The organism is Streptomyces sp. MCA2, from assembly GCF_023544705.1.
GTDB lineage: Bacteria > Actinomycetota > Actinomycetes > Streptomycetales > Streptomycetaceae > Streptomyces > Streptomyces decoyicus.
Window position 1 is genome coordinate 112,534 of the sequence record NZ_JAMJFM010000007.1, and the last position, 103,063, is coordinate 215,596.

General features: G+C 72.2%; 78 protein-coding genes and 1 other RNA gene (1 of these 79 cut by a window edge). 30 read left to right on the forward strand and 49 right to left on the reverse strand.

Going from position 1 to position 103,063, the window contains the following annotated elements; all coding sequences use genetic code 11:
- The 6 genes from M8I34_RS07970 to M8I34_RS08000 form a co-directional block, all read right to left on the reverse strand.
- Positions 1 to 2,136: the 5' portion of a (2Fe-2S)-binding protein gene (locus M8I34_RS07970; protein WP_250048546.1), read on the reverse strand. The gene continues 204 nt to the left of window position 1, outside the view; only the first 2,136 of its 2,340 coding nucleotides appear in the window; the start codon lies at positions 2,134 to 2,136; its stop codon lies beyond the left edge, outside the window.
- Entirely contained in the window at positions 2,133 to 3,029 is an 897-nt protein-coding gene (locus tag M8I34_RS07975) for a xanthine dehydrogenase family protein subunit M (RefSeq protein WP_244414569.1), read from the reverse strand. The genes M8I34_RS07970 and M8I34_RS07975 overlap by 4 nt, the downstream gene beginning before the upstream one ends.
- Before the next feature lie 345 nt (positions 3,030 to 3,374).
- The gene (locus M8I34_RS07980; RefSeq protein ID WP_250048547.1) at positions 3,375 to 5,030 is read right to left on the reverse strand and encodes a beta-N-acetylhexosaminidase; all 1,656 of its coding nucleotides are present in this window, start codon (positions 5,028 to 5,030) and stop codon (positions 3,375 to 3,377) included.
- 670 nt (positions 5,031 to 5,700) lie between these two features.
- Positions 5,701 to 5,994, reverse strand: coding sequence for a DUF3039 domain-containing protein (locus M8I34_RS07990; RefSeq protein WP_026169910.1), 294 nt, complete (start codon positions 5,992 to 5,994; stop codon positions 5,701 to 5,703).
- Positions 5,995 to 6,177: 183 nt separating this feature from the next.
- Positions 6,178 to 6,858 carry a hypothetical protein gene (locus M8I34_RS07995; protein ID WP_244414567.1) on the reverse strand — a complete coding sequence of 227 codons (681 nt, stop codon included), beginning with the start codon at positions 6,856 to 6,858 and terminating at the stop codon, positions 6,178 to 6,180.
- A 237-nt stretch (positions 6,859 to 7,095) separates the two neighbouring features.
- Positions 7,096 to 7,767: a YqgE/AlgH family protein gene (locus M8I34_RS08000; RefSeq protein ID WP_244414566.1), complete on the reverse strand. Its 672-nt coding sequence runs from the start codon at positions 7,765 to 7,767 to the stop codon at positions 7,096 to 7,098.
- 297 nt (positions 7,768 to 8,064) lie between these two features.
- On the opposite strand from M8I34_RS08000, the gene murA reads away from it, so the two are divergent.
- Together murA and M8I34_RS08010 are read left to right on the forward strand one after the other, a co-directional pair.
- Positions 8,065 to 9,411, forward strand: coding sequence for a UDP-N-acetylglucosamine 1-carboxyvinyltransferase (gene murA, locus M8I34_RS08005; RefSeq protein ID WP_053208913.1), 1,347 nt, complete (start codon positions 8,065 to 8,067; stop codon positions 9,409 to 9,411).
- A 307-nt stretch (positions 9,412 to 9,718) separates the two neighbouring features.
- Entirely contained in the window at positions 9,719 to 10,915 is a 1,197-nt protein-coding gene (locus M8I34_RS08010) for a serine hydrolase (RefSeq protein ID WP_250048548.1), read from the forward strand.
- Between the two features lie 308 nt (positions 10,916 to 11,223).
- On the opposite strand, the gene M8I34_RS08015 is transcribed toward M8I34_RS08010, so the two are convergent.
- Genes M8I34_RS08015 through M8I34_RS08030 form a run of 4 tightly spaced genes read right to left on the reverse strand, consistent with a single transcriptional unit; the run spans position 11,224 to position 15,254 of the window.
- Positions 11,224 to 12,276 carry an ABC transporter ATP-binding protein gene (locus M8I34_RS08015; protein WP_250048549.1) on the reverse strand — a complete coding sequence of 351 codons (1,053 nt, stop codon included), beginning with the start codon at positions 12,274 to 12,276 and terminating at the stop codon, positions 11,224 to 11,226.
- Positions 12,273 to 13,181: an ABC transporter permease gene (locus M8I34_RS08020; protein WP_250048550.1), complete on the reverse strand. Its 909-nt coding sequence runs from the start codon at positions 13,179 to 13,181 to the stop codon at positions 12,273 to 12,275. Before M8I34_RS08020 ends, M8I34_RS08015 begins: the two co-directional genes overlap by 4 nt.
- A complete protein-coding gene (locus tag M8I34_RS08025; protein ID WP_250048551.1) occupies positions 13,169 to 14,062 on the reverse strand; it encodes an ABC transporter permease subunit in 894 nt (297 codons plus the stop codon). Before M8I34_RS08025 ends, M8I34_RS08020 begins: the two co-directional genes overlap by 13 nt.
- 43 nt (positions 14,063 to 14,105) lie before the next feature.
- Positions 14,106 to 15,254 (reverse strand): extracellular solute-binding protein, encoded by a 1,149-nt coding sequence (locus tag M8I34_RS08030; protein WP_374210871.1) that lies wholly within the window; start codon positions 15,252 to 15,254, stop codon positions 14,106 to 14,108.
- Positions 15,255 to 15,544: 290 nt separating this feature from the next.
- Between M8I34_RS08030 and M8I34_RS08035 the strand changes: the two genes are divergently transcribed.
- Both M8I34_RS08035 and M8I34_RS08040 read left to right on the forward strand, forming a co-directional pair.
- Complete coding sequence (locus tag M8I34_RS08035) at positions 15,545 to 16,285, forward strand: GntR family transcriptional regulator (RefSeq protein ID WP_250048552.1); 741 nt, start codon at positions 15,545 to 15,547, stop codon at positions 16,283 to 16,285.
- Between the two features lie 92 nt (positions 16,286 to 16,377).
- On the forward strand, positions 16,378 to 17,058 hold the full coding sequence (locus tag M8I34_RS08040; RefSeq protein WP_250048553.1) for an HAD family phosphatase: 681 nt from the start codon (positions 16,378 to 16,380) through the stop codon (positions 17,056 to 17,058).
- A 171-nt stretch (positions 17,059 to 17,229) separates the two neighbouring features.
- Here the strand turns inward: M8I34_RS08040 and M8I34_RS08045 are convergent, their stop codons facing one another.
- The 6 genes from M8I34_RS08045 to M8I34_RS08070 form a co-directional block, all read right to left on the reverse strand.
- A complete protein-coding gene (locus tag M8I34_RS08045; protein WP_030083433.1) occupies positions 17,230 to 17,511 on the reverse strand; it encodes an HU family DNA-binding protein in 282 nt (93 codons plus the stop codon).
- Positions 17,512 to 17,818: 307 nt separating this feature from the next.
- Entirely contained in the window at positions 17,819 to 19,252 is a 1,434-nt protein-coding gene (locus tag M8I34_RS08050; RefSeq protein WP_030986825.1) for an NAD-dependent malic enzyme, read from the reverse strand.
- Positions 19,253 to 19,676: 424 nt separating this feature from the next.
- The gene (locus M8I34_RS08055) at positions 19,677 to 22,181 is read right to left on the reverse strand and encodes a UvrD-helicase domain-containing protein (RefSeq protein WP_250048554.1); all 2,505 of its coding nucleotides are present in this window, start codon (positions 22,179 to 22,181) and stop codon (positions 19,677 to 19,679) included.
- 221 nt (positions 22,182 to 22,402) lie between these two features.
- Positions 22,403 to 23,137: an anti-sigma factor gene (locus M8I34_RS08060; RefSeq protein WP_030986822.1), complete on the reverse strand. Its 735-nt coding sequence runs from the start codon at positions 23,135 to 23,137 to the stop codon at positions 22,403 to 22,405.
- Positions 23,134 to 23,673: a sigma-70 family RNA polymerase sigma factor gene (locus tag M8I34_RS08065; protein WP_088797889.1), complete on the reverse strand. Its 540-nt coding sequence runs from the start codon at positions 23,671 to 23,673 to the stop codon at positions 23,134 to 23,136. The genes M8I34_RS08060 and M8I34_RS08065 overlap by 4 nt, the downstream gene beginning before the upstream one ends.
- Positions 23,674 to 23,774: 101 nt before the next feature.
- A complete protein-coding gene (locus M8I34_RS08070) occupies positions 23,775 to 24,416 on the reverse strand; it encodes an ABATE domain-containing protein (protein WP_250048555.1) in 642 nt (213 codons plus the stop codon).
- A 227-nt stretch (positions 24,417 to 24,643) separates the two neighbouring features.
- Between M8I34_RS08070 and M8I34_RS08075 the strand changes: the two genes are divergently transcribed.
- Entirely contained in the window at positions 24,644 to 25,420 is a 777-nt protein-coding gene (locus M8I34_RS08075) for a class I SAM-dependent methyltransferase (RefSeq protein WP_250048556.1), read from the forward strand.
- Between the two features lie 184 nt (positions 25,421 to 25,604).
- Here the strand turns inward: M8I34_RS08075 and M8I34_RS08080 are convergent, their stop codons facing one another.
- The 3 genes from M8I34_RS08080 to M8I34_RS08090 form a co-directional block, all read right to left on the reverse strand.
- A complete protein-coding gene (locus tag M8I34_RS08080) occupies positions 25,605 to 26,795 on the reverse strand; it encodes a uroporphyrinogen-III synthase (RefSeq protein ID WP_250048557.1) in 1,191 nt (396 codons plus the stop codon).
- Positions 26,796 to 27,057: 262 nt separating this feature from the next.
- The gene (locus M8I34_RS08085) at positions 27,058 to 28,536 is read right to left on the reverse strand and encodes a NarK/NasA family nitrate transporter (RefSeq protein WP_250048558.1); all 1,479 of its coding nucleotides are present in this window, start codon (positions 28,534 to 28,536) and stop codon (positions 27,058 to 27,060) included.
- A gap of 140 nt (positions 28,537 to 28,676) precedes the next feature.
- Entirely contained in the window at positions 28,677 to 29,081 is a 405-nt protein-coding gene (locus M8I34_RS08090) for an ATP-binding protein (protein WP_250048559.1), read from the reverse strand.
- A gap of 153 nt (positions 29,082 to 29,234) precedes the next feature.
- On the opposite strand from M8I34_RS08090, the gene M8I34_RS08095 reads away from it, so the two are divergent.
- Both M8I34_RS08095 and M8I34_RS08100 read left to right on the forward strand, forming a co-directional pair.
- Entirely contained in the window at positions 29,235 to 30,020 is a 786-nt protein-coding gene (locus M8I34_RS08095) for a helix-turn-helix transcriptional regulator (RefSeq protein WP_250048560.1), read from the forward strand.
- Positions 30,017 to 30,337 (forward strand): DUF397 domain-containing protein, encoded by a 321-nt coding sequence (locus tag M8I34_RS08100; RefSeq protein ID WP_250048561.1) that lies wholly within the window; start codon positions 30,017 to 30,019, stop codon positions 30,335 to 30,337. Before M8I34_RS08095 ends, M8I34_RS08100 begins: the two co-directional genes overlap by 4 nt.
- A gap of 6 nt (positions 30,338 to 30,343) precedes the next feature.
- Here the strand turns inward: M8I34_RS08100 and M8I34_RS08105 are convergent, their stop codons facing one another.
- Complete coding sequence (locus M8I34_RS08105; RefSeq protein WP_250048562.1) at positions 30,344 to 30,883, reverse strand: DUF4232 domain-containing protein; 540 nt, start codon at positions 30,881 to 30,883, stop codon at positions 30,344 to 30,346.
- A gap of 128 nt (positions 30,884 to 31,011) precedes the next feature.
- Positions 31,012 to 31,986, reverse strand: coding sequence for a LysR family transcriptional regulator (locus tag M8I34_RS08110; protein WP_250048563.1), 975 nt, complete (start codon positions 31,984 to 31,986; stop codon positions 31,012 to 31,014).
- Between the two features lie 150 nt (positions 31,987 to 32,136).
- Here M8I34_RS08110 and M8I34_RS08115 point away from each other — a divergent pair, with 150 nt between their 5' ends.
- Positions 32,137 to 33,480: an MFS transporter gene (locus tag M8I34_RS08115; protein WP_250048564.1), complete on the forward strand. Its 1,344-nt coding sequence runs from the start codon at positions 32,137 to 32,139 to the stop codon at positions 33,478 to 33,480.
- Here the strand turns inward: M8I34_RS08115 and M8I34_RS08120 are convergent.
- The 8 genes from M8I34_RS08120 to ftsE form a co-directional block, all read right to left on the reverse strand.
- The gene (locus M8I34_RS08120) at positions 33,473 to 34,156 is read right to left on the reverse strand and encodes a hypothetical protein (protein ID WP_250048565.1); all 684 of its coding nucleotides are present in this window, start codon (positions 34,154 to 34,156) and stop codon (positions 33,473 to 33,475) included. The genes M8I34_RS08115 and M8I34_RS08120 overlap by 8 nt on opposite strands.
- The gene (locus M8I34_RS08125; RefSeq protein WP_250048566.1) at positions 34,153 to 35,109 is read right to left on the reverse strand and encodes a WXG100 family type VII secretion target; all 957 of its coding nucleotides are present in this window, start codon (positions 35,107 to 35,109) and stop codon (positions 34,153 to 34,155) included. The genes M8I34_RS08120 and M8I34_RS08125 overlap by 4 nt, the downstream gene beginning before the upstream one ends.
- Positions 35,109 to 35,420, reverse strand: a complete 312-nt coding sequence (locus M8I34_RS08130; RefSeq protein ID WP_244414545.1) for a hypothetical protein — start codon at positions 35,418 to 35,420, stop codon at positions 35,109 to 35,111. The genes M8I34_RS08125 and M8I34_RS08130 overlap by 1 nt, the downstream gene beginning before the upstream one ends.
- A 264-nt stretch (positions 35,421 to 35,684) precedes the next feature.
- Positions 35,685 to 36,055: a transfer-messenger RNA gene (gene ssrA, locus M8I34_RS08135) on the reverse strand.
- Between the two features lie 124 nt (positions 36,056 to 36,179).
- Entirely contained in the window at positions 36,180 to 36,683 is a 504-nt protein-coding gene (gene smpB, locus M8I34_RS08140; RefSeq protein ID WP_250048567.1) for an SsrA-binding protein SmpB, read from the reverse strand.
- Between the two features lie 18 nt (positions 36,684 to 36,701).
- The gene (locus M8I34_RS08145) at positions 36,702 to 37,922 is read right to left on the reverse strand and encodes a S41 family peptidase (protein ID WP_250048568.1); all 1,221 of its coding nucleotides are present in this window, start codon (positions 37,920 to 37,922) and stop codon (positions 36,702 to 36,704) included.
- Positions 37,923 to 37,990: 68 nt separating this feature from the next.
- Complete coding sequence (gene ftsX, locus M8I34_RS08150; RefSeq protein WP_030986795.1) at positions 37,991 to 38,905, reverse strand: permease-like cell division protein FtsX; 915 nt, start codon at positions 38,903 to 38,905, stop codon at positions 37,991 to 37,993.
- A 32-nt stretch (positions 38,906 to 38,937) separates the two neighbouring features.
- Positions 38,938 to 39,627: a cell division ATP-binding protein FtsE gene (ftsE, locus tag M8I34_RS08155; RefSeq protein WP_030986793.1), complete on the reverse strand. Its 690-nt coding sequence runs from the start codon at positions 39,625 to 39,627 to the stop codon at positions 38,938 to 38,940.
- A gap of 249 nt (positions 39,628 to 39,876) precedes the next feature.
- Between ftsE and M8I34_RS08160 the strand changes: the two genes are divergently transcribed.
- Positions 39,877 to 40,071, forward strand: a complete 195-nt coding sequence (locus M8I34_RS08160; RefSeq protein WP_030083484.1) for a hypothetical protein — start codon at positions 39,877 to 39,879, stop codon at positions 40,069 to 40,071.
- A 111-nt stretch (positions 40,072 to 40,182) separates the two neighbouring features.
- Here the strand turns inward: M8I34_RS08160 and M8I34_RS08165 are convergent, their stop codons facing one another.
- The 4 genes from M8I34_RS08165 to M8I34_RS08180 form a co-directional block, all read right to left on the reverse strand.
- A complete protein-coding gene (locus M8I34_RS08165; protein ID WP_250048569.1) occupies positions 40,183 to 41,013 on the reverse strand; it encodes an LPXTG cell wall anchor domain-containing protein in 831 nt (276 codons plus the stop codon).
- A gap of 322 nt (positions 41,014 to 41,335) precedes the next feature.
- Positions 41,336 to 42,442 carry a peptide chain release factor 2 gene (gene prfB / locus M8I34_RS08170; RefSeq protein ID WP_244414541.1) on the reverse strand — a complete coding sequence of 369 codons (1,107 nt, stop codon included), beginning with the start codon at positions 42,440 to 42,442 and terminating at the stop codon, positions 41,336 to 41,338.
- 168 nt (positions 42,443 to 42,610) lie between these two features.
- Complete coding sequence (locus tag M8I34_RS08175) at positions 42,611 to 43,882, reverse strand: serine/threonine-protein kinase (RefSeq protein ID WP_250048570.1); 1,272 nt, start codon at positions 43,880 to 43,882, stop codon at positions 42,611 to 42,613.
- A 347-nt stretch (positions 43,883 to 44,229) separates the two neighbouring features.
- Positions 44,230 to 45,888 (reverse strand): serine/threonine-protein kinase, encoded by a 1,659-nt coding sequence (locus M8I34_RS08180; RefSeq protein ID WP_250048571.1) that lies wholly within the window; start codon positions 45,886 to 45,888, stop codon positions 44,230 to 44,232.
- A gap of 494 nt (positions 45,889 to 46,382) precedes the next feature.
- Between M8I34_RS08180 and M8I34_RS08185 the strand changes: the two genes are divergently transcribed.
- The 5 genes from M8I34_RS08185 to M8I34_RS08205 all read left to right on the forward strand — a co-directional run bounded on the left by M8I34_RS08185 (position 46,383) and on the right by M8I34_RS08205 (position 55,463).
- Positions 46,383 to 49,850, forward strand: a complete 3,468-nt coding sequence (locus M8I34_RS08185; RefSeq protein ID WP_250048610.1) for an FHA domain-containing protein — start codon at positions 46,383 to 46,385, stop codon at positions 49,848 to 49,850.
- 489 nt (positions 49,851 to 50,339) lie between these two features.
- Positions 50,340 to 51,713, forward strand: coding sequence for an ABC transporter substrate-binding protein (locus M8I34_RS08190; RefSeq protein WP_250048572.1), 1,374 nt, complete (start codon positions 50,340 to 50,342; stop codon positions 51,711 to 51,713).
- 140 nt (positions 51,714 to 51,853) lie between these two features.
- On the forward strand, positions 51,854 to 53,233 hold the full coding sequence (locus M8I34_RS08195) for a carbohydrate ABC transporter permease (protein WP_250048573.1): 1,380 nt from the start codon (positions 51,854 to 51,856) through the stop codon (positions 53,231 to 53,233).
- On the forward strand, positions 53,230 to 54,144 hold the full coding sequence (locus tag M8I34_RS08200; RefSeq protein ID WP_250048574.1) for a carbohydrate ABC transporter permease: 915 nt from the start codon (positions 53,230 to 53,232) through the stop codon (positions 54,142 to 54,144). Before M8I34_RS08195 ends, M8I34_RS08200 begins: the two co-directional genes overlap by 4 nt.
- Before the next feature lie 368 nt (positions 54,145 to 54,512).
- Positions 54,513 to 55,463: a class I SAM-dependent methyltransferase gene (locus tag M8I34_RS08205; RefSeq protein ID WP_250048575.1), complete on the forward strand. Its 951-nt coding sequence runs from the start codon at positions 54,513 to 54,515 to the stop codon at positions 55,461 to 55,463.
- Between the two features lie 91 nt (positions 55,464 to 55,554).
- Here the strand turns inward: M8I34_RS08205 and M8I34_RS08210 are convergent, their stop codons facing one another.
- A complete protein-coding gene (locus tag M8I34_RS08210) occupies positions 55,555 to 56,241 on the reverse strand; it encodes a bifunctional 2-polyprenyl-6-hydroxyphenol methylase/3-demethylubiquinol 3-O-methyltransferase UbiG (protein WP_250048576.1) in 687 nt (228 codons plus the stop codon).
- 250 nt (positions 56,242 to 56,491) lie between these two features.
- On the opposite strand from M8I34_RS08210, the gene M8I34_RS08215 reads away from it, so the two are divergent.
- The 3 genes from M8I34_RS08215 (at position 56,492) to galE (ending at position 63,080) form a co-directional block, all read left to right on the forward strand.
- Positions 56,492 to 60,136 (forward strand): CDP-glycerol glycerophosphotransferase family protein, encoded by a 3,645-nt coding sequence (locus M8I34_RS08215; RefSeq protein ID WP_250048577.1) that lies wholly within the window; start codon positions 56,492 to 56,494, stop codon positions 60,134 to 60,136.
- A gap of 264 nt (positions 60,137 to 60,400) precedes the next feature.
- Complete coding sequence (locus M8I34_RS08220) at positions 60,401 to 62,053, forward strand: glycosyltransferase family A protein (RefSeq protein WP_250048611.1); 1,653 nt, start codon at positions 60,401 to 60,403, stop codon at positions 62,051 to 62,053.
- 52 nt (positions 62,054 to 62,105) lie between these two features.
- Positions 62,106 to 63,080, forward strand: coding sequence for a UDP-glucose 4-epimerase GalE (galE, locus tag M8I34_RS08225; protein WP_250048578.1), 975 nt, complete (start codon positions 62,106 to 62,108; stop codon positions 63,078 to 63,080).
- 111 nt (positions 63,081 to 63,191) lie between these two features.
- Here the strand turns inward: galE and M8I34_RS08230 are convergent, their stop codons facing one another.
- The gene (locus M8I34_RS08230; RefSeq protein WP_030986764.1) at positions 63,192 to 63,464 is read right to left on the reverse strand and encodes a DUF1876 domain-containing protein; all 273 of its coding nucleotides are present in this window, start codon (positions 63,462 to 63,464) and stop codon (positions 63,192 to 63,194) included.
- A 71-nt stretch (positions 63,465 to 63,535) separates the two neighbouring features.
- Positions 63,536 to 65,482, reverse strand: coding sequence for a glycosyltransferase (locus M8I34_RS08235; protein ID WP_250048579.1), 1,947 nt, complete (start codon positions 65,480 to 65,482; stop codon positions 63,536 to 63,538).
- A 115-nt stretch (positions 65,483 to 65,597) separates the two neighbouring features.
- Here M8I34_RS08235 and M8I34_RS08240 point away from each other — a divergent pair, with 115 nt between their 5' ends.
- Genes M8I34_RS08240 through M8I34_RS08250 form a run of 3 tightly spaced genes read left to right on the forward strand, consistent with a single transcriptional unit; the run spans position 65,598 to position 69,762 of the window.
- Positions 65,598 to 68,315, forward strand: coding sequence for a YfhO family protein (locus M8I34_RS08240; protein WP_250048580.1), 2,718 nt, complete (start codon positions 65,598 to 65,600; stop codon positions 68,313 to 68,315).
- Complete coding sequence (locus M8I34_RS08245; protein ID WP_250048581.1) at positions 68,312 to 69,316, forward strand: glycosyltransferase family 2 protein; 1,005 nt, start codon at positions 68,312 to 68,314, stop codon at positions 69,314 to 69,316. Before M8I34_RS08240 ends, M8I34_RS08245 begins: the two co-directional genes overlap by 4 nt.
- Complete coding sequence (locus tag M8I34_RS08250) at positions 69,316 to 69,762, forward strand: GtrA family protein (protein ID WP_250048582.1); 447 nt, start codon at positions 69,316 to 69,318, stop codon at positions 69,760 to 69,762. Before M8I34_RS08245 ends, M8I34_RS08250 begins: the two co-directional genes overlap by 1 nt.
- Here M8I34_RS08250 and M8I34_RS08255 read toward each other — a convergent pair.
- The gene (locus tag M8I34_RS08255) at positions 69,666 to 71,924 is read right to left on the reverse strand and encodes a PIG-L family deacetylase (RefSeq protein ID WP_250048583.1); all 2,259 of its coding nucleotides are present in this window, start codon (positions 71,922 to 71,924) and stop codon (positions 69,666 to 69,668) included. The genes M8I34_RS08250 and M8I34_RS08255 overlap by 97 nt on opposite strands.
- A 206-nt stretch (positions 71,925 to 72,130) precedes the next feature.
- Positions 72,131 to 72,754 carry a TetR/AcrR family transcriptional regulator gene (locus tag M8I34_RS08260; protein ID WP_030083539.1) on the reverse strand — a complete coding sequence of 208 codons (624 nt, stop codon included), beginning with the start codon at positions 72,752 to 72,754 and terminating at the stop codon, positions 72,131 to 72,133.
- A gap of 147 nt (positions 72,755 to 72,901) precedes the next feature.
- Here M8I34_RS08260 and M8I34_RS08265 point away from each other — a divergent pair, with 147 nt between their 5' ends.
- Both M8I34_RS08265 and M8I34_RS08270 read left to right on the forward strand, forming a co-directional pair.
- Positions 72,902 to 73,837 (forward strand): ABC transporter permease, encoded by a 936-nt coding sequence (locus M8I34_RS08265; RefSeq protein WP_250048584.1) that lies wholly within the window; start codon positions 72,902 to 72,904, stop codon positions 73,835 to 73,837.
- 4 nt (positions 73,838 to 73,841) lie between these two features.
- A complete protein-coding gene (locus M8I34_RS08270) occupies positions 73,842 to 74,642 on the forward strand; it encodes an ABC transporter ATP-binding protein (protein WP_250048612.1) in 801 nt (266 codons plus the stop codon).
- 139 nt (positions 74,643 to 74,781) lie between these two features.
- Here M8I34_RS08270 and M8I34_RS08275 read toward each other — a convergent pair whose 3' ends face one another.
- From M8I34_RS08275 to M8I34_RS08285, 3 genes are all read right to left on the reverse strand, one after another.
- Positions 74,782 to 79,743, reverse strand: coding sequence for an NAD-glutamate dehydrogenase (locus M8I34_RS08275; protein WP_250048585.1), 4,962 nt, complete (start codon positions 79,741 to 79,743; stop codon positions 74,782 to 74,784).
- Positions 79,744 to 80,212: 469 nt separating this feature from the next.
- Positions 80,213 to 80,875 (reverse strand): HAD family hydrolase, encoded by a 663-nt coding sequence (locus tag M8I34_RS08280; RefSeq protein WP_374210873.1) that lies wholly within the window; start codon positions 80,873 to 80,875, stop codon positions 80,213 to 80,215.
- Positions 80,876 to 80,968: 93 nt separating this feature from the next.
- Positions 80,969 to 81,475: a hypothetical protein gene (locus tag M8I34_RS08285; RefSeq protein WP_244414522.1), complete on the reverse strand. Its 507-nt coding sequence runs from the start codon at positions 81,473 to 81,475 to the stop codon at positions 80,969 to 80,971.
- Positions 81,476 to 81,770: 295 nt separating this feature from the next.
- Here M8I34_RS08285 and M8I34_RS08290 point away from each other — a divergent pair, with 295 nt between their 5' ends.
- Positions 81,771 to 82,592 (forward strand): Rv3235 family protein, encoded by an 822-nt coding sequence (locus M8I34_RS08290; RefSeq protein ID WP_250048587.1) that lies wholly within the window; start codon positions 81,771 to 81,773, stop codon positions 82,590 to 82,592.
- Between the two features lie 100 nt (positions 82,593 to 82,692).
- Here the strand turns inward: M8I34_RS08290 and secA are convergent, their stop codons facing one another.
- The gene (secA, locus tag M8I34_RS08295; RefSeq protein ID WP_244414520.1) at positions 82,693 to 85,515 is read right to left on the reverse strand and encodes a preprotein translocase subunit SecA; all 2,823 of its coding nucleotides are present in this window, start codon (positions 85,513 to 85,515) and stop codon (positions 82,693 to 82,695) included.
- 252 nt (positions 85,516 to 85,767) lie between these two features.
- Here secA and M8I34_RS08300 point away from each other — a divergent pair, with 252 nt between their 5' ends.
- Together M8I34_RS08300 and M8I34_RS08305 are read left to right on the forward strand one after the other, a co-directional pair.
- The gene (locus tag M8I34_RS08300; protein ID WP_250048588.1) at positions 85,768 to 86,391 is read left to right on the forward strand and encodes a GNAT family N-acetyltransferase; all 624 of its coding nucleotides are present in this window, start codon (positions 85,768 to 85,770) and stop codon (positions 86,389 to 86,391) included.
- A gap of 132 nt (positions 86,392 to 86,523) precedes the next feature.
- Positions 86,524 to 87,753 carry a winged helix-turn-helix domain-containing protein gene (locus M8I34_RS08305; protein ID WP_250048589.1) on the forward strand — a complete coding sequence of 410 codons (1,230 nt, stop codon included), beginning with the start codon at positions 86,524 to 86,526 and terminating at the stop codon, positions 87,751 to 87,753.
- A 118-nt stretch (positions 87,754 to 87,871) separates the two neighbouring features.
- On the opposite strand, the gene M8I34_RS08310 is transcribed toward M8I34_RS08305, so the two are convergent.
- From M8I34_RS08310 to mtnA, 7 genes are all read right to left on the reverse strand, one after another.
- A complete protein-coding gene (locus M8I34_RS08310; RefSeq protein WP_250048590.1) occupies positions 87,872 to 88,633 on the reverse strand; it encodes a response regulator transcription factor in 762 nt (253 codons plus the stop codon).
- Between the two features lie 233 nt (positions 88,634 to 88,866).
- Positions 88,867 to 89,553, reverse strand: coding sequence for a ribosome hibernation-promoting factor, HPF/YfiA family (gene hpf, locus M8I34_RS08315; protein ID WP_030076773.1), 687 nt, complete (start codon positions 89,551 to 89,553; stop codon positions 88,867 to 88,869).
- A gap of 289 nt (positions 89,554 to 89,842) precedes the next feature.
- A complete protein-coding gene (locus M8I34_RS08320; protein ID WP_374210872.1) occupies positions 89,843 to 90,421 on the reverse strand; it encodes a ComF family protein in 579 nt (192 codons plus the stop codon).
- A gap of 503 nt (positions 90,422 to 90,924) precedes the next feature.
- On the reverse strand, positions 90,925 to 92,808 hold the full coding sequence (locus M8I34_RS08325; RefSeq protein WP_250048592.1) for an LpqB family beta-propeller domain-containing protein: 1,884 nt from the start codon (positions 92,806 to 92,808) through the stop codon (positions 90,925 to 90,927).
- Positions 92,798 to 94,912 carry an MtrAB system histidine kinase MtrB gene (gene mtrB, locus M8I34_RS08330; RefSeq protein ID WP_250048593.1) on the reverse strand — a complete coding sequence of 705 codons (2,115 nt, stop codon included), beginning with the start codon at positions 94,910 to 94,912 and terminating at the stop codon, positions 92,798 to 92,800. Before mtrB ends, M8I34_RS08325 begins: the two co-directional genes overlap by 11 nt.
- A 1-nt stretch (position 94,913) precedes the next feature.
- On the reverse strand, positions 94,914 to 95,591 hold the full coding sequence (mtrA, locus tag M8I34_RS08335) for a two-component system response regulator MtrA (protein ID WP_244414513.1): 678 nt from the start codon (positions 95,589 to 95,591) through the stop codon (positions 94,914 to 94,916).
- On the reverse strand, positions 95,588 to 96,760 hold the full coding sequence (mtnA, locus tag M8I34_RS08340; protein WP_250048594.1) for an S-methyl-5-thioribose-1-phosphate isomerase: 1,173 nt from the start codon (positions 96,758 to 96,760) through the stop codon (positions 95,588 to 95,590). The genes mtrA and mtnA overlap by 4 nt, the downstream gene beginning before the upstream one ends.
- 152 nt (positions 96,761 to 96,912) lie before the next feature.
- Between mtnA and M8I34_RS08345 the strand changes: the two genes are divergently transcribed.
- The 5 genes from M8I34_RS08345 to M8I34_RS08365 are packed head-to-tail and all read left to right on the forward strand — an operon-like array spanning position 96,913 to position 102,703.
- On the forward strand, positions 96,913 to 98,514 hold the full coding sequence (locus M8I34_RS08345; RefSeq protein WP_250048595.1) for a hypothetical protein: 1,602 nt from the start codon (positions 96,913 to 96,915) through the stop codon (positions 98,512 to 98,514).
- A 22-nt stretch (positions 98,515 to 98,536) separates the two neighbouring features.
- Positions 98,537 to 99,211, forward strand: coding sequence for a DUF4129 domain-containing protein (locus M8I34_RS08350; RefSeq protein WP_250048596.1), 675 nt, complete (start codon positions 98,537 to 98,539; stop codon positions 99,209 to 99,211).
- Positions 99,208 to 100,437 carry a DUF4350 domain-containing protein gene (locus M8I34_RS08355; RefSeq protein WP_250048597.1) on the forward strand — a complete coding sequence of 410 codons (1,230 nt, stop codon included), beginning with the start codon at positions 99,208 to 99,210 and terminating at the stop codon, positions 100,435 to 100,437. The genes M8I34_RS08350 and M8I34_RS08355 overlap by 4 nt, the downstream gene beginning before the upstream one ends.
- A complete protein-coding gene (locus M8I34_RS08360; RefSeq protein WP_250048598.1) occupies positions 100,418 to 101,383 on the forward strand; it encodes a MoxR family ATPase in 966 nt (321 codons plus the stop codon). Before M8I34_RS08355 ends, M8I34_RS08360 begins: the two co-directional genes overlap by 20 nt.
- A gap of 9 nt (positions 101,384 to 101,392) precedes the next feature.
- Positions 101,393 to 102,703, forward strand: coding sequence for a DUF58 domain-containing protein (locus M8I34_RS08365; RefSeq protein ID WP_250048599.1), 1,311 nt, complete (start codon positions 101,393 to 101,395; stop codon positions 102,701 to 102,703).
- The last annotated feature ends 360 nt before the right edge of the window (positions 102,704 to 103,063 follow it).

Sequence of the window (103,063 nt, forward strand, 5' to 3'; positions counted from 1 at the left end):
GTAGCCGGAGCAGCGGCAGAGGTTGCCGCACAGCGCCTTACGGGTCTCCAGCTCGCTGGGGGCGTGGTTGCCCTCCAGGAGGTCGTGGACGGTCATCGCCATCCCCGGTACGCAGAAGCCGCACTGCACCGCGCCGGAGGCGGCGAGCGCGCACTGCACGTCGGAGGGCACACCGTTCTCCGCGAGCCCCTCGACCGTACGGACCTCACTGCCCGCCGTGGTGGCCGCGGGCACCAGGCAGGACGCCACCAGCCGCCCGTCCACCTGGACGGAGCAGGCCCCGCACTCGCCCTGCGAACAGCCGTCCTTGGCACCGGCCAGGCCGAGCCGCTCGCGCAGCACATAGAGCAGCGACTCACCGATCCAGGCGTCGGTGACCGGGCGGTCGATGCCGTTCACCCGCAGGACGTAGGAGGCGGCGGGGTGTTCGTCGTGGGTGTCGATGCCGGGGTCGTCCGCGAGGTCCGCAAGGTCCGCAACGGAGGCGGATGCGGAAGCAGATGCCGATGCGGCGTCGACGGGTTCGGCGGCGACCCCGGTGTCAGCGGAGCCCTCGGCGTCGGCGGGGCCCCCGTTACCGGAGGCTCCGGCACCCTCGGCGGTCTCCGCGCGGCCGGCGATGTCGGCACGACGGAGTCCGTCGGCACTCTCGCCCGTCCCGGCGCCCTCGTTCGGCCGGGCGCCCTCGCCGACGTGCCCGGCGCCCGCCGGACCCGCGACGTCGTCGGGGCCGGTGGGCCGACCGGACTCGGGGTGCTCGCCGCGCTTCGCGCGCTCCGGAAAGGCGTCCGCAAGGCCGCCGGCACCCGGCCCGGCAGACGGGGCGGACGAAACGGGCGCGGAGGACGGCCCAGGCACAACGGGCTGCCCCTGCGCGTCGGTGAGCCTGAACTCGCCCGAATCCTCCTGCTGTTCGCCCTCGGCCCCCGGGATCGTCCACCCGCCGGCACCGGGCGCGTCCGCCGTCCCGTCGGCCCGCTCCGCGGCCTCGTGGTGCTGCGGCGCCTCGTGATGCTGCGGCGCCCCGTCGTGCGGCGGCTGCGCCGTCTCCGCGGCCGGCGGCCACTGGGCCAGTGCGTCGGCCGGCAGCGACCAGTGTCCGGTCGCCGCGCCGGCGGCGCCGTTCAGGCCGCCCGCGCCCGTCCCGCACGGGTCGCCGCCCGACGGGCCGCCGTCGCCGGGCAGTTCACCGTCCGGCCCGGCGCCGCGGTCCGGCAGGCCGCTGTCGTGCGCATCGTGCGCGTCGCGGGCATACGGGTCGCGCGCGTGAGCGAAGGGATCGTGCACCGCCCCGCCGTGCGAGGCATCGTGCGAGGCGTCATGCGGCGTCGCGGGGTGCGTCTCCGGCCCGCCCGTGGCGTTCAGCCCGGCGCTGAAGTTCCAGTGCCCGGTCCGGGCCGCCTCGCCGCCGTCCGCCGCGCCCCCGGCGCCGTCGTACGCACCGGCGCCCGGGTACCCGCCCTGGTAACCGGCGGCGCCCCCCGGGCCCGCGAAGCCCGGATGTCCGGGATGGCCGGAGTGACCGGGATGCCCCGAGTGGCCGGGGTGGCCCGGATGGTCGCCCGTAAGTCCCGTATACCCCGTCAGCCCGTCGTCGCCGAGCAGGTATTCGCCGGATTCCTCCAGGCCGTCGTCCGCCGCCGCGGGGACCGACCAGGTACCGGTGCCACCCGCCTCCTGGCTGCCCGCGACGGGCCAGTCCACCGGGTCGCCGTGCCACGACCGGGCCCCCTCGGGGGCGTCGCCGTGGTAGCCCGTGGACGGGCCGTGGTGGGCCGCGTGCTCCGCCTGGGCCGGGTATCCGGCGGACGGGTCGGCGTAACCGGCCGAGTGGTCCGCGAAGGGCATCGTCCACTGGCCCGTGGCCGCCGGATCGGTCCCCGCGTCCGCAGCCGGCGGCGCGGGGTCGTGCGGGGTGAAGGAGGCAGGCGGAGTGTAGCCGTGGCCGGGTGCGGCGAGCGGCTCGGTGCCCGGGGTGCCGTACCGGGGCGAACCGCCTCCGTAGACCCCGGTGGTGAACCCCTCCGGGAGCTGTACGAAGGCCGTCGCCTCCGACTCGTACTCGCCGCCCTGCGGCAGCGGCTGCCAGCCCTGGTCGGGGTGCGGCTGGTACGGATGACGGTTGTCGTCGCTCACGAGAGCGCCCTCCCAAGTGCGCGGCGGGCCAGGGCTGCCACCGTACGGCGCAGGTGCAGTGCGGCCGGCGGCAGGCCGGCCGGTTCCGAACCGTCCTCGGGCGGCGCCGGGTCCGGGATGCAGGCGGCGGCGACATAGTCACCGAAGGCCGTCAGCGCCTCGGGCACCAGGCCGCGTTCGCCGTCCCAGTCGATGAGCGAGGCCACCCACTGCTCGGCCTCCAGGGGGCGCAGCGGCATGGCGGCGACCGCGCCCACCGCGCAGCGCACGCCGCGCCTGGCCGGGTCCAGGACGAGCGCCACGGAGGCGGTGGCCCGGCCGGGGCCGGTGCGGCCGGTGGCCTTGAGGAAGGTCTGCGGGGCGTGCAGCAGCGGCACCCGTACGAAGCCGACGAGTTCGCCGGGGTGCAGCATCTCCCGGCCGGCCAGGAGATGGCTGACCGGGATCTCGCGACGGCCGCCCCCGGGACCGGCGATGATCACCGTGGCTTCGAGGGCGGCGAGCACCGGGAGGGTGTCGCCCGTGGGCGCGGAGGTCACGATGTTGCCGCCGAGGGTGCCTGCGTTGCGGACCTGCGGCGGGCCGGCCGCGCGGGCGGCGGCGGCGAGGCCCGGGATCAGGGCGGCGAAGTCGGGGCGTCCCATACGGGCGAGGGTGAGGCCGGCGCCGAGCAGCGCATGGCCGTCCAGGTACTGCCAGCCGCGGATCTCGCTGATCCGGCCGAGGCCCACCAGGGCTGCGGGTCTGAGGAGTCCGGCGTTGACCGCCGCCATGAGATCGGTGCCGCCCGCGACGGGCACGGCGGCAGGCATGGCCGTGAGCGCCGCCACCGCCTCGTCGAGCGAGGCCGGCAACGTCACCGTGTGCGACGCGTGCGGTGCGTGCGTGGTCAAGCCAGCTGCCCCTTCCCCGGTGTCCCGGCAGTTCCGCTCCGCCGTACGGTACGTGCTCCCAGCCCGGACGTGGCAACTCTGGCACATCTTCCCGGGCCCTCGGCGCGAGGGTCCGCGAACCGGCGATCCGTCCCCGGACAGGGCGCTGGTCCGGTTTCGTCCGCCGCCGACCGTGCGGGAATTGCGGTGTGGCGCGTCGGCGGAGGAGTCCGGCGTCGCGCACACCGTCGGTACGGCGATGCCGCCCCGGTACGTCGGTACGGCGGCACAGCGGTGCGGGGGGACCGCCGTACCGGACCACCGTCCCAGGGTCCGGCCGCACGGGCGCCCTCCTTGCACCGGGGCTCACACGTTTGGGGGCGCCCCGTCGATCGGGCGTCCGAGCACGCCGGGCCGTTTCTGCCAGGGCAGGGGGCCGCCGGGCGGGCGGTAGTCGACACCGAGGGCGTCGAGGCGGGTGTAGTGGACGGCCATCCGCCGGGTGAAGTCCTGGTAGTCGCGGTCGGCCGGTGCGGGCAGCCGCGACCAGGCGACCTCGGCGAACGCGGCCAGCCGGGGAAACACCTGGTAGTCGAGGCGCTGCTGACTGTCCATGACCTCGGTCCAGGCATTGGCCTGGGTGCCCAGGACGTGTGCGGCCTGGTCGGCGGTCAGCTCCGGTGGTACCGGCTCGAAGCGGTAGACGTCCTCCAGGGTCCGTACGAAGCCGATCGGGACCGGCTCGTCCGGGGAGTGATGCTGACGGTGGTCCAAGTACACCTGCTGCTCGGGGCACATCACGACGTCATGGCCGGATTTCGCGGCCGCGATACCCCCGGCGTAGCCGCGCCAGGAGGAGACCGCGGCGCCCTCGGCCAGTCCGCCTTCCAGGATTTCGTCCCAGCCGATCAGGCGGCGGCCGCGGTCGGCGAGCCAGCGGTCGAAGTGCCGGATGAACCAGCTCTGGAGCTCGTCCTCGCCGGCCAGTGACAGCTCGGCGATCCGCGCCTGGGCGGTGGCGGACGCCTTCCACTGGTCCTTGGGGCACTCGTCGCCCCCGATGTGCACGAACGGCGAGGGGAAGAGCGCGAGGACCTCCTCCAGCACCTGCTCGTAGAACCGCAGGGTGTTGTCGGTGGGTGCCAGTACGTTGGGGTTGACGCCCCAGGTGTCCCAGACCTTCAGCGAGGTGGTGTCGATGACGTCGGTGTTGCCGAGTTCCGGATACGCGGCGATGGCGGCCTGCGAGTGTCCGGGGATGTCGATCTCGGGCACAACGGTGATATGCCGCTGGGCGGCGTAGGCGACGATCTCGCGGATGTCGTCCTGGCTGTAGTAGCCGCCGTGCGGGCGCTCGTCCCAGAGGGGGGAGGCCCGGTGACCGAGTTTGGTGCGCTCCCGCCAGCCGCCGGTCCCGGTCAGCTCCGGGTAGCGCGCGATCTCGATCCGCCAGCCCTGGTCGTCGGTGAGGTGGAGGTGCAGGACGTTGAGCTTGTGGGCGGCGAGCAGGTCGAGGTAGCGCAGCACCCCCTCCTTGGGCAGGAAGTGCCGTGCGACGTCGAGCAGCATGCCGCGCCAGCCGAAGCGGGGGCCGTCCTCGATGGTCTGCTGCGGCAGGACGGCCGCGCGCCCGGGTGCGATCGGCGCCCGGCGGAAGGCGTGCGGGCCGAGGAGCTGCCGCAGCGTCTGCGCTCCCCAGAAGACGCCGGCCGGGCTGCCGCCGGTGATCCGTACACCCCAGCCGGTGACGGCCTCCAGGCGGTAGCCCTCCGCGGGGAGGGCCGGGTCGAGGGTGAGCGCGAGGGTGTCCGTCGCCCCGTCGGAGCCGGGCGGCAGCGGCAGGCCGAAGGCCGCGCCGAGGGTGGTGCGCAGCCAGCGCGCGGTGTCCTCGGTGCCGGGTGCGGCCGCCAACGCGGTCTCCTCGCCCAGCCGGACGGCGCTGCGGTAGGGCCCGTCGATGCTCAGGGGCGCCGGGACCAGGCCGCCGCCCGGTGCCGTCGGGGTGGGGTCTGTGTCCGTCATGCCGTCCGTCCTTCACCGCGCCGCCCGGCCTGGGACCGGTCGGCCTGTACGAGTACGAAGAGGAGCACGAAGAAGACCAGCGCGGGGATGGTCGTCACGGTCGATGCTGCCATGATCGCGCCCCGCTCGTTCCGGTTCGGCGCGAAGGTACGGAAGACCGGCCGCGCGAGGGCACGGTGGACTGCGCGGTGGTGCCGGTGAGGGACAGGGCGCACAGCAGTGCTGTGGGCGCGGGGCCGGAAATGACCGGCGATCGCGGGCGGGGGCGGTGCCCCGGGCCGCGCAATTCAGGGAAGATCACGGGCGGTTGCGCCCCGGCACCGGGCCGTTGCCCGCTCACGGGGCGGAAGGCAGCCGCCCACTCACTCGCCGGGAAACGGCCGCCCGCTCAACGGGCCGGGAAGCAGCTACCGCCTCACCGGGCCGGAAAGCGGCCACCGGCCCGGCCGGGCTCTCCGCCAGGTCTCCTGACGGGAATGCCGACGGGCCCGGTCCACGAGGGGACCCGGGCCCGTACCCGAGGCGGAACGCCGCCGCCTCATGACGGACGGCTGCGCCCGGCGGCTCCGCGGCACTTCGGCTCTGCGGCGGTTCTGCCGCGCTTCGGCTCTGCGGTGCCCACGCGGCGGCAACCGGCCGTGGCCGGCCGGGCGTCACGGTCTGCGGCTGCTTACTTCTTGCCGCCGTCCTTGCCGCCCTTGTCCTTGTCGCCACCGGCGCCCATGGACTCGAAGATCTCCTTGCACATCGGGCAGACCGGGTACTTCTTCGGGTCGCGGCCCGGGACCCAGACCTTCCCGCACAGCGCCACGACGGGGGTGCCGTCGAGCGCGCTCGCCATGATCTTGTCCTTCTGGACGTAGTGGGCGAAGCGCTCGTGGTCGCCGTCGCCGTGCGACACCTGCGGTGTCGGCTCTACGAGGGTCCCCGTACCTGCCCCGCGCTCGGGCTCAAGAGTGCTCATAACAGCCAAGGGTACTCACGCGCGCCGCAACCCGGGAGCGTCGGCCCGCCGCCAGGCGGAGCGCAGGACCCGCCGCCGCCCCGGCCACGCTCGGCGCGCAGCACCGGCAACCGGTGCTGCTGGGGCACCAGGGCCGGTGAGGGCCCACCGCCCCTGGAGGGCCCGCCCCGGGGAGGGTCTCCCCTAGGAAGCCACCGCCATCCCGCCCCGCGCCCCGGCCGTCAGGCCCAGCTTCGTGGCGAACGCCAGCGCGGCGTCCGGCCGGACCTCGTACCAGGAATCCTGGCCGCAGACCGCGTCCAGGAGCGTGCTGATGTCCTCGGCACCGACGCTGCGGGCCTCGGCGGCGGCGAGAAAGGCCCGGACCGCCGCCAGGGCGTCGACCTCGGTCTCCGTGCGGGCCACGAGGTCCTCGACGATGTCCCGGACCGCGTCGTCACCGGGGGCGACCCAGCTCATGGCCATCTCCAGGCCGTCGTCCGGCATCTTCTCGGGGTACGGCGCGCGGGCCCAGGCGCCGTCCTGCCACCAGTAGACGAACCCGAAGAGATTGCCCTCGGCGTCCTCGCGCAACTGCTCCCAGGGCAGCCATGCGGGGCCGCCGTCCAGGAAGTCGATCTGCCGGCTGCCGCTGTGCGTATGGCTGCCGTCCGAGTCCTGGCCGCACAGCAGGGCCCGGCCGTCCTCGAACAATTTCAGCCGCCACCAGTAGCTTCCACCGCCGTTCCAGCACTGCAATCCCAGGTCGCCCCAGGAGAATTCGTCTCCGTCGTCCATGGCGGCCGCCACTACCGCCAGCGTCGCGGCGCGCGCCCACAGGCGCTCCGGGTGATCCAGGTCCTCGGGCACGCTCGGCCTGTGCATGGCGCTCTCCCCCGCTTGTCCAGCGCGGTCCCGCCGACGCGACCGCGCACCGTCCCCTGTCGTCTCGAACGATAGCGACGGGGGCTGACAATTCCCCATGACGAAGCCGTCACAATAATCAAGTCGTCAACAAAAATGTGGCGGCTTCGGCATGACCGCCGTCCGCCGCGGCCCGGATCCCGGCCACGCCCCTCGGGCATCCGCCCGGGATCACCCCGAAACACCACCCGGCCAGGGTCAGTTCAGCGACGGATCGTCCGGATAGGTGGCCACCATCGCCAGCTCGTTGCGCTGCCGGCGCAGCACCGCGCGCCACAGCTGTTCCGGGTCGGGCGAGGAGACATCGCCGGGCTCGGACTCGACGACGTACCAGGCGCCCTCGACCAGTTCGTCCTCCAGCTGGCCCGGACCCCAGCCCGCATAACCGGCGAAGATCCGCAGGCTGCCGAGCACCGCCGCGAGGAGTTCCGGCGGGGCCTCCAGATCGACCAGGCCGATCGCGCCGTGCACTCTGCGCCAGCCCAGCGGCTCGTCACCCGATTGGACGCCCGCCCGGTCCGCGGCCGGTGCGCCGGCCGTCTCCGCGCCGTCGCCGTTGGCCAGGGCGCCGCTGTCCACCGACGGGATACCGCCCTCACCGGACAGCCCGCCGGGCACCACGGCCACCCCGAGCGCCGAGTCCAGCGACACCGGGCCGCCCTGGAAGACCACCCCGGGCTCGCCGGCCAGCGCGGCCCAGGGCGCGAGGATGTCGGCGACGCCGACCGGCGTGGGACGGTTGAGGACCACGCCGAGGGAGCCCTCCTCGTCGTGGTCGAGGAGCAGCACCACCGCGCGGTCGAAATTCGGATCGGCGAGCGCGGGGGTCGCGACAAGAAGCCGCCCTGTGAGCGAGGACACCTCGGTCATGGCCACATGATCCCGCACTTCTGCCCGGAGCGGGGAGTCAACGCCCGGACCCGGCCGAGAGCAGGGCAGGGCGTACGGCGGCAGCACCGGCGCACAACGTCGGCGCCGGATAGGCCATTCAAGACATTCCCCCGCATTTTCAGTCAAAAGGCGATTACAGATCAAAGGCGGATCGTAGCGGAGCGTGTTGTGACAAAGCCATTACATGCACAGAGGCTGCACGGGCCTACGGACTCACCCCCGCCCGCCCTTACCATTTCAGCTTGGCCCCTGCCCGTCTCCAGGAACGCGAGATCCATGACCGTCTCTACTGACGACGTACTGCTTGTCCACGGCGGCACCCCGCTCGAGGGCGAGATCCGGGTTCGCGGTGCGAAGAACCTTGTGCCGAAGGCCATGGTCGCCGCCCTGCTCGGCAGCGGCCCCAGCCGGCTGCGCAATGTGCCCGACATCCGCGACGTACGCGTGGTGCGCGGGCTGCTCCAGCTGCACGGCGTCACGGTGCGCCCCGGTGACGAGCCGGGCGAGCTGATCCTCGACCCGTCGCACGTGGAAAGCGCCAACGTCGCGGACATCGATGCACACGCGGGCTCCTCACGGATCCCGATCCTCTTCTGCGGCCCGCTGCTGCACCGGCTCGGCCACGCCTTCATCCCGGGCCTGGGCGGCTGCGACATCGGCGGCCGCCCGGTCGACTTCCACTTCGACGTGCTGCGCCAGTTCGGCGCGACGATCGAGAAGCGCGCCGACGGGCAGTACCTGGAGGCCCCGCAGCGTCTGCGCGGCACCAAGATCCGGCTGCCGTACCCGTCGGTCGGCTCCACCGAGCAGGTGCTGCTGACCGCCGTCCTGGCCGAGGGCGTCACCGAGCTGTCGAACGCCGCCGTGGAGCCGGAGATCGAGGACCTCATCTGCGTATTGCAGAAGATGGGCGCGATCATCTCCATGGACACCGACCGGACGATCCGGATCACCGGTGTCGACAAGCTCGACGGCTACACCCACCGCGCCCTCCCGGACCGCCTGGAGGCGGCCTCCTGGGCGTCCGCGGCGCTGGCCACCGAGGGCAACATCTACGTCCGCGGCGCACAGCAGCGGTCGATGATGACCTTCCTCAACACCTTCCGCAAGGTCGGCGGCGCCTTCCAGATCGAGGACGAGGGCATCCGCTTCTGGCACCCGGGCGGCCTGCTCAACGCCATCGCCCTGGAGACCGACGTCCACCCCGGCTTCCAGACCGACTGGCAGCAGCCGCTGGTCGTCGCGCTCACCCAGGCGTCGGGCCTGTCGATCGTGCACGAGACGGTCTACGAGTCCCGGCTCGGCTTCACCTCCGCGCTCAACCAGATGGGCGCGCACATCCAGCTCTACCGGGAGTGCCTGGGCGGCTCCGCCTGCCGCTTCGGGCAGCGCAACTTCCTGCACTCCGCGGTCGTCTCCGGGCCCACCAAGCTCCAGGGCTCCGACCTGGTCATCCCCGACCTGCGCGGTGGCTTCTCGTACCTGATCGCGGCGCTGGCGGCGCAGGGCACCTCCCGGGTGCACGGCATCGACCTGATCAACCGCGGCTACGAGAACTTCATGGAGAAGCTCGTCGAACTGGGCGCCGACGTCGAACTGCCGAACGGCGCACTGCCCAACTGAGGCGGGACAACGGCCGGCTGAGGCTGGTGCAGTGCCCGGCCGAGGTCGGCGCACTGCCCGCCCGGGGCCGTGGGACATCGCGCGGCTGAGGGCGGCGCACCCGGCTGAGGTCGGTGCGCTGCCCGGCCGAGGGTCGGCGTGCTGCCCGGCTGAGGGGTCGGCGCACCGCCCGCCTGACGGCTGAGGGAGCCGTTTCCACCGCTCCCCCACCCCACCCGCACACCCGCCCCTGCCGGTGGAGAACCCCACCATGAGACCTCTGGCAGGCCGGATGTTCTCCGCCCCGGCCCGCTCTTACGGTCGGGCCATGTCAATCACGCAACGTCGGATGACGCGCCGGACAGCGGCCGTCCTTTCTGTCGCGCTCTTCACGGCGCTCTTACCCTCCGGGTCCGGAGCGGTGGCCGCCGCCCGGACCTCCCCGCTGCAACGCGATGCCGACGCGCTGCGGGACGCCGGTGTCACCGGAGTATCGGTCCGGCTGGAAACGCCCCGTGGGGTGCGTACCGTCCGCAGCGGAATGGGAGATCTCGGCACCGGGCAGCCGCCGCCCACGGACGGGTACGTGAGGATCGGCAGCAACACGAAGACGTTCGTCGCGACCGTGCTGCTCCAACTCGTCGGCGAGGGTCGGCTGTCGCTCGCCGATACGGTGGACAAGTGGCTGCCGGGCGTGGTCCGCGGCCACGGGAACGATGGCCGCCGGATCACCCTGCGCCGGCTGCTCCAGCACACCAGTGGACTGCCCGACTACGTCAACGACGTCGTCCCGGACCCCAGCGCTGCGGGGTACCGCCACCACCGCTGGACCGTCCACACCTCCGAGCAGCGCGTCGCCTTCGCCATGAAGCATCCGCGCTCTTTCGACCCCGGCGCGCGCTGGGAGTACTCCAACACCAATTACGTCGTCGCCGGCATGGTGATCAAGGCGGCCACGGGCCACTCGTGGGAGCGGGAGGTCCAGGACAGGATTCTGCGGCCGCTGCGGCTGACACACACCCTCACGCCCAGAAACCGGCCGTTCCTGCCCCGCCCCCATGCCCGCAACTACCAGCAGTTCGAGCCCGGCGGGCCGATGACCGACACCACGGTCGCCTACCTCCCCTTCGACGGGGATGCGGACGGATCGATGATCAGTACGACGGCGGACACCGACAGGTTCTTCGCGGCGCTGGTGCGCGGGCGGCTGCTGGCCCCCGCGCAGCTCGCCGAGATGCAACGGACGGTCGAGGTCACCGAGGGCCACGGCGGCCCCCAGGGAACCCGCGACGGGCTCGGCCTCCTCTGGATACCGCTGTCCTGCGGCGGCGGGTACTGGGGGCACAGCGGCACCGGGTTCGGCTACGTGGTGTGGCCCGGCGTCACCCCGGACGGGCGGACCGCCGTCACCGTCTCCGCGCACAGCCGCCCCGGGGACAACGACACCGCCCTGCGCCAGATCCGGGGCATCACCGACCTCGTCGACCACGCCTTGTGCGCCGCGCGGGACGCCGGAACCCGGTGACGTCTTCCGGCCATCGGGGCACCGCGCCGGTCCCGGTGACCTGCTCCGGGCAGCGGGCCACCGCACCGAACCCGATGCCCCCTCCGGACAGCGGCCCACCGCGCCGGCCCCGATGACCTCACCCGGGCAGCAGGCCTCGGCGCCGGACCCCATGCCCCCTCCGGGCAGCAGGGCTCCACGCCACCCCCACGTCACGGCCCCGGCCCCAAGCCCCACCCGCGCGCCCTGCCTCCCCTCCCCCCGGAGGGGAGCCAGGGCGCGCGGCGTATCGCGGGGACGGAGCGGGACTCCGTACCGCGAAGCCCAGTTCAGCCCTCCGCCACCAGCACCGGCTTCTCGTGCGGGGTGACCGTGCACCGTGCGCCCGGTGTCAGGCCGTCCGCCTCCCAGCTGGGGACATCGGCCTTGAGCTGGACGCCGGTCTCGGTGGTCAGATGCAGACGGGTGGTGGCGCCCAGGAAGGTCGCCACCCGTACGGTCGCGGACATCCCCTCCGCGCCCGCGTCCGTACGGATGGCGAGGCCTTCCGGCCGGAGCAGTACGTCGACCGTACGGCCCTCGGTGCCCGGCTCCGCCCCGTGGATCGGCAGGCGGCGGCCGAACAGTTCCACCACCCCGCCGTCCCGGACGGTGCCGGGCAGGCGGTTCATGGTGCCGACGAACTCCGCGACGAACGGTGTCGCCGGGCGCTCGTACAACTCGGCGGGTGCGGCGCACTGTTCGAGCCGTCCGCCCTGCATCACGGCGACGCGGTCCGCCATGGACAGCGCCTCTTCCTGGTCATGGGTGACGAAGACGGTGGTGATGCCGAGTTCGAGCTGGATGCGGCGGATCTCCTCGCGGAGGCTGAGCCGCACCTTGGCGTCGAGCGCGGAGAGCGGTTCGTCGAGGAGGAGCACGCGCGGCCGGACGGCGAGCGCGCGGGCCAGGGCGACGCGCTGCTGCTGGCCGCCGGAGAGCTGGTGCGGATAGTGGTCCTCGCGGCCGGGCAGGCCGACCAGTTCCAGCAGTTCCCCGGCGCGGGCGGTGCGTTCGGCGGTGGAGGACTTGCGGACCCGCAAGCCGTAGCCGACGTTCTGGGCGGCCGTCATGTTGGGGAAGAGGCTGTACGACTGGAAGACCATGCCGATGTCGCGGCGGTGCGCGGGGACGTGGGTGACGTCCTGGCCGTCCATGGTGAGCTCGCCGCTGTCGGCGGTCTCGAAGCCCGCGATGATGCGCAGCGCGGTCGTCTTGCCGCAGCCGGACGGGCCGAGCAGGGCGACCAGCTCGCCGGGCGCGATGTCCAGGTCGAGGCCGTCCAGCGCGGTGGTCGCGCCGAATTTCCGGCGCAGCCCCTTGAGTTGTACGGGTACGGTCATGACGTCTTCCTTTGCCGGCGGGTACGACGGGTCCGTCCGCCCGCCAGGAGGGTGAGCAGAAGCAGCAGGCCCCAGGTGAGGAAGAGGCTCAGCATGGCGGCGGCCCCGGCGAGTTCGGCCTCCTCGTTGCCGACCTCCACCATCCACACGGCGAACGGCCGGTAGCCGAGCACGGAGGCGACGGTGTATTCGCCGAGCACCATGGCCAGGCTGAGGACCGCGCCGCTGACGACGGCGGGCCGCAGATTCGGCACGACCACCCGCCACAGGGTCATCAGCCGTCCGGCGCCCAGGCTGCGGGAGGCCTCGACCAGCGTCTTGAGGTCTACGGCGCGCAGTCCGGCGTCCAGCGAGCGGTAGAGGAACGGCAGCGACATGACGGTGTAGAGCAGGACGAGGACGAGCGGGAAGTTCTCGTTCTGGATGACCATCAGGGTCTGGTAGAAGGGCGTCCGCGCCAGGCCGGGTGCCCAGGACAGCACCGTGTTGACGCCGGCGACCAGCGCGATCGGCGGGACGACCAGCGGCGTCATGCACAGGATCTCGACGAGCGGGCGCAGCCGGGGCAGCCGCAGGTGGACGACGACCATGGCGGGGACGACCAGCAGCAGGCCCAGCGCGACGGTGGCCAGGCCCAGTTCGACGGAGAGCTGGAGGCTGCCCAGCATGTCGCCGGAGACCAGATGGCCGGTGTAGACGTCGAGGGAGAAGCCCTTGACGGGGTCGTCGACGGTGAACCAGAGGGACGCGGCGACGGGGATCGCGAAGTAGAGGAACGCCACGAGGAGGACGGCGAGGCGTCCGTAGGGGCGGCGGCCGCGGACCGGGGGTGCGGGCCGCTGCCGGGGGGCGCGGTCCGAGGGCGGTGCCACGGGCGGCTGCGCGGCGGTGGTCATCCCAGCCATCGGGCACTCCTGCGCTGTAGCGGTATCTGTACGGCCATCACCAGCAGCGCGATGACGACCATGTTGAGGCTCATGGCGAGGGCCAGGTTCTCCTGGCCGACCAGGACGTTTCCGGCCAGTGCGTTGGAGATCTGCACGGTGATCAGCGGCACCGAGCTGCCGACCATGACGGCGGCGGTGGCGTGCGAGGCGAAGGCGGTGCCGAAGAGCAGCACCGCGCCGCCGAGCAGCGAGGGCAGCAGCACGGGGATGCCGATGTGCCGCCAGAACTGGCCGCGGGTGGCGCCGCAGGAGGCGGCGGCCTCCCGCCACTGGGTGCGCAGTCCGTCGAGCGCGGGCAGCACGGTCACCACCATCAGCGGGACCATGAAGTAGAGGTAGGCCAGCACCAGTCCGGCGGTGGTGTAGAGGCTGAAGCCGGTGCGGTCCAGGGACAGCAGCCGGGTGAGGGTGCCGGTGGTGCCCAGCGTCGCGACGAACGCGAAGGCGAGCGGGGCGCCGGAGAAGTTGGCGAGCACGCCGGAGGCGGCGACCACGGCGCGGCGCAGGGCGGGGCGCCGGGACCCGACGACGGCCTGGGCGATGAGGGTGCCGAAGAGCGTCGCCAGCACGGCGCAGATCAAGGAGAGCTGGACGCTGCCGCCGAGGCCGGTGGCGTAGATGCCCTTCAGCGACTGGCGGACGTTGTCGAGGGTGGCGTGGCTGTGGCCGGTGGCCGGGTCGGTGGCGGTGAAGGCGCCGTACACCAGGGCGCCGGCCGGCAGGCCGAAGCACAGGGCGAGGAAGGCGAAGAACGGGACGACGGCGGGCCAGTGGAGGCGGCCGGTTCTGCGGGGCGGGCGGCCGGGCGGGCCGGCGGCCGTCGTGGGTCGGTCACTCATGCGCGGGAGGTCTCCAGGGGGCGGGGAGGGAGGTGAGTGGGGGTCAGCCGACGGCCTTGCCCCAGCCCTCGTTGATGGCCACCTTGGCGGCGTCCTCCTGTTCCGGTGTGGGGAACCGGGGGGTGCCGTGGACCTCGGGGAGGCGGGCGGCGGCCTTCTTGTCGGCGGTGCCGTCCTTCTCCATCCGGTCGAGGAGGGCGGGCCGGGAGTAGCCCCGCAGCCAGATGTTCTGGCCCTGGGGGCTGTAGAGGAATTCGAGCCACAGGCGGGCGGCCGCGGGGTGCGGGGCGTAGGCGTTGACGCCCTGGTTGTAGTACTGGGAGTACTGGCCGTCGGACGGCACGGTGACCTGCCAGTCGACGCCCTTGGCGGTGAGTTCCTTGCGGTAGCCGAGGTTGAGGTAGTCCCAGTCGAGGGAGATCGGCGTCTCGCCCTTGCGGATGGTGGCCGGTGAGGACTCGACCGGCACGAAGTTGCCGCGCTGCTTGAGCTTCTTGAAGAACTCCAGGCCGGGCCGGACGTCGTCGAAGGAGCCGCCGTTGGCGAGCGCGGCGGCGAAGAGCGCGGAGAACGCCGAGGACGACTCGGCCGGGTTGCCGTTGAGCGCGACCTTGTTGCGGTACTCCGGCCGCAGCAGTTCGGCGAGGGTCCTGGGGCACTTCTTGACGGCCTTGGCGTCGCAGCCGATGGAGATGTAGCCGCCATAGTTGTTGAGGTACGAGCCGTCGGCCTGTTTCTGCGCGCGGGGGATGCCCGACCAGCCGGTGACCTTGTACGGCGCGAGCAGCCGCTTGCCCTGGGCGTTGCGCATGAACGCGGTGCCCAGGTCGAGGGCGTCGACGGCGCGGTCCTGGCCGCGGCGCTTGTCGGCGGCGCCGAGGGCGAGCTGGCTGGTTCCGCCGGGGTTCTCGTTGTTGACCTCGATGCCGTACTTCCGCTCGAAGGTCTTGATCATCTCGCCGTAGTTCGCCCAATCGGGGGCCAGCGCATAGACGTTGAGCCGGCCCTCCTTCTTGGCCGCCTTGACGAGCGCGTCCATGCCGCCGAGGTCCGCCGCCGACCGGGCGGTGGCCGCCTTGCCGGTGACGGCGGCCGGGGCATAGCCGCAGCCGCCGGCGGCCGTGGCGGCCGCAAGGACCGCGATGCCGACGGCGAGCGCCCGGCGCACGGGGGCCGGTCGGGGTCGCTTCACTGGTTACTCCTGGATCTTTGGCAGCCCACCTGTATGAACAAGCTGCCGTCAGTAAGCCCCGTCAAAGTAACCGCAAGAGGGACTCGAAATAAACCCCTGGCGACATAAAAACCGCAGGTCATAAGCGTTATAATGGAAAAGGTTTAGAGTCTGGCGCAGTGGTAAGACGCATACCCCGTGACTGCGTGGATATCTACACCTGTGCACAGCTGACCCGATCGTTCCGACCCTGTCCGCAGCCCCGGAGCCAGACCGCCGGCCACGTCCTGACCTGGCCGCGAGGAGTCCTGTTGACCCGACGCCACCAGCAGATCGCCGAGGCCCTGCGCCGGGAGATCACCGACGGGCGGCTCCCGGTGGGCAGCGCACTGCCCTCGGAGACCGAACTCGCCGCCGCCCACGGCGTCTCGCGCGGCACGGTCCGCCAGGCGCTGGCCGCGCTGCTCGCCGAAGGCCTGATCGGCTCCCGCCAGGGCGCCCGGCATCTCGTGCTGAGCACCGCGCCCAGCCAGAGCTTCACCGAGCTGCGCAGCTTCGCCCAGTGGGCGCGCGCGGGCGGCCACACCCCCGGCGGCCAGGTCCTGGAGAGCGCCCGCGGCACCGCCGACCGGGAAGAGGCCGCGCTGCTGCAACTGGCGCCGGGCGCCGAGGTGCTGCGGGTGCTGCGGCTGCGGACCCTGGACGGCGAGCCGGTGTTGCTGGAGCGCACGGTCTACGCGGGCTGGATCGCCGAGGCCGTCGAGGAGCTGCCGGCCGCCTGCGAATCGGTCACCCAGGCTCTCCTGGACTCCTGCGGCCTGGTTTTCGCCCACGGCGAGCACCACTTGGACGCCCTCGCGGCGGGCACCGTGGACGCCCGGGAGTTGCGGGTGCGACGGGGCAGCCCGTTGCTGCGCGTACGCCGTACCACCACCACCGCGGAGGGCCGCCCGGTCGAGACCTCCGACGACCGCTACCGCCCCGGCGCGGTGGTCTTCACCGTCCGCAACTCCACCCAGGCCAACCCGCTGGCCCGCACCCAGGCCGAGTGACCCGGGCGCCCCGCCCCGCCCCTGCGCCTCGCCCCCGACACCACAACGCGCCAACGCCCTCACGCCCTCACCAGCGAACTGCGAGCCCGCCGATGCCCGTGATCCCCCCGCCGCCCGCCCGCACGCTCCCCGCGGCCCTGCTGTGCGACATGGACGGCACTCTCGTCGACACCGAGCACCAGTGGCTGGACGCGGTGGCCGGCTTCCTGCGGGAGCAGGGCCTGGCGGCCACGGACGAGGTGCTGGCGGACTTCGCCGGGGCCCCGGTGGACACCGCCGCCGAGCGCCTGGTGCACACGTACGGGGTGCGCCTCGGTGTCACCCGGACGGCTGCCCGGCTGGACGAGGACTTCACCGCCCGGGTCGCGTCCGGCGTCACCGTCCAGCCGGGTGCGCTGCGGCTGCTGGACCGGGCGCGGGGGCTGGGCATCCCGGCCGCCCTGGTCACCGCCTCCGAGCGGCATGTCGCCGATCTGGTGCTGCGCACGCTCGGCGCGCACCGCTTCGCGCTGTCGGTCACCTCGGGCGAGGCGCCGCGCGGCAAGCCGCACCCGGACCCCTATCTGGCCGCCGCGGCCGGTCTCGGCGTCGATCCCGCGGACTGTCTGGCCGTCGAGGACACCCCCACGGGCGCCGCGGCGGCGCTGGCCGCGGGCTGCCGGCTGCTGGCCGTACCGAGCGTGCCGGGCATCGTGCCCGGTCCCCGTACGGCCGTGGTCGCCTCTCTGGAGGACGTGGACCTGGCGGACTTCCCGTTCCCCCGGCCCGCCTGATCCCGGCGGGCACAGGCCGCTCCGGACGGGCGCAGGCCGCTCCGCGCGGCAGCCCCCGGGCGGGCCCCGGACGGAACCCCCCGGGCCGGACCCCGTGACAGGACCCCGTGGCACACGAAAAGGCGGCCATCCCTGGGAGGGATGACCGCCTTTTATGCCGTTCTGGGGGTGTTACTTGCCCTTGGCGGCTTCCTTGAGCTTGGAGCCCGCGGAGACCTTCACGCTGTAGCCGGCCGGGATCTGGATCGGGTCGCCGGTCTGCGGGTTGCGCGCGGTGCGAGCGGCACGGTGGGTGCGCTCGAAGGTCAGGAAGCCGGGGATGGTGACCTTCTCGTCGCCCTTGGCGACGACCTCGCCGACCACCTCGGCGAGGGCGGCCAGAACGGCGTCGGCGTCCTTGCGGGTCACCTCGGCGCGATCGGCCAGAGCGGCCACCAGCTCACTGCGGTTCATGTTTGTACTCCCGTGTTCTTCTTGCCAATGAGGCGTGAGATCGAAGCCGATGCTGCCAGGGTCCTCGGACAGTCCCCGGACCCGGGTCTGGTGCCAGACCCTCGCGCCCGATTACGCATCCTGCCCCCACCTGCGGCGGTAAAGCCAATCCGGCACCCAGGAGGGTCACACGAAAAGCGCCACTGCCTCGTTAGTGGTGACGCTCCGTATCATTCCCGCTCCGGGCCGGCCCCACAGGGCGGCGGTCGCTTGCTGCCCGCCACCCTATGGGGGCCCCAACGGCGGCGTGTCCAGCGACGCGCCGTACTCAGACCGCCGTGGCAGCCGTCACAGCCGGGTCGCCGCTCTTCGCCGCTTCCCGGACCGCTCCGGCCACCGCGCCCGCGACCTTCTCGTTGAAGACGCTGGGGATGATGTAGTTCGGGTTGACCTCGTCCTCCAGGACGACATCCGCGAGGGCGCCGGCCGCGGCCAGCATCATCTCGGTATTCACCGTACGGGAGTGTGCGTCCAGCAGGCCGCGGAAGACGCCGGGGAACACCAGGACGTTGTTGATCTGGTTCGGGAAGTCCGAGCGGCCGGTGGCCACGACGGCGGCGGTCTGCCGGGCGACGGCCGGGTCGACCTCCGGGTCGGGGTTGGCGAGTGCGAACACGATCGCGCCCTCGGCCATCTTCGAGACGTCGTCGCCGTCCAGGACGTTGGGCGCGGAGACGCCGATGAAGACGTCCGCGCCGACCACGGCCTCCTTGAGGGTGCCGGTGACGCCCTCCGGGTTGGTGTTGTCGGCGATCCAGCGCAGCGGCGAGTCCGGGTCGGCGTCGACCAGGTCCGTACGGCCGGCGTGCACCACACCGTGGATGTCGGCGACGACGGCGTGCCGGACACCGGCCGCGATCAGCAGTTTGAGGATGGCCGTACCGGCCGCACCGGCGCCGGACATCACGACCCGGACGTCCTCGGTCTTCTTGCCGACGACGCGCAGCGCGTTGGTGAGCGCGGCGAGCACCACGATGGCGGTGCCGTGCTGGTCGTCGTGGAAGACCGGGATGTCCAGGGCCTCGCGCAGCCGCGCCTCGATCTCGAAGCAGCGGGGGGCGGAGATGTCCTCCAGGTTGATGCCCGCGAAGCCGGGGGCGATGGCCTTGACGATCTCCACGATCGCGTCGGTGTCCTGGGTGTCCAGGCACAGCGGCCAGGCGTCGATGCCGGCGAAGCGCTTGAAGAGGGCCGCCTTGCCCTCCATGACGGGCAGGGCGGCCTTGGGGCCGATGTTGCCGAGGCCGAGCACCGCGGAGCCGTCGGTGACGACCGCGACGCTGTTGCGCTTGATCGTCAGCCGGCGGGCGTCCTCGGGGTTGTCGGCGATGGCCTGGCACACACGGGCGACGCCCGGGGTGTAGATCATCGACAGGTCGTCACGGTTGCGGATGGGGTGCTTCGACGACATCTCGATCTTGCCGCCGAGGTGCATCAGGAAGGTACGGTCGGAGACCTTGCCGAGCGAGACGCCCTCGATGTGGCGCAGCTGCTCGACGATCTCGTCGGCGTGGGCCGTGGAGGTCGCCGCGATCGTGACGTCGATGCGGAGCTTTTCGTGTCCGGACGCCGTGACGTCGAGGCCGGTCACCGAGCCTCCGTGGGACTCTACGGCCGTGGTGAGCTGGGAGACCGCGGTTCCGCTCGCGGGCACCTCCAGCCGGACCGTCATCGAGTAGGAGACGCTGGGCGCCGTTGCCATGGCCGACTTCCTCTGCTTTCACCGTGTCGCTGGATTGCCGTCCGATCGTCGCACCTACCGCGCAGTACGCGGTAGCCGCCCCGCATTGCGAACATTTTGTTCGCGAGCGCCGACGCCTTCGGAAAACGACTTCCACCATACGAGAAATTGCCTACGCAGCAAAGAGGCCCACATCACCAGGTGATGTGGGCCTCTCGGAAGTCATGACACCGACCCGCCATGCTCGCCTCGCGGCAAGTGGTCGCTCGTAGCGACGATGGTTGGGCCCGGGGGCTTGGATCGGGCCGGTGCCGTCACCAAGGCTAACAAACCAACCCCGGAAGCGAATCCCGTCCCGCGGGGCCGATTTCAAGACCCCTCGTACGGCGGCGCGCAGCGCCCGGCCGAGGCCGCCGTACGGGTGCCGGCACGCGCCGGCGCGCGGTCAGTCCCGCAGCAGGTCGGGCACTCCGGCCGCGTCCGGCTCGTCCCGTCCGGCCGACAGCACGGTCAGCTGCTGGGTGGCGCGGGTCAGCGCCACGTACAGCACCCGCAGGCCGGCCGGGGACTCGTCGGCGATCTCGGCCGGCGAGACCACCAGCGTGGCGTCGTACTCCAGCCCCTTGGCCTCCAGGGAGCCCAGCGCCACCACCCGGTCGCCGAGCGGGGCGAGCCAACGCCGGGCCTGCGCCCGACGGTTCATGGCCACCACGACGCCGACCGTGCCGTCCACCTGGCCCAGCAGCCGCTCCGCCTCGGCCACCGTGGCCTCGGCCAGCGCGGCGTCGTCGGGGGGCCCGGCCTTCCGGTCCCCGTCCGCGACGCAGGCGAAGCGCGGTTCGAGGCCCGTGGAGCGGACCGCCTTCGGCGACTCCATACCGGGCATCGCCAGCGCCAGCACCCTGGCGGCCAGCGCGGCGATCTCCGCGGGGTTGCGGTAGTTCACGGTGAGCGTGAAGCGGCGGCGCGGGCGGGTGCCGAGCGCCTCGTCGCGGGCGACGGCGGCCTCGTCCGGGTCGGACCAGGAGGACTGCGCGGGGTCGCCGACGACCGTCCAGGTCGCCTGCCGGCCGCGGCGGCCGACCATCCGCCACTGCATCGGCGTCAGGTCCTGCGCCTCGTCGACGATGACATGGGCGTAGTCGGTGCGCTCCTCCTCCAGCCGCTCGCGCCGGCTGCGGCCGCCGCCGTTGCGGTCCGCGTAGGTCGAGAGCTCCTCCAGGCCGGTCAGATGGTCCAGCGGATCGGCCTCGCGCGGCCGGGGCGGGCGCAGCGGGGCGCCGAGAACCATCTGGAGCTCGTCCAGCAGCGCGACATCGTGCACCGACAGCGGGCCGTGCCCCGTGCTGTCCAACCGGCGCAGGGAGCGGGCCAGTTGGCGCACCTCGCGCTGGTTGAGGAGGCGGCGCGCCCAGCGGCCCAGCAGACGCTCGTCGGCCATCGCGGCGAGCACCCCGCGCGGGGACAGCTCGGGCCACCAGGCGTCCAGGAACTCCTGGAAGTCGGTCTCGGTGGTGATGTCCTCGTCGAAGCCCTCACGGGCCTCGGCGGCCAGTTCGGGGTCGGTGTAGCGGCGGGCCGCGCCGGACTTGGTCCACAGGGCGTCCAGGATCAGCCGGCGGGCGCGCGGGCGCAGCAGATTGACCGGTGCGGTGCCGCTGAGCGCGGACTGCCGGATGGCGTGCAGCTCGTCGGCGTCCAGCTCGATCCGGCCGCCGAAGGCGACGACCCGCAGCCGGGCGGGTGCGGCCGGGGCGGGCCGGGAGGGTCTGGAGCGGGTCCGGCGGCCGTTGCGGGCACCGTCGTCGCCGTTCTGCGCGGGCGCGGTGAAGAGGTCCTCCAGGGACAGCTGGGCGTCCCCGCCCGCCGCCCCGTCGGCCTCTTCCGGCGCCGCGGCCGCGGGGGCCGCCAGCTCCAGCGCCCCGCGGGCCGCCTTGCGCAGCAGCTTCTGCATCCGCGACGAGCCCTTGATACGGGACACCGCCGGCGGGTCGTATGCGGTCGCCTCGGCGCCGTCCACGAGCGAGCCGAGCGCCCGGATGGCGACCTGGCCCTCCTCGCCGAGCGAGGGCAGCACGCCTTCGGTGTACGCGACCAGCAGCGGCGTCGGGGAGACGATCAGGATGCCGCCCGCGTAGCGCCGCCGGTCCTGGTAGAGGAGGTAGGCGGCGCGGTGCAGGGCGACCGCGGTCTTGCCCGTGCCGGGGCCGCCCTCGACCTCGGTGACGGAGGCGGCGGGCGCCCGGATCACCAGGTCCTGCTCGGCCTGGATGGAGGCGACGATGTCCCGCATGGTGTGGCTGCGGGCCCGGCCCAGCGCGGCCATCAGCGCACCGTCACCGACCGCCGGCAGCTCCTCGCCGTCCAGCGTGGCGGTGACCTCCGGGCGCATCAGGTCGTCCTCGACGCCCAGGACCTTACGGCCCTTGGAACGGATCACCCGCCGGCGGACGACCCGGCCGGGGGCGACCGGGGTGGCCCGGTAGAAGGGCGCGGCGGCCGGCGCCCGCCAGTCGATGACCAGCGGGGAGTACTCCGCGTCGAGCACGCCGAGACGGCCGATGTGCAGCGTCTCGGCGATCGCGGCGCGGTTGTCCTCGATCGCCCCGTCGGCGGGTTCGAGGGAGGTGAAGGCGCCGTCCGGGCCCTTCTTCCCGTCCTTGCCGAGGAGCAGGTCGATCCGGCCGAAGAGGAAGTCCTCGTACTCGGAATTCAGGCGGTGGAGATGGGCGCCGGCCTGGAAGACCTGCGCGTCGCGCTCGGCGAGCGCGCCGGGCGTGCCGACCTGGCCGCGCTTGGCGGCGTCGTCCATCAGGAACTCTGCCTCGTGGATCTTTTCCTCAAGGCGCCGGTAGACGCGGTCCAGATGCGTCTGCTCGGATTCGATCTCACGGTCGCGAACGGAATCCGAAGCGTGATCCGGTGCGTGCGTGGCGTTGTGCGCGGCCACCCAGGCCCCCTTCTGCTGTGCGTAGGGCAGCCGTCAACCGTACGCGAACCAGGCACCGCGCGCACCTGGTGAAAGGGACAAAGCCGGGCGAGTTTGGTCGGATGTTGACTCAAGGCTTTACGTCGGGCGTGCCCCGGTCGTGGGGATCGCCGATCGTCGGCATGGCGGTCCTTGACGGGGCGCCCCGTGCCGTACCCGGCCCGGGGCGTCGCCCGCCCGCCTCAGACGTCCACCTTCGCCAGTTTCTTGCCGTCCTGCGTGTTGATCTCGAAGTGGTCGATATCGCCGCGGTTGAAGCCCGCGCCGCCCGCCGCGTACAGGGGCTCGCGATTCCACTTCATGGCGCCGTCCGGGATGCCGTAGCCCCCCTTGGGCACCGCCCAGGTGGTGACGGTCTGCCGCTTGCCGTCCTTGCCGACGGCGACCAGGTCGCAGGTGAGCGGCCCCTTGACGTTGGCGAGCTCCAGGACGACCTGGGTGCCCCAGGGCCGGGCCTCCATGGAGACGCCCGCCGAGACCTTGGTGTCCGGGTCGACCGAGTTCACCTTCTCGCCCGCCGCGTACTGGGCCCGGACGGCGTTCGCCAGCGGCGGCGCCGGCTTCTCCTCGGGGGCCTGGGGCTTCAGGGAGAGGGCAGCGACCGGCCCGCCGACGATCAGCACGACCGCCGCGGCGACCAGGAACAGCCGGCGCCGGGCACGGCCGCGCCGGGTGGCGGCGACCTCGCCCATCAGCCCGTCCAGCAGCCCCGGGCCGGGCACGGCCGTGATGGTCTGCGGGGTCGGGGCGGACTGCTTGAACTCGGCCAGTACCGGTGACAGGCCCATGAGTTCTTCGAGTTCGGCCGCACACTGGTGACAGCCGACGAGATGCGCCTCGAACCGGTCGGCGTCGGCAGCGTCCAGGACGCCCAGCGCGTAGGCGCCGACGTCGGTGTGCTGCGTGGGCGGGTTCACTCCGTCACTCCTCGTTCCTCTAGCGAGAGTCTCAGGGAGCGCAGCGCGTAGAACACCCGGGACCGCACGGTCCCGGCCGGTACGCGCAGCACCTCCGCTGCCTCGTTGACCGTACGTTCCTTGAAGTACGTCTCGACGAGAGCCTCTCGATGGGCCTGGCTCAGGTCGCTCAGTGCCTCCGAAATCGTCATCATGCGCAGTGCCCGGTCGATGACGTCGGCGGCCGGCATCGTCTCCAGAGGGGTCGGATCGACCTCCTGGGGTCTTGCCTTCCGGCTGCGGTGCCCGTCGATGACGATCCGCCGTGCGACGGTCACCAGCCAGGGTCGTATCGAGCCGGTAGCCCGTTGCAACTGGTCGGCGTTGCGCCAGGCGCGCACCAGCGTCTCCTGCACCACGTCCTCCGCGCGGTGCCGGTCGCCCGCCACCAATCGCAGGACGAAGGCGAGAAGCGGGCCCGCGTGATCGTCATAGAGGGCTCGCATGAGCTCCTCGTCAGGTGTCGTCCTGTCTGCCACGACGGCATCCTTACGCACTCCAACTCCCGGGTCGATAGCCCAGATCGCCCAAGATCGCCGGGGGACCCTGCCATGAATCGGACTTGCGGTGAGGAGTACGGACGGGACGGGCGGGTTACTCAGAGTTCGGCAGAATATTTTTCCGCGCCGGGCACGGGGCCCTGACCAGCGCTTCCGTTCTGCGCCCGGCGCACCGTCGTGCGCCTGCGGTGCCGCGCCACCCGCTCCCGGTTGCCGCACACCTCGCTGGAGCACCAGCGGCGGCGCCGGCCGCGCGATGTGTCCAGATACACCAGGGTGCAGCTCTCGCCCTCGCACTGGCGCAGCTGTTCGCGGGCCACCTCGTCGGTCAGCAGCCCGACCGCGTCCCGGGCCACCGCGGCCAGCAGCCCGGCGCAGTCGGGCGGGCCGGGGAGGGCGCGGGCCAGGGTGCCGTCGGCGGCGCGTACCGCGCGCGGGGCGGGCGGCTGCCCGGACACGGCCGCGGAGTTGAGCAGCGCCAGATCGGCATCGGACGCCCCGCCCCGCAGCTCGTCGTGCACCAGGCGGCGCACCAGCTCCCGCAGGGCGCGGAAGCGGCCGACCCAGCCGGCGTCGAGGCCGTCCAGCGGGGTGCCGCGCGGCACCAGCCCCGCCCCGACCAGCCAGGCCCGCAACTGGTCGGGGCCGGTGAGCCGTTCGGCGGGGGCGCCGCCGGTCGTGGCCGCCAGGTCCAGGCAGATCCGCCCGCAGTCGAACCGCAGGTCGCAAGGCGTCGCCATGTGCCTGTCACTCCTTAGGGACCAAACGTGTGTGCTCCCAGAGTGCCCGGCGCGCGGGCCCGCCGGAACCCTCCGGAAGCGGTCACTCCATGGAGGCACCGCACGTAGACACGGCAAGTAGACTCTCTGCGTATACATCTCATGTATAGTCCGCGGCGCGGCGGTCAGCGGGCCCCCGGCCCGCCGCATGCCGCAGCGCTCCCCGCCCCTCCAGGACGAAGGTCTCCATGTCGCGCAAGTCCCTGCTCGCGAACCGCGCCAGCCTGACCCACAAGATCGGGTACGCGGTCCGCCATCCGGCCAGGATCACCCCGTACGTCAAGCGCACCGCCCGCGACACCTGGCTCCGCCTCAAGCACCCCGACCACGTCGCGTACTACCGGGCGGTGATGGCCTCCGACGCCGGCCGCAACCCGGAGGCCGCGGTCGGCAGCCGCAGTCATGACCGCTGGCTGGCGCTGGGCGAGATGCAGTTCGACTACCTGGCCGGGCACGGCCTGGCGCCCGGCCACCGGATGCTCGACATCGGCTGCGGCAATCTGCGCGCGGGCTGGCGCTTCATCGCCCATCTGGACACCGGCAACTACTACGGCATCGACATCTCGCCGGACATCCTGATCTCCGCGAAGCAGACCCTGACGACCTACGAACTCCAGGACAAACTGCCGCACCTGACCCTCACGCACGACCTGAAGCTGGACTTCCTGCCGTCCGCCCACTTCGACGTCGTCCACGCGCACAGCGTCTTCTCGCACTCACCGATCGGCGTCATCGACGAGTGCCTCGCCCATGTCGGCCGGATCCTGGCCCCCGGCGGCTTCTTCGACTTCACCTTCGACCGCACCGAGGGCGCCGAACACCAGGTGCTGCGCGAGGACTTCTACTACCGGACCGAGACCCTGCTGCAACTGGCCCGTGGGCACGGTCTTCAGGCGCGGTTCATGGAGGACTGGGAGAAGCGGCCGCACGGCCAGTCCAAGATCCGCGTGAATCACCCGGAGTAGGGCCGGTCCGAGGGATCGATCATGGCCGAAAGTAGCCGCCCCCGGGCCCGACGGAACGGCCCCGGACCCGGCCCGGCCCTCGCGGGGCCCGGCCGCTCCCCCGCCGTACTTGTCGGCGTCCGCCGCTCCCCGCCGTACTTGCCAGTGTCTTCCGTCTACTCCCCGCCGTACTTACCCGCGTCCGCTACTCCCCGCCGTACTTGTCCGTGTCCGCATGCGGGTCGAGCGACAGCCGGTAGCCGCGCTTGACGACCGTCTGGATCAGCTTCGGCGCGCCCAGCGCCCCCCGCAGCCGGGCCATCGCGGTCTCCACCGCGTGTTCGTCCGTGCCCGACCCCGGCAGCGCGCGCAGCAGCTCCGCGCGCGAGACCACCCAGCCGGGGCGGCGCGCCAGCGCACGCAGCAGCGCCATCCCGGCCGGCGGCACCGGCCGCAGCGCCCCGTCCACCACGACGGCATGCCCGCGGATCTCCAGCTGCCGCCCCGCCACCGGCAAGGTCCGTACCCGGCCCGGGAGTTCACGGCACAGCAGCTGCACCAGCGGCCCCAGCCGGAAGCGCTCCGGCTGGAGCGTGGGAATGTCCTCCGCCTGGAGCGGCAGCGCGGTCACCGGCCCCACGCACACCGACAGCACCTCCTGCCGCAGCGCCGCCAGCACCTCCTCGCGGATGCCGCGCTCCCCCGCCCGGCGCAGCAGCGACGCGGCGGCCGGCGCGCTGGTGAACGTCACCGCGTCCAGGGCGCGCGACACCACCGCGTCCAGCAGCCGGTCGACCGGCCCGATGTCCTCCGGCGGCATCCACCGGTACACGGGGACGCCGACCACCTCCGCACCACCGGCCCGCAGCGCCTCGACGAACCCCGGCAGCGGCTCCCCGTGCAGCTGTAGGGCCACCCGGCGCCCGGAGACGCCCTCCGCCAGCAGCCGGTCCAGTACCTCGGCCATCGACTCGGAGGCCGGCGACCACTTCTCGGTCAGCCCGGCGGCCCGGATCGCGCCGCGCACCTTGGGCCCGCGCGCCAGCAGCTCCACCCCGGCCAGCCGGTCCAGCAGCGCCTCGCCCAGGCCCCAGCCCTCCGCGGCCTCGACCCAGCCGCGGAAGCCGATGGCGGTGGTGGCCACGACGACATCGGGCGCCTGGTCGATCAGGTCCCGGGTCACGTCGAGCAGCTCGGTGTCGTCCGGCAGCGGGACGATGCGCAGCGCGGGCGCATGCATCACCTGGGCGCCGCGCCGCTCCAGCAGGGCGCCCAGCTCCTCCGCCCGCCGGGCCGCGGTCACCCCGACGGTGAACCCGTCCAGCGGCCGGACGGCCGGTTCCGCCTCCGGCGCCGTCCGCTCCTGCTCGCTGTGCTCCTGCTGCTGATCGTGCATGGTCGTCCCGCTCCGCCCAGAGTGGTGTTGCCTCGTGCTCCCGTACCGCCGCGGCTCGGGCGGCACCGAATACCAGGGTGTCAAGGTGCCAAGGTGTCAACGGCACGTGACGGTCCCGGTCCTCCAGTATTTCCCCGCGGTTACGGCGGCCGCCTGCCCACCCGTACGACGCCCCGTGCGCCGGCCGGTGCACGGGCAGCGGCGGTACGGGTGGGCAGGGCGCGGCGGCCCGATACGACGGCCCCGCGCCCCTCCCCCCGGCTCACACCTCCGCGTACACCGCCTGCCGCTCCCCGTCCACGGCCACCGCATCCGCCCCGTCCGCCCCGTCCGCCGCCTGCGCCGCACGCCGCCCGCGCGCCGCGGGACGCAGGTACACGCCCCAGGTCACCGCCCCGCACACCACGTAGCAGGCCAGGAACGACACGAACGCCGGGGTGCCCGATCCGGCCACCAGGAACGACTGCCGGAAGGCCAGATTGATGCCCAGCCCGCCGACCGCGCCCACCGCCCCGATCAGCCCCATCGCCGCCCCCGACAGCCGCCGTCCGTATACCGCGGCCGCCTCCCCCGCCAGCCCGCGCCGCAGCGCCTGGGCCTGGAAGATCCCCGGGATCATCTTGTACGTGGAGCCGTTGCCGAGCCCCGTCAGCACGAACAGCGCGATGAACCCGACGAGGAACACGGGCAGCGAGCGCACCGCCGAGGCGTAGATGACGACCCCGGTGGCCAGGCCCATCGCCACGAAGTTGCCCAGGGTGATCCGGGCGCCACCGAACCGGTCCGCCAGCCGCCCGCCGACCGGCCGGATCAGCGACCCCAGCAGCGGCCCGATGAACGTCAGCGACGCGGCCTGGAGCGGCGTGCGCGCGAACTGGTTCTGGAGCACCAGCCCGAAGGCGAAGCTGTAGCCGATGAACGACCCGAACGTGCCGATGTACAGCAGCGACATCACCCAGGTGTGCGGCTCCCGCGCGGCGTCGAGGGCAGCCCCGGTGTCGTTCGTCACCGGCGCCAGGTTGTCCATGAACAGCGCCGCGAGCACCGCCGCGAGGACGATCAGCGGCACATAGACGGCCAGCACGATCCGCGGATGCGCGGCCCCCGCCGTCCCGATCACCAGCAGCCCCAGCAGCTGGATCACCGGCACGCCGATGTTGCCGCCACCGGCGTTCATCCCCAGCGCCCACCCCTTCTTCCGCAGCGGATAGAAGGAGTTGATGTTGGTCATCGACGAGGCGAAGTTCCCGCCGCCGACCCCCGCCAGCGCCGCGACCAGCAGGAACGTCGTGTACGACGTGCCCGGCTCCATGACCACCGCCGCCACCGCGACCGGCACCAGCAGCATCGCCGCGCTGATCACCGTCCAGTTGCGCCCGCCGAACCGCGCCACCGCGAAGGTGTACGGCACCCGCAGCGCCCCGCCCACCAGCGTCGGCATCGCCACCAGGAAGAACTTCCCGGCCGGATCGATCCCGTACTCGGGCCCCATGAACAGCACCATCACCGACCACAGGCTCCAGATGGAGAACCCGATGTGCTCGGAGACCACGGAGAAGGCCAGGTTCCGCCGCGCGACCCGCTCCCCCGTCTCCCGCCAGAAGCCCTCGTCCTCCGGGTCCCAGTGCTCAATCCAGCGGCCGCCCCGCCTCGTACGACCCTCGATACAGCCGTCGGCAGGGGTGTCGTCAGGGGTCTCGTCTGAGTTCTCGCTACGGGTATCTGCTGCCGCGGCCGTCATCGCGCCTCCAGGGTTCAGGTCCTGCTCCCTGACGCTAGGGACGACGGGTTTCCGTACCGTGCCGCCCGGTGACGGGGACGCAACCTTGCACTCACGGGGTGGGGCGGTGGGCGGTGAGGGCGGGCGGGGCGGGCACCTCGTCACACGGCGAACTCACACCAGACGATCTTGCCGGGCAGCCGCTCCCCCACGCCCCACTTGTCCGCCAGCCCCTCCACCAGCAGCAGCCCGCGCCCGCCCTCGTCCACCGGCCCGGCAGCCGTACGCACCCGCGGCCACCCGTCCCCGCTGTCGTGCACCTCCAGCCGCAGCACCCCGCCCGCGGGCGGCCACACGTACAGCTGGAACCCGCGCCCCGGCGGGACCCCGTGGCGCAGCGCGTTCGTCGCCAGCTCGCTCACACACAGCAACACCGCCTCCGCCCGCTCCCCGACGCCCCACTCCACCAGCGCCGCCCGCACGAACTCCCGCGCGAGCGGCACCGACCGCCGCTCCCGCCGGTAGAACCGCTCGCGTGGAAAGGGAAGTTGAGTCTCTGCGTTCATGCGACGACGGTCGCAGTGAGTAACTACGCTCCACAGTGGGTGAACCCGTACACGTGGTGAGTACGGGCGCACGCACGGTCACCGGCACCGAAGTACGGGGAGTGCAACGCCATGCAGCCGCGAACCAAGCCCAAGAACCGACACTCCGCAGCCATGGAAGTCATCGGCGCCCAATTAGCGCTGTTCCGCATCAACGCCGGCCTCACCCAGCGCAGCCTCGGGGAGCGCACCACCGCCTCCGAGGAGACCATCGCCTCCATCGAACAGGGCAGGCGCGCCCTGATGCCGCATCTCGCCACCGAGTTCGACCAGCTCCTGAACACGGGCGGGGCGCTGGCGGCGGGCGTGGCCAAGCTGCCACCGAAGGAGAAGTACCCGATCTGGGCGGAGGGCTTCATGGCCCACGAGCGGAAGGCGATCAGCCTCTGCACGTACGAAACCGTGGTCGTCCCAGGGCTACTGCAAACCGACGAGTACGCACACGCCACATTCCGCTGCACGGTACTCCCACTCGGAGAGGAGGAGACCGAACGACGCGTGGCTGCACGCACAGAGCGACAAGCCGTGCTGCGCCGCGAGCAGCCGATGTGCGCCAGCTTCATCCTTTTCGAGGCAGTCCTGCTCGGTCGCCTGGGGGGTCGCGACGTCATGCAGCGGCAGATCCAGTATCTGCGTGACTGCGCAGCCCTACCTGGCGTTTCGATTCAAGTCCTCCCCCTGAACCGCGAAAGTCACGCCGGTGTCTCCGGCCCGTTCGTGATCCTCGAAACACCTGACTATGAGCAGTTGGCATATACAGAGTCGCACCGCGGCAGTCAGCTGATTTCTGACCAGGATGAGGTCAGCGCTCTGGTCCATAAGTATGGAATGCTGCGAATGCAGGCCCTCAGCGCAGAGGAAACCACGGGCCTGCTGGACCGGCTGCTAGGAGAGCGATGACCCATCTGACGTGGTTCAAGTCCAGCTACAGCAGTGATGAAGGCGGCGCCTGCCTCGAAGTGGCTTACGACTGGCACAAGTCCAGCTACAGCACCGAAGAAGGCGGCAACTGCCTGGAAGTCGCCTACACCTGGCGCAAGTCCAGCCACAGCGGCGACGAAGGCGGCGCCTGCGTAGAGGTCGCCGCCCACCCCACCACCATCCACGTCCGCGACTCCAAGGACCCCCGGGGCCCCCACCTCGACTTCTCGCCGGGCGCCTGGGCCTCGTTCACCTCGTACGCCGCACGTAACGCTGCCGCCACAGCGGCCCCGTAACCGGGGCTACTCGGCCGCCTCCCGCGGCGGGTCCATCCATATCCGGTCCGCGCAGAGGGTCATCCGCAGCCGCTTGCCCGCCTCGTCCCGTGCGACGACCGCCTGCCTACCGGGGTAGTCGCGCGGCGCGGACACCACGGCGGTGTCGTTGCTGACCATGCCGGCGCTCGGCGGCGTGCCCTTGGGGCAGTCCTTGTAGCGCAGCGGCGCCAGGACCGTACCGCCGCGCGGCAGGTCTATCGGCAGGGTCTTGCCATGCCCTACGGCACCGGACTCGGGCCCCTTGCCGACATGGACCTCGAAGGCCGGGAACCCACGGAACACACAAGGGCCCGCGCCCGTGTTGGCGATGGACAGCCGCGCCTCGCGCTGCACCGTGTGCGGCTTCTTCTTCAGGACGGTGAGCTTCCAGCGCAGGCCCTTGGTCGTGCAGTTGGCGTGCAGTGCCGTCATCCGCGACGTACCGCAGCCCGTCACGGCCAGGCCCGCCGTAACGGTCAAGGTCAGCGCGGCCGCCCCCACCGCAAGAAGTGAACGCCGTCGCATGGCTCCCCCTGTTCGTTCGGCACACATTTCCCTGCCGTTTAGGAAAGTTTTTGTGCGCCCGGGGTTGCCTCTGCGACCACATCTTCTGCCGAATGCCGCGCACGCCGGGCCGTAATCCCCGACGCCCCTCACCCCCGTATGCCCATCACCCTCGCATCCCCCTCCGGGAGCCACCAGTCGCTCCCGGGCAGCGTCAACCAGTCCTGCTTCTCGGCCAGTTCCCGGGCGGCCGCCCGCAACGCGTCCAGCCCCGGATGCCGCAGCCCCCGCCGCCACACCATCGAGACCGGCGAGAGCGGTACGGGATCGACGAGCGGCCGCAGCACCATCCCCGGCACCTCGATGAACTCCACGCTCGCCAGCACCGACCAGCCCCGCTTGCGCACCACCCGCACGAATTCCTGCGAGCCCTCGATCTCCGGGAACGGCTCGGCGGTCGCGATGCCGCGGCCCGCGAAGAGCCGCTCGGCCAGGTCCGTCCACTCCGCGGTCTGCGGGTTTCCGGCGGCCGCGTAGAGCGTCTCGCCGGCGAGTTCGGCGAGGGCGACGGCGGGCCGTGCGGCCAGTGGATGGTCCTCGCGCAGCAGGACCGCCATCGGCTCCAGCCGGACCGGCTGATGCTCCAGCCCGGCCAGTACACCGGGCGGCAGCGCCGCGACCCGGCCGAAGGAGACATCGAGCCGCCCGGCCGCCACCTCGGCCGCCGCACCCGTCAGCCCGCTGTGGAAGCGGGCGACCAGCTCACAGCTGTCCGGCACCCGCTCCCTGGCCGCCTCCAGCACCCCGTGGGCGGTACCGATCGGGACCCCCACATCGACCAGCAGCGGCCGCTCGGGGGCCGACCGGAACGTGGCGGCCAGCTCGTCGTGCGCGGTCAACACCCGGCGTGCGAGCGGCAGCAGCCTCGCCCCGTCCGGCGTCAGGGCGACCTGGCGGGTGGTCCGTACGAACAGTGCGGCACCCAGCTCCCGCTCCAGGCGCCGGATGTCGCGGCTCAGCGCCTGCTGGGCGACGTAGAGGCGGGCGGCGGCCCGGGTGAAGTGCAGCTCCTCGGCGACGGCGAGGAAGGCGCGCAGCAGACGCGGGTCGGTGTCGTACGGCATCGGGTCATCCTGGCAGCAGCGCTCCTTGCCGGTGCGTGCCGATGCGTGCCGATGCTGATCTAGGGCTGACGCAGATTGACAACACAGGTGCGTGAATGGGCGCTGACCAGGTGTTGGACCTACGGCAGGAGCGGCAGCGACCGTAGAGGCATGATCCTCTTCCTCGCTGCCCGCCCGGTCACGGCCCCGCCCGTACGCCCGTCCCGGCCCGTACGCTCGGCCCGGCCCGTACGCCCAGCCCCGCGGCGTCCCCGCCTCCGCCTCCGCCTCCGCTCCCGTCCCCTCGCGCCCTACCGCCGGATCTTCGCCGTCCCCGGCACCCGCGCCTTCACGGCCGCCAATCTGCCGGCCCGGCTGCCGATGGGGATGCTCAGCGTCAGCGCGGTGCTGATGATCGCCGGGTCGCGTGGTTCCTACGCGCTGGCCGGGGCGGTCACCGCGACCGGGCTGGCGGCGACGGCGCTGGTCGGGCCGTGGACCGCCCGGCTGGTCGACCGCCACGGCCAGGCCCGTATCGCGGTCCCGGCCACCGTGCTCGCCGTCCTCGGCTCGCTCTCGCTCCTCCTGTGCGTCCGCCACGGCGCGCCCGACTGGACCCTCTTCGCCTCCTACGCCGCCACCGCCACCACGCCCAACACCGGCGGGATGTCCCGGGCCCGCTGGGCACACCTCTTCCGTGACGACCCGGCCGCCCGGCATACCGCCAACTCCTTCGAACAGGCCGCGGACGAGCTGTGCTTCATGCTCGGACCGGTGCTCGCCACGCTGCTGTGCACCGCCCTCTTCCCGGAGGCGGGTACGGCGGTGGCGGCGGCACTCCTGCTGACCGGGGTGCTGCTCTTCGCGGCCCAGCGCCGCACCGAACCCCCCGTGGCACCTGCACCCGCCACCGGCCGGCCCCGCTCACCCCTGCGCCTGCCGGAACTGCCGCCGCTCCTGGTCACGTTCCTCGCCACCGGCGCGGTCTTCGGCTCCCTGGAGGTCGTGACGCTCGCCTTCGCCGACGGACACGGCATACGGACCGCCGCGGGCGGCCTGCTCGCCCTCCAGGCAGCGGGCTCCTGCGCGGCCGGACTGCTCTACGGCCTGCTGCGGCCGAGTGGCCACGCCGCCCACCGCTTCCTCGGCTGCACCGCGGCGATGGTGGCCCTGATGCTGCTCCCGCTGCTCGCGGCCGCGACGGGGAGCCCGGCGGCGCTGGCCGTCGCGCTCCTCGTGGCCGGTATGGCGACCGCGCCGACCATGGTCACCGGCATGGGACTCGTCCAGTCGCTGACGCCGCGCGGTCAGCTCAACGAGGGCATGACGCTCGCCGTGACCGCGCTGCTGGGCGGTATCGCGGCCGGATCGGCGGGCGGCGGGTGGGCGGTCGACCACCTGGCCGGGGCGGGCGCCGCCTACGGGGTTCCCGCGGCGGCGGCCGCCCTCGCGCTGGCCGTCACCCTGCTCACGGCACGCCGTCGCCCGGACCGTCCGGCGGCGCCCGTCAGCTGATCGGGTCCGTGTACCGCAACTGCCGGGGGAAGGTCTCCACGACCGGGCCGTACCCCCCGACCGTGAAGGCGAACGTCACCCAGGAACCGTCCACGAAGCCGACCTCGTGCGTGCCGTGCCGCACGTCGGTACGGTTGCGCACCCAGGCGACCTGCCGCCGCTCCACCCGCCAGGCGTACTCCACCGCCTCCGCACCGGCCATCGGCTCCCGCCGGTTGCCGGCCAGCCGCACCCGCACCACATGGAGATGGTGGTCGGTCACCAGCAGCACCGACAGATACCGGAACGAACAGCGGGGCCGCAGCACGGCCGCCAGCTGCCCGGCCAGGTTCTCCCAGCCGCCCGACAGCTGAGGGGTGCCGGGGTGGTGGCGGTCGTCCCACCGGTCCACCACGGCGTTGACGGGGTTGAGGCGGTGCAGTCCCCATTCGGCCCGCCCCATGCCGTCGACGAGCCGGTCACCGGTGGTGCGCTGCGCGGAGAACGCCTGCTGCCGGAACTGCCGGGGCGGCTCGGGGAGCTGTTCGCCCGCCTCGACCGGATGGCCGGCGAGGACCCGCTCCCCGGGCGGCAGCACGGCCGCCGCCCGCTCCTTGGCCGCACGGGCCAGTGCATGCCGGTCGGTGGGCACCAAGGCGGACTTGAGCCCCGACCACAGCTCGTCGGCGAATTTCACCCGAAGGCCTCCCGCACCGACTGCTTGGCCTGCGCCGGTGACTCGTCCATGCGCTCGTCGAAGCTCTTCGGCTCCGGGCGCGTCTGATATTCCACGGTCTCCTCCGCGAGCGCCGGACCGTTCTCGATCATGGCACCCGTCAGGGCACCACCGGGATCGACCCCGAGGACACCCTTGGCGATCTTCTTGCCCTGCTTCCAGGCGAGGAACTGGGCGACATCCGTACCCGACGGCCGGTTGCCGTGCAGCAGGTCGCCGGCGATCCGCCGCCGCGCGCCCTTCCACTCCTTGATCTTCGCGCGGTCCAGCCCGCGCAGATAGCGGCGGAGCCGGGAGAGCTTCGCCAGCGCCTGCGTCCGCTTGGCGATATCGGCGAGCTTGTCGGCGAGCTTGGCAGCGATCCGGGTGGCCTTCGCGGCCCGGTAGGCGACGTTCGCCGCACCCGCCATCGGCCCGATCGCGGCGGCGGCACCGGCCGTCAGCAGCGAGAGGATCGCCGTGGTGGCGGCGGTGACCATCAGCGCCTCGACGATCTCCACGAGGAGTTCGCTCATGGCCTGCTCGGCCATGGCGCAGGCCGCGGCGGCCATCTCCAGCAGCTCGGCGACGGTGTCCATGTCGTCGGCCTCACCGAGCAGGGCCTGCTCGAAGTCCGTCATGGTCTTGTCGAACCCCTCGGCGGCGTCGCCCTGCCACGCGTGCCGCACGGCCTTGCGCTCCGCCACCAAGTCCTCGACCACACCGCGCAGATCGCGCGCCGCGCTCCGCCACTCCTGGGCGGTCTCCTCCAGCAGCTCGCTGTCGCCGGTGACCCAGTCGAACCAGTCGTCGGCGCCGCACTGCTTCAGGACGCCCTTGATGATCTCGTCGAGGGTCGCGGCGAGCGGATTGCTCCAGTCCAGGGTGTAGTTGATCCGGTCGAGCGCGCTCGACGCGGCCTGCCCCGCCCCCATCAGGCACCGCCGCCGAAGCTGTTGGCGGTGTCCTCTTCGTTGGCGTCGTAATTGTCCGCGGAGCCACGGACCGCGTCGGCGATGGACCGCAGCATCTCTCCGGCGCCTTCGAGGTCCGTGCCCGACTGATCCTTCTGGTCGATGTAGTCGGCCCGCAGATTGTTCGCCTCGGGCAGCTGCCCGAACACGCCGTCCGACAGATCCAGCCCGGCCGTCCGCTTGCGGATCTTGTCGATCCGGTCCGCCGCGCTCTCCGCCGCATTGGCATAGCGACGCAGCGCATCGCCCTCGACATCGGTGCCCTGACCCATTGCTCCCCCGTTGCTTCCCCATTGCCGTCACTTTGCCTGGCAATGACACACCTGGAGTCAAGGATTCGTCAAACACCTCTGGGGCATTCACGCACCGCTCGGCCCGAAGCTCGCATTTCGGCCTGAATTCTCCATCGGGTGGAAAACCCGCAGAAATACTCACACCCCGAAGGGACCGCGGTGCCCGGCGCCCGCAACCGGCGCCCGGAACGACTCAGGCCCCGCCATCCTGTCGGACGGCGGGGCCTGGGCCTCACATGGGAATTGTGGAGATGGCGGGAATCGAACCCGCGTCCAACGGTGCAGAAACAGGGCTTCTCCGAGTGCAGTTCGCTGCGATTTTCTCGGCCCCGGAGATCACGCGAACAAGTCTCCGACGGGCTCAGTCACTGTTTGATTTCCTTCTAAACCCCGTGACCGGGTCTAGAAGTTTAGATCCCTAGTCGATGCCAGGATCCGGGTCGGGATCAACCCCGGGCTGACACTTCGCAAAGTCGCTACTTAGGCAGCGAGGGCGAAGGAATCGCGCTTGGTATTGGCGATTATTGGTTGCGACATATGGTTTACGAGATCATTGCCGCTTCCTCGACTCGCTTCCCCTGCTTCGACATCCGCTGTCGAAACCGATCATCCCCATGTTGATTTATCAAGGTGGTACCCGCACCCCTCATGGGGTGTGGACCCATCGTACGTGAACAACGGCTGCCGTTGCCAGCGTATTCCCTGCGGGCCGGCCGGGACCGGTTCCATCGGGGCAGATCAGGCCCGCTGCCGCCGCCGGGCAGCCGAGATCGCCCGGTCCGTCTCGCGGCGGTCCTGCTGCTCGCGGAGCGTCTGCCGCTTGTCGTACTCCTTCTTGCCCTTGGCCAGGGCGATCTCGACCTTGGCCCGGCCGTCCTTGAAATAGAGGGCCAGCGGCACGATCGTGTGCCCCGACTCCTGGCTCTTGGCCTCCAGCTTGTCGATCTCCACGCGGTGCATCAGCAGCTTCCGCTTGCGGCGCGCGCTGTGGTTCGTCCAGGTGCCCTGGGCGTATTCGGGGATATGTACGTTGTGCAGCCAGGCCTCGCCCCGGTCGATCTGGATGAAGCCGTCCACCAGCGACGCCCGGCCCTGCCGCAGCGACTTCACCTCGGTGCCGGTCAGCACCAGGCCACACTCATAGGTGTCCAGAATGAGGTAGTCGTGCCGCGCCTTCTTGTGCTGCGCGACGAGCTTGCGCCCGGAGTCCTTGTCCTTGCCCTTGCCTTTGTCCTTAGCCATAGTGCGGCCATTTTCGCACTACGCCCCGCCCCCGATGCCACTCAATACCGTGCGGGCCCGTTCTTCCGCTCCGGACCCGACGATCACGTCGGGCGTCAGGCCCTTGTCGTCGACGGTCCGGCCGGACGGGGTGCGGTAGTGGCCGACGGTCAGCTCGGCGACCGAACCGTCCGGCAGCGTGCTCGGCATCTGCACCGAGCCCTTGCCGAAGGTCCGGGAACCCACCACGAGCGCCCGGCCGCGGTCCTGGAGGGCGCCGGAGAGCAGCTCGGCGGCGCTCATCGTGCCGCCGTCGACGAGGACGACCAGCGGGAGGCGGGTGTTGCCGCCGCGCCGGGCGTACAGGGCGCGCTGACTGCCGCGTACGTCGTACGTCGCGACCAGGCCGCCGTCCAGGAAGGCCGAGGCGGCCTTCACGGCCTCGGTGACCAGGCCGCCGGTGTTGCCGCGCAGATCGAGCAGCAGGCCGCCGTGCGGGGAGGCGCGGCGCACCGCCCGGCGGACCGCGGCGCCGGTGCCCTGGCTGAACGCGGAGATCTTGACGCGGGTCGGGCCGTGCGCACCGGCCGGCCGGTCGATGACGACGTTCCGGGATCTCAGACGGGTGCGGTGCAGGGTGACCGTCCAGCGGCGGGCGCCGCGCTGGAGGTCCAGCGTCACGGGCGTACCGGCCGTGGCGGCGGGCCCACGGGAGCCGCCGGCAGGGGCGCCGCGCAGCCGGCCGACGACCTCGGTGACCGGTGTGCCCCGGGACGGGCGGCCGTCGACGGCGCTCAGCCGGTCGCCCGTGGTGATGCCGGCACGTGCGGCGGGGCCGCCGGGCTGGACCCGGGAGACCTCTATGCGGCCGTGGGCCGCCTGCCGTACCCAGAGCCCGACACCGACGTAGGAGCCGTCCAACTGGGCCTGGAAGTCCTTGAACTCGCCCGGTGAATAGATCGTCGACCAGCGGTCGCCGCTGCGGCTGACGACGTCGGCGGCGGCCTGCGCACCGGACTTGCCGTCCTCGACGGCCTGGGCGGCGGCCCGTTCGACGGCCGCGCGGTCCGCCGTGGCGGACCGGGGGGCGTGCGCTCCGGAGGCCGTACGGTCCGGGGCGGTCCGCTCCACCGCGCCCTCTGCTGCGTCGCTCCAGGTGCCGGTAGCCGCGCCGGTGGCGAGCACACTCGCGAGGAACAACGTCAGGGCCGCCCCGCGGCGAATGCGGCGGGGCCGGTCGTACGAACACGGGCCCGACATGGCGGTGAGTCTAGGGGACAAAAGGGCGCCGTACGGCAAGTTGACCGTACGGCGCCCCTTGGCAAAGCTCACACCTTGAGGTACTTGCGCAACGCGAAGAACGCGGCGAGCGAGGGCATCAGCAGCCCGATCAGGAGGACCAGCGGGAGGACCGCCGCCACCGAGTCCCAGCCGATGAAGTTGATCACCTGGATCTTCTTCGACAGCCAGTTGTTGATGAGGACGTACTTGCCGCCGACGATCAGCACACAGGCGAAAGCGGCGCCCAGCAGCCCCGCGATGGCGGCCTCCAGGATGAACGGCATCTGGATGTAGAAGCTGGACGCTCCCACCAGCCGCATGATCCCGGTCTCCCGCCGCCGGCTGAACGCCGACACCCGCACGGTGTTGACGATCAGCATCAGCGCAACGACCAGCATCAGCGCCATCACGAATATCGCGGCGATGTTCATGCCGTTGAGGAGGTTGAACAGTGGCTCGACGGTGTCCCGTTGGTCCTGTACCTCCTGGACACCCGGCCGTTCGGAGAACGCCGACTTGATCACGGCGTACTTCGTCGGGTCCTTGAGCTTGACGCGGAAGGACTCCGGAAGCTGGTCGGGCGTCACCAGCCCGGCGACGGGCGTGTCGCCGAACTGCTCCTTGTAGTGCTTGTACGCCTGGTCACTGGACTCGTACGTCACCGGCTTCTGCACGATCGGCAGCCGGTCGAGCTCGGCCTTGATGTCGTTCTTCTGCTGCTGGGTGGCCGCACCCTTGGCGCAGTTGGCTCCGGAGTCGGCGTCGTTCTTGTTGCAGAAGAAGATCGAGACGTTGACCTTGTCGTACCAGTAGCCCTTCATCGTGCTGACCTGGTCGCGCATCAGCAGCGAGGCGCCGAACAGGCCCAGCGAGAGGGCTACGGAGACGATGACGGCGAAAGTCATCGTGAGGTTTCGGCGGAGACCGACGCCGATCTCCGACAGGACGAACTGGGCGCGCATGGCGTCCTTTCAGTGCTGGGGGCCGTACACGCTTAGTGCTGGTAGCCGTACACGCCGCGCGACTGGTCGCGTACGAGCCGGCCCTTTTCGAGTTCCATGACCCGCTTGCGCATCTGGTCGACGATCTGCTGGTCGTGGGTGGCCATGACCACCGTCGTACCGGTCCGGTTGATCCGGTCCAGCAGCTTCATGATGCCGACCGAGGTCTGCGGGTCGAGGTTGCCGGTGGGCTCGTCCGCGATGAGCAGCATCGGGCGGTTGACGAAGGCCCGCGCGATGGCGACACGCTGCTGCTCACCACCGGAGAGTTCACCCGGCATACGGTCCTCTTTGCCGCCGAGGCCGACGAGTTCGAGGACCTCGGGAACCGTCTTGCGGATCTGGCCGCGCGGCTTGCCGATCACCTCGAGGGCGAAGGCGACGTTCTCCCCCACGGTCTTGCTGGGGAGCAGCCGGAAGTCCTGGAAGACCGTGCCCACCTGGCGCCGCATCTGCGGGACCTTCCAGTTGGAGAGCTTCCCGAGGTCCTTGCCGAGTACGTGCACATGGCCATGGCTGGTGCGCTCCTCGCGCAGCAGCAGCCTCAGGAAGGTGGACTTACCGGATCCCGAGGAGCCCACCAGGAAGACGAACTCGCCGCGCTCGATCTCGAGCGAGACGTCCCTGAGTGCAGGGCGGTTCTGCTTCGGGTAGGTCTTGGAGACGTTGTCGAATCGGATCACTGATGCACCACGGTCGACCTGGATAGGGGCACGGTTGCCGAGTTGCGGCTCCCGTCGGTGTGCGTGACCATACGCGAACCTCGCGGGGCGGCGCAGTCGCCGTAGGGGGTTGGTGCGTTTATTCACGGCACCTACGGGACAAAAGGCGCACAATCTCGCGGGGCGCGCCGTTCCGGCGATGTGCTGGCACAGTGGAAGAGGGAACCAACGCGCCTTCCGGTGCGTTGGCGCAGTGGAGAAGGAGGTCGCATGACGTACGACCGACTGGTGTGCGCCAACTGCGCGGCCCCTGTGACCGAGGGCCGCTGCCCCGTGTGCCGGGCCAGCAGAGAACGACTTCAGCAGCAAGCGGGCGGCATGTTCGCCCAGCTCAGCCCTGCCATGCTGGTGGCGCTGATGATCGTGTTGATCGCGGTGGGCATACTCCTCCACCAGGCTTCCTGACACCCGCCGGCACCCGTACGGGGCTTCCCGGCGGCACAGAGCACGCGAACGGCCGAGGGGCCCGGGACGCAAGCGCGTCCCGGGCCCCTCCAGCCAGCTGTACCGTCAGCGTCAGGCCGCTGCGGCGCCGCCGCCGTTCTTGTTGATCAGACGGGGCAGCATACGGAAGCCGACACCGCCCGCGATCATCGTCGCAGCGCCGATGAGCAGGAAGGTGGTACCGGTGGAACCGGTCTCCGCCAGCTCGCCGCCCTTGGCCTGCTGCTTTGCCTGGCCGGGCGTGTCAGCGATCTGCTCCTTGCCCTGACCGGGCTGCTCGATCGGCTTGGAGCCCTCGTTGTCGGTGCCGGTACCGGTGGAGTCACCGCCGGTGGCGTTGCCACCGGTGCTGTGACCGCCGGTCTGGCCGCCGGTGGTCTCATCGCCACCGGTCGTGCTGCCGGACTGGCCACCGGTGGTCTCGTCACCGCCCGTGGTGCTGCCGGACTGGCCACCGGTGGTCTCGTCACCGCCGGTCGTGCTGCCGGACTGGCCACCGGTGGTCTCGTCACCGCCCGTGGTGCTGCCGGTCTGGCCGCCGGTGGTCTCGTCGCCACCGGTCGTGCTGCCGGACTGACCGCCGGTGCTGTCGTCACCGCCGATCTCACCGCCGGTGCTGTCGTCACCGCCGATCTCGCCACCGGTGCTGTCGTCGCCGCCGATCTCGCCGCCGACCTGACCGCTGGACTCGCCGCCGTCGGTGCCACCGGTGGACGTGTCACCGCCGGAGTCACCGCCACCGATGATCCCGCCGATGATGCCGCCGATGATGCCGCCGTCCTGGCCCTGGACATCGCCCGGGCTGGCCGCGGAAGCAGCTCCGGCGGCCGTGAGCGACGCACCGGCCGCAATCACTGCGCCGGCCGCAATGCGCGCTACGCGCAGCCGCGTCTTCTTCGTCATGTACTGCTACCCCCAGTAGCTGAACTCGTCATTGGAGCACCGCTGTACGGGGCGACGAGCCGATGTCGGGGTTCACGAGCTTCGGCCCCGCACTGCGGGCAGGCCGCTCAATTCCCCGTTCTTACACGCGCCCCAGACATACGCATGCCGCGCTCAGCCTTCCCAGTTCGGCCAACATCGTCAAGGCCGATTAAAGGCCGGATGACCGAATTGCCAAGCAGTGGGCGGTACATGGACATACGACTGTGACCAAACCGCCACAGCAAAAACAACTGCCTCCCCGAAGGAGGCAGTTGTTTCACGTACGGAAGAGGCGGATCCGCTACTTCTCCTGCTGCTTGCGCCAGCGGATTCCGGCCTCCAGGAAGCCGTCGATGTCGCCGTCCAGCACACCGGTGGGGTTGCCGACCTCGAACTCGGTCCGCAGGTCCTTGACCATCTGGTACGGGTGCAGGACGTACGAACGCATCTGGTTGCCCCAGGAATTGCCGCCGTCGCCCTTGAGCGCGTCCATCTTGGCCTGCTCCTCCTGGCGGCGGCGCTCGAGGAGCTTGGCCTGGAGGACGTTCATCGCGGACGCCTTGTTCTGGATCTGCGAGCGCTCGTTCTGGCAGGAGACGACGATGCCGGTCGGGAGGTGCGTCAGCCGGACCGCGGAGTCGGTGGTGTTGACGCCCTGGCCGCCGGGGCCCGAGGAGCGGTACACATCGATCCGCAGATCGGACTCGTCGATCTCGATGTGGTCGGTCTTCTCGACGACCGGGAGGACCTCGACACCGGCGAACGACGTCTGGCGGCGGCCCTGGTTGTCGAACGGCGAGATGCGCACCAGGCGGTGCGTGCCCTGCTCGACGGAGAGCGTGCCGTAGGCGTACGGGACCTGGACGGCGAAGGTGGTCGACTTGATGCCGGCCTCTTCCGCGTACGAGGTCTCGTAGAGCTCGGTCTTGTAGCCGTGCCGCTCGGCCCAGCGCAGATACATGCGCTGGAGCTTCTCGGCGAAGTCGGCGGCGTCCACGCCACCGGCCTCGGCGCGGATGTTGACGACCGCCTCACGGGAGTCGTACTCGCCAGACAGGAGGGTGCGGACCTCCAGCTCGTCGACCGCCTTGCGGACGGCGGTGAGCTCGTCCTCGGCCTCGGCCCTGGCGTCCTCGTCGCCCTCGGCCTCGGCGAGCTCGAAGAGCACCTCGAGGTCGTCGACCCGGCCACGCAGGTCCTCGGCCTTGCGCAGCTGGCCCTGGAGGTAGGACAGGCGACTGGTGATCTTCTGCGCACTCTCCGGGTCGTCCCACAGGGACGGCGCCGCGGCCTGCTCCTCGAGCACGGCGACATCGGCCCTCATCTTGTCGAGGTCCAGGACGGCCTCGATCGACCCCATGGTCGAGGAGAGGGACTTCAGCTCTTCGGATACATCGACGACTGCCACGCACCCAGCCTAACGGCTACCACCGTCAGCGTGACCCGGCCCCGGCAGGTCGGACCTGCCGGGAACCGTGGACGGCGGGCCCCCGGCGGGCCGTACGCGACGCCGCGGGCCGGGTGCCGCCCGGTCCGGCGGGCCGTTTCCGGGCCCGGCCGGGGCGCGGGCGGGGCGTTACGGGGTGCCGGGTTCCGGCTGGTGGACGCCCGGTGTGGCGTCGCCCGCCGGGTCGTCGCCGGAGGCCAGCCAGCCGCCCAGGCCGGCCGCCAGGGCCACCGCGGCGGCGGCCGCGCCGAGCTTGATCCGGCGGCGGCGCACCGCATCGGGCGACGAGCGGTGCCGGGCCGAGCCCGCCCGGCGCTCACCGGCGGCGCGCGGGGCACGGGCGGTGCCGTGGGCGCCGCCCGCCAGCTCGTCCGGTCCTGGCACCCGCATGCTGGTGTGCGTCTCCCGGTTGGAGTCGGGGACCGCGCCCTGGACGAGCGGGACCGCGCCGCGCGGCGGGGTGGCCTCCCCCGGGGGCGCCGACGGGTAGTACGGCTCCTCGCGGGAACCGGCGGCGGCCTCCTGCTCGTCCTCCGGCTGCTCGCTGTCGGGCTCGTCGATGTCCAGCGGCGGCATACCGGCCAGGCCGGGCAGCATCTCGCGCAGCCGGGCGGCGAGCTCCGGGGCACGCAGCCGGGAGGCCGGTGCCTTGGCCAGGCACTGGAGCAGCAGCTGCCACAGCTCGTCGGGGATGCCGGGCAGCGGCGCCACGCTCTCGGTCACATGGCGGCGCAGCACCGCCCCGGGATGCCCGCCGCCGAACGGCGTGAACCCGGCGAGCAGCTCGTACAGGACGGTCGCCAGCGCATAGACGTCCACGGAGGCGCGCGGCGGCAGCCCCTCGATGATCTCCGGGGCGAGGTAGTCGGGGGTGCCGATGACCTTGGTGGCCCTGGTCCGGCGCGGCGAGTCGACGAGCCGGGCGATGCCGAAGTCGGTGAGCAGGGCGGGGTGCGCGCCGCCGGGGCCGAGCGGTCCCTGCATGTTCAGCAGGACGTTCTCGGGCTTGACGTCGCGGTGGACGATCCGGGCGGCGTGCGCCGCGGCGAGCCCGTCGGCGACATCGGCGGCGATCGCGACGGCGGCCTCCGGGGCGAGCCGGCGTTCGCGCTCCAGGCGCGTGCGCAGGTCCGTGCCCCGTACGAGGTCCATGACCAGCGCCAGGTCGTTGCCGTCGACGACGAGATCACGGACGCCGACGACTTGGGGGTGGTCCAGGCTCAGCAGCGCCGCCCGCTCCTGCACGAAGCGGCCGACGAGTTCCTGGTCGGATGCGAGATCCTCACGCAACAGCTTGATGGCCACAGCCCCTTCGGGGCCCTCGCCCAGCCATACCGTGCCGGCACTGCCGCGCCCCAGGATCTGGTGGGCGGTGTACCGGCTGCCGATCTTCCGTGCCAAGACTGCTCCGACGTGTCGGGCCCCCGAGCGTCCTGCGGGGGCTGAGGTTGGCGTCAAAGCTACGCGGGTGCCAGGGGGTTCAGTGCCCCGGAACGTGGCAACCTTCACTTCTGTGAGCGAAATTGTCCGTCAGAAGTCGACAAATCCACTGGGTTGCTTCCCGGGGCTGTCCGACGGGCCGTCACAGGGAGGCGTCGGGCGCCACGCCGCATCGCCGCGTGGACGCCTCGGGACCGGACGGGCGGCGCCGGCCCGCCCGGCCTGAAAAGGCGGAACGGGCCCGGCGACGATCCGCCGGACCCGCTCCCCACGCCCACGGACCGCACCGAGTCCGCCGGCGAGCGGCGTCAGCCGCCGAGTTTCTGCACGAAGCGCTGCACGCTCTCGAAGACGTGCCCGACCTGGGAGAAGAAGCCGCGCGTCGTGCCGATCCACTCCTGGAGCGGGGTCAGCTCCCAGACCAGCCAGGCCGCCACGAACAGCAGGATCAGCGTGACCAGGCAGCCCTTGAGGCAGCCGAGGCCCGGGATCTTCATGGGGTTGGCACTGCGCTGACGGGGCTCACGCCGGGGCCGGGGCTCCGGGGCGGGCGGCCGCTGCGGTTCGTAGCGCTGCGGCGGCGGCTCCTGGCGGCGCTGGGGGGCCTGCGGCTGCTGCTGGGCGTACGGCGCCGGAGCGGGCTGCTGGCGGTACTGCGGCTGCTGCGGGCGCTGCGGCGGCTGCTGCTGGGGAGCGGCCTGGCGCTGCGGGCGGCGGCGCAGCGGGTCCTGGCCGGGGTCCAGGTACTGCACCTGGGTCTGTTCGTTGCGGTCGCGCGCGGCCCGCATCTGGGACTCCCACGGATGCGGACCGTCGGGCCCCTGCGGCCCGCCGGCCGGTGCGCCCATGGGCATCGGCGGCATGGCCCGGGTGGGGTCGCCGCCCTGCCCGCCGGGGCCGCCCGGTCCGCCCGGTCCGCCCGTGGACGGCAGCACGCTGGTCGCCGCTCCCGGGTCGTACGAACCGGCGCCGGACGGGAGCACCTGGGTGGGGTCGGCGTCGCCTCCGCCGGGCTGGCCGCCCTCGCCCGTTCCGGGGACGGGGGCGGGCGCGGGGTCGGGGGCGAGCAGCGCGGCGACGCCGAGCGCGGCCTCGGCAGCGGCCGGGGTGGCGTGCACCCCGATGCCGGACGCGACGGTGCGCAGCGCCCTGGCGAGGTTCTCGGCGCTGGGCCGCTCCTCGGGCCGCTTGCGCAGACAGCGCTCGATGACCGTCCACAGCGGCTCGGGGAGCGTGCCGGGACGCTGCGGCTCCTCGCTGAGGTGGCGGTGCAGCACCTCCAGCGCGGTCGCGCCGGCGAACGGCGGACGGCCGGTGACCAGCTCGTACAGCAGGATGCCGGCGCCGTAGATGTCCACGGCGGAGGTCTGCGGGCGGCCCTCGGCGGACTCCGGCGCCACATAGGCGGGGGTGCCGACGAATTCGTGGGTGCGGGTCAGGCCCGGGGAGTCGGCGAGACGGGCGATGCCGAAGTCGGTCAGCATCGGGTGCATCTCGCTGCTGCCGTCCGACCCGGCGAGCAGGACGTTGGCGGGCTTGAGGTCGCGGTGCACCACACCGTCGGCATGGCTGGCGGCCAGCGCGTCGGCGATCTGGGCCGTGAGCAGCGCGGCGGCCACCGGGCTGAAGGGGCCGTTGTCGCGCAGATAGCGGTGCAGGTCGGGGCCGTCGACCAGGTCCATGACGAGGGCGAGCAGATCGCCCTCGACGACGAGGTCGCGGGTACGGACGATGTTGGGGTGGGTGAGCCGCAACAGGACGGAGCGCTCCCGCAGGAAGCGCATCACCACGTCCGCGTCGTGCGCCAGCTCCTCCTTGAGGACCTTGATCGCGACCGTCTCACCGGGCTCTCCTGCCACGGCGGCCTCGGCGCCCGCCGTCTCCCGCTGGCGGGCACGCCAGACGGTGCCCGTGGCACCGCGTCCCAGCGGCTCCTCGAGCAGGTACTTGCTGCCTACCGGCCGCACGTCATGCGCTCCCTGGTCGTGGTGGTTCTCTTGCCCGGCCCGCCGGGTCTCAATGATCAACTCCGCGCGGCCCGTCCGACCCACTGTAGTGCCGTCGTACAAACTTTTCGGTCCGTCGGCCCGCTGGGGGCTTGTGGGGAAGACGCACTTCGGGGACGGATGGTTGCCCGCCGCGCCCGGCCGGTGCCGGACGCCGCCCACGGCATCCTGCCCGGGACCGTCCCGAGCTGACCACGGGCGTCGAAATCCGGCCGGGCACGGCACGCAAGCAGGCACTTTTTCGCCCTTAGAAGACCAATCAAGATCACTGAATGGCGGTCGGCGGGCGTGTTGTCAGCGGCAGGTGCGAGGATGCACCCAGCACGATGCGGTGGGGGCGGGCGGTCCTTGTCGCGCCGTGCACTTGGGACTTGTACGTGCCGACGTGCCCGGGTGTGGTGGGGGGAGTGAGCGGAGCCCTCGCCGGATCCCGGCAGAAGGGACCGTTGACGGCGATGCAGATCCGGCTGACCGTCCTCGGGCCGCGCAGCGGCCACACCACACGTACCTGCGATGTGCTCGTGACGGCCCCCGCCGGGACCGCCCTGGCGGCGGTGGCGGGCGCGCTCGCGGCCTCCGTGGCGGGCTCGGGTGCGGATGTCGGCGGTGCGGGCGGCAGCGGCCCCGTCGCCCTGTATGCCGGGCCCGAACGGCTCGATCCCCAGCGCGCGGCGATCGGCGAGCCCCCTTTGATCGACGGCGCGGTGCTCTCCCTCCAGAGCCCCGGCCCCGCCCCGGCACACGGCCTGCCGCACGGCTCCGCCCGCCTGCGGGTCATCTCCGGCCCCGACGCCGGCGGAGTGCATCTGCTGCACGGGGGCCAGATCCGCATCGGCCGCTCCGCCGACGCCGATGTCCCCCTCGACGACCCCGATGTCTCCCGGCTGCACTGCGCCGTGACCGTCGAACCGGACGGCTCGGTGTACGTGGCCGACCTGCGCTCCACGAACGGCACCGTCGTGGACGGCACCGACCTCGGCGAACGGCCCGCGCCGCTGCGGCCCGGCGCCCTGCTGCGCATCGGCGAGTCCGCCCTGCGCCTCCAGTCCGCGCCGAGCGCACCGGACCCCGCCCTGCCGACCGCCCCGGACGGCGAGGGACATCTGCGGATCACCCCCGGGACGTCCGGGCCCGGCCCGGACGCGGTGGCGGCGGGCCGGACGGAGGAGTACGGGGCGCCGGGCCCGCGGGGAGCCACCGCCGCCGCGGAAGGGACGTACGCGGGAGCCGGGGCGTACGCCCGGATGGCCGGCGGCGCAGCCTCTCCCGTACCGAACTCCCGTACCGCGCCGGACTCCCGTACCGCGGCCGACTCCCGTACCGCACCGGCACCGGCGCCGGGCGCGACGGGACGGCGGGACACCCCCCTGCGCGGCACCCCGGCCCGGTACGACGCACCCGGACAGGGCGCACCGGCCCCCGGCCACGACTCCCCGCGCGGCGGCGCCGGTACGCCCTTCCCGGCCACCCACACAGGCCATGTCTACGACCGCACGACCGACGGCGGCGCCCCGGCGGACGGCTTCGGGCCCGGTGCCCGGGAGCGCACCGACGGCTTTCCGTCCGGGCCGCAGGAGCGGACGCACGGCGGCCAGCAGTCCTTGGCGCCGTCCGACGAGGCGCCCCGTAAAGGCGGGCGGCGGGGCGGCATCGGCGCCTGGGCGCGGCGGCTGGCCGGCGGCCGGCCCGCCGTGGCGGGGCCGGAGGACACCTACGCACCGGAGTACGCACCGGCCGACGCCCCCGCGGCAACCTTCGCCGCCGCCCCCGAGGACGCCCAGGCACCCGAAGCGCGCTCCGGGCCCGCCGCCGACGAGCGATGGCCGGACGCCGCCGCGGTCCTGCTCACGGCGCTGGGCCCGGGGCCCCGCCTGTGGGAGCGCGGCCCGGACCACCCCGACGCGCTGACCGTCCGGCTGGGGACGGCCGCCCGGGGCGGCGGCCGGACCGCCGTGCCGGTCACCGTCGATCTGCGCCGGGCGGGCTCGCTGGGCCTCGCCGGGCCGCGTGCGCGGCTGGCCGGGCTGGCCCGCAGCGCCCTCGCCCAGCTCGCGGCCCTGCACTCCCCCGGCACCCTCGACCTCGTGCTGATCAGCGCGGACCGGGCGCGCCCCGCCGAGGAGCGGGTGGCGGACTGGTCCTGGCTCGGCTGGCTGCCGCAGGTCCGCCCGGCCCACGGCCAGGACTGCCGGCTGTTGCTCGCGTACGACAAGGAACAGGCCCTGGCCCGTACGTCCGAGCTGGTGCGCCGGCTCGACGACGGCCCGCTGGGCCACGGCTGGGCCAACGCCGACCGGGCGGAGATCGCCTCCGCCGCCGCCCGCCACCAGGGCCCGTACACGCTCGTGGTCGTGGACGGCGACCCCGGCAGCTCCGCGCTGCGCGAGACCACCGCCCGGCTCGCCGCGGGCGGCCCGGCGGCCGGTATCCATCTCCTGTGCCTGGCCGAGACCCCGGCCGCCTCCCCCGCCTTCCCGCTGGCCGCGACGTACGAGGCGGCCCGGGAGGCGTCGCCCGCCTTCGGTGAGTGCGGGGCGGTCGCGGTGCTCAGCGGCGATGTCGCCACGGCACTGCGCGTGGTCCAGCCGGGTTCCGGGCCCAACGGCACGGTCGCGGCGGTGGACGCGGTCTCCGGCGCCTGGGCCGAGCGGTTCGCGCGGGCGCTGGCGCCGCTGCGCGAGACCGATGCGGCGGCCCAGGCCGGTGGCCGGGCGGCCCCCCGTGCCGCCGTCCCGCTGCCCGATTCGGCGCGGCTGCTGGACGAGTTGGGGCTGGCCCGCGCCACCCCGGCGTCCCTGATGGCCCGTTGGGCCGCCGCGCTGGACACCGACCGGCCCGGCGCCGCCGCGGTGCTCGGTGCCGGACCGCACGGACCGCTGTGCGCCGATCTCGCCGGTGACGGTTCGCATCTCGTCCTGGAGGGTGCGGCGGCCACCGGCAAGACCGAGCTGCTGCGTTCGATGGCCGCCTCGCTGGCCGCCGCCGACCGCCCGGATCTGCTGTCGCTGGTGCTGGTGGACGGCGGCGGCAGCGAGCGCGGCGAAGGACTGCGGGTCTGTACGGACCTGCCGCATGTCACGACGTATCTCGCCGCCTCGGACCCGGTCCGGATGCGGGAGTTCGCCCAGGCGCTGTCCTCCGAGCTGAAGCGGCGGGCGGAAATACTGGCCGGCACCCCGTTCGCCGAGTGGCGCAGCAAGCATCTGCCGGCACCGCGGGTCGTCGCGCCGCGGCGTTCGACCGAGGGCAACGGTGATTACAGAGAGCAGGAACCAACTACTCTCCGTAATCGTTGCCGTAATAAGGAAGGGGACAGCGGCCCACCGGCGGACCCCTCCACGACCGGAACACTCCGCCTGCGGGCCCGCAGCGAACCGCCGGCGGCGGACGGCGCGGAGACCGCGGTACCGATGCCCCGGCTGTTCGTCCTGGTCGACGACTTCGACGCCCTGGTGGCCCCCGCGCTGGGCAGCACGGGCCGGCCGGCCGCCGGTTCCGTGGTGCGCGCCCTGGAGGCGGTGGCCCGGGACGGGGCGGCGCTCGGGGTCCATCTGATAGCCGCCACCGGCCATCCGGACCGAACGGCGGAGACCGCGACCAGCGAACGGGCCGGTCTGCGGGTCCGGTTGGGCGCCGACGGAGACCCGTCCGAGCCGGTGCCCGCGGGCCGCGGTCGGCTGCACCGCGCGGCGGACGGCTCCTCGACGCCGTTCCAGGCGGGCCGGGTGACCGGCCGGATACCCCGGACGTCCACCCTCCGGCCGACGGTCGTGCCGCTGGAGTGGCAGCGGATGGGCGACCCGCCGGCCCGGCGCCCGCTGCGCGAGCTGGGCAACGGCCCGACGGACCTGGCCCTGCTGGCCAGCGCGCTCCAGCGGGCCGCACAGTCCTCGGGCGCCCCCTCCGCCCCGCCCCTGCTGTGAGCCGGGGGCCCCGCCCATAACAGCACCGTCACGAAAGGCCAGTTGGCACGGAAGGCGGTATTGCGGACCCCGTGGCCAGGGCGTAGGACTGTCGCACACCCACCGCAGAGCACGACGAGGCACAGCGCGACGACGCACCACGGCGCGGCACGACGAGACGCCGCGCGACCACGCACCACCGCGCGGCACGACGAGACGCAGTGCAGCGCAGTGCAGCGCAGCGACGCACCATCGCGCGGCACGACGTACCGCCGGACGGCACCATGCACCAACGCACGTACGACGTACCGCCGCACGGCACCACATACCAACGCACGCACGACGTACTACTGCACACACGACGTACCACGCACCACCGCACGTACCACGCACCACCCACGCACCACCGCACGGCACGACGCGAACGGCACGGCAAGGGCGCCGCGGCACGACGTGATACGGCCCCCTTCGCACCCGGCACGGCAGGCGCAGCGATAAGGGGCTACGGGGATGCGCAGACGACTCGACCGCACGGCTGTACGTGCCACGACCGCGGTGGCGGCGGCCTCGGCGCTCGCCCTGATGCTGGCCGCCTGCGGCAGCGGCGGCGGCACAAAGGACAACGGCAGCGGCGGCAGCAAGGGCGGCAGCACCGCCCCCACCGTGCAGCTCCCCCAGCTCAAGGGCCAGAAGTTGCAGGTCACCGCGGTCTGGACGGGCCCCGAGCGGGAGAACTTCGTCAAGGTGCTGGACGAGTTCGACAAGCGCACCGGCGCCCAGGTCGACTTCGTGCCCAGCGGCGACGACATGGCCGGGTTCATCGGCTCCAAGATCGCCGGTGGCGGGCCGCCGGACGTCGCGATGCTCCAGCAGGTCGGTGTCCTGGGCGAGTTCGCCGAGAAGGGCTGGCTCAAGCCGCTCGGCAGCGCCGCCAAGGCGCAGCTCGCCAAGAACTACACCAAGGGCTGGCAGGATCTCGGCGCCCACAAGGGCACCGGGTACGGCGTCTACTTCAAGGCCAGCAACAAGTCGCTGGTCTGGTACAACACCCAGGCGTTCGACAACGCGGGTGCCAAGGAGCCGAAGACCTGGCCGGACTTCGTCAAGGCGGCGGAGATCATCGCCGAGTCGGGTGTCGAGCCGGTCTCGGTGGGCGGTTCGGACGGCTGGACGCTGACCGACTGGTTCGAGAACATCTATCTCTCCCAGGCGGGCCCGGAGAAGTACGACCAGCTCGCGCAGCACAAGATCAAGTGGACTGACCCGACGGTCAAGCAGGCGCTGACCACGCTCGGGCAGCTCTTCGGCCGTAAGGACCTGCTCGCGGGCGGCAACTCCGGTGCGCTCCAGACGGACTTCCCGACGTCGGTGACCCGGACCTTCAGCGGCGGTGACACCCCCAAGGCCGCGATGGTCTCCTCGGCCGACTTCGCCGCCGCCAACATCGCCCAGACCAAGGCCAAGGTCGGTACCGACGCCAAGGTCTTCCCGTTCCCGGCGGTGGGCGCCAAGTCCCCGGTGGTGACCGGCGGCGATGTGGCAGTGGCCCTCAAGGACACCAAGGCCTCGCAGGCGCTGCTGACGTTCCTGGCGTCGACGGATGCCGCCAAGATCTGGGCGCAGGCGGGCGGGTTCATCTCGCCGAACAAGGAGCTCGACCAGGCGGCGTATGCCGACGGGGTGATGCGCGAGATCGCCAAGGCGCTGATCGCGGCGGGTGACGACTTCCGCTTCGACATGTCCGACCAGGCGCCCGCCTCGTTCGGCGGCAAGCCGGGCCAGGGCGAGTGGAAGGACCTACAGGACTTCCTGAAGAACCCCAAGGATGTCGCGGGCACCCAGGCGCAGTTGGAGAAGGACGCCGCGAAGTCGTTCAGCCACTGAGTACGTGAAGTCACTGAGTACGTGAAGTCGTCCGGACGCACTGAGTCCGTGAAGCCGTCCGGGCGCTGAGTACGCCAAGTCGTCCGGGCGCGGAGCAGCTGCCGCCGACCGCCTCGACCGGGACCGGGGGGACCGTCACGATGAGCGCCGTACAGGTCAGCAAGGCCAGTGAGAGCAGCGTGGGCGGCCGGCGCAGCGGCGGCGGCAGGCGGCGCGGCGACCGGCGACGCGGTGGTGTCCTGGGCACCCGCCCGTGGACCGCCGCGGTGTTTCTGCTGCCGGCGTTGCTGCTGCTCGGGGCGCTGGTCGTCTACCCGATCGTGTTCTCCGTGTACCGCAGTCTGTTCGACGCGTCCGGCAACGGCTTCGTGGGGCTGGGCAATTACGGGGCGCTGTTCTCGGACGTCGGGATCCGTACGGCGCTGCGGAACAACGTCATCTGGGTGGTGGTGGCGCCGACCGTCTCGACGGTGCTGGGGCTGATCTTCGCGGTGCTGACCGAGCGGATCCGCTGGGGCACCGCCTTCAAGCTGATCGTGTTCATGCCGATGGCGATCTCGATGCTGGCGGCGGGCATCATCTTCCGGCTGGTCTACGACCAGGACCCGCAGCGCGGGGTCGGCAACGCGGTGTGGGTCGGCATTCATGACACGTTCGCCGACCCGGCGCCGTTCCCCGGTGCCAAACCGCGGCCCAAGGCCGATCTCGCGCCGTCCGGCGGCGGTGCGTTCACCACGCGGTCGGCCGTACGGGCGGGGTCCCCGGTGAAGCTGCCGCTGGTCGCCGTCCAGCCGGGCGATCTGCGCGGCGCCCGGTCCGCGGCCGCCGCCGGGTCCCGTCCCGGCGAGGTCACCGGCACCGTGTGGCTGGACTTCACCCGTGGTGGCGGCGGCCGCCCCGACGTCGTCGACGGCAGCGAGAAGGCGCTGGCCGGGCTGACGGTCGAGGCGGTCAGGGGCGGCAAGGTGGTGGGCTCGGCGACGACGGCGGCGGACGGCACCTTTGCGCTGCCCGCCGCTCAGGCCGACGGCGCCCGCCTCCGGCTGCCCGCGGCCAATTTCGCCGAGGCCTACCGTGGCGTCGACTGGCTCGGCCCGGCGCTGGTCACCCCGGCCATCATCGGGTCCTACGTCTGGATGTGGGCCGGTTTCGCGATGGTGCTGATCGCGGCGGGGCTGGCGGGCGTTCCGCGGGAGCTGCTGGAGGCGGCGCGGGTGGACGGCGCGGGCGAGTGGCAGGTCTTCCGCCGGATCACGGTGCCGCTGCTGGCGCCGGTCCTGGTGGTCGTGCTGGTCACCCTCATGATCAATGTGCTGAAGATCTTCGATCTGGTCTACATCATCGCGCCGGGCTCCAGCATCAGATCCGCCAATGTGCTGGCGCTCCAGCTCTTCCAGTCGTCGTTCGGTACCGATGTCGACGAGGGCCTGGGCAGCGCGATCGCCGTGTTCCTGCTGCTGCTCGTGCTGCCGGTGATGTACGTGAATCTCCGGCGTATACGGAAGGAGCGTCGCCGATGACGACCGTGGACGGTGTCGTACCGGACGGGCGCTCCGGCGGTGCCGGTGCCGTACGGGCCCGGCAGTCGCCGGCCGCCCGGATCGCGGCGCGGGCCGGTGGCGGCGCGATGCGGGTCTTCCTGGTCCTTGTCGCCCTGTTCTGGCTGATGCCCTCGGTGGGGCTGCTGCTGTCCTCGTTGCGCAGCCCGCAGCAGATCGCCGAGTCCGGCTGGTGGCAGGTCTTCAGCGCACCGGCCCAGATCACCTGGGACAACTACAGCCAGCTGCTGTCGAACGACAAGGTGATGGGCTCGCTGCTGACCACGGCGGCGATCACTGTGCCGGCGACGGTGCTGGTCGTGGTCATCGGGTCGCTGGCGGGTTATGCGTTCGCGTGGATGGAGTTCCCGGGGCGGGACGGCTGGTTCATGGTCGTCGTCGGGCTGCTGGTGGTGCCCGTGCAGGTGGCGCTGATCCCGGTGGCCAAGCTGTTCGGCGCGGTCGGGCTGTTCGAGACGACGGCCGGGGTGATCCTCTTCCATACGGCCTTCGGGCTGCCGTTCGCGGTGTTCCTGCTGCGGAACTTCTTCGCCGAGATCCCGCGCGAGCTGCTGGAGGCGGCCCGGCTGGACGGGGCGGGCGAGCTGCGGCTGTTCACCCGGGTCGTGATGCCGCTGGGCGGGCCGGCCATCGCCTCGCTGGGGATCTTCCAGTTCCTGTGGGTGTGGAACGACATGCTGATCGCGCTGATCTTCGCGGACAGCGGCAATCCGCCGGTGACGGTCGCGCTACAGCAGGAGGTGCGCCAGTTCGGCAACAACATCGATGTGCTGGCGCCCGGCGCCTTTCTGTCGATGGTGGTGCCGCTGATCGTCTTCTTCGCCTTCCAGCGTCAGTTCGTCTCCGGTGTGATGGCCGGCGCGGTGAAGTGAGATCCCTGTGGGGCCGGCAGTCCCGGCGGTCCCCGTCGTCACGCCATCTCCCGTTCATTTTCGTCCGCCTACAGTGACGTCGCTGCCGTGCCACGGGGCCGCGCCGGTGCGCGGCGGTGCGCGGCGGCCATGACGCCGGGCGCGTCCATAACTGCACAGATGCCGACAACAGCAGATCCCTTCCCCGATCCCGCAGATCTCGTAGATCGAGCAGATCCCTCAGATCCCGTAGATCCCTCAGATCTCTCGGTTTCTCCTCGCACACCAGGTACATCCACGGCGGACAGCGCCGGCACATACCGCACGTACTCCCCCTGCACGCGTCGTACTCAGCCCTACGTTCCCGACCGTCTGGAGACGGACCGCACATGACTGCCCCCATCGCAGACCAGAGTGCCGAACAACTCCCGCGCCCCACCCGGCTGTCCGATGTCAAAGGCTGGTTCTTCACCGCCGACCAGTTGCTCTTCGACTGGTTCCTGGCGCACCAGCAGGACCGTTCGGAGCCGGGTGATCTGCTCGAACTGGGCGCGTATATGGGCAAGAGCGCCATCTTCCTCGGTGCGCGGCTGCGTCCCGACGAGCGCTTCACGGTCTGCGATCTCTTCGACTCCCCCGCCGAGGATGCCTCCAACTCCAAGGAGATGAAGAAGTCCTACGCGACGCTGACGCGCCGTGCCTTCGAGGCGAACTACCTTGCCTTCCATGATGAGTTGCCCACGATCATCCAGGGCCTCAGCTCGTTCGTCGGCGACCATGTGGACGAGGGGTCGGTGCGCTTCGCCCATATCGATGCCTCGCATCTGTACGAGCATGTGCACGGCGACATCCTCACGGTGCGCAAGCTGCTCACGGGCCACGGCGTCGTGGTGATGGACGACTACCGCGCCGAGCACTGCCCGGGAGTGGCCGCCGCCACCTGGCAGGCCGTCGCGAACGAGGGTCTGCGCCCCGTCTGCATCACCGGCACCAAGTTCTACGGGACCTGGGGCGACCCCGAGCCGCTCCAGAAGGCGCTGATGGAGTGGATCACCTCGCGCGGCGACATCTGGCACGAGGTGCAGTACGTCAACGACGCCCCGCTGGTGCGGCTGAGCGCCAAGGGCGCCGCGGAGCCCGCTCATCCCCTCTCCCGGCACCAGTCCGCCGCCCGCGCCCCGCAGCGGCCGGCGGCGCGGGCACCGAAGGCCTCCGCGGCCCGCCCGGCCGCCCGCCCGCCGGCCCCCTCGCGCGCCGCGCTGCGCCGGGTCGCCCTGGACGTGCTGCCGCCGGTCGTCACCCGTGCGCTGGTGAAGGCCCGCCGGCGCCGTACGCACTGAGGCCTCGGGCGCGGGCCGGGGCGGGGAACCGCGCCCCGGCCCGCGCCCTGCCGCGCCCCGGGGCCGTCCGGCCCGCTCCGCCGGGCCCGCCTCAGCGCGGGACCTGTCCCACCAGGACGAAGACGTTGGACCGCAGCAGCATCCCGGCGGGACGCGGCAGCGGATGGGAGTACGTGCGCCGTACGGCCAGGCCGGCGGATTCGGCGAAGGCCCGCAGCAGGGCGAAGTCGGTGAAGCGCACGGGGACGGGCCCGGCCCGGTGCCCGGCCTCCTGCGCGGTGATCAGCAACACCCCGCCACCGGGCCGTACGTACCGGACATAGGCCCGCAGCAGACCCTCGACCTGCTCGTCGTCCAGATGCTCCAGGACATGGGCGGTCAGCAGCGCGTCGAAGGCGCCGGGCCGGGCGTGCGGGCTCGCGAGGAAGGTGTCGGCCGTGTAGGCGGTCAGGCCGCGGGCGCGGCAGTGCGCCACGGACTGCGGGTCGTGGTCCACCCCGACGCTGCCGGCCGCGCAGCCGGCGAGCGTGTCACCGGTCCCGCAGCCGATCTCCAGCACCCGGCCGGTGCCGATCCGCCGCAGCTGGCTGCGGTACGGGGACCGGGCGGGCAGCAGCCGGGCCGGGCCGCCGCGCCCCCGTTCGGCCGGCAGCCGCGCGGTGGAGGCGGCCGGCGCGGTGCCCGTGGGGCGCGCGGGCCGGGCGGTCCGGGTGTCGCTGCCGGGCGGCCCGGCGTCGGGGCTGTCGGTGGCGGCGGAGCTGTCGGTTCGGCCGGGCATCGGGACGCGGTCACCTTCCCTGGGGAAACACGGCGCACGGGGCGCCCTGAAGCTGTGCAACGGGTCTACGGCATCGGACGCGGCCCGGCACTACGGCGCGCCGAATTCGCACACCGAGCGTAACGATGCACACACGGGCTGTCGATCACGTCTCTCACCCTTTCAGCGCAGATCCGGTGACCGTGCCGCCGTGGGCGAGTTGAACGGACCGGTCTTGTGCATCGCCAGTCCGGAAAGGCTCGGTCCACGTATGAAGCCTCGGCTCACCGTCGTCGTCCCGGTCCACCGCCTCGAGGGGTCCGAGCGGAATGTGGAGGAGTGCCTGGAGTCGGTCGCGGCCCAGACGCTGACCGATCTGGATGTGGTGATGGTGGACGACGGTCCGCCCGCCGACGCGGGCGGGGATTCCGCCTCCGCGCCGGGCGCGCCCGCCGCTCCCGCCCACCGTTTCGCCGAGCGCGACCCGCGCTTCCGGATCGTCCACCATCCCGGGGGCGGTCCGGCGCCCGGCTGCGGCGCGCTCCGCAACACCGGTGCCCGGCACGCCTATCCGCACACCGAGTATCTGGCCTTCCTGGACGCCGACGACGTGCTGCTGCCGCGCGCGTACGAGGACCTGGTCGGCCTGCTGGACAAGTCCGGTGCGGACCTCGCGACCGGCAATGTCTACCGGCTCGGTGCGGCCGGACGCAGCCAGTCCGCCCACCACCCGGCCACCCGCGCCACCGCGCTGCGCACCCGCATCGGCGAGGACCTCACCCTGCTCTCCGACCACTTCGCCCGCAACAAGGTCTTCCGCCGCACCTTCTGGGACACCCATCAATTCGCTTTTCCCGAGGGGGAGTTGTGTCATGACGCGGCGGTGACGCTGCCCGCGCTCTTCCTCGCCGGGGCGGTCGACGTCCTGCACGAGCACGTCTGTTACTGGCGGCTGCCGGAGGGGCCCGACCGCCATCGGCGGCTCGATGCCCGGGGCGTACGGGAGCGGTTCGCTGCGGTGGCCGGCATCCGGCGTTTCCTCGCGGACCCGGCCCGCGCCCGGCTGAACGTCCATCAGCGCGACTACGACCGCGCGCAGCTCACCGACGGGCTGCTCGACCTGGTCGACGCGCTGCCGGCGGCCGCGCCGGAGTGCCGGACCGCGTTCCTGGACTGCGCCCGCGACTTCCTCTCCGGCGTCGACCCGCGGCTGTTCCCCACGCTGCCCGTCGAGCTGCGGATGCGCTGGTATCTGATCCGCGCCGGGCGCCTGGCCGACCTGCTCACCCTGCTCGTGCACGAGGCCCGCAACCCGGCCGGGTTCACCGTCGCCGGGCCGCCGCTGCGCAAGCGCGCGGTGCTGCCGCTGACGCCGCCGCTGGAGCTGCCGCCGGGGGTGACCCGGCTGGACCGCGCCGACTTCCCCGTACGGGCCCGGGTCCGGGAAGCGGTGTGGCGCAACGGCGTGCTGGTGCTGCGCGGCTACGCCTACATCCGGAATCTGGACGCCGCGGCCCGGCACAGCTACCTCCGCACGGCGGTGCTGTCCTGCGGGCGGCGCCGGATCCTGCTGCCGCTGCGGCCGGTGTCGATGGTGGAGGCGACCGCCGAGTCGGGTCAGGAGCTGCACTGTTACGACTGGTCGGGCTTCGAGCTGCGGATCGATCCGGCCCGGCTGCGCAAGGGCGGGCGCTGGGAGGAGGACGACTGGACGGTCGGGGTGGTGCTGGCGTCGGCGGGCGTGGTGCGGGCCACGGCGCTGCACGCCCCGGAGACCGGCTCCGGCGCCACACCGTGCGCCCATGAGCTGCCCGGGGACGGCGTACGGATCACGCCCGGGTTCACGGACGGGCGGCTGCGGCTGTCGGTGGCCCGGCCGGCCCGGCGGCTGGCCGGTCATCGGGCGGCGGCGGCCGGCGCCCTGGACCTGACCGTCACCACGCCCGGCCCGGCGCTCTCGGCCCTGCGGCTGACCCACCAGGGGAGCGGCACGGTGGTGTCGTTCCCGGTGGAGACGGAACGTCCCGCGGGGACAGGGACGGGACCGGGGCCGGGCGAGGGGCATCGGGAAGCGGGCGAGGGGTGCGACGGCGCGCCCGGCGCCCCGTCCCCGCCGCTGACCTTCCGTGTCCGGCTCGACGCCCTCGCCGCCGCGCGCCCCACCCGGGACGGCGCGCCGCTGGCGATCTTGCCGGGGCACACCGAGAGCTGGGCGGCCGAGGTGGTGCGGGCCGACGGCGGCACCGACCCGATCGCCTGCGACCCGCGGCTCGCCCCCGTCGCCCATCCGCTCTCGCACGGCCGTGAGCTGGTCGTAGCGGCCACCCCTGCCGGGCACCTCGTGCTGCACGACCGCACCCCGCAGCCGTTCCTGGACCGGGCGCTGTGGCGCGCGGACGGCACCCTGCTGGTCGCGGGGAGGCTGCCGGACGCCGCGCCGCACGCCACCGAACTGGTCCTCAAGCACGGTGCGCACGCCGCCGAGCTGGCCTTCCCCACCCTCCACGACGACGGCCGGTTCCACGGCACGCTGCCGCTGGGCGCCCTGCCCTCGCTCGCCGGGACGGTGCCGCTGCGCGAGGGCCGCTGGACGCTGCACCTGCGCGAGCAGGGCGCGCCCGGCTCCCCGCTGGACGCCCCGGTCCGCTGTGCGCCGTCCCTCCTCGACGGGCTGCCGGCCGCCCGTACGGTCCGCGGCAAGCCGCTCACCCTCGACCGGCACCGGCACGACGAGGCGCTGGTGGTGGCGGGTCCCGCGCTGCCCGCCACCGACCGCGGCCCCTACCGGCGCCGGGTGCTGCGCGAGCAGCACTACTCGCTGCACCGTTCGCGCCCGCTGCGCGACACCGTCCTCTACAGCAGTTTCGGCGGCCGCGCGTACGGGGACTCGCCGCGGGCGGTGCACGAGGAGCTGGTGCGCCGGGGCATGGACGTGGAGCATCTGTGGGCGGTGCGCGATGCGCAGACCGCGGTGCCGGAGACGGCGCGGGCGGTGCTGGTGGGCAGCGCCGAGTGGCACGGCGCGCTGGCGCACAGCCGCTGGGTGGTCACCAACACCCATCTGCCCCGCTGGTTCACCCGGCGCGGCGGCCAGCGCATCATCCAGACCTGGCACGGCACCCCGCTCAAGCGGATCGGCGCCGACCTGGCCGGGACGCTGTGCGCGGGGCTGGCCCATCTGGCGCCGCGGCCGCGGGTCAGCCGGCAGTGGAGCGTGCTGCTGTCGCCCAACGCGCACAGCACACCCGTGCTGCGCTCCGCGCTCGGCTACTCCGGCCGGCTGCTGGAGACCGGACTGCCGCGCACCGACGCCTTCTTCGCCGCCGACCGGGACCGGAGAGCGGCCGCGGTCCGCGAGCGCCTGGGCATCGGGCCCGGGAAGAAGGTGGTGCTGTACGCGCCGACCCCGCGCGACGATCTGGCCTACGACGCGGGCCACCACCGGCTGCATCTGCCGCTGGACCTGGAGCTGGCGGGGCGGGAGCTGGCGGACGACCATGTCCTGCTGGTCCGCAGCCACCCGCTGGTCGCCGACCGGCTGCCCGCCCACCACGCCCCCTTCGCCCTCGACGTGTCCGCCCATCCGGACGCCACCGAACTGCTGCTGGCCGCGGACGTCCTGGTCACCGACTACTCGTCGCTGGCCGCCGACTTCGCCAACACCGGGCGCCCGATGCTCTTTCTGACGCCCGACCTGCCGCACTACCGCGACACCCTGCGCGGCTTCACCCTCGATTTCGAGGCCCGGGTGCCGGGCCCGCTGCTCACCTCGACCGGTGAACTGATCGATGCGCTGGGCGACTTGGACGCGATCGCCGCGGCGGGTGCGGACGCGTATGCGGATTTCCGGGAAACGTTCTGCCACCGGGACGACGGAGGTGCGGCGGGCCGGGTCGCGGATCTGATGGAGCGGTGACCGGAACCGGTCCGCCGCAAGGTGGTGGCGTGCGGATCAACATCGTGCGGCACTCACGTCGTTACAGCATGTGCAGGTGCCCTTACGGGCCTGCACACCCCCGAGCCCCGACTCCCGCCCGGTAACAAGACGGCAAGAGGGCGGAAAAGCGGAGCAGGGGGTGCAACCGCTCGACGGGATTCGCCCTCTGAACCATCGGAAAAAGGTTCGGACCCCGCTCGCGCCCAAGAGATGCTGTCGACACGAAATGTAGATTCAGTGACTGTGAAAGAAGCCCTCGATCCGCTGACGGGGCCCACCATCACGCCATCCGCACAGGTCAGCATCGTCGTCATCGCCTTCAACGATGCCGGCCATGTCTGCGAGGCGGTGCGCTCCGCACTCGCGCAGGGGCCCCCTGGCGAAACGGTCACCGAAGTGATCGCGGTGAACGACGCCTCCACCGACGGCACCGGCGCCGCCCTGGACGCCCTCGCCCACACCGAACCGCGGCTGCGGGTGATCCACCGCGACACGAACAGCGGCGGCTGCGGCACCCCGCGCAACGACGGTCTGCGCGCCGCCACCGGGCGGTTCGTGATGTTCCTCGACAGCGACGATGTGCTGCCCCCGGGCGCGACCCGGGCGCTGCTGGCCGCCGCTCTGGAACATGACGCCCCGGTCGCGGCCGGTGCCTGCGTACGCCGTGAGCTGCCCGCGCACCGCGATGTCGCCTGGCAGCCCGGCCTCTACCGCGAGCCGGCCGTCCACCACTCCCCCGAGGACAGCCCCCAGCTGGTCCGGGACACGCTGTGCGTCAACAAGCTCTACGAGCGGGAGTTCCTCGCCGCGCACGACATCACCTTCCCCGAGGGCCGCTTCACCTACGAGGACTTCGTGTTCACCGCGCGGGTGCTGGCCGCCGCCCCGCGGGTCGTCACGATCCCCGACCGCGTCTATCTCTGGCATGTGCGCCGGTCGGCCGCCCGGCAGTCGATCTCGCTGGACCGCAAGGACGTCGCCAACTGGCAGGCGCGGATCGCGGCGCACCGCGCCAGCGTGCAGATCTTCCAGGACGCCGGGCACAAGGCGCTGGCGCACGCCGCGGCCACCAAGTTCCTCGACCACGATCTGCGGATGTACGTCCGCGAGCTGCACACCCGCGGCGCCGACTACCGCACCGAGTGGTGGCGGCTGACCCGTGACTATCTGGCCGGTTTCGACGAGGCCGATCTGCGGGCGGCGCGCGCCCCGGCGCGCTGGCTTGCCCGGGTGGTGCTGGCCTCGCCGGCCCCGCGGGACCTCGGGCGGCTGACGCAGCTGGCGGCCCGGCCCGGCCGGCTGCTGCCGCCGTACGCGGAGGCCGACGGCCGCGCGGTGTGGTCCAAGGACCTGCCGGAGGTCGAACTGGACGCGATCGGCACCAAGCCGATGCACCGCCTGCCGGTGACCATAGATGCGGAGCCGTCCGCCAGCAGCCCCGGTGTGCTGCGGCTGCGGGTGCACGATCTGTACGGGCGGCTGGCCGCGGCCGGTCCCGAGAGCATCGACGTCGAGCTGCGGCGCCGCCGGGACGACCGGCGCGGCCCGGTCCACACCGCCACGCTCACCCCGGCCCCGGCGGTCGGCGGTTCGGAGGCATGCTGGACCGCCGAGGTCGTGCTGGATCTCGGCGCGCTGGTGGAACGGGGCGGCCGGCATCGTGCCGACCCCGAGCCATGGGACCTGATGGCGCAGGTCAGCTGCGTGGACGGGGCCGGTTTCCGGGCCGCGCTGCGGGCCACGGGTCCGGGCCTGCGCCGCCGGGTGCTGCCCAGCCGACGCCATGCCGTGCTGTTGGTGCAGCCGTATGCGACGACCGGCGGCGCACTGTCACTGCGGGTCGCCTCGGGCCCGCGCAGCGTATGGCGGATCGCCGCCCGACGGCTGCGCGGCTGAAGCGCCCCGGCCCGCCCCCCGCACTCTTCGACCCCGACCTAGGATTGGCGCTATGTCTTACTTGATCACGGGTGGTGCCGGCTACATCGGCTCCCATGTCGTACGGGCCCTGCGGCAGGCCGGCGAGACGGTCGTCGTCCTCGACGATCTGACGACGGGCGTGGCCGCCCGGATCCCCGAGGGCGTTCCCCTGGTCGTCGGCTCCACGCTCGACCGCGCGCTGCTCGATGCCACCCTCGCCGAGCACGGCGTCACCGATGTCGTGCATCTGGCCGCCAAGAAGCAGGTCGGCGAGTCCGTCGAGATGCCGCTGGTCTACTACCGCGAGAACGTGCACGGTCTCCAGACGCTGCTGGAGGCGATGGCCTCGGGCGGTGTCGGGCGACTGGTGTTCTCCTCCTCGGCCGCGGTCTACGGCATGCCGGATGTGGACCTGGTCACCGAGGAGACCCCCTGCACTCCGATCAACCCGTACGGCGAGACCAAGCTCGTCGGTGAGTGGATGGCCCGTGCGGTGGGCAAGGCGCACGGCATCAGCACCGCCTGTCTGCGCTACTTCAACGTCGCCGGGACGGCCACCCCCGAGCTGGCCGACACCGGGGTCTACAACATCGTCCCGATGGTCTTCGAGAAGCTCACCGAGGGCGCCGCGCCGCGCATCTTCGGCGATGACTACGACACCCCCGACGGCACCTGCATCCGCGACTACATCCATGTCGCCGACCTCGCGGAGGCCCATGTGACGGCCGCCCGCAAGCTCGCCGAGCCGGGCCCGGTCCGCGATCTGACCCTCAACATCGGGCGCGGCGAGGGTGTTTCGGTGCGCGAGATGGTCGATCTGATCACCGAGATCACCGGGCATCAGGGTGTCACCGCCGAGGTCACCCCGCGCCGTGCGGGCGACCCGGCCCGGGTGGTCGCGGCCGCCGATCGGATCACCGCCGAGCTGGGCTGGAAGGCCCGTCACGACGTCCGCGACATGATCACTTCGGCCTGGGCGGGCTGGCAGCACCACCACCTGTCATGAGCCGCCCGCCGCGGCCGGTCTGCGCAGGATGAGGCAGGCCTGCGGGGTCGGCTCCCCCCTGCTCGTCCCCCACTGGGAAGGGGCCACCCGCGGGTGCCCCGGGGGCGCGGGTCAGGCCAGCGGGTGCGAGGTCCGGCCCGAGGCCTCGTCGATCTCGTCGTGTGCCTTGGTCAGCAGCTTCATCGCCAGTTCGTTGAGCGCTCTGGCTCCCGCGACTTCCTCGCCGACCCTCGGCTGGTTCGAGTCGACGGGGTGGCGGCTGGCGTATCCGTGGGCCCGCACCTCGCTCCCGTCGGGGAGCCGTACGAGGGCGGCCGCGCGGGTGCGGTGGGTGTCCTCCTCGAATTCCATGTCGACATGCCATCCGACAGTGGTCTGCAACATGACGGTCACCTCCGGAGCCCCTGCTACCAGCGTGCGCCTGCCGGCCGGCAGGCGCACGCGGTCCGTCCCGGTCAGCCGCACCGGCGGCGCAGCTGCCGCGCCAGGGGACCGGCGCCGGGGACGGTGAGGGTCAGCGGGGTCCGCCCGTCGGCCGGGCCGCCGGCCGTCCGGACCGGCAGTTCGCGGCGGAGCGGGCCCGCGGTCACCCGCAGGGCCACCCGCCAGGTGCCCGGGGGGCCGCTGCGCAGCAGGGAGCGCACGGTGTAGTGGTCGGCGGCGCCGCGTTCGACGGTGGTGCGCAGTGCCACCGTGCGCGTCGCGTCGTAGAGGATCAGCCGCAGCTCGGCGTCCACGGGGCAGCCGGGCAGGGTGAGGCGCGCGGTGAGGGTGGCCCGTCCGGAGCGGGTGCAGTCCGCCGCGCCGCGCAGATCGCCGCCGAGCGGGCGGCGTACCCCGTCCGGGTCCAGGTCGAGGTGGAGATGGCCGTGCGGCCGGGACAGGAAGAGCGCGGCGACGGCGGGCCCGGCCGGGCCCCGGCCGACGATCCGTGGCACGCACTCCTCCTCCGTGTCGTCCTCGGGGACGAGCCAGGCCTCGCGGCGGAAGGCGGGCCCGTCCGCGCCCTCCGTGCCGTGGGCGGTGACCGCGATCTTGAGGCCCCATATGCCGCCGGACAGCGGCCCGCCGTCGGCGGCGGTGGCCGGGTCGACGGCGGCCTGCCACGCGCCGTCCGCGTAGTGGGCCGGGACGCGGTGGGTGGCGCCGCTGCGGTGCAGCACGATCTCGACGGTGTCGCCGCCGAGCCAGGGAAGGGTGGCGGTGCCCCGCAGGTGCAGTACGCCGCCCGCCCAGCGCCGGCGGATCAGCCGCTGGCGCAGCACCACACGGTCGGTGAGGTCGTAGCAGGCGTCGGGCAGGGCGTGCTGCGGGTCGCGGAAGTAGGGGTAGCGGGCGTACACCCGGCCGTCGCCGTCGAGGTGCGGCCGGTCCGGTTCCTGTGCGGTGTCGGCGCGGACGACGGCGGTCAGTTCGTCGTCGAGCCCGGCGCGCAGGCAGTGGGCGCGCAGCCGCAGCCGGGGCGGCAGGGCGGCCAGCACCCGGTCGGTGAGGTGGCGGGCGACGAGCGGGCGCGCGGCGGCGGCCATCCGCTGCCGGCCGGCCGCGTCGCGGGCGAGGTAGGCGGCCCCGAAGGGCATGAGTATCTCGCCGTGGAAGTGCCGGACCATCAGGGTGTCGCGCTGCTCGCCGGGCGGGACCTCGGCCGCGAGACCGTCGAGGACGGTGCCGATGTAGGCGAGGTACTCGCACCAGTCCATGTCCTGGCGGCTGGCGTTGCTGTTGTCGTCGCGTCCGTGCAGGTAGTAGCAGTCGTGATCGGCGAGGACGGAGACGGTCCCGGCGCGCAGCAGGGCGCTGATGCCGAACGGCAGGTCCTCGGCCAGCAGCCGGCCCTCGACGAAGCGCAGCCGGTGTTCTTCGAGGAAGGAGCGGCGGAAGAGCTTGTAGGCGGCCAGGGACCAGTAGACCGGGGAGTCGAAGACCGAGACCTTTTCGCTGGTGGTGCGCAGCTCGACGGGGGCGGCGCGGCCGTCGGCGCCGACGATCCGCCCGTAGACGACGTCCGAGCCGCATTTCTCGGCCATCCGGGTGAGGCGGAGCAGGGCCTCGGGGCCGAGCCGGTCGTCGGAGTCGAGGAAGAAGACGTAGTCGCCGGTGGCGCGGTCCAGTCCGGCGTTGCGGGGCTTGCCCGCGCCGCCCGAGGCCTCCTGGTGCAGCACGGTCAGATTGGGGTGGCGGCGGGCCTGTTCGGCCAGCCATTCCGCGCTGCCGTCGGTGGATCCGTCGTCGACCGCGATCACCTCGATGCGGCGCTGGTCCAGTGTCTGGGCGAAGACGGAGCCGAGGCTGCGGTCGAGGTAGCGCCGGGTGTTGTGCACCGGCACGATCACGGAGACCGTCGGCGTCATGGTGTCCGGGCCGGCGGGAGCCGCGGCCACGAGGTCGTCAGGGGCGGGCAACGTGCCCTCCGTTCTTTACTCAATCCCCCGAATTGCCCGGCGTCCCAGCCGAGCAAAAGGGACTATTAAGACATATAACGTGGGGTGAACGTTCGCCGATCGTGGAGGAGTGCCGGTGGCTCCGACGCCCGCCACCCCACAAGAGGCGGTCCGGCCCCGGAAGGTTGCCCGGCCCCATCCCCCGAGGGAACGCCCGCCCGCCGCGCACCGGCCCCGCGGGCGGCCGGCGGCGCCCTGGCCCGCGCCGGCGCCCTGGCTCGCGGCGGCCCTGTCCATGGGGGCGTACTGCCTCGCCCTCGCCCTGTACGGCAGCTACCCCTTCGGCCCGCGCTCACGCGCCGTCAATGACCTGGGCAATCAGTTCGTGCCGTTCCATGCCCGGCTGTGGGACCTGATGCACGGCACCACCAGCGGCGATCTGTTCTTCAACTGGAGCAGCGGCTACGGCGTCCCGTTCCTCGCCGACTTCTTCACCTATCTCATGAACCCCTTCTCCTGGCTCGTCGGGCTCTTCCCCCGCGCGCTGGCCGACCTCCCCGTCTTCCTGGTCACCCTGCTCAGCATCGGCCTGGGCGCCGCCCTGATGACCGTCTTCCTCGGCCGGCTGCACCAGGGCTCCGGCCCGCTGCGGGCGCTGCTGTCGGTGGGGTACGGGCTGTGCGCCTGGGTGCTGAACGACGGTTTCGCCGACCCGATGTGGATGTGGGGCCTGGTCGCGCTGCCGATGCTGGGGATCGCCGCGGACTGGTGTCTGCGCCGCACCCGCTGGGTGGCCGGCACCCTGCTGGTCGCCCTCGCCTGGGCCGGCAACTTCTATACGGCCGCGATGGCGACCCTGGCGATGGCACTGGTGCTGGCGGTGCGGCTGCTGACGGCCTCCCGGATGGCGTGGCGCGACCGGGGGGAGGCGCTGGCCCGCGCCGCCTCGATGGCACTGACCGGCATCCTGCTCGCCGCCCCCGTACTGACCGTCACCCTCCAGGCCGCCCGGTCCGCCCAGCCGGCGCCCCCGATGCCCTACGACGACCCGCCGTCGCCGCTCGATCAGTGGGCGCAGCTGCTGCCCGGCGGCCCCGCCGGGACCTCGGCCCCCCACCTCTCCATCGGGATCCCCGGGCTGCTGCTGGTGGCCGTCTTCCCGTTCGTGCGCGCCCTGCCGCTGCGGGTGCGCCTCGGCTGGTACGGCCTGGCGGCGGCCGTCGCGGCCTCGTTCACCTGGGAGCCGACGATCCTGCTGTGGCACGGCTTCGCCCTGCCCAACGGCAGCCTCTACCGCGCCGCCTTCGTCCTCAGCGGCATCCTGGTGATGATCGCCTGGCTCGCGATGGCACACCACCCGCGGCTCCGCGAACTGGCCGCGGGCGCGGGGCTGGTCGCGCTGCTCGCCTGGCTCTGCCGCGACCAGGCCGTGGTCGGCACCACCACCTGGATCCTGCTGGCCGGTGCCGGCACGGTGACCCTCCTGGGGCTGGCCGCGCTCACCGCGCCGCACACCTCCCGCACCCGGGCCGCCGTCACCGCCGCGCTGACCTGCACCGTCGTGCTCGGCTCGGCGTACACCGCGCTGTCGGTGACCGCGGTACGGGACGGGATCGACTGGTTCCAGCCCAAGATCACGCTGTCCGGGCCGTCGCTCGCGGCGCGGGACGGGCTGCTCGCCCGCGCCGACTGGCCGCGCTCGCGCACCGATCCGGGCCCGCACGAGTTCGCCGACAACGACCCGCTGCTGCTCGGCGGCGAGGGCGGCTCGTACTACAGCAGCTTCGTGCCCGCGGCCACCGCCCGCACCCTCCAAGCCCTGGGCGCCGGCTGGTACATGAAGGGCCGCCACACGCTCAGCTTCGAGGACCCGGTGGGCCAAGCGCTCATGGGCGTCGGCAGCTATCTGTCCCCGGTGCCGCAGCGCCGCGCCCTGTTCGTCCCCCGTCCGGCTCGCCCGGCCCCGCTGCTGACCGTACGCCGCACGCTCCCGCCCGCCGCCGGCGAGGAGACCGTCTTCGCCCGCCAGGAACGGGTGCTGGGAGCGGCCGTGTACGAGGTGCCGGCCCTGACGCCCACCGCGGGCCCGGCCCCGGTGCCCGAGCGTGGCGGCTGGCTGCTGCCCGCCGCGCGGCGGCCGGGGACGGACCCGGACAGCGCGGGGACCACCTTCACGGCGCACTGCACCCCGGGCAGCACCGCCCTCTGGTACGCGCCCTGGTTCTCCGGGGAGGTCAGCGGCCTGGGCGGGCGCTCCACGGGTATCGGCAGACAGGACGTCACCGCCAATCCGCTGCGGCCCCTGGGCCCGGTGCCCGCGGACGGCACGGTGTCGGTGCGCTTCCTCGGCAAGGGCCCGCAGCACGTCCCCCGGCAGGCGCTCGGCTGTCTGTCCGGGCGCAAGCTGACGGCGGCGGTGCACGCGCTGCGGGCCCGGGGCCCGGTGGCACTGACCACGGGCGGCCACCGGCTGACGGCCCGGCTGCACCCGGGCAGCAGGGGCAGCGCGGTGCTGGCGCTGCCGGCCGTACCGGGGTGGGGCTGTTCGGTGGACGGCGGGCCGCGGCGCGCACCGGACGCATTCGGCGGTCTGCTGGCCGTTCCGCTGGGCGCGGGGGCCGGGCGGCTGTCGTGCTCCTACCTGCCGCCGGGCCTGCACACGGGGCTTGCGGGGAGCGTCGCGGCGGCGCTCGTGGTCGCCGCGGTGGCCGTCTCCGGCGCCGTGCGCGGCCGGCGGCGCGTCCGCCGCCGCCCCGCCCCGCACCCCGCGACCGCCCCGCAGATGCGCAGGATCACCCCTCAGGGGCCGGTGTCCGAGCCGCCCCCTGGCCCCGGCGAAAAGGGCTGCTCATGAAGCTTTCCATCGTCGTCCCCTGTTACAACGAAGAGGCCGTCCTGAGCCGTTTCGACGCGACGGTCCGCACGGTCCTCGCCTCGCTCGCCGTCGAGTACGAGCTCTGTTACGTGGACGACGGCAGCGCCGACGGCACCCTGGCCCGGCTGCGCGGCCTCGCCCAGCAGCACCGCGGCACCACCCGCTACCTCTCCTTCAGCCGTAACTTCGGCAAGGAGCCCGCCATACTGGCCGGCCTGAAGGCGGCAACCGGCGACGCGGTGATCCTCATGGACGCCGATCTCCAGCATCCGCCCGAGCTCATCGAGACCATGCTCGACCTCTACCAGCTCGGCCACGACCAGGTCGTCGCCAAACGCAGCCGGACCGGCGACCGGCGGCTGCGGACCGTGCTGAGCAGGCTCTACTACCGCACCGTCAACACCTGGGTCGATGTCGAACTCACCGACGGGGTGGGCGACTTCCGGCTGCTGTCGCGCAAGGCCGTGGACGCGCTGCTCGCGCTGCCGGAGTACAACCGCTTCTCCAAGGGCCTGTTCTCCTGGATCGGCTTCGACACCGTCACCTTCGACTACCGCAATGCCGCGCGGGAGGCCGGCGAGACGAAGTGGCGCTTCGGCTCGCTGGTCAACTACGGCATCGACGGCATGCTCTCCTTCAACTGCCGCCCGCTGCGGCTGGCCATCTACGCCGGGCTCGGCCTCGCCTCGCTCGCCGCCGTCTACACCCTGTGGATCATCGGCGCGGCCCTCGTCGGCGGCGTCACCGCCCCGGGCTATGTGACGCTGGTGGCCATCATCGTGGGCCTGGGCGGGCTACAGATGGTGATGCTCGGGCTGATCGGCGAATACATCGGGCGGATCTACTACGAGGCCAAGCGGCGGCCGCACTTCCTGGTCAAGGAGAGCAACGCCATCACCCCTGCCACGCCTGCCACCCCCGCCCCGCCCGCCGCCCGCGGTCCGGCGGGGGCCGCCACCCCCGGCCAGCGGGCCGGCTGATGCGCGCCCTGTCCACGCCCGGCCGCCGGTGCCAGATCGTGCGCTTCGCCGCCGTCGGCGGGGTCAACACCCTGACCTTCTACGCCTGTTATCTGCCGCTGCACCGTCTGCTGCCGTACTTCGCGGCCTACACCACCGCCTTCGTGACGAGCATGGTCGGTTCCTTCTTCCTGAACACCTGCTTCACCTACCGCACCCGCCCGACCTGGACGAAGTTTCTGCTCTTCCCGCTGACGCAGGTCACCAACTACGGCGTGCAGAGCGCGGGGCTGGTGGCGCTGGTGGGCTGGTGCGGGATGAACACCGCGGTGGCGCCGCTGGTGGCGGCGCTGTGCGCCCTCCCGTTCAGCTATCTGGTCTCCCGGCGCATTCTGCGCCCGTCCGGCCGGACCGGTCCGAGCACAAAGGCCGGTCCGCCCCCGGTCCGCTCCGGCGGACCCGCCTGAGCCCGCCAGCCGCCGAACAACGCGGTCTGCCCGACGGAGGTCTGACGCGTCGTGTACAGCCTGCCGTCGAGGCCCAGCGCGACCACCACCGCGCGCCCGACCGCATCCTGGGCGACACCGGCCGCCGCCGAGTGCGGCACCCTGCCCCGCTGCCAGGGCCTGGGGCCCTCCTGGGCCATCGCCATCCGTACGTCGCCCGCGTCATCGCGCGCCGCGAGCACCATCCGGTCGCCGCTGCCGACCGGCGCCACCGCCACCCGCCCGTGGCCGCCGGCCGCCTCGCAGCGCGCCGACACCCGCCAGCCGCCGATCATCCGCTGCCGCTCGGCGATCAGCACCTGCGCGGTGACCGACCGCCGGAAGACGGCCCGCACCGCGCCGTCGGCCACCGGGACGATGCTGACCGGGCCGGCCGGCTGCGGCAGTCCGGTGGCCGCGGCCGGCCGCGGGATCCGGCCGGGCTCCTTGGACACCCAGTGCTGCACGGTCCCGACGGTCGGCGCGACCAGGTGGATCAGCCCGTCGGAGTCCACACACGCATCCAGCCCGTCGACGATCCGCGGTGAGGCCTTCAGGGTGCTGACCGGGCCCTCCAGCCGCTGCCACAGCGACCAGTTCCCGCCGTGCGGGCCGCTGCGGTGGGCGACATTGCCGTCCCAGGTCCGTACGAAGACATGCACCGTGCCGTCCGGCGTTGCCACCGCCGCCGGGAACCCGGTCTCCAGCGACCGGACCGGGTCCGGGTCCGGCGAGCCCAGCGACTCCCAGCGCGCGAAGACGGGGCTGCCGTCGGGGGCGGTGCCGCTCTGCGGTGCGGTCAGCACCTCGCGGCGGTGGGCGGCGTTGCGGCCCGGCAGCACGGTGCGGGAGGCGAACAGCTGGAGCGCACCGCCGGGGCGGCGCACCACATGGATCTGCCCCTGCAACAGCTCACCGCCGACCGGCACCGGCGCGCCGAAACTCCCGCTGCCCGGACGGGTCTCCGCCCAGCAGTAGGCCGTACCGCCCAGCACCGCGAAGGCGGCGAGCCGGCCGTCCGCGGCCCGGCGGATCCAGGCGTTGGAGCCGGGCGCGCGCAGCCGGGTGCTGCGGGTCCAGTTGCGGGAGCCGCCGTTGAGCGCCGAGCCGCCCACCTTGCGGTCGCCGCAGCCCGCCGGGTCGCCGCAGGCACGGTGGTCGGCCCAGCCGTAGACCGACAGCAGCCGGGCCTTGCGGCGGGCGGCCCTGAGGTCGAGGTCGTTGGGCAGCGCACCGGCCTCGTAACCGAGGTAGTTCTCCACGACCGCGGGGCGGCCGCGGCCGGCGTAGGCGGCCAGCGCGGCCTGCGCGAAGTAGGCGGAGGCGGTGTGGTCCTGATGGTCGTAGTAGCGCAGTCCCACCAGCCGCGGGTCGCGGTCCGGGGTGTCCGGCGGCCGCCTGCGGGAGTGCACCGCGTTGGGGTCCAGGGTGCGGACGACCGTGGGCCGGACCCGGTCGAGCACCGCCACCAGGGTCTCGGTGAGCTGGTCACGGGTGTAGTGGAACTGCCGCTTCACGGGGGTGCCCAGGGGGCGCAGCGTGGGGAGGGTGCCGGTGGCCCCCAGCCACAGACCGCGCAGACTGGCCGCCCGGGGCTGCCAGACGGCCCTGGCCTCCACCAGCCCCAGGAAGATCAGCTGGTGCTGCGGGGCGTCGCGCAGTGTCTGGATCTCCACCTCGAAGCCGGGGAGCAGCGAGAGCGCCGCGACGTCCCAGCGGGCGGCGGGGTCGCCGGTGGCCATCGCGGCGTGGGCGGCACGCAGTCCATTGGCCCGCGCCCGGGCGAAGGCGGCCCGGTTCTTCGGGACGCGGGCGGGATCGGGGGCGCGCCGGCTGACGTTGCGGCCGTCGGCCTCGCCGCCCGTGAGGCAGACGGTGACCGAGCGCGCCCCGCCGCGCAGGGACTGCTCCAGGTCGGGGTTCATGAAGTACAGCCCGTCATCGGCATGCGCGATGACCTGGAGGAAGGACTGCGCCGCCGGATCGGCCAGGGACCCTCCCGGTCCTGCCGGTTCGTCCGTACGGGGAGGGTGGTCCGTCAGCCGGGCCCATACGCCCGCACCCGCCGTCGCGGCGAGCACACCGCCGCCGGTGGCCTGAAGCAGCCGGCGGCGGGAGACACGGGGCGGGTCCGCGGGTGACACGTCCTCAGTATTCGGTCGCGCGCGTGATCCCGCTCACGCGAAACTCCCCACTTCACCAGATCCCTGAGGAGCACCACGGAAATGTCAGGCCCGACCGGAGAGGGGTGCCGCGGCGGATTCCCCGCCGCGGCGCCCCGCACGCCGTTCCTGGCCGGCCCGCAGCGGCGCCCCGTACGCCGTTCCTGGCCGGGCCCGGTCCTGCCGTCTCAGCGCCCGCCGAGCGCACTGACCACCGCCGCCGTCAGCTCGTCGAGATAGCCCGACGGCACCTCGTCACGAACGACCAGCAGCCGCCAGTAGAGCGGGCCGGTCAGCAGGTCCAGGGCCAGCCGGCCGTCCGCACCGGCCGGGATCTCCCCGCGCTCGACGGCGCGCGCCACCATCGCCGCGGCGATGCCCTGCTGGCTGTCGTGCAGCGCGGCCTTCAGCGCGCTCGCCAGCTCGGGGCTGCGGGCCGCCTCCGCCAGCAGGTCCGGGATGATCTGCGAGGCCATCGGGTGCCGCAGCGCACGGGCCGCGACCTCCAGCAGCATCCGCACGTCACCGTGGAGCGAACCGGTGTCGGGGGTCGGCATGCCCGCCGCGGCCACCGCGGAGACCACATCGAGAACGAGGTGCAGCTTGGAGCGCCACCGCCGGTAGACGGCGGTCTTGCCCACGCCCGCCCGCCGCGCGATGCCCTCGATCGACATCCGGGCGAAGCCCACCGCGGCGAGCTCCTCGAAGACCGCGGCGCGGATCGCCTCGGTCTTGTCCTCGCGTAGTACGGCGGCGCCTGCCGGGGTCCGGCGCGCTGCCACGGAGTCGTTCCCGCTGCCGTCTTTTGCCATGCCGGGAGCATAGCGTCACGACGCTACGGTTGCGTTTCGACGTGAGCTCCCTTTAGTGTCGGCGTCGCGACGATACGGACCCGTTCCGTCGTAGGCTCCCCGTTCTCGTTCCACCGCCCCCGTACGCAAGCGAAAGCGGCCTCCTCCATGCCCCAGACCCTCGCGCCTCCGGCCCCCGCACCGGCCGGGGCGCCCGCCTCCGGCACCTCTCCCGACCCCGAGCTGAGTGCGCTGGCCGAGCGCCACGGCCTCACGGTGAGCGGGGCCCGCCCCTCGCTGTCGGAGTACGTCCGGCAGCTGTGGGACCGGCGGCACTTCATCTCCGCCTTTGCCGGCGCCAAGCTGACGGCGCAGTACAGCCAGGCCAAGCTGGGACAGGTCTGGCAGGTGGCGACGCCGCTGCTGAACGCGTTCGTGTACTACTTGATCTTCGGTCTGCTGATCGGCACGAGGAAGGGCGTCCCCGACTTCGTGCCGTTCCTGGTGACCGGTGTCTTCATCTTCACCTTCACCCAGAGCTCGGTGATGGCCGGGACGCGGTCGATCTCGGGCAACCTGGGCCTGGTGCGGGCGCTGCACTTCCCGCGCGCCTGCCTGCCCGTCTCGTTCTGCCTGATGCAGCTCCAGCAGCTGCTGTTCTCGATGGGTGTGCTGGTGGTGATCCTGCTCGGCTACGGGCAGATCCCCACCTGGTCGTGGCTGCTGGCCATCCCGGCGCTGACGCTCCAGTTCGTCTTCAACACCGGGCTGGCGATGGTCATGGCCCGGCTGGGCAGCAAGACCCCGGACCTGGCGCAGCTGATGCCGTTCATCATGCGGACGTGGATGTATGCGTCGGGCGTGATGTTCAGCATCGACGTGATCCTCAAGGGCAAGCACGTCCCCGCCTTCGTGGAGATGCTGCTGAACGCCAACCCGGCCGCCGTCTACATCGACCTGATGCGCTTCGCGCTGATCGACAGCTTCACGCACGACAAGCTGCCGCCGCATGTGTGGGCGTTCGCCGGGGGCTGGGCGCTGCTGATGGGCGTCGTCGGCTTTGTGTACTTCTGGAAGGCCGAGGAGCGGTACGGACGTGGCTGAGCTCATGACGGAACAGAACAACGGCAACCGGCCGGCACCGGCCGCCGAGACCCGCATCCCGACCGTGATCGCGGACGATCTGCACATCGTCTACCGGGTCTACGGCACGGGTACGGGCAAGGGCGGGGCCACCGCGGCGCTCAACCGCATCGTCCGGCGCAAGCCCTCCGCGGGCGTACGCGAGGTGCACGCCGTCAAGGGCGTCTCCTTCACCGCCTACCGCGGCGAGTCCATCGGCCTGATCGGCTCCAACGGCTCGGGCAAGTCGACGCTGCTCAAGGCGGTCGCCGGCCTGCTGCCCGCCGAGCGCGGCAAGGTCTACACCCACGGCCAGCCCTCGCTGCTGGGCGTGAACGCCGCGCTGATGAACGACCTGACCGGCGAGAAGAACGTCCTGCTCGGCGGCCTGGCCATGGGCATGTCCCGCGACCAGGTCCGCGAGCGCTACGACGGCATCGTCGACTTCTCCGGCATCAACGAGAAGGGCGACTTCATCTCGCTGCCGATGCGCACCTACTCCTCCGGCATGGCCGCCCGCCTGCGGTTCTCCATCGCCGCGGCCAAGGACCACGACGTGCTGATGATCGACGAGGCCCTGGCCACCGGCGACCGCAGCTTCCAAAAGCGCTCCGAGGCCCGCATCCGCGAACTGCGCAAGGAAGCCGGCACGGTCTTCCTGGTCAGCCACAACAACAAGTCCATCCGCGACACCTGCGACCGCGTCCTGTGGCTGGAACGCGGCGAACTGCTGATGGACGGCCCGACGGACGAAGTGATCAAGGCCTACGAGGACCACCACCGCTGAGCCCGGGGGATCCGAAAGACACTCCGACCACGCCCCGGAGCCGGTCCGGCGGACCACGGCCGGCCCCGCGCGCACCGCACGGAAACGGGGACGGCCCCGGAAGCCTGAGCTTCCGGGGCCGTCCGCCGTATCCGGCGCGTCAGCTGTGGGTGCGCAGCAGCGTCCGCATCGTCCTCATGGCCACGGACAGGTTCGCCAGATCGAACCCCTCCGACCCGTAGATCTCCTCCAGCGTCGCCCGCGCACGGCTGAGGATCGCCGCGTTGGCCTGCTCCCAGGCCTTGAACCGCTGCTCCGGCGTCGAGGTGCCATTGCCCTCCGACAGCACATCCGCGGTCAGCGCCGCATGGGCCGCGAAGAGGTCCTCACGGATCGAGGCGCGGGCCATCGACTGCCAGCGGTCGTTGCGCGGCAGCTCCAGGATGCGGTCGAGGAGCTGGTTGATCCGCAGCCGCTCGCCCAGGTCGTAGTAGACCTCGGCGACATCCAGCGGCTCCTTGCCCATCCGGTCCGCGACGGCGACGATGTCCAGCGCCGGGAAGACCGAGGAGAATCCGGACACCTGGACGGCCAGTGGCTCGGGCACGCCCGCGGCGGTCAGCTCCTCCAGGATCGTCTGGAACCACTCCAGGTCGCTGCCCTGGAGCAGGTTCGGCAGCTCCTTCCAGAGCCCGGACACCCGCTCCGCGAAGAACTCGATGGTCTCCGACAGCTCCAGCGGCTGCGGGCGGTTGTTGAGCAGCCAGCGGGTGCCGCGCTCGACCAGCCGCCGGGAGTGCAGCCGGATCCGGGTCTGGACATCGGCCGCGACGACATTGTCGAGCGCCTCGACGTCGTCCCAGACCTGGTTCAGTCCGAAGATCGCCCGGGCCGCGGTGTGCGCCCGCACGACCTCTTCGAGGGAGGCCCCGGTCTCCTCCCGCATCCGGTGCAGGAAGCTCGTACCGCCGGTGTTGACGGTGTCGTTGACCAGCACCGTCGTGACGATCTCGCGGCGCAGCGCATGCCCGTCGACCTGCTCGGCGAAGCGGTCGTGCAGCGCCGAGGGGAAGTAGGCGTGCAGCAGCCGCTGGAGGTAGGGATCGTCCGGCAGCCCGGTCTGGATCAGCGCGTCCGCGACGGTGATCTTGGTGTAGGCCAGCAGCACCGCGGTCTCGGGCTGGGTCAGCCCGCGGCCGGCGTTCAGCCGCTCACGGATCTGCCGGTCGGTGGGCAGGAACTCCAGCGCCCGGTCGAGGTCGCCGTCGCGCACCAGGCGGCGCATGAAGCGCTGCTGGGCGTTGAGCATGCTGGAGGACTGGGCGAGGGCCAGCGCCAGCGCGGTGTTCTGCGCGTAGTTGTTGCGCAGCACCAGGGCGCCGACCTCGTCGGTCATCTCGGCCAGCAGCTTGTTGCGCTGCTTGACCGTCATATCGCCCTCCGCGACGACGGAGTTGAGCAGGATCTTGATGTTCACCTCGTGGTCGGAGGTGTCCACACCGGCGCTGTTGTCGATCGCATCGGTGTTGATCCTGCCGCCGGCCGAGGCGAACTCGATCCGGCCGAGCTGGGTCAGTCCCAGGTTGCCGCCCTCGCCGACGACCTTGACCCGCAGGTCCTCGCCGTTGACCCGGATGGCGTCGTTGGACTTGTCGCCCACATCGGCGTTGGACTCCGCCGAGGACTTCACATACGTCCCGATGCCGCCGTTCCACAGCAGGTCGACCGGCGCCTTGAGGATGGCCCGCATCAGATCGGCGGGCGTCATCTTCTTCACCCCGGCCTCGATGCCGAGGGCGGCCCGCACCTGGGCGTTGATCTGGATGGACTTGGCCGAGCGCGGGTGGATGCCACCGCCCTGGGAGAGCAGCTCGGTGTTGTAGTCCGCCCAGGAGGAGCGGGGCAGCTCGAAGAGCCGGCGGCGCTCGGCGTAGGAGGTCGCCGCGTCCGGGTTCGGGTCGATGAAGATGTGCCGGTGGTCGAAGGCGGCGACCAGCCGGATGTGCTCGCTGAGCAGCATGCCGTTGCCGAAGACGTCACCGGACATGTCGCCGACGCCGACCGTGGTGAAGTCCTCGGTCTGGGTGTCGTGGTCCAGCTCGCGGAAGTGCCGCTCGACCGACTCCCAGGCGCCGCGGGCGGTGATGCCCATGCCCTTGTGGTCGTAGCCCGCGCTGCCGCCGGAGGCGAAGGCGTCACCGAGCCAGAAGCCGTACGACTCGGCGACCTCGTTGGCGATGTCGGAGAACGTCGCGGTGCCCTTGTCGGCGGCGACGACCAGGTAGGTGTCGTCCTCGTCGTGCCGGACGACGTTCTGCGGGTGGACGACCTCGCCGCCGACGAGGTTGTCGGTGATGTCCAGCAGACCGGAGATGAAGGTCTTGTAGCTGGCGATGCCCTCGGCCAGCCAGGCGTCGCGGTCCTGCGACGGGTCCGGCAGCTGCTTGCCGACGAAGCCGCCCTTCGCGCCGACCGGCACGATGACGGTGTTCTTGACCATCTGCGCCTTGACCAGGCCGAGGATCTCCGTACGGAAGTCCTCCCGGCGGTCCGACCAGCGCAGACCACCGCGCGCGACCTTGCCGAACCGGAGGTGGACGCCCTCGACCTTCGGGGAGTACACCCAGATCTCGTACGCCGGGCGGGGCGCCGGCAGGTCGGGGATGGCCTGCGGGTCCAGCTTCATGGACAGGTAGGAGTGCGGCCGCCCCTGGCTGTCCTTCTGGTAGTGGTTGGTGCGCAGCGTCGCCTTGATGACGGTGAGGAAGGACCGCAGGATCCGGTCCTCGTCCAGGGAGGCGACCTGGTCCAGCGCGCCGTCCAGCTCCTCCAGCAGTCCGTCCGTCAGCTCCGTGCCGGCCCGCTGGCGGTCCGGGGACATCCGGGCCTCGAAGAGGGAGACCAGCAGCCGGGTGGTGTGGACGTTGTTGGAGAGGGTGTCCTCCATGTACGTCTGGCTGAAGGTCGATCCGGCCTGCCGCAGGTACTTGGCGTAGGCCCGCAGGACCATCGCCTGGCGCCAGTTGAGGCCGGCCCGCAGCACCAGGGTGTTGAAGTTGTCGCTCTCGGCCGCGCCGGTCCACACCGCCGTGAACGCGTCCTGGAAGCGCTCGCGGGCGTCGTCGCCCTTGATGTGCTCCGGCATCCGCAGCCCGAAGTCGTAGACCCAGGCGATGGTGGAGTCGGCGCAGCGCAGCTCGTGCGGCCGCTCGTCGACGACCTCGACGCCCAGGCGGTTCAGGCCGGGCAGCACCCGGGACAGCGAGACCGGCTCGCCCCTGCGGTAGATCTTGAAGCGGCGCTCGCCGGGGCCGGCGCCGACCGGCTCGTAGAGGCTGACGGAGAAGTCGCGGCCGGGCTCGCCGGTGAGCTTCTCCAGATGCTGGAGGTCGGCGACGGCGCTGCGCGGGCTGTTGTCGGCCTTGTAGCCCTCGGGGAAGGCGTGGCCGTAGCGGCGCAGCAGCTCGGCGGCGCGCTCCTCGCCGAGCTCGGCGGTCAGCGCCTCGCCGAAGCCGTCGGCCCACGAGCGGGCGGCCTCCACCAGCCGGCTCTCCAGCCGGTCCGCATCGGCGTCGGTGAGCTCGGGAAGGCTGGCGCCGGGCTCGACACGGATGACGAAGTGCAGCCGGGAGAGGATCGACTCGGTGTTCCAGGCGGTGAAGTCGACGCTGGTGCCGCCGAGCTCCTCCTTGAGGATGTCGATCAGACGCAGCCGCACCCCGGTGGTGTAGCGGTCGCGCGGGAGGTAGACCAGCGCGGAGTAGTAGCGGCCGTACTCGTCCTGGCGGAGGTAGAGCCGCAGCCGGCGGCGCTCTTGCAGGTAGAGCACGCTGGTGGCGATGGCCCGCAGTTCATCGACGGGCGTCTGGAACAGCTCGTCGCGCGGGTAGGTCTCCAGGATCTGGAGCAGGTCGCGGCCGTCGTGGCTGTCCGGGCTGAACCCGGCGCCCTCCAGGACCTCGGCGACCTTGCGGCGGATGACCGGCACCCGGCGCACGGACTCGGTGTACGCGGCCGACGAGAACAGGCCCAGGAAGCGCCGCTCACCGACGACATTGCCCTCGGCGTCGAACTTCTTGACGCCGACGTAGTCGAGGTAGGAGGGGCGGTGGACGGTGGCGCGGCTGTTGGCCTTGGTCAGGATGAGCAGCTTGTGCTCACGGGCCTTGGCGCGGGCGTCCGCGGGGAGCCGGTTGAACGACGGCGAGACCGGGTGGCCGTCGGCGCTCTCGTGGTGCACCGGGTCGGCCCGCAGGATGCCCAGGCCCGTGCCGGGCACGGCGGTCAGCACATCCTCGTCGACACCGCCCTCACCGGGCACGGAGGCCAGCTCGTACTCGCGGTAGCCGAGGAAGGTGAAGTGGTCGGCGGACAGCCACCGCAGCAGCTCCTGGGCCTCCTCGATGTCCTCGGCGCGCAGATCCTCGGCGATCGGCTCGGCGGGCAGCTCATCGGCGATACGGCCGGCGGCGGCGCGCATCTTCTCCCAGTCCTCGACGGCCTCGCGGACGTCGGACAGCACCCGCAGCAGATCCGCGGTGATCTGCTTGAGGTCCTCGCGGTCGGTCTCGCGGTCCATCTCGACATGGATCCAGGACTCGGTCACCGCGTCGTGCGGCAGCTTCGCGCCCTTGCCCCGGCCGGTCCTGCCGTGCGCGTCGCAGGTGGAGTCGAAGACCTCGATGAGCTTGCCGGTGACATCACGGCGGACGATCACCTGCGGGTGGATCACGACATGGATGCCGCGCCCCTGCCGGGAGAGCTCATTGGTGACCGAGTCGACCAGGAACGGCATGTCGTCCGTGACGACCTCGACGACGGAGTGGCTGCACGTCCAGCCGTTCTCCTCGACGGTCGGGGTGTGCACCCGGACGTTCGCGGTGCCCTGAGGACGCGTCTCCGCGAGGCGGTAGTGGGAGAGCGCGGCGCCGAAGACATCCACCGGGTCCCGGTCGGTGAGGTCCTCGGGCGCGGTGTGCAGGTAGTAGCGCTGGAGGTATCCCGCAAGGTTGTCCGGGTCGAGTCCCCGTACCGGGTGCTTACCCCCGGCCGGGCTGCTCTCTACGACCCGGGCGGCCCTTGCGAGCAGCTCGGTCTTGGCTTCGTCCAGCTTGGTCTGCATGTCCTCTGGCTCCTGTCGCGCGCCGTTGCGTGACGTTGTGGAAGAACGTGATGGAAGCCGCACAACGCCGCAGCGACGCAGGGTGTCCTGTCGCTGTCGACGCTATGCCGCGATGAGAGAGGGCCGTGCCGATATCGACGGTCTTTGACAAAGTCGACATGGAATATTGGCCGCAACGACCAGCGACCGCCCGGTCACGGTGGTGCCCCGGGCGCACGGCAGGGGCCTCGATGCCCCCGCGGGTTATCGCGCTGATCACGGTGCAAGGCTATCGCTCCCCACACGGGTGCCGTCATGGGCCGTGTGCGTACAAAACCACGGCCCGAACTTAGACCTTCTGGACAACGGACTGCCGGGGTGGAATGTGCGTGGTGTCGTGGCGCCCGGACACCCGGCAGCCTCGCGGAGGAGCAGCGCATGAGCCCGCCGGCCGCCACGCGCCCGCGGCCCCTGGACGGTGATGTCCCCGCTAGACGGTTATGTCCCCCGCCAGCTCGACCGCCTCGGCGAGGGTGTCCACCACCGGCACCCCGGCGGCCTCCAGGCTGCCGCGGCTGTGCGAACCGCCCGTGTAGAGCACCGCGTGCGCCCCCGCGTCCCGCGCGGCCAGGGCATCGTCCACGGCGTCACCGATCACGACCGTGAGCCGGGGATCCACGCTCTCCATCGCCGCCAGATGCCGCACCATATGCGCGCTCTTCGTGCCTCCGGACGGCCCGGTCCTGCCCTCCACCCGCACGAACCGCGACTCGATCCCGAAGTCGCGCACGATCGGCAGCAGCTCGTCATGCCCGTACATGCTCAGGATCGACTGGCTGCGCCCGGCCGCCTGCCACCCCTCCAGGAGCTGATGCACGCCCTCGGCGAGCTCACAGCCCAGCCGGTGCGTGCTGTAGTGGCGGTGGAAGGCCTCGTCCATCACCAGCCACTCCGCGTCCGTCGGCAGCCGGCCCATCAGCCGCTCGTAGAACCGCGGCACGGGCACGCAGTACAGGTCCCGGTACGACTCCAGGGTGATCGGCTCCAGACCGATCTCCGCGAAGGCGGAGTTCGTCGCCCCGATGACGGCGTCGATGTCATGGAACAGCGTGCCGTTCCAGTCCCAGACGATGTGTGTGGCGTGCTTTCCCATGTGGTCCCCCACGTCGTTGCCCGTGCGCTTCCCCATGAAGAAAAAATACCCGCAGCCACTGACAACGCGGCCCGGTCCGCGGACAACCCGCCCCTACCCGATCAGATGCGGGATCTCCTGCACCCCGAACCACATCAGATCGTGGTCCTCCGCGCCGTCCACCGTGAACTGTGCGTCGTCATCGCCCTGGTCCGCCGCGCCGAGCGCCGCCGCGGCCGCCGCGATGTCCGCCTCCGCGTCCGCGGCATCCACATGCACCGCTGCGGCCTTCGACAGCCGCACCGGTCCGGCGACCCGCACCTCGCCCAGCGCCGACTGGTCCAGCCCCCGGTCCGGATCCGCCACCGCGGCGCCGTCCGGCACGTCCAGGGCCACCACCACACGCCGCCGCGCGGCCTGCGGGTGCACCGCGAGCTGCCGCAGCGACGCCTGCGCGGCACGGTTGAGCGCGGCGTACTCCAGCTCCTCGATGTCGTCCGAGACGTACCACTCGCGCAGCGCGGGAGTGACGGCGAACGCGTCCAAGGGGCCGGGGCCCAGCTCACCGTTCTTGTGCGCCTCTGCGAGACCGGAAAGGGTCAGGGGGACATAGACGCGCATGGCAGCCGCTTCCGCTCGATTCGCTCGACTCCGAAGATTGTCCCGCCAGCATACGGGCGCGAGTCCCCCATCGTGCCGCCCCCGCATCCCCCGTGCCGCCCGCCCGGAGCCCGTCCCCCACCCCGCTCCCGAGGCCTCAGCCCAAGGCCACGACACGGAAGGGTGAACTCCTCGCAGCCCTCCTCCCGGCCGGTCCGCGCCTTGCTGCCGCCCCGAGCGCGCCGATACGAAGTTCCCCACCAAAAGCTACCGCCCAGTAATTCACGGGCCCGGCACCACGGGGGCGATCCACAGCATGACCGGCACGAACGACACCACCGCGCACACCACACCCGCCCTCAGCGGGCACAGCACGCCACCCGCCACCCCCGCCATCAGCGGGCACACCACACGCCCCACCACGCCCGCCGACACCGCGAACGCAGACGATCCGCGTACGCGCCCCACCGAGGCAGCGGCTCCGGCAGCGTCCCCCACCGTCCCCCGGCCCCGCAGGTCCCCCGCCGACCGCCGCCCCCTCGGCCCCGCGGGGAGCGGCCCCGGCTCGTCCCGCCGGAGCCCCGGTCCGGGCGGTCGCGGTCCGGGCTCCGCCGGCCGCGGCCCCACTCGTACCGCCCCGCCCGTCCCGCGCCAGGGCCGCCCCGCCGCCCTGGCCGCCGCGGCGAGCCGACGGCCCGGCACCGGCGCCCCGGCCACGCCCGTCACCGCGGCCGGCGTCCCGCTGCCCACGGCCGGGGCACAGCGCCGCGCGCACGAGAGCCGGCCGCATCACTGGTTCGCCCGGCAGCTGGTGCTCGCGCTCAGCGGCCAGCGCCCCGTGCACGCCCTGCTGGGCCATGCCCTGCCCGCCGCGTACGACCGGCTGGCGGAGCTCGCCCCGCAGGCGCCGCTGCGGCCGGTCAGCGGTGCCGGCCGGCACGGTCCCGCCCCCGTCGTGCGCGACTGCGGACTGTGCCGGCCGCGCCGCGGCGTCATCGAGGCCTTCGCCCGGATCGCGGCGGACGGGCGGCTGCGGGCCCTGGCCTTCCGGCTGGAGCTGGGCGCCGACTCCCGGTGGCGCTGCGCCGCCCTCGACATCGGCCCGTCCCCGGCCGTCCGGGGCCCGGTGGTCCGCTGACCGAGCACAGGGGCGCCCCGGCCGGGCTCCGGCCGGGGCGCCCCTGTCTCCGCGGCCCGGCACCCCGTGTCCGGGGTGCCTACCGCTCACTGCTCATTGCTCACTTCTTGCGGCGACGCCCGCTGCTCTTCTGGGCCTTGCGCCGCTCGGCACGGGTCAGACCGTCCGCCTCGGAACGGGCCGGGCCGGCCTCCTCGTCGCTGATGAAGTCGCCCTCGATGACGCTGCCGTCGCCGTCCACCTTGGGAGCGGAGAAGTGCAGCCGGTCCGGCCGCTGCGGCGCCTCCAGGCCCTTGGCGTGGATCTCCGGACGCCCCGCACCGGCGGGCACCACGTCCTTGTCCAGCGAGGTCGGCTCCGCCGCCTCCTGCACCGGGACCTCCTCGACCTGCTGCTCGACCTGGACCTCCAGGTTGAACAGGTAGCCGACGGACTCCTCCTTGATGCCCTCCATCATCGCGGTGAACATGTCGAAGCCCTCGCGCTGGTACTCGACCAGCGGGTCCTTCTGGGCCATCGCCCGCAGGCCGATGCCCTCCTGGAGGTAGTCCATCTCGTAGAGGTGCTCACGCCACTTGCGGTCCAGGACGGACAGCACGACCCGGCGCTCCAGCTCCCGCATGATGTCCGAGCCGAGCTGCTCCTCGCGGGCGGCGTACTGCTCGTGGATGTCGTCCTTGACGGCGTCGCCGATGAAGTCGGCGGTGATGCCCGCGCGGTCGCCGGCCTCGTCCTCCAGCTCCTCGACCGTCACCTTGACCGGGTAGAGCTGCTTGAACGCGCCCCACAGGCGGTCCAGGTCCCACTCCTCGGCGAAGCCCTCGACCGTCTCCGCCTGGATGTAGGCGTCGATGGTGTCCTCCATGAAGTGCGTGACCTGGTCTTGCAGGTCCTCGCCCTCCAGGACGCGGCGGCGCTCGCCGTAGATGACCTCACGCTGGCGGTTGAGCACCTCGTCGTACTTCAGGACGTTCTTGCGCGTCTCGAAGTTCTGCTGCTCGACCTGCGACTGGGCGGAGGCGATCGCCCGCGTCACCATCTTGTTCTCGATCGGCACATCGTCGGGGACGTTGGCCATCGCCATGACCCGCTCGACCATCTGCGCCTTGAACAGCCGCATCAGGTCATCGCCCAGGGACAGGTAGAACCGCGACTCGCCGGGGTCGCCCTGACGGCCGGAACGACCGCGCAGCTGGTTGTCGATCCGCCGCGACTCATGCCGCTCGGTGCCCAGGACGTAGAGCCCGCCGAGCTCCTTGACCTCCTCGAACTCCGCCTGGACCGCGGCCTCGGCGCGCTCCAGGGCGGCGGGCAGCGCGGCCGCCCACTCCTCGACGTGCTCCACCGGGTCCAGGCCGCGCTGGCGCAGCTCCGCCTCGGCGAGGTCGTCGGGGTTGCCGCCGAGCTTGATGTCCGTACCACGGCCTGCCATGTTCGTGGCGACCGTCACGGCGCCCTTGCGGCCGGCCTGGGCGATGATCGGCGCCTCACGGTCGTGCTGCTTGGCGTTGAGCACCTCGTGGGCGACGCCGCGCTTGTTGAGCTGCTGGGAGAGGTACTCGGACTTCTCGACCGAGGTGGTGCCGACCAGGATCGGCTGGCCCTTCCCGTGCTTCTCGACGATGTCCTCGACGACCGCGTCGAACTTCGCGGTCTCGGTGCGGTAGATCAGGTCCGCCTGGTCCATACGGACCATCGGGCGGTTCGTCGGGATCGGGACGACGCCGAGCTTGTAGATCTGGTGGAACTCGGCAGCCTCGGTCATGGCCGTACCGGTCATGCCGGAGAGCTTGTCGTAGAGGCGGAAGAAGTTCTGGAGGGTGATCGTGGCGAGCGTCTGGTTCTCGTCCTTGATCTCCACCCCTTCCTTCGCCTCGATGGCCTGGTGCATGCCCTCGTTGTAGCGGCGGCCGGCGAGGATACGGCCGGTGTGCTCGTCGACGATCATGACTTCGCCGTCGATGACGACGTAGTCCTTGTCGTTCTTGAAGAGCTCCTTGGCCTTGATCGCGTTGTTGAGGTAACCGACGAGCGGGGTGTTCACCGACTCGTACAGGTTGTCGATGCCCAGCCAGTCCTCGACCTTGCTGACACCGGACTCGTGGATGCCGACGGTGCGCTTCTTCTCGTCGACGTCGTAGTCGCCGGTCTCCTCGATGCCGCGCTGCGGGTTGGCGGCCTCGCCCCGCTTCAGGCGGCGCACCAACTTGGCGAAGTCGCCGTACCACTTGGTGGCCGAGTCCGCCGGGCCGGAGATGATCAGCGGCGTACGGGCCTCGTCGACGAGGATCGAGTCGACCTCGTCGACGACCGCGAAGTTATGGCCCCGCTGGACGAGTTCATCCTGCGACCAGGCCATGTTGTCACGCAGGTAGTCGAAGCCGAACTCGTTGTTCGTGCCGTAGGTGATGTCGCAGTTGTACTGCTCGCGGCGCTGGGCCGGCGTCATGTCGGCGAGGATGCAACCGACCGACAGGCCCAGGAACTTGTGGACGCGGCCCATCATCTCGGAGTCGCGCTCGGCCAGGTAGTCGTTCACCGTGATCAGGTGGACGCCCTTGCCGGACAGCGCGTTGAGGTACGTCGGGAGGGTACCGACCAGGGTCTTGCCCTCACCGGTCTTCATCTCGGCGACGTAGCCCATGTGAAGGGCCGCGCCGCCCATCAGCTGGACGTCGTAGGGGCGCTGGCCGAGCACCCGCCGGGCGGCCTCACGGACCGTGGCGAACGCCTCGGGCAGCAGGTCATCGAGGCTCTCGCCGTCGGCGTAGCGCTCTTTGTACTCATCCGTGAGCGCCCGCAGCTCAGCGTCGGAGAGAGCCGCGAAATCCTCCTCGATGGAGTTGACCTGGCCCGCGATGCGGTGCAGTTTGCGCAGGATCTTTCCTTCGCCTGCACGCATGATCTTCGTCAAGACGGACACTTGGGCTGGTCTCCTTGCCGGTCGGGCCTGCACGGTCGAGTGCGCGGGCGCGGCATTTTTCCAAGGGGGCAGGCCCCGCCGCAACGGCCATCGTAAAGGAGGACGCTGCCGGGCCGGGAGGTACGCCGCAGCGAACCCCGTTGTCCCCTCCCCAGCATGAACGCACGGGGCCGCGAGAAGGTGCCGGGCGGGTGCCGGGAATCAAGGCGAAAACCCTTCGCCACGCCTTCCGCAACCTTGCAGACTCACGTCATGAAGCCCGTCACCCTCGCCACCGAGCGCCTTGTACTGCGTCCCTTCGAGCCCGCCGATGCGCCCGCGGTGCATACCGCGTGCCAGGACCCCGATATTTTGCGCTGGACGAGTGTCCCCTCACCGTACGGGATGAAGGACGCGGAGCAGTTCGTGGGCACGGTCGTCCCCGAGGGCTGGCGCGACGACACCACGTACAACTTCGCCCTGGTCTCCCGGGCGGACGGCTCCCTGGTGGGCGCGATGGGCCTGGTACGCCTGGGCCGGCTGCACACCCCCGAACGGCAGGCCGAGCTGGGCTACTGGACCGCCAAGGAGCACCGCGGCCGGGGCCACACCGTCGAGGCGGGCCGCGCGGTGGTGCACTGGGCCTTCCGCGACCTGGGGGTGGAGCGCCTGGAGTGGCACGCGGAGGCCGGAAACGAAGGCTCCCGGGCAGTGGCCCGCAAGCTCGGCTTCCACATGGAAGGCACCCTGCGCGCCAAGCTGGTGCACGAGGGCACCCGCCGGGACGTCTGGATCGGCTCCCTGCTCCCGTCCGACGCGCCCGGAAGGACCGCACCGTCCGGCGCAGCAGGCACTCCCGTCCCGGACACGACGCCGTATCTGCCCTACCCCGGCTGACCCCCGCCGGCGCGGACCGGGCCGCGCCCGCACCGCGCCACCACCGCCCCGTCCGTGCGCGGGCACCGCCACCACCAGCGGTGATTCCCGTCTCCGGGGCGGTTGTCAGTGCCCGCCCCTACCCTTTGCCGCATGACCGCCGTGACGCAGCCACCGCCTCTGCCGCAGCCTGTGACCACCCTGTCCCGCGACGATGCCCGGCGCTTGGCGCTGCGGGCCCAGGGGCTGCTGGGCGCGCCGGACCGCCGGGCGGGGGTGCGCGGGGTGCTGCGGCAGCTGGGCGCGGTGCAGCTGGACACGATCTCGGTGCTGGCCCGCTCCCATGAGCTGGTGCCGTACGCCCGGCTCGGCGCTTTGGGCCGCGACGCCGTCGAGGCCGCTTACTGGACCCCGGCTTCTTCCGACGCGCCTGCGGCACCGCCGCACAGCTTTGAATACTGGTCGCACGCCGCCTGCATCCTCCCCATCGAGGAGTGGCCGCACTTCGCCTTCCGCCGGCGTGCCCGCCGCGCCAAGGGCCACCGCTGGCACGTCATGGAGGACTCCGAGCGCTCCTGCGCCGCCGTGCTGGACCGCCTGAAGGCCGATGGCCCGCTCACCACTTCGGAGCTGGGTGGCGGGCGCAAAGGCGGCGAGTGGTGGGACTGGTCCGAGACCAAGATCGCGGTGGAGTGGCTGCTGGACACCGGCGATGTGGTCTGTACGGAACGCCGCGCCTGGAAGCGTGTGTACGACCTCGCCGAGCGCGCCGTCCCGGACGCTCTGCTCCACGACGATCTGGACGACGCCGAGTGCCTCCGCCGTCTGGTCGCGCAGGCCGGGGCCGCCATGGGGGTGGCCACCCGCGCCGACCTGGCGGACTACCACCGCCTCAAAGCCGAGCAGGTGGATGCCGTCGTCGCGGACTCCGGGCTGGTCCCGGTCGAGGTCGAGGGCTGGGGAAAGCCCGCCTGGGCCGACCCCGCCGCGCTGGCCGCCCCGCCCCGCGGCCGGCACCGCACGACCCTGCTCTCGCCCTTCGACTCCCTGATCTGGGACCGGCCGCGCACGGAGCGGATCTTCGGTTTCACGCACCGCCTGGAGGCGTATGTCCCGCGCCCCCGGCGGATCCACGGGTACTTCGCGATGCCACTGCTGGCCGGCGGTCAGCTGGTCGGCCGGGTGGACCCGGCCCGCGAGGGCACCACCCTCGTCGCCCGCCAGGTCTCCATGCAGGGCTCCAAGGCCGTCGGCCCGATGGCCCGTGCGCTGGAGGAGGCCGCGAGCTGGGTGGGCTGCGACTCCGTACGCGTCGAGCGCTGCGACGACCAGAAGCTGGCCGAGGCCCTGCGCGCGGAACTCACCCACATGAGCGACCAGTAGGCGCCGGCCGATGACGCCGGGGGCACGACCGGCCCCCGGTCACCCGGCGCATCGAAGGCAACAGGCAACGGGCATCGGGCATCGGGCATCGGGAACGCTCCCCCGCCCACCGGCCCGCTCACCGGATCTCGAGGATCTTCTCCCGCATCGCGTACACCACCGCTTCCATCCGGGAGTGCAGTTGCAGCTTCTCCAGGATGTTGCGGACGTGGTTCTTCACCGTGTTCTCGGAGATGAAGAGTTCCTTGGCGATATCGCGGTTGTTCATGCCCGTGGCGACCAGCTTGAGGACCTCCAGCTCACGGTCGGTGAGCCGGGGCGCGGGCACCAGCCTGCGCTCGTCCGTGCGCTGGATCATCGACTTGAACTCCGTCAGGAGCTTGGACGCCATCGACGGGCTGATCTGCGACTGCCCGTCCGCCACGGCACGGATCGCGGTCGCCACCTCGTCGGTGGAGATCTCCTTGAGGAGGTAGCCGGTGGCTCCGGCCTTGATCGCGTCGTAGAGATCGGCCTCTTCGTCGCTGATCGTCAGCATGATGATCTTTGCGCTGGGAGCCACCTCCTTGATGGAGGTACACGCCTCGATTCCGCCGCGCTTGGGCATCCGCACGTCCATCAGCACGATGTCGGGCAGCAGATCCGCGGCCTTGTCGACCGCCTCCGCACCGTCCCCCGCCTCGCCGACGACCTGGATGTCCTCTTCCTGGGCCAGAACGATCTCCAGACCCCGCCGGAAGAGTGCGTGATCGTCCACGACCAGGACCCGGATCGGCTCCTTGCGCGGCACGCCGACGGCCCGGCCGGCCTCGTCGTCGCCCCCGGCAGCGTGGTGGTCATCGTCCGCGGCGTCGCGCACGGGACCGAAACTGTCCCCCATTGGTCCTCCCCGTCAACTACTCGGCCGTAAGGCCGGAGCTTGGAAATAAGGCTGGTTGACAACAGCCCCCTGCGGCCAGCCCGATCAATGCCATACGACCGTCTCCCCGGCATGTCGCCGTTTCGTGCCCACACGCTCCCTGGCTGGCACAAACACTATACGGCTTCAACTCCTGGCTCCTCCGGGCACGATGGTGCCCCCGGCGTACGCCGGGGGCACCGAGCGGATGGGGTTCAGCCGCCCAGCGCGCCGCCTGCGCCGCCGGGCTCCTCCTCCCCGAACAAGTCGGGGTTCAAGTGAATGACGCCGTAGTCGTAGGCGTGCCGCCGGTAGACGACACTCGGCAGCTTGGTGTCGGCGTCGACGAAGAGGTAGAAGTCGTGCCCGACCAACTCCATCTCGTTGAGCGCCTGGTCGAGCAGCATCGGCGCGGCCGAGTGGGTCTTCTCACGGACGATCAGAGGCCCCTCGCCCTGGACGTCGATCGACCCCATACGGGTGGTCGGCACCTTCTGGTCGACGTCGGCGGCGAGTTCGCCGTTGGGTGTCAGGCTCGCGGCGTCAGGCACGCTGACCGCGACTTCACTCGCCGGGATGCGGCCGTTGCCGCGACGCGAGTAGCGCTTGTCGTGCTGCTTGCGCAGACGCGCCTCGAGCTTCGCGGTGGCCAGATCCAGCGCGGCGTACGGATCGGCTGCGGCGGCCTCGGCCCGGACCACCGGGCCACGGGAGCGGAGGGTGATCTCCACTCGGTCGGAACGGTCGGCCTGCCGCGGGTTGGGCTCCTTGGACACCTCGACGTCCAGGCTGATCACCTTGGCGTCGAGCTTCTGGACTTTGTCCAGCTTCAGCTTCTCGGCCACGTGCTTGCGGAACCGCTCGGGCACCTCTGTCTTGCGGCCCTTGACGACGATGTCCACGCAGAACTCCGTTCCCGGATCGCTCCGCTCATCAAGCGGAGCAATTCCTTCTTGCACCAGGCTCCGGTGGTTGCCGAAGCCTCGGACTTGGCGACTTTCACCTCCTCCTCCCCCGACGACCCGTTCTCCACTCCCCCGTTTTCAGGATCGCTGCAAACGCCCCTGAACGCATTCATCCCGACATTCGAGGCAAAACACTCGCCAAGTCCTCACAACCGAACATAGCTCTCCCGGACGGATGTCGGCACCCCCTCGGAGCCCCCGGCTCCATTTGGGTGACTTTTCCTCCTCACCTACTTCCCCGTGATATTGGCTCCATCGGTTCGCCCTCGACGGCGAAGGCACCCCGGGGTGCCGCCACCACTGCCGCCCCGCCGACCCGGCCACCGGCCGCCGCGACCGCCCGGACAGCCTCGGCGAGCGTCGCCCCCGTGGTCACCAGATCGTCCACCAGTACGGCTGACCGCCCCGTCAGGAGCCTGCCGGCCCCGCCCGGCACCTCCAGGGCACCGGCGACATTCGCCAGCCGCTGCCGGGCGCTCAGCCCCGCCTGGTCGGCCACCACGCGCCGCTGCCGCAACGCCGCGAGCACCCGGACTTCCGTCCCCGCCCGCCGCAGCTCCCCGGCCGCCGCCAGCGCGATCCTGCGCACCGGGTCATGGCCCCGCCCGGCCACCGATCTCCGGGCCGAGGGCACCGGCACCAGCAGCTGAGGCCCGTCGCCCGCCCGGAGCCCGCGCACGGCCCCGGCCAGCACCGCTCCCAGCGGCCCGGCCAACCGCAGCGCACCCCGCTCCTTGTGGGCCAGCAGCACCGCCCGCACCTCGTCGGCGTACGGCGCCCCCGCCCACACCCGAGGCAGCCCCACGGGGCTCGGCCACGGCCGCACCCGCCGCGCCCCGCGCCCGTCCCGCGCAAGCACCCGACGACACTCCGCACACAGCTCCGTGCGCGGTCGGCCGCACCCTGCACAGTCGACCGGCAGCACCAGAGCGGCCAGTTCGCGCCACACCCCCTGCATAACTCCACTGTCCCGCCGTCCACGCCCGGCCACCACCCCTGTGGATAACCATGGCCACCGCGGACATGCGGAACGGGGGACGCGCGGAGCTACTGGGGGCGTGGGGCGCTGGGGACGTGCGGACCTGCTGGGTGCTGGGAACGGGCTGCGGACTGCGGACTGCGGACTGCGGACTGCGGACCAGCCGTACGGCACATCGCGGCAGGCCGAGCCCGCCGCACGCCCCGGCCCGGGACCGGCGGGCACCTCGCCATCGGCGCAGGGCCGGCCCTGCGCCACCCACGTCACGGGTGACGGGTCACCCGTCACCCATCACCGGCGCACGCTCACGCTCACCGCCCCGCTCGCGGTCACCCGGGATAGACCGGCGCCGTCCCTTCCTTCGACACCGTCTTCCAGTTCGAGTCCAGAGGCAGCCGCACAATGCCCTCCGTGGCATCGGCGATCAGCGGCCTGGCCTCGTCCTCCGAGGCCGCCACCGCCTTGACGCCGTTGACGCCGGGCAGGGTCTGCGCGTTGGACGCCGAGCCGTCCGTCTCCATGAACTGCATCTGCTGGACTCCGCCGGACTCCCGCCCGACGACCACCAGCCGGCTGCGGCCCGCCCAGGACGCCGCCACCACGTCCTCCAACTGCGGTGCGATCGGCCGGAGCTCCTGCACGGAAAGGGCGGGGTGCGTAGAAGTGCCGTCGCGCTCAACCCGGCCCAGCTGGAGTGTCGTACGCCCCTTGTCCTCCACCAGGACCGCGATCCGGATGCCGTCAGCGGCCACCTTGATCGCCTTGATCCGCCGCCCGTCGAGACCGGGCACCGACACCTTTTCGGGGGCGCCCTTGCCCTCGCGCAACCGCATCAACTGCGAACCGTGCGCATCGCGGTCCGCGATCCACAGGTCGCCCAGGCCGTCCCAGCTCGGTGCCGTCAGTCCCGTATCGGGGTTCTTGGCCGAACCGGTACTGGTCAGCAGCGGATCGCCACGCTCGATGCCATCCTCCAGACCGGCCACATACAGCGACCGGCCGTCGCTCGACACTCCCGCCGCGGTGTCCTCCCCGCGCGAGATGGCGACCGAGCGCAGTGGGGTCTTGCCCGTACCGAACGGGCCGCGCACCGGCGTCGGTTCGGTCGCGGTGTCCGACATGGCGACGACCTTTTGGTCACCGTCGATGAAGTACTCCTTGCCGGAGTGCCCGGTGCTCGGGGACGGTGCGAAGTCGCGCTCGGCCTGCTCCTGGGACAACGAACACAGCGAGTTGCCGCTGTTGTCCTCGAGCTCCACCTCACTGATCTTCGAAGCCCGCGTCATGTCCTGCACGGTGAAGAAGAGCTGAGCCGCCATCTGCTTGCACTGCGTGGAGTCGGTGTTCACCGCGTCCTTGCTGAGCTTGACGCGCAGCGCGTTCGAGTCGTCCAGCGCCAGATCGTGCGCGGCGAGCCGGGTGCCGGACGGGAACGCCGAAGTCGTCACCTGGTTCAGCCAGTCGGTGGGCCCGGACAGCAGCGCCTCCACACTGGCGGTGATCGGCTTTATTCGCTGCCGCAGATAGACGGGGTCCGCGACGAGCGCGTTCCGGTTCGCCTTCGGCTCTCCCGACTCCGAGTTGTAGGACGCGAAGTAGTACTTGTTGACGGAGCGGTAGATGCGCTGGAAGTCGGACAGCCCGAGCACCAGCCCATCGGGCAGCCGGTCGATACGCCACTGTCCGCCCTCCTTGATGAGGTGGATCGTCTGGCGGTACGGCTTCTCCTCAGGGGTATAGGCGTGGCTGTCGTCCACCGCCGCCACCTGGCTGCCGGAGAGGGTGACCGTGTAGCCGTTCGAGTCCTCCCGGTTGGGCAGCGTCTTCGGCTCCGGCTTCGGGCGTTCCTGGAGCACATTGGTGACCTGGAACGGCCGCCAGGTCCGCTTCGCCGACTTGGCCAGATACTGGGTGGCGGTACGGAAATCCGCCTCGTCACTGGTCGTGGCGTCGAGGAAGCTGCGCACGATATTGGTCGGCTGCGCACCGTCCTGCGGAGGCACGCCGTAGACCCGCACCTGCGACTCGCCTTCGGAGCGCGGCGACTGCTCGACCGACGTGACGTCCCCGCTGTCGGGCATCGACGCACACCCGGCCAGCAGCACGGCCGCACAGCCGAGCACCACAAACGTCCGCGCCGGCCCGGCTCCCCTGCGGGCGCGCGCGGGGGACCCGGTCCCCTCCCCGCGCTCGCCTCCGCGCTCAGTGTCCACGCAGCCCGCCTTCCCGATCCACGCCGTGCTCGGCCTTCTGCTCGGCCCCGCTCTCACGGACCGGCTCATCGGTGCGCGCGCTCTCGCCGCGCGCCGCCTCCTCGCTCCGTTCGCCCCCGCTCTGCGGCACCACACGGGCACCGTTGCCGGGCAGTGCCGTCGGGTCGGCCGCCGGCCAGGCCGCCTTCGGCTCCGGGGCGGGGGCCGAGGCGTCGCCTGGCGGTGTGGCACGTGTCTGCACCGGGATCGTGGACGCCTTGCGGTCCGCCCCGGCACGCGGCTGACCCGACTCGTCCAGTCCGCGGTTGCGCCGCGAGTCCTCCGGCTCCAGGGGGATCGGGGATCCGCGCAGCGTCTCGCCGGCCGTACGGGGCAGCGTCAGCCGGAACTGCGAGCCGCCGCCCGGCTCGCCCCAGGCCTGGAGCCAGCCGCCGTGCAGCCGGGCGTCCTCGACGGCGATGGACAGGCCCAGCCCCGTACCGCCCGTCGTGCGGGCCCGGGCCGGGTCCGCACGCCAGAAACGGTTGAAGACGCGGGTGGCCTCGCCGGGCTTGAGGCCGACGCCGTAGTCACGCACCGCGACGGCCACCGCGCCGCCGCTCCGGCTGCCCGCCGACGCCAGCCGCACCACCACATCGCGGCCCTCACCGTGCTCGACGGCGTTGACGACCAGATTGCGGAGTATGCGCTCCACCCGGCGGGAGTCGGCCTCGGCGATCACGGGCTGCTCGGCGCCGCGCACCACTATCCGGGTGCCCTTGCGCTCGGCGAGCGGTTCGGCACCCTCGATGACGCGGTGCACCACATCGCGCAGATCGACCGGCTCGGCCTCCAGCGCGGCCGCGCCGGCGTCGAACCGGCTGATCTCCAGCAGCTCCGCGAGCAGCGATTCGAAGCGGTCCAGCTGCCCGCGCAGCAGCTCGGCGGAGCGCGCGGTGGCGGGGTCGAACTCGTCCCGCACGTCATGGATGACATCGGCCGCCATCCGTACGGTCGTCAGCGGCGTGCGCAGCTCGTGCGAGACGTCGGAGACGAAACGGCGCTGCATCCGGGACAGCTCCTCCAGCTGCTGGATCTTGACCTGGAGGTTCTGCGCCATCTTGTTGAAGGACTCGCCCAGCCGGGCGATGTCGTCCTCGCCGGTGACCTTCATCCGCTCCTGGAGGAGGCCGGCGGCCAGCCGCTCGGAGATCCCCGCGGCCATCCGTACGGGCGTGACGACCTGCCGCACCACCAGCCAGGCGATCGCGCCGAGCAGGATCACGACGAACACCCCGGCGGTCGCCAGCGTCCCCGTCACCAGCTTGAGCGACTCCTCTTCCTGACTGAACGGGAAGAGGTAGTAGAGCTGGTACTGGTTGCTGTTTGCATCGTTGAGCCGCTTGCCGATGATCAGCGCCGGCACACCGTCGTCCGACCCGATGCGCTTGATCTGGGTGTACTGGGTGAACGTCCCGGACTTGGTGTCCAGCTTCCGCCGCAGCTCGGGGGGCACGCTCCGTTCGGGATCGACATCGCCGGAGGCACGCGGACCGCGGGTGCCGGGGCTGGAGTCGCCGAACGGTTCATCGGAGTCGGAGCTGAGCGCCACGACGGAGAAGACGCCCTGCCCGCCACTGGCGAGCTGCTCGACCAGGCCGGTCAGCCAGGTAGCGGAGTCCTGGGTGCCACGGTTGCCGGTGCGCACGGTGCCCTCGGGCCGGGTGTCGTCGGCGCCGTCGGCCATCTTCTGGGCGACGCTGAAACCGCCCGCGGCCTGGCTCTGCGCGGCCTGCCCCTTGGCCGTGAGCAGGCCGTTCCGGACCTGGCCGACCACGACGACACCGAGCAGCAGCACCACGGCCAGCGACATCAGCAGCGTGGTCGCCACCACGCGGAGCTGGATATTGCGCCGCCACAGGCGCAGGGCGGGCAGCAGCGGCCGCCGCACCCAGCGGCTGAAGAGCCGGACCAGCGGGTGGACCGGCCCGCTCACCGCGCCATCGGGCAGCAACTGCCCGCCGCGCAGCAATCGAGCGACCAATCTCCCCGAAAAGGACATATCACCCGCCGGGTCGACGGTTCGCCCCCGCTTTCCCTCCGGGGCCGAACCGTCCCGGGTCATCTCAGCTGGGCCCGGCCTTGTAGCCGACCCCGCGCACGGTCACCACGATCTCCGGCCGCTCCGGGTCCCTCTCGACCTTGGAGCGCAGCCGCTGCACGTGGACATTGACCAGCCGGGTGTCGGCGGCGTGCCGATAGCCCCAGACCTGCTCGAGCAGCACCTCACGGGTGAACACCTGCCACGGCTTGCGTGCCAGCGCCACCAGCAGATCGAACTCGAGCGGGGTCAGCGCGATCGACTGCCCGTCGCGCTTCACCGAATGGCCCGCCACATCGATGACCAGGTCACCGATCGCCAGCTGCTCGGGCGCCGGCTCCTCCGAACGCCGCAGCCGCGCCCGGATACGGGCCACCAGCTCCTTGGGCTTGAACGGCTTGACGATGTAGTCGTCCGCGCCCGACTCGAGCCCGACCACCACATCCACCGTGTCGGTCTTGGCGGTCAGCATGACGATCGGCACTCCGGACTCGGCCCGGATCAGGCGGCACACCTCGATACCGTCCCGCCCCGGCAGCATCAGGTCGAGCAGTACAAGATCGGGCTTGGTCTCGCGGAAGGCCGCAAGGGCCTTGTCACCGTCCGACACAAACGACGGTTCAAAACCTTCGCCGCGCAGCACGATGCCAAGCATCTCTGCCAGTGCGGTGTCGTCGTCGACGACCAGGACGCGTCCCTTCATTCGGCCATCATCCCATTACCTGATCGTGACTTACTCCATCGTGACGTGGAACACACCTCTGCCAGCCCCTTCCGGGTCACCGGCGACACCACTCCGGCCTCCGTGACGATCGCCGTCACCAGCTCCGCCGGAGTGACGTCGAAGGCCGGGTTGTAGGCCTGTGCGCCCAGCGGCGCCACCGGTATGCCGGTGCCCGCCTCCCTCCCGGGCCCCTGTACATGCGGCAACGAGAACTCCGTCACTTCCTGGCCCGGCCGCTGCTCCACCTCGATGTCCGACCCCTCCTCGGTCTCCAGATCCACCGTGCTCGTCGGTGCCACCACCACGAACGGAACGTGGTGGTACCGCGCCAGAACCGCGAGTGGATAGCTGCCGATCTTGTTGGCCACCGATCCGTCCGCCGCGATCCGGTCCGCGCCGATCAGCACCGCATCCACCTCGCCCGCGGCGAACAGCGACCCTGCCGCACAGTCCGAGAGCACCGTGTACGCCATACCCGCCCGAGCCGCTTCATAGGCGGTCAGCCGCGCCCCCTGTAGCAGCGGCCGTGTCTCGTCCACCCACAGCCGGCGCAGCTCGCCGGCCCGGTGCGCCGCCCGCGCCACCGCCAGGGCGGTGCCCTCGCCCCCGGACACCAGCGCGCCCGAATTGCAGTGCGTGAGAATCCGGTGCCCGCCGCCCGGCAGCAGCTCGCCCAGCAGCGCCAGCCCGTGCTCCGCCATCTGTGCGCTGGCCTCGATGTCCTCGGCATGCACGGCCCGCGCCTCGGCCAGCGCCGCCTCCGCGGCCGCCTGAGCACCGGCCCCTTCGGCCACCGCGGCGCGGTGGGCGGCGGCCGCCCGCCGCACGCCGTAGCCCAGATTGACCGCGGTCGGCCGGGCCTGCGCCAGCGCCTCCACCGCCTCCTCGACGTCAAAGCCCCGAGCAGCGGCCAGCGCGACACCGTAGGCACCGGCGATGCCCAGCAGCGGAGCGCCGCGTACGGCCAGCGTCCGGATCGCCTGAACCAGCGCCGGCACGTCCGTGCAGACCAGCTCGACCTCCTCCGCCGGCAGCCGGGTCTGGTCGAGGAGGACCACTACGGGCCCCTCGGGCGGCTCCTCCCAACGCAACGACGGAATGGCGAGCGCCCCGGCGCCCGACTCGGATACCTCGTACTGATCGCCCATCCCTTCAGTCTGACGCCGACCGCCCCTCGAACAGAAGGTCCCCTCGCGCTCCGGGCCCCGGTACACAACGTCGACCGCCATGACACGATGACTGCCACCGCGGACCCCGGACCCCCGCCGCCCCGGCGGACGGGCAGCAAGAAGGAGCGACGATGAACAACTCTCCGGGCTGGGCCTCGCCCGGATCCACTCCCTCCGACGAGCCGGCCCGCGGCACACAGGAGCAGCCCCCTCAGGAAGACCAGCCCGCCCCCGGCGAGCAGTCGCCCCCACCGAACTGGTCCAAGCAACAGCCGCCCGCCGGCCAGTGGTCGGCCCCCACCGGCATCCCCGGCCAGAGCGGCCCCCACGGGAGCAGCGGCCGGGGCACGGCAGGTGACCGCGCCCGTGCCTCGTCGCCCGGTCCCGGCGGTCCCGGCTGGGGCGGCCACCCCGGCAATCAGCCGCCCTGGGGCGGCGCCTGGGCCCCGGTTCCGCAGGCCGCCAAGCCCGGCGTCATTCCGCTGCGTCCGCTCGCCGTCGGCGAGATCCTCGACGGTGCGGTCGCCACCATGCGCGCCCACTGGCGCACGGTCCTGGGCATCTCGCTGATCGTCGCGGTCCTCGCGCAGACCGCCATCACCGTGGTCACCGGCATCTGGTTCCGGGGCGCCGGCCGCGACCCCTCCCTGGCGAACGACAACGTCCCGCCCCTCCGCGACACCCTGCACCAGATGGGCAATTCGCTCGCCGCCTCCGGCATCACCTCGGCGATAGGGCTGCTCGCCACGCTCGTCGTCACAGGTTTGCTGACCATGGTCGTGAGCCGCGCCGTCCTGGGCCGCTCGGTGACCGCCGGGGAAGCCTGGCGCGATGCACGTACCCAACTCCCGCGCCTGCTCGGCCTGCTGGTCCTGCTGCCCCTGCTCATCATGGCGATATTCGCGGTCGGCATGGCTCCCGGTCTCCTCCTCACCGCCACCGCCACCGGCACGCTGGAAGTGGGCCTGCTGCTCACCCTGCTCGGCGGGCTCGCCGCGAGCGTCGTGAGCATCTGGCTGGGGGTCCGCTACAGCCTCGCCTCCCCGGCCCTGATGCTGGAGAAGCAGGGCGTCATCGCCGCCATGCGCCGCTCGGCGAAGCTCGTCCGGGGCACCTGGTGGCGCGTGCTGGGTGTGCAGCTCCTCGCCTTCCTCCTGACCGGCATCGTCGAGTTCATCATCCAGATCCCTGCCACCATCATCGCCTTCCTCATCGGTGGCGAGAACCTCATGGACTGGGCGAACGGCACCGGCAACACCGCCGGCTGGTCGTTCCTGATCGTGCTGGGCATCGGAGCCGTCATCAGCTCCACCATCACCTTCCCGATCAGCGCCGGCGTCACCGCGCTCCTGTACGTGGACCAGCGCATCCGCCGCGAGGCACTCGACCTCGAACTCGCCCGTGCCGCGGGGCTCCCCGGCTACGGCGCCGACGCCCCCACCGCCCGTCCTGCCACCCCCACTCCCGCAGCCACGGACGCGACCGCCGGCAACGCGCCAACAGCAGCAGCCCCGGCCTCCGCTGACACCTCTCCCGGCAGCGCGAAGACGGAAGACGCAACACCGGACAGCCCCACGGCAGACGGCTCCCCGGCGGACAGCAACGGCACGACCGCCCCCGAGCCGGGCTCCCCGACCACGGACGGCACCACGCCGACGGACGCCTCCCCCGCGGACGCCACCCCCGCCGACGACGCCGGGCAACGCCCCAACGACGCCGCGCCGGGAAGCTGATGCGGTGACCAGAGGGGGGAACATGACCGCGCTCGGACCACTCATGGCGCGCTCCGACGACGACATACCGGTGAGGACCCCACGCGTCCCGGCCCGCGAGGCGGCCGAGCGTGAGCTGTCCGACCCCCGGTACCACCAGCACGACCCCAACCCGATCCAGCAGGCCCTTGATTGGCTCTGGGCCCGCGTCGACGAGCTCGTCGGCGCCGCTGCCGGCACCACCCCGGGTGGCTGGATCGGGCTTCTCGCCATCGCCGCGTTCGTCGTGCTGCTGATCGTCGCCCTCCGGTTGCGGCTCGGCGCGGTGCGCCGCACTCCGACCACGAGCGGCGCGCTCTTCGCCGAAACGCCCCGCACCGCCGCCGAGCACCGCTCCGCAGCCGACCGGCACGCCGCCGAGGGCCGCTGGAACGAGGCGATCCAGGACCGCATGCGCGCCCTCGTCCTCGCCCTGGAAGAGCGCACACTGCTCACCCCCGGCCCGGGCCGCACCGCCGACGAGGCCGCCGGCGAGGCCGGCCGGGCCTTTCCCGCACACGCCGACCGGCTGCGCACCGCGGCCCGCACCTTCGACGAGGTCACATACGGCGGCCGCCCCGGCACGGAACGGGCGTACACCCTCCTGGCCGGCCTCGACACCGACCTCCAGCACGCCAAGCCCGACCTGGCCATCACCCCGACCGGGAGCCGCGGATGACTACGGCCGCCCCCGACACCCCCGCGCTCGCTCCCACCGCTCGTGGTCTGTGGACCCGGTCCCGCGGGCCGCTGCTCGCGCTTCTTCTGCTCGTCGTCAGCGGAGTGGTCCTCGGCGCCCTCCAGTCCGGCGAACAGCACGGCCGGCTCGATCCCCGGTCCGCGGACCGGACCGGAAGCCGGGCCCTCGCCCGACTCCTGGCCGCCCACGGCGTCTCCACCGAGGTCGTGACCACCTCTGAGGAAGCCGCCGCCGCGGCCGGCCCCGACACCACCCTGCTCGTCACCGACCCCGACGTACTGACGCAGGATCAGCTGACCGGCCTGCACACCGCGACCGCGCACACCCCCGGCCGCACGGTCCTGCTCGCCCCCGGCACCTCGTCCCTCGAAACCTTCACCCCCGGCGTCCGGATGGAACCCCCGGCCCGCATGTCGGCACGCCCGCCCGCCTGTTCCCTGCCCGACGCCCGCCGCGCGGGCACTGCACTCCTCGGCGGCCTCCGCTACGCCACGGCCGCCGACGGCGCCGACCGCTGCTACGTCAGCGGCGGCCGGCCCACCCTGCTGCGCCTGCCGGCCCCCGGCACCGGCCGCGACACCGTGCTCCTCGGCTCCGCCGATCTCCTCTACAACCAGCACCTCGCCGAGCACGGCAACGCCTCGCTGGCCCTTCAACTCCTCGGTACGCACAAGCATCTGGTCTGGTACCTCCCCTCCGTGAGCGACCCGTCATCCGCTCAGGACCAACAGCGCGGTTTCCTCGACCTCATCCCTTCCGGCTGGCGCTGGGCCCTGCTCCAACTCGCCTTCGCCGCCGTATGCGCGGCCCTGTGGCGCGCCCGCCGCCTCGGCCCCTTGATTCCGGAAAAACTCCCGGTGACCGTCCCCGCCGCCGAGACCACCGAGGGCCACGCCCGCCTCTACGAGCAGGCCAACGCCCGCGACCGGGCCTCCGACGTGTTGCGCTCCGCGACCCGCACGCGACTCGCCCCCCTCATCGGCGTGTCCGCAGCGCACGCCCACACCGCCGACGTCCTTCTGCCTGCCCTTCACGCCCACTTGACCGTCGCGCCCGGCCCCGAAGCAGACCTCCATGTCCTGCTCTTCGGCCCGGCACCCGCGGACGACAGAGCCTTGGTGCGCCTGGCCGACCAACTCGACGCACTCGAATCCTCGATCGTTTCCCAAGAGAGGCACGCCCCCCGTGAGCACCCCGACCGCTGACAGCGCCCGAACCTCCCTTGAGGACCTGCGCACCGAGATAGCCAAGGCCGTCGTAGGCCAGGACCCCGCCGTCACCGGGCTGGTCGTCGCACTCCTCTGCCGCGGTCATGTGCTCCTCGAAGGCGCCCCCGGCGTCGCCAAGACCCTGCTCGTACGCGCCCTGTCGGCCGCTCTCGAACTCGACACCAAGCGCGTCCAGTTCACCCCTGACCTGATGCCGAGTGATGTCACCGGCTCACTGGTCTACGACAGCCGCAGCTCCGAGTTCTCCTTCCAGCCGGGCCCTGTCTTCACCAACCTCCTGCTCGCCGACGAGATCAACCGCACGCCTCCCAAAACCCAGGCGTCGTTGCTCGAAGCGATGGAAGAGCGGCAGGTGACCGTCGACGGCACGGCCCGTCCCCTCCCCGAGCCGTTCCTGGTGGCTGCCACCCAGAACCCCGTGGAGTACGAGGGCACTTACCCCCTCCCCGAGGCTCAGCTCGACCGCTTCCTGCTGAAGCTGACGGTGCCGCTCCCCGCCCGACACGACGAGATAGACATCCTCAACCGCCACGCGGCCGGCTTCAGCCCCCGCGACCTCGGCGCCGCAGGTCTGCGCCCCGTCGCCTCCAGCGCCGACCTCGATGCCGCCCGGGCCGCGGTCGCCAAGACCGCCGTCTCCCCTGAAGTCACCGGCTATATCGTCGATATCTGCCGTGCCACCCGCGAATCCCCCTCGCTCTCTCTCGGCGTCTCCCCCCGAGGCGCCACCGCCCTGCTCTCCACGTCACGAGCCTGGGCCTGGCTGACCGGCCGCGACTATGTCACCCCTGACGACGTCAAGGCCCTCGCCCTTCCCACGCTCCGACATCGCGTCCACCTCCGCCCCGAAGCGGAGATGGAAGGAGTCACCGCAGACTCCGTGATCAACGCCGTGCTCGCTCATCTCCCCGTCCCCCGCTGAGACGACACCGTGGCCCTCACCGGACGCACCGCCCTCATCTCCGCACTCGGAGCCCTCTTCGTCGGCTTCGTGCTGCCCAGCTGGCTCGGCATCCTCGCCGTCCAACTCGCCTTGCTGATAGCAATCTTGTGCGATCTCGCGCTCGCCGCGCCAGTGCGAAAGCTCCATTTCACCCGAACCGGTGACACAACAGTTCGACTCACGGACGAAGCCCACACGCACCTCACGGTGACCAATCCGAGCGGCCGCACGCTGCGCGCCCAGATCCGAGACGCCTGGCCCCCCAGCTCCTTCCGCCCCGGCTCGGACTTCCCCGCATCCCGCCACACCGTGCGCATCCCCGCCGCCGAACGCCGACGCCTCACCACGACGCTCCACCCCACCCGCCGCGGTGACCATCACGCAGTCCGCGTCACGGTCCGCTCCTACGGCCCGCTCGGCCTGGCCGCCCGCCAAGGAAGTCGGCACGTCCCCTGGACGCTGCGCGTCCTGCCGCCCTTCACCAGCCGCAAGCACCTCCCCGCCAAGCTTGCCCGGCTCCGCGAACTCGACGGCCGCACCAGCATCCTGACCCGCGGCGAGGGAACCGAGTTCGACAGCCTCCGCGACTACACCCCCGGCGACGACACCCGCTCCATCGACTGGCGCGCCACCGCCCGCCGGCAGAACCTCGCAGTCCGCACCTGGCGCCCCGAACGCGACCGCCGCATCCTGCTCGTCCTGGAGACCGGCCGTACCTCCGCCGGCCGCGTCGGCGACATTCCCCGTCTCGACGCCTCCATGGACGCCGCCCTGCTGCTCGGCGCCCTCGCCGCCCGCGCCGGCGACCGCGTGGACCTGCTCGCCTACGACCGCCGCATACGCGCCTCCGTACAAGGCCGCACGGCACGCGATCTTCTCCCGGCCCTGACCGACGCCCTGGCACCCCTCGAATCCGAACTGGTCGAGGCGGACGCCCGCGGCTTGGCCGCAACCATCCACCGCCGCACTCCGCGCCGGTCCCTCATCGTGCTCTTCACCGGCCTGGACGCAGCTCCCGTGGAGGAGGCTCTCCTGCCCGTCCTCCCCAGCCTCACCCAGCGCAACGAGCTCATCGTCGCGGCCGTGGCCGACCCCCGCATCGAAGAAATGGCCGCCGGCCGTCACACCCCCCAGGCCGTCTACGCAGCAGCAGCCGCAGAACAGACCCACGCCGCCCGCCGCCGCACCGCAGACCGCCTACGCCACCACGGCATCACGGTCATCGACTCCACCCCGGCCCGCCTGGCCCCCGACCTGGCCGACGCCTACCTCACCCTGAAGTCCGCCGGCCGCCTGTAACCCCTCGCGCCTCCCACCCCACACAGAACATGGCCCCCCAGAGCTACAGGCCACGGGGGCGCGGGGGCACGGGGACTACAGAGCAGCAATACGAGGCGACGCCACCCCCGCTAGCAGTCGCTGTGCCCCCGCGGAGCCTGGCCGCCGCCCCATGCACTCTGAACGAAGGACCAGTAGAGGGGAAGCCCTCAGCCCCAGCTCCTTGAGCCGCGCCTCTTCCCCTGCCCGCACCGTCCTGAGAGGCCACACATCCCACACCGCCACCAGCGCCGAGCTCTCCCCCCATCGATCACCTATACCCCGGCCCTCAACGTGAAAATGCCCCGCCCCCGGACCGAAACCCGGAAACGAGGCACCCCC

Bases quoted from the DNA above. Each gene is read 5' to 3' on its own strand.
- M8I34_RS08080 (WP_250048557.1), bottom strand. From the start codon at position 26,795: ATGCACGATCAGCAGCAGGAGCACAGCGAGCAGGAGCGGACGGCGCCG.
- M8I34_RS08245 (WP_250048581.1), top strand. From the start codon at position 68,312: ATGAAGCTTTCCATCGTCGTCCCCTGTTACAACGAAGAGGCCGTCCTG.
- M8I34_RS08070 (WP_250048555.1), bottom strand. From the start codon at position 24,416: ATGGCGACGCCTTGCGACCTGCGGTTCGACTGCGGGCGGATCTGCCTG.
- M8I34_RS08210 (WP_250048576.1), bottom strand. From the start codon at position 56,241: ATGCCCGGCCGAACCGACAGCTCCGCCGCCACCGACAGCCCCGACGCC.
- M8I34_RS08010 (WP_250048548.1), top strand. From the start codon at position 9,719: ATGTCAATCACGCAACGTCGGATGACGCGCCGGACAGCGGCCGTCCTT.
- M8I34_RS08270 (WP_250048612.1), top strand. From the start codon at position 73,842: ATGACGGAACAGAACAACGGCAACCGGCCGGCACCGGCCGCCGAGACC.
- M8I34_RS08045 (WP_030083433.1), bottom strand. From the start codon at position 17,511: ATGAACCGCAGTGAGCTGGTGGCCGCTCTGGCCGATCGCGCCGAGGTG.
- M8I34_RS08310 (WP_250048590.1), bottom strand. From the start codon at position 88,633: ATGGGGGACAGTTTCGGTCCCGTGCGCGACGCCGCGGACGATGACCAC.
- M8I34_RS08345 (WP_250048595.1), top strand. From the start codon at position 96,913: ATGAACAACTCTCCGGGCTGGGCCTCGCCCGGATCCACTCCCTCCGAC.
- M8I34_RS08275 (WP_250048585.1), bottom strand. From the start codon at position 79,743: ATGCAGACCAAGCTGGACGAAGCCAAGACCGAGCTGCTCGCAAGGGCC.
- M8I34_RS08280 (WP_374210873.1), bottom strand. From the start codon at position 80,875: ATGGGAAAGCACGCCACACACATCGTCTGGGACTGGAACGGCACGCTG.
- M8I34_RS08165 (WP_250048569.1), bottom strand. From the start codon at position 41,013: ATGACGAAGAAGACGCGGCTGCGCGTAGCGCGCATTGCGGCCGGCGCA.
- M8I34_RS08075 (WP_250048556.1), top strand. From the start codon at position 24,644: ATGTCGCGCAAGTCCCTGCTCGCGAACCGCGCCAGCCTGACCCACAAG.
- M8I34_RS08105 (WP_250048562.1), bottom strand. From the start codon at position 30,883: ATGCGACGGCGTTCACTTCTTGCGGTGGGGGCGGCCGCGCTGACCTTG.
- M8I34_RS08350 (WP_250048596.1), top strand. From the start codon at position 98,537: ATGACCGCGCTCGGACCACTCATGGCGCGCTCCGACGACGACATACCG.
- M8I34_RS08015 (WP_250048549.1), bottom strand. From the start codon at position 12,276: ATGACCGTACCCGTACAACTCAAGGGGCTGCGCCGGAAATTCGGCGCG.
- M8I34_RS08215 (WP_250048577.1), top strand. From the start codon at position 56,492: ATGAAGCCTCGGCTCACCGTCGTCGTCCCGGTCCACCGCCTCGAGGGG.
- M8I34_RS08085 (WP_250048558.1), bottom strand. From the start codon at position 28,536: ATGACGGCCGCGGCAGCAGATACCCGTAGCGAGAACTCAGACGAGACC.
- M8I34_RS08090 (WP_250048559.1), bottom strand. From the start codon at position 29,081: ATGAACGCAGAGACTCAACTTCCCTTTCCACGCGAGCGGTTCTACCGG.
- ftsX (WP_030986795.1), bottom strand. From the start codon at position 38,905: ATGCGCGCCCAGTTCGTCCTGTCGGAGATCGGCGTCGGTCTCCGCCGA.
- murA (WP_053208913.1), top strand. From the start codon at position 8,065: ATGACCGTCTCTACTGACGACGTACTGCTTGTCCACGGCGGCACCCCG.
- M8I34_RS08040 (WP_250048553.1), top strand. From the start codon at position 16,378: ATGCCCGTGATCCCCCCGCCGCCCGCCCGCACGCTCCCCGCGGCCCTG.
- M8I34_RS08290 (WP_250048587.1), top strand. From the start codon at position 81,771: ATGACCGGCACGAACGACACCACCGCGCACACCACACCCGCCCTCAGC.
- M8I34_RS07995 (WP_244414567.1), bottom strand. From the start codon at position 6,858: ATGCACAGGCCGAGCGTGCCCGAGGACCTGGATCACCCGGAGCGCCTG.
- M8I34_RS07980 (WP_250048547.1), bottom strand. From the start codon at position 5,030: ATGACGGACACAGACCCCACCCCGACGGCACCGGGCGGCGGCCTGGTC.
- M8I34_RS08250 (WP_250048582.1), top strand. From the start codon at position 69,316: ATGCGCGCCCTGTCCACGCCCGGCCGCCGGTGCCAGATCGTGCGCTTC.
- M8I34_RS08260 (WP_030083539.1), bottom strand. From the start codon at position 72,754: ATGGCAAAAGACGGCAGCGGGAACGACTCCGTGGCAGCGCGCCGGACC.
- M8I34_RS08110 (WP_250048563.1), bottom strand. From the start codon at position 31,986: ATGCCGTACGACACCGACCCGCGTCTGCTGCGCGCCTTCCTCGCCGTC.
- M8I34_RS08205 (WP_250048575.1), top strand. From the start codon at position 54,513: ATGACTGCCCCCATCGCAGACCAGAGTGCCGAACAACTCCCGCGCCCC.
- mtrA (WP_244414513.1), bottom strand. From the start codon at position 95,591: ATGAAGGGACGCGTCCTGGTCGTCGACGACGACACCGCACTGGCAGAG.
- mtnA (WP_250048594.1), bottom strand. From the start codon at position 96,760: ATGGGCGATCAGTACGAGGTATCCGAGTCGGGCGCCGGGGCGCTCGCC.
- M8I34_RS08190 (WP_250048572.1), top strand. From the start codon at position 50,340: ATGCGCAGACGACTCGACCGCACGGCTGTACGTGCCACGACCGCGGTG.
- M8I34_RS08200 (WP_250048574.1), top strand. From the start codon at position 53,230: ATGACGACCGTGGACGGTGTCGTACCGGACGGGCGCTCCGGCGGTGCC.
- M8I34_RS08355 (WP_250048597.1), top strand. From the start codon at position 99,208: ATGACTACGGCCGCCCCCGACACCCCCGCGCTCGCTCCCACCGCTCGT.
- M8I34_RS07990 (WP_026169910.1), bottom strand. From the start codon at position 5,994: ATGAGCACTCTTGAGCCCGAGCGCGGGGCAGGTACGGGGACCCTCGTA.
- galE (WP_250048578.1), top strand. From the start codon at position 62,106: ATGTCTTACTTGATCACGGGTGGTGCCGGCTACATCGGCTCCCATGTC.
- M8I34_RS08230 (WP_030986764.1), bottom strand. From the start codon at position 63,464: ATGTTGCAGACCACTGTCGGATGGCATGTCGACATGGAATTCGAGGAG.
- M8I34_RS08185 (WP_250048610.1), top strand. From the start codon at position 46,383: ATGCAGATCCGGCTGACCGTCCTCGGGCCGCGCAGCGGCCACACCACA.
- M8I34_RS08050 (WP_030986825.1), bottom strand. From the start codon at position 19,252: ATGGCAACGGCGCCCAGCGTCTCCTACTCGATGACGGTCCGGCTGGAG.
- M8I34_RS08025 (WP_250048551.1), bottom strand. From the start codon at position 14,062: ATGAGTGACCGACCCACGACGGCCGCCGGCCCGCCCGGCCGCCCGCCC.
- M8I34_RS08100 (WP_250048561.1), top strand. From the start codon at position 30,017: ATGACCCATCTGACGTGGTTCAAGTCCAGCTACAGCAGTGATGAAGGC.
- M8I34_RS08020 (WP_250048550.1), bottom strand. From the start codon at position 13,181: ATGGCTGGGATGACCACCGCCGCGCAGCCGCCCGTGGCACCGCCCTCG.
- M8I34_RS08305 (WP_250048589.1), top strand. From the start codon at position 86,524: ATGACCGCCGTGACGCAGCCACCGCCTCTGCCGCAGCCTGTGACCACC.
- M8I34_RS08285 (WP_244414522.1), bottom strand. From the start codon at position 81,475: ATGCGCGTCTATGTCCCCCTGACCCTTTCCGGTCTCGCAGAGGCGCAC.
- mtrB (WP_250048593.1), bottom strand. From the start codon at position 94,912: ATGACCCGGGACGGTTCGGCCCCGGAGGGAAAGCGGGGGCGAACCGTC.
- M8I34_RS08265 (WP_250048584.1), top strand. From the start codon at position 72,902: ATGCCCCAGACCCTCGCGCCTCCGGCCCCCGCACCGGCCGGGGCGCCC.
- smpB (WP_250048567.1), bottom strand. From the start codon at position 36,683: ATGGCTAAGGACAAAGGCAAGGGCAAGGACAAGGACTCCGGGCGCAAG.
- M8I34_RS08300 (WP_250048588.1), top strand. From the start codon at position 85,768: ATGAAGCCCGTCACCCTCGCCACCGAGCGCCTTGTACTGCGTCCCTTC.
- M8I34_RS08130 (WP_244414545.1), bottom strand. From the start codon at position 35,420: ATGGGTCAGGGCACCGATGTCGAGGGCGATGCGCTGCGTCGCTATGCC.
- M8I34_RS08095 (WP_250048560.1), top strand. From the start codon at position 29,235: ATGGAAGTCATCGGCGCCCAATTAGCGCTGTTCCGCATCAACGCCGGC.
- M8I34_RS08115 (WP_250048564.1), top strand. From the start codon at position 32,137: ATGATCCTCTTCCTCGCTGCCCGCCCGGTCACGGCCCCGCCCGTACGC.
- M8I34_RS08145 (WP_250048568.1), bottom strand. From the start codon at position 37,922: ATGTCGGGCCCGTGTTCGTACGACCGGCCCCGCCGCATTCGCCGCGGG.
- M8I34_RS08160 (WP_030083484.1), top strand. From the start codon at position 39,877: ATGACGTACGACCGACTGGTGTGCGCCAACTGCGCGGCCCCTGTGACC.
- M8I34_RS08000 (WP_244414566.1), bottom strand. From the start codon at position 7,767: ATGACCGAGGTGTCCTCGCTCACAGGGCGGCTTCTTGTCGCGACCCCC.
- M8I34_RS08195 (WP_250048573.1), top strand. From the start codon at position 51,854: ATGAGCGCCGTACAGGTCAGCAAGGCCAGTGAGAGCAGCGTGGGCGGC.
- M8I34_RS08125 (WP_250048566.1), bottom strand. From the start codon at position 35,109: ATGGGGGCGGGGCAGGCCGCGTCGAGCGCGCTCGACCGGATCAACTAC.